The 111,906-nt window shown below is 69.8% G+C and carries 105 protein-coding genes and 1 pseudogene (1 of these 106 running past the window's edge); 45 read left to right on the forward strand and 61 right to left on the reverse strand.

Translation table 11 applies throughout. The annotated features are described in order from the left end of the window. Positions 1-67: 67 nt before the first annotated feature. Positions 68-577 carry a VOC family protein gene (locus AB0I81_RS10295; protein ID WP_360653191.1) on the reverse strand — a complete coding sequence of 170 codons (510 nt, stop codon included), beginning with the start codon at positions 575-577 and terminating at the stop codon, positions 68-70. A gap of 177 nt (positions 578-754) precedes the next feature. On the opposite strand from AB0I81_RS10295, the gene AB0I81_RS10300 reads away from it, so the two are divergent. Genes AB0I81_RS10300 through AB0I81_RS10310 form a run of 3 tightly spaced genes read left to right on the forward strand, consistent with a single transcriptional unit; the run spans position 755 to position 3,531 of the window. After that, positions 755-943, forward strand: a complete 189-nt coding sequence (locus AB0I81_RS10300) for a hypothetical protein (protein ID WP_138690643.1) — start codon at positions 755-757, stop codon at positions 941-943. Positions 944-973: 30 nt separating this feature from the next. Continuing rightward, positions 974-2,119 carry a xylose isomerase gene (gene xylA, locus AB0I81_RS10305; RefSeq protein WP_360653194.1) on the forward strand — a complete coding sequence of 382 codons (1,146 nt, stop codon included), beginning with the start codon at positions 974-976 and terminating at the stop codon, positions 2,117-2,119. Next, entirely contained in the window at positions 2,116-3,531 is a 1,416-nt protein-coding gene (locus AB0I81_RS10310) for an FGGY family carbohydrate kinase (RefSeq protein ID WP_360653197.1), read from the forward strand. The genes xylA (AB0I81_RS10305) and AB0I81_RS10310 overlap by 4 nt, the downstream gene beginning before the upstream one ends. Before the next feature lie 50 nt (positions 3,532-3,581). On the opposite strand, the gene AB0I81_RS10315 is transcribed toward AB0I81_RS10310, so the two are convergent. After that, complete coding sequence (locus tag AB0I81_RS10315; RefSeq protein WP_360653200.1) at positions 3,582-4,184, reverse strand: PadR family transcriptional regulator; 603 nt, start codon at positions 4,182-4,184, stop codon at positions 3,582-3,584. An 81-nt stretch (positions 4,185-4,265) separates the two neighbouring features. Between AB0I81_RS10315 and AB0I81_RS10320 the strand changes: the two genes are divergently transcribed. From AB0I81_RS10320 to AB0I81_RS10335, 4 genes are all read left to right on the forward strand, one after another. Then, positions 4,266-4,862, forward strand: coding sequence for an NAD(P)H-binding protein (locus tag AB0I81_RS10320; protein ID WP_360653203.1), 597 nt, complete (start codon positions 4,266-4,268; stop codon positions 4,860-4,862). A 168-nt stretch (positions 4,863-5,030) separates the two neighbouring features. Further along, positions 5,031-5,699 (forward strand): DUF998 domain-containing protein, encoded by a 669-nt coding sequence (locus AB0I81_RS10325; protein WP_360653206.1) that lies wholly within the window; start codon positions 5,031-5,033, stop codon positions 5,697-5,699. 56 nt (positions 5,700-5,755) lie between these two features. Beyond that, the gene (locus tag AB0I81_RS10330; RefSeq protein ID WP_360653209.1) at positions 5,756-8,188 is read left to right on the forward strand and encodes a nitrate- and nitrite sensing domain-containing protein; all 2,433 of its coding nucleotides are present in this window, start codon (positions 5,756-5,758) and stop codon (positions 8,186-8,188) included. Then, positions 8,185-8,559 (forward strand): DUF742 domain-containing protein, encoded by a 375-nt coding sequence (locus tag AB0I81_RS10335; RefSeq protein ID WP_360653212.1) that lies wholly within the window; start codon positions 8,185-8,187, stop codon positions 8,557-8,559. Before AB0I81_RS10330 ends, AB0I81_RS10335 begins: the two co-directional genes overlap by 4 nt. Before the next feature lie 135 nt (positions 8,560-8,694). On the opposite strand, the gene AB0I81_RS10340 is transcribed toward AB0I81_RS10335, so the two are convergent. From AB0I81_RS10340 to AB0I81_RS10365, 6 genes are all read right to left on the reverse strand, one after another. Next, positions 8,695-9,267 (reverse strand): ATP/GTP-binding protein, encoded by a 573-nt coding sequence (locus AB0I81_RS10340; RefSeq protein WP_360653215.1) that lies wholly within the window; start codon positions 9,265-9,267, stop codon positions 8,695-8,697. After that, positions 9,248-9,610, reverse strand: a complete 363-nt coding sequence (locus AB0I81_RS10345) for a DUF742 domain-containing protein (RefSeq protein ID WP_360653218.1) — start codon at positions 9,608-9,610, stop codon at positions 9,248-9,250. The genes AB0I81_RS10340 and AB0I81_RS10345 overlap by 20 nt, the downstream gene beginning before the upstream one ends. Beyond that, on the reverse strand, positions 9,607-10,014 hold the full coding sequence (locus AB0I81_RS10350; protein WP_360653221.1) for a roadblock/LC7 domain-containing protein: 408 nt from the start codon (positions 10,012-10,014) through the stop codon (positions 9,607-9,609). Before AB0I81_RS10350 ends, AB0I81_RS10345 begins: the two co-directional genes overlap by 4 nt. Beyond that, positions 10,011-12,137, reverse strand: coding sequence for a nitrate- and nitrite sensing domain-containing protein (locus AB0I81_RS10355; protein WP_360653224.1), 2,127 nt, complete (start codon positions 12,135-12,137; stop codon positions 10,011-10,013). Before AB0I81_RS10355 ends, AB0I81_RS10350 begins: the two co-directional genes overlap by 4 nt. A gap of 224 nt (positions 12,138-12,361) precedes the next feature. Continuing rightward, positions 12,362-13,219 carry a PrsW family glutamic-type intramembrane protease gene (locus AB0I81_RS10360; RefSeq protein WP_360653227.1) on the reverse strand — a complete coding sequence of 286 codons (858 nt, stop codon included), beginning with the start codon at positions 13,217-13,219 and terminating at the stop codon, positions 12,362-12,364. Continuing rightward, positions 13,216-14,742 carry a hypothetical protein gene (locus AB0I81_RS10365; RefSeq protein ID WP_360653230.1) on the reverse strand — a complete coding sequence of 509 codons (1,527 nt, stop codon included), beginning with the start codon at positions 14,740-14,742 and terminating at the stop codon, positions 13,216-13,218. The genes AB0I81_RS10360 and AB0I81_RS10365 overlap by 4 nt, the downstream gene beginning before the upstream one ends. 252 nt (positions 14,743-14,994) lie before the next feature. On the opposite strand from AB0I81_RS10365, the gene AB0I81_RS10370 reads away from it, so the two are divergent. Then, on the forward strand, positions 14,995-15,669 hold the full coding sequence (locus AB0I81_RS10370) for a hypothetical protein (protein WP_360653233.1): 675 nt from the start codon (positions 14,995-14,997) through the stop codon (positions 15,667-15,669). Between the two features lie 94 nt (positions 15,670-15,763). Further along, the gene (locus tag AB0I81_RS10375) at positions 15,764-16,234 is read left to right on the forward strand and encodes a hypothetical protein (protein WP_360653236.1); all 471 of its coding nucleotides are present in this window, start codon (positions 15,764-15,766) and stop codon (positions 16,232-16,234) included. 47 nt (positions 16,235-16,281) lie between these two features. On the opposite strand, the gene AB0I81_RS10380 is transcribed toward AB0I81_RS10375, so the two are convergent. Both AB0I81_RS10380 and wecB read right to left on the reverse strand, forming a co-directional pair. Beyond that, positions 16,282-18,318, reverse strand: a complete 2,037-nt coding sequence (locus tag AB0I81_RS10380) for a glycosyltransferase (protein WP_360653239.1) — start codon at positions 18,316-18,318, stop codon at positions 16,282-16,284. A 54-nt stretch (positions 18,319-18,372) separates the two neighbouring features. Further along, the gene (gene wecB / locus AB0I81_RS10385) at positions 18,373-19,503 is read right to left on the reverse strand and encodes a UDP-N-acetylglucosamine 2-epimerase (non-hydrolyzing) (protein WP_360653242.1); all 1,131 of its coding nucleotides are present in this window, start codon (positions 19,501-19,503) and stop codon (positions 18,373-18,375) included. A 176-nt stretch (positions 19,504-19,679) separates the two neighbouring features. On the opposite strand from wecB, the gene AB0I81_RS10390 reads away from it, so the two are divergent. The 5 genes from AB0I81_RS10390 to AB0I81_RS10410 all read left to right on the forward strand — a co-directional run bounded on the left by AB0I81_RS10390 (position 19,680) and on the right by AB0I81_RS10410 (position 26,430). Beyond that, positions 19,680-21,230 (forward strand): glycosyltransferase family 4 protein, encoded by a 1,551-nt coding sequence (locus tag AB0I81_RS10390; protein ID WP_360653245.1) that lies wholly within the window; start codon positions 19,680-19,682, stop codon positions 21,228-21,230. A gap of 118 nt (positions 21,231-21,348) precedes the next feature. After that, a complete protein-coding gene (locus AB0I81_RS10395) occupies positions 21,349-22,611 on the forward strand; it encodes a nucleotide sugar dehydrogenase (protein WP_360653248.1) in 1,263 nt (420 codons plus the stop codon). A 19-nt stretch (positions 22,612-22,630) separates the two neighbouring features. Continuing rightward, positions 22,631-23,719: a glycosyltransferase gene (locus AB0I81_RS10400; RefSeq protein WP_360653251.1), complete on the forward strand. Its 1,089-nt coding sequence runs from the start codon at positions 22,631-22,633 to the stop codon at positions 23,717-23,719. Between the two features lie 27 nt (positions 23,720-23,746). Continuing rightward, on the forward strand, positions 23,747-25,546 hold the full coding sequence (locus AB0I81_RS10405) for a DUF4434 domain-containing protein (protein WP_360653254.1): 1,800 nt from the start codon (positions 23,747-23,749) through the stop codon (positions 25,544-25,546). 218 nt (positions 25,547-25,764) lie between these two features. Beyond that, entirely contained in the window at positions 25,765-26,430 is a 666-nt protein-coding gene (locus tag AB0I81_RS10410) for an NUDIX domain-containing protein (RefSeq protein ID WP_360653257.1), read from the forward strand. Between the two features lie 608 nt (positions 26,431-27,038). Here AB0I81_RS10410 and AB0I81_RS10415 read toward each other — a convergent pair. Beyond that, the gene (locus tag AB0I81_RS10415; protein ID WP_360653260.1) at positions 27,039-27,701 is read right to left on the reverse strand and encodes a hypothetical protein; all 663 of its coding nucleotides are present in this window, start codon (positions 27,699-27,701) and stop codon (positions 27,039-27,041) included. A gap of 312 nt (positions 27,702-28,013) precedes the next feature. Further along, on the reverse strand, positions 28,014-29,207 hold the full coding sequence (locus AB0I81_RS10420; protein ID WP_360653262.1) for a helix-turn-helix transcriptional regulator: 1,194 nt from the start codon (positions 29,205-29,207) through the stop codon (positions 28,014-28,016). Positions 29,208-29,256: 49 nt separating this feature from the next. Between AB0I81_RS10420 and AB0I81_RS10425 the strand changes: the two genes are divergently transcribed. The 3 genes from AB0I81_RS10425 (at position 29,257) to AB0I81_RS10435 (ending at position 30,806) form a co-directional block, all read left to right on the forward strand. After that, positions 29,257-29,523, forward strand: a complete 267-nt coding sequence (locus AB0I81_RS10425) for a hypothetical protein (protein ID WP_360653265.1) — start codon at positions 29,257-29,259, stop codon at positions 29,521-29,523. Then, positions 29,520-30,227, forward strand: a complete 708-nt coding sequence (locus AB0I81_RS10430) for a deoxynucleoside kinase (RefSeq protein WP_360653268.1) — start codon at positions 29,520-29,522, stop codon at positions 30,225-30,227. The genes AB0I81_RS10425 and AB0I81_RS10430 overlap by 4 nt, the downstream gene beginning before the upstream one ends. 132 nt (positions 30,228-30,359) lie before the next feature. Continuing rightward, positions 30,360-30,806 carry an NUDIX domain-containing protein gene (locus tag AB0I81_RS10435; protein WP_360653271.1) on the forward strand — a complete coding sequence of 149 codons (447 nt, stop codon included), beginning with the start codon at positions 30,360-30,362 and terminating at the stop codon, positions 30,804-30,806. A gap of 330 nt (positions 30,807-31,136) precedes the next feature. Here the strand turns inward: AB0I81_RS10435 and AB0I81_RS10440 are convergent, their stop codons facing one another. Beyond that, on the reverse strand, positions 31,137-32,396 hold the full coding sequence (locus AB0I81_RS10440) for an ATP-binding protein (RefSeq protein WP_360653274.1): 1,260 nt from the start codon (positions 32,394-32,396) through the stop codon (positions 31,137-31,139). 765 nt (positions 32,397-33,161) lie between these two features. Next, positions 33,162-33,368, reverse strand: a complete 207-nt coding sequence (locus AB0I81_RS10445) for a PASTA domain-containing protein (protein WP_360653906.1) — start codon at positions 33,366-33,368, stop codon at positions 33,162-33,164. On the opposite strand from AB0I81_RS10445, the gene AB0I81_RS10450 reads away from it, so the two are divergent. Then, positions 33,292-33,456, forward strand: a complete 165-nt coding sequence (locus tag AB0I81_RS10450; RefSeq protein WP_360653939.1) for a hypothetical protein — start codon at positions 33,292-33,294, stop codon at positions 33,454-33,456. The genes AB0I81_RS10445 and AB0I81_RS10450 overlap by 77 nt on opposite strands. 458 nt (positions 33,457-33,914) lie before the next feature. Then, entirely contained in the window at positions 33,915-35,051 is a 1,137-nt protein-coding gene (locus AB0I81_RS10455; RefSeq protein WP_360653277.1) for a hypothetical protein, read from the forward strand. A 272-nt stretch (positions 35,052-35,323) separates the two neighbouring features. Here the strand turns inward: AB0I81_RS10455 and AB0I81_RS10460 are convergent, their stop codons facing one another. From AB0I81_RS10460 to AB0I81_RS10470, 3 genes are all read right to left on the reverse strand, one after another. Then, positions 35,324-35,773, reverse strand: a complete 450-nt coding sequence (locus AB0I81_RS10460; RefSeq protein ID WP_360653280.1) for a hypothetical protein — start codon at positions 35,771-35,773, stop codon at positions 35,324-35,326. A 68-nt stretch (positions 35,774-35,841) separates the two neighbouring features. After that, positions 35,842-36,420 carry a dihydrofolate reductase family protein gene (locus AB0I81_RS10465; RefSeq protein WP_360653283.1) on the reverse strand — a complete coding sequence of 193 codons (579 nt, stop codon included), beginning with the start codon at positions 36,418-36,420 and terminating at the stop codon, positions 35,842-35,844. A gap of 216 nt (positions 36,421-36,636) precedes the next feature. Then, positions 36,637-37,452 (reverse strand): SDR family NAD(P)-dependent oxidoreductase, encoded by an 816-nt coding sequence (locus AB0I81_RS10470; RefSeq protein ID WP_360653286.1) that lies wholly within the window; start codon positions 37,450-37,452, stop codon positions 36,637-36,639. A gap of 116 nt (positions 37,453-37,568) precedes the next feature. On the opposite strand from AB0I81_RS10470, the gene AB0I81_RS10475 reads away from it, so the two are divergent. The 5 genes from AB0I81_RS10475 to hisC all read left to right on the forward strand — a co-directional run bounded on the left by AB0I81_RS10475 (position 37,569) and on the right by hisC (position 43,200). Beyond that, positions 37,569-38,171, forward strand: coding sequence for a TetR/AcrR family transcriptional regulator (locus AB0I81_RS10475; RefSeq protein WP_360653289.1), 603 nt, complete (start codon positions 37,569-37,571; stop codon positions 38,169-38,171). Between the two features lie 722 nt (positions 38,172-38,893). Then, the gene (locus AB0I81_RS10480) at positions 38,894-39,721 is read left to right on the forward strand and encodes a hypothetical protein (RefSeq protein WP_360653292.1); all 828 of its coding nucleotides are present in this window, start codon (positions 38,894-38,896) and stop codon (positions 39,719-39,721) included. 48 nt (positions 39,722-39,769) lie between these two features. Next, positions 39,770-40,216 carry a hypothetical protein gene (locus AB0I81_RS10485; RefSeq protein ID WP_360653295.1) on the forward strand — a complete coding sequence of 149 codons (447 nt, stop codon included), beginning with the start codon at positions 39,770-39,772 and terminating at the stop codon, positions 40,214-40,216. A 133-nt stretch (positions 40,217-40,349) separates the two neighbouring features. After that, on the forward strand, positions 40,350-42,083 hold the full coding sequence (locus AB0I81_RS10490) for a serine/threonine-protein kinase (RefSeq protein ID WP_360653298.1): 1,734 nt from the start codon (positions 40,350-40,352) through the stop codon (positions 42,081-42,083). Between the two features lie 58 nt (positions 42,084-42,141). Continuing rightward, positions 42,142-43,200: a histidinol-phosphate transaminase gene (gene hisC, locus AB0I81_RS10495; RefSeq protein ID WP_360653300.1), complete on the forward strand. Its 1,059-nt coding sequence runs from the start codon at positions 42,142-42,144 to the stop codon at positions 43,198-43,200. Between the two features lie 7 nt (positions 43,201-43,207). On the opposite strand, the gene AB0I81_RS10500 is transcribed toward hisC, so the two are convergent. Next, a complete protein-coding gene (locus tag AB0I81_RS10500; protein WP_360653303.1) occupies positions 43,208-44,125 on the reverse strand; it encodes an SDR family oxidoreductase in 918 nt (305 codons plus the stop codon). A gap of 89 nt (positions 44,126-44,214) precedes the next feature. On the opposite strand from AB0I81_RS10500, the gene AB0I81_RS10505 reads away from it, so the two are divergent. Beyond that, positions 44,215-44,820 (forward strand): helix-turn-helix domain-containing protein, encoded by a 606-nt coding sequence (locus AB0I81_RS10505; RefSeq protein WP_360653306.1) that lies wholly within the window; start codon positions 44,215-44,217, stop codon positions 44,818-44,820. 49 nt (positions 44,821-44,869) lie between these two features. Here the strand turns inward: AB0I81_RS10505 and AB0I81_RS10510 are convergent, their stop codons facing one another. Next, the gene (locus AB0I81_RS10510) at positions 44,870-45,748 is read right to left on the reverse strand and encodes a lytic polysaccharide monooxygenase (protein ID WP_360653309.1); all 879 of its coding nucleotides are present in this window, start codon (positions 45,746-45,748) and stop codon (positions 44,870-44,872) included. Between the two features lie 57 nt (positions 45,749-45,805). Beyond that, a complete protein-coding gene (locus tag AB0I81_RS10515; RefSeq protein WP_360653312.1) occupies positions 45,806-46,807 on the reverse strand; it encodes an EamA family transporter in 1,002 nt (333 codons plus the stop codon). Positions 46,808-46,969: 162 nt separating this feature from the next. Between AB0I81_RS10515 and AB0I81_RS10520 the strand changes: the two genes are divergently transcribed. Continuing rightward, positions 46,970-47,389, forward strand: coding sequence for a rhodanese-like domain-containing protein (locus tag AB0I81_RS10520; RefSeq protein WP_360653315.1), 420 nt, complete (start codon positions 46,970-46,972; stop codon positions 47,387-47,389). A 425-nt stretch (positions 47,390-47,814) separates the two neighbouring features. Here the strand turns inward: AB0I81_RS10520 and AB0I81_RS10525 are convergent, their stop codons facing one another. From AB0I81_RS10525 to purD, 4 genes are all read right to left on the reverse strand, one after another. Continuing rightward, entirely contained in the window at positions 47,815-49,104 is a 1,290-nt protein-coding gene (locus AB0I81_RS10525; protein ID WP_360653317.1) for a GTP cyclohydrolase IIa, read from the reverse strand. 201 nt (positions 49,105-49,305) lie between these two features. Beyond that, entirely contained in the window at positions 49,306-50,571 is a 1,266-nt protein-coding gene (gene murA / locus AB0I81_RS10530; protein WP_360653320.1) for a UDP-N-acetylglucosamine 1-carboxyvinyltransferase, read from the reverse strand. A gap of 77 nt (positions 50,572-50,648) precedes the next feature. Further along, positions 50,649-51,485 carry a phosphoribosylaminoimidazolesuccinocarboxamide synthase gene (locus AB0I81_RS10535; protein ID WP_360653323.1) on the reverse strand — a complete coding sequence of 279 codons (837 nt, stop codon included), beginning with the start codon at positions 51,483-51,485 and terminating at the stop codon, positions 50,649-50,651. Next, complete coding sequence (purD, locus tag AB0I81_RS10540) at positions 51,482-52,696, reverse strand: phosphoribosylamine--glycine ligase (RefSeq protein WP_360653326.1); 1,215 nt, start codon at positions 52,694-52,696, stop codon at positions 51,482-51,484. Before purD ends, AB0I81_RS10535 begins: the two co-directional genes overlap by 4 nt. Positions 52,697-53,155: 459 nt before the next feature. On the opposite strand from purD, the gene corA reads away from it, so the two are divergent. Next, on the forward strand, positions 53,156-54,163 hold the full coding sequence (gene corA, locus AB0I81_RS10545) for a magnesium/cobalt transporter CorA (RefSeq protein ID WP_360653329.1): 1,008 nt from the start codon (positions 53,156-53,158) through the stop codon (positions 54,161-54,163). Positions 54,164-54,177: 14 nt separating this feature from the next. Here corA and AB0I81_RS10550 read toward each other — a convergent pair whose 3' ends face one another. Beyond that, positions 54,178-55,128 (reverse strand): glycerophosphodiester phosphodiesterase family protein, encoded by a 951-nt coding sequence (locus AB0I81_RS10550; protein WP_360653332.1) that lies wholly within the window; start codon positions 55,126-55,128, stop codon positions 54,178-54,180. Positions 55,129-55,304: 176 nt separating this feature from the next. Here AB0I81_RS10550 and AB0I81_RS10555 point away from each other — a divergent pair, with 176 nt between their 5' ends. After that, positions 55,305-55,841 carry a GNAT family N-acetyltransferase gene (locus tag AB0I81_RS10555; RefSeq protein WP_360653335.1) on the forward strand — a complete coding sequence of 179 codons (537 nt, stop codon included), beginning with the start codon at positions 55,305-55,307 and terminating at the stop codon, positions 55,839-55,841. 65 nt (positions 55,842-55,906) lie between these two features. Here AB0I81_RS10555 and AB0I81_RS10560 read toward each other — a convergent pair whose 3' ends face one another. From AB0I81_RS10560 to fbaA, 3 genes are all read right to left on the reverse strand, one after another. Beyond that, positions 55,907-57,190: an adenylosuccinate synthase gene (locus tag AB0I81_RS10560; RefSeq protein ID WP_360653338.1), complete on the reverse strand. Its 1,284-nt coding sequence runs from the start codon at positions 57,188-57,190 to the stop codon at positions 55,907-55,909. Positions 57,191-57,289: 99 nt separating this feature from the next. Continuing rightward, a complete protein-coding gene (locus AB0I81_RS10565) occupies positions 57,290-57,700 on the reverse strand; it encodes a DUF3151 domain-containing protein (RefSeq protein WP_360653341.1) in 411 nt (136 codons plus the stop codon). A 68-nt stretch (positions 57,701-57,768) separates the two neighbouring features. Further along, the gene (gene fbaA / locus AB0I81_RS10570) at positions 57,769-58,791 is read right to left on the reverse strand and encodes a class II fructose-bisphosphate aldolase (RefSeq protein ID WP_360653345.1); all 1,023 of its coding nucleotides are present in this window, start codon (positions 58,789-58,791) and stop codon (positions 57,769-57,771) included. Between the two features lie 128 nt (positions 58,792-58,919). Here fbaA and AB0I81_RS10575 point away from each other — a divergent pair, with 128 nt between their 5' ends. Further along, positions 58,920-59,633 carry a VTT domain-containing protein gene (locus AB0I81_RS10575; protein WP_360653348.1) on the forward strand — a complete coding sequence of 238 codons (714 nt, stop codon included), beginning with the start codon at positions 58,920-58,922 and terminating at the stop codon, positions 59,631-59,633. 240 nt (positions 59,634-59,873) lie between these two features. After that, entirely contained in the window at positions 59,874-60,323 is a 450-nt protein-coding gene (locus AB0I81_RS10580; protein WP_360653351.1) for a hypothetical protein, read from the forward strand. A 116-nt stretch (positions 60,324-60,439) separates the two neighbouring features. On the opposite strand, the gene AB0I81_RS10585 is transcribed toward AB0I81_RS10580, so the two are convergent. Further along, complete coding sequence (locus AB0I81_RS10585) at positions 60,440-60,973, reverse strand: orotate phosphoribosyltransferase (RefSeq protein ID WP_360653354.1); 534 nt, start codon at positions 60,971-60,973, stop codon at positions 60,440-60,442. Continuing rightward, positions 60,970-61,665 carry a hypothetical protein gene (locus tag AB0I81_RS10590; RefSeq protein WP_360653357.1) on the reverse strand — a complete coding sequence of 232 codons (696 nt, stop codon included), beginning with the start codon at positions 61,663-61,665 and terminating at the stop codon, positions 60,970-60,972. The genes AB0I81_RS10585 and AB0I81_RS10590 overlap by 4 nt, the downstream gene beginning before the upstream one ends. Before the next feature lie 108 nt (positions 61,666-61,773). Between AB0I81_RS10590 and AB0I81_RS10595 the strand changes: the two genes are divergently transcribed. Further along, positions 61,774-64,119 (forward strand): sigma-70 family RNA polymerase sigma factor, encoded by a 2,346-nt coding sequence (locus AB0I81_RS10595; RefSeq protein ID WP_360653360.1) that lies wholly within the window; start codon positions 61,774-61,776, stop codon positions 64,117-64,119. Between the two features lie 180 nt (positions 64,120-64,299). Further along, the gene (locus AB0I81_RS10600) at positions 64,300-65,499 is read left to right on the forward strand and encodes an NYN domain-containing protein (protein ID WP_360653909.1); all 1,200 of its coding nucleotides are present in this window, start codon (positions 64,300-64,302) and stop codon (positions 65,497-65,499) included. 5 nt (positions 65,500-65,504) lie between these two features. Here AB0I81_RS10600 and AB0I81_RS10605 read toward each other — a convergent pair whose 3' ends face one another. From AB0I81_RS10605 to AB0I81_RS10625, 5 genes are all read right to left on the reverse strand, one after another. Then, positions 65,505-66,065 carry a DUF3105 domain-containing protein gene (locus tag AB0I81_RS10605; RefSeq protein WP_360653363.1) on the reverse strand — a complete coding sequence of 187 codons (561 nt, stop codon included), beginning with the start codon at positions 66,063-66,065 and terminating at the stop codon, positions 65,505-65,507. Continuing rightward, positions 66,062-67,306: a hypothetical protein gene (locus tag AB0I81_RS10610; RefSeq protein WP_360653366.1), complete on the reverse strand. Its 1,245-nt coding sequence runs from the start codon at positions 67,304-67,306 to the stop codon at positions 66,062-66,064. The genes AB0I81_RS10605 and AB0I81_RS10610 overlap by 4 nt, the downstream gene beginning before the upstream one ends. Continuing rightward, a complete protein-coding gene (locus AB0I81_RS10615; protein ID WP_360653369.1) occupies positions 67,303-68,439 on the reverse strand; it encodes a ThiF family adenylyltransferase in 1,137 nt (378 codons plus the stop codon). Before AB0I81_RS10615 ends, AB0I81_RS10610 begins: the two co-directional genes overlap by 4 nt. Positions 68,440-68,811: 372 nt before the next feature. Next, a complete protein-coding gene (locus AB0I81_RS10620) occupies positions 68,812-69,441 on the reverse strand; it encodes a response regulator (protein ID WP_360653372.1) in 630 nt (209 codons plus the stop codon). Between the two features lie 3 nt (positions 69,442-69,444). Beyond that, positions 69,445-73,641 (reverse strand): HAMP domain-containing protein, encoded by a 4,197-nt coding sequence (locus AB0I81_RS10625; RefSeq protein WP_360653375.1) that lies wholly within the window; start codon positions 73,639-73,641, stop codon positions 69,445-69,447. A gap of 120 nt (positions 73,642-73,761) precedes the next feature. Between AB0I81_RS10625 and AB0I81_RS10630 the strand changes: the two genes are divergently transcribed. Next, positions 73,762-75,303 (forward strand): GAF domain-containing SpoIIE family protein phosphatase, encoded by a 1,542-nt coding sequence (locus tag AB0I81_RS10630; RefSeq protein ID WP_360653378.1) that lies wholly within the window; start codon positions 73,762-73,764, stop codon positions 75,301-75,303. Between the two features lie 379 nt (positions 75,304-75,682). Here AB0I81_RS10630 and AB0I81_RS10635 read toward each other — a convergent pair whose 3' ends face one another. The 3 genes and pseudogenes from AB0I81_RS10635 to AB0I81_RS10645 form a co-directional block, all read right to left on the reverse strand. Beyond that, complete coding sequence (locus AB0I81_RS10635; protein ID WP_360653381.1) at positions 75,683-77,449, reverse strand: prolyl oligopeptidase family serine peptidase; 1,767 nt, start codon at positions 77,447-77,449, stop codon at positions 75,683-75,685. Between the two features lie 144 nt (positions 77,450-77,593). Then, complete coding sequence (locus AB0I81_RS10640) at positions 77,594-78,292, reverse strand: methyltransferase type 11 (protein WP_360653912.1); 699 nt, start codon at positions 78,290-78,292, stop codon at positions 77,594-77,596. 222 nt (positions 78,293-78,514) lie between these two features. Next, positions 78,515-78,784, reverse strand: a pseudogene (locus AB0I81_RS10645) (putative RNA methyltransferase); the annotation flags it as partial. Between AB0I81_RS10645 and AB0I81_RS10650 the strand changes: the two are divergent. After that, positions 78,783-79,370, forward strand: coding sequence for an RNA polymerase sigma factor (locus AB0I81_RS10650; protein ID WP_360653384.1), 588 nt, complete (start codon positions 78,783-78,785; stop codon positions 79,368-79,370). The pseudogene AB0I81_RS10645 and the gene AB0I81_RS10650 overlap by 2 nt on opposite strands. Beyond that, entirely contained in the window at positions 79,367-80,542 is a 1,176-nt protein-coding gene (locus AB0I81_RS10655; protein WP_360653387.1) for a CU044_5270 family protein, read from the forward strand. Before AB0I81_RS10650 ends, AB0I81_RS10655 begins: the two co-directional genes overlap by 4 nt. Positions 80,543-80,849: 307 nt before the next feature. Here AB0I81_RS10655 and rho read toward each other — a convergent pair whose 3' ends face one another. From rho to AB0I81_RS10675, 4 genes are all read right to left on the reverse strand, one after another. Then, the gene (rho, locus tag AB0I81_RS10660; protein WP_360653389.1) at positions 80,850-81,959 is read right to left on the reverse strand and encodes a transcription termination factor Rho; all 1,110 of its coding nucleotides are present in this window, start codon (positions 81,957-81,959) and stop codon (positions 80,850-80,852) included. 520 nt (positions 81,960-82,479) lie between these two features. After that, positions 82,480-83,454 (reverse strand): winged helix-turn-helix domain-containing protein, encoded by a 975-nt coding sequence (locus AB0I81_RS10665; RefSeq protein ID WP_360653392.1) that lies wholly within the window; start codon positions 83,452-83,454, stop codon positions 82,480-82,482. 888 nt (positions 83,455-84,342) lie between these two features. Further along, entirely contained in the window at positions 84,343-84,708 is a 366-nt protein-coding gene (locus tag AB0I81_RS10670; RefSeq protein ID WP_360653395.1) for a PepSY domain-containing protein, read from the reverse strand. Between the two features lie 47 nt (positions 84,709-84,755). Then, on the reverse strand, positions 84,756-85,988 hold the full coding sequence (locus AB0I81_RS10675; protein WP_360653398.1) for a HAMP domain-containing sensor histidine kinase: 1,233 nt from the start codon (positions 85,986-85,988) through the stop codon (positions 84,756-84,758). Positions 85,989-86,128: 140 nt separating this feature from the next. Between AB0I81_RS10675 and AB0I81_RS10680 the strand changes: the two genes are divergently transcribed. From AB0I81_RS10680 to AB0I81_RS10695, 4 genes are all read left to right on the forward strand, one after another. After that, entirely contained in the window at positions 86,129-86,749 is a 621-nt protein-coding gene (locus AB0I81_RS10680) for a hypothetical protein (protein ID WP_360653400.1), read from the forward strand. 277 nt (positions 86,750-87,026) lie between these two features. Next, entirely contained in the window at positions 87,027-87,170 is a 144-nt protein-coding gene (locus tag AB0I81_RS10685) for a hypothetical protein (RefSeq protein ID WP_360653403.1), read from the forward strand. 75 nt (positions 87,171-87,245) lie between these two features. Then, the gene (locus tag AB0I81_RS10690) at positions 87,246-87,920 is read left to right on the forward strand and encodes an MBL fold metallo-hydrolase (RefSeq protein ID WP_360653406.1); all 675 of its coding nucleotides are present in this window, start codon (positions 87,246-87,248) and stop codon (positions 87,918-87,920) included. 74 nt (positions 87,921-87,994) lie between these two features. Further along, positions 87,995-88,465 carry an NUDIX hydrolase gene (locus AB0I81_RS10695; RefSeq protein ID WP_360653409.1) on the forward strand — a complete coding sequence of 157 codons (471 nt, stop codon included), beginning with the start codon at positions 87,995-87,997 and terminating at the stop codon, positions 88,463-88,465. Here AB0I81_RS10695 and AB0I81_RS10700 read toward each other — a convergent pair. Continuing rightward, positions 88,462-90,363: a sensor histidine kinase gene (locus AB0I81_RS10700; protein WP_360653412.1), complete on the reverse strand. Its 1,902-nt coding sequence runs from the start codon at positions 90,361-90,363 to the stop codon at positions 88,462-88,464. The genes AB0I81_RS10695 and AB0I81_RS10700 overlap by 4 nt on opposite strands. 62 nt (positions 90,364-90,425) lie before the next feature. Between AB0I81_RS10700 and AB0I81_RS10705 the strand changes: the two genes are divergently transcribed. Beyond that, complete coding sequence (locus AB0I81_RS10705; RefSeq protein WP_360653415.1) at positions 90,426-90,854, forward strand: hypothetical protein; 429 nt, start codon at positions 90,426-90,428, stop codon at positions 90,852-90,854. Between the two features lie 7 nt (positions 90,855-90,861). Here the strand turns inward: AB0I81_RS10705 and AB0I81_RS10710 are convergent, their stop codons facing one another. Beyond that, the gene (locus tag AB0I81_RS10710; protein ID WP_360653418.1) at positions 90,862-91,227 is read right to left on the reverse strand and encodes a hypothetical protein; all 366 of its coding nucleotides are present in this window, start codon (positions 91,225-91,227) and stop codon (positions 90,862-90,864) included. Positions 91,228-91,300: 73 nt separating this feature from the next. Here AB0I81_RS10710 and AB0I81_RS10715 point away from each other — a divergent pair, with 73 nt between their 5' ends. Continuing rightward, positions 91,301-91,828, forward strand: a complete 528-nt coding sequence (locus AB0I81_RS10715) for a DUF6886 family protein (protein ID WP_360653420.1) — start codon at positions 91,301-91,303, stop codon at positions 91,826-91,828. Here AB0I81_RS10715 and AB0I81_RS10720 read toward each other — a convergent pair. The 9 genes from AB0I81_RS10720 to xylA (AB0I81_RS10760) form a co-directional block, all read right to left on the reverse strand. Continuing rightward, on the reverse strand, positions 91,794-92,765 hold the full coding sequence (locus AB0I81_RS10720; RefSeq protein WP_360653423.1) for a 2-dehydropantoate 2-reductase N-terminal domain-containing protein: 972 nt from the start codon (positions 92,763-92,765) through the stop codon (positions 91,794-91,796). The two genes, AB0I81_RS10715 and AB0I81_RS10720, sit on opposite strands and share 35 nt — an antisense overlap. Positions 92,766-92,784: 19 nt before the next feature. After that, on the reverse strand, positions 92,785-93,513 hold the full coding sequence (locus tag AB0I81_RS10725; RefSeq protein WP_360653426.1) for a glycosyltransferase family 2 protein: 729 nt from the start codon (positions 93,511-93,513) through the stop codon (positions 92,785-92,787). A 72-nt stretch (positions 93,514-93,585) separates the two neighbouring features. After that, positions 93,586-94,116 carry an AAA family ATPase gene (locus AB0I81_RS10730; protein ID WP_360653429.1) on the reverse strand — a complete coding sequence of 177 codons (531 nt, stop codon included), beginning with the start codon at positions 94,114-94,116 and terminating at the stop codon, positions 93,586-93,588. Beyond that, a complete protein-coding gene (gene lysS, locus AB0I81_RS10735; RefSeq protein ID WP_360653432.1) occupies positions 94,113-95,714 on the reverse strand; it encodes a lysine--tRNA ligase in 1,602 nt (533 codons plus the stop codon). The genes AB0I81_RS10730 and lysS overlap by 4 nt, the downstream gene beginning before the upstream one ends. A 40-nt stretch (positions 95,715-95,754) precedes the next feature. Then, positions 95,755-95,982, reverse strand: a complete 228-nt coding sequence (locus AB0I81_RS10740; RefSeq protein WP_360653435.1) for a hypothetical protein — start codon at positions 95,980-95,982, stop codon at positions 95,755-95,757. 1 nt (position 95,983) lies between these two features. Next, entirely contained in the window at positions 95,984-97,321 is a 1,338-nt protein-coding gene (locus tag AB0I81_RS10745; RefSeq protein ID WP_360653438.1) for a S8 family serine peptidase, read from the reverse strand. A gap of 123 nt (positions 97,322-97,444) precedes the next feature. Beyond that, positions 97,445-98,548, reverse strand: coding sequence for a Gfo/Idh/MocA family oxidoreductase (locus tag AB0I81_RS10750; protein WP_360653441.1), 1,104 nt, complete (start codon positions 98,546-98,548; stop codon positions 97,445-97,447). Next, positions 98,545-99,288, reverse strand: a complete 744-nt coding sequence (locus AB0I81_RS10755) for a sugar phosphate isomerase/epimerase (protein WP_360653444.1) — start codon at positions 99,286-99,288, stop codon at positions 98,545-98,547. Before AB0I81_RS10755 ends, AB0I81_RS10750 begins: the two co-directional genes overlap by 4 nt. Continuing rightward, positions 99,285-100,436 (reverse strand): xylose isomerase, encoded by a 1,152-nt coding sequence (gene xylA, locus AB0I81_RS10760; protein ID WP_360653447.1) that lies wholly within the window; start codon positions 100,434-100,436, stop codon positions 99,285-99,287. Before xylA (AB0I81_RS10760) ends, AB0I81_RS10755 begins: the two co-directional genes overlap by 4 nt. Before the next feature lie 88 nt (positions 100,437-100,524). Here xylA (AB0I81_RS10760) and AB0I81_RS10765 point away from each other — a divergent pair, with 88 nt between their 5' ends. Next, positions 100,525-101,637: an ROK family transcriptional regulator gene (locus AB0I81_RS10765; RefSeq protein WP_360653450.1), complete on the forward strand. Its 1,113-nt coding sequence runs from the start codon at positions 100,525-100,527 to the stop codon at positions 101,635-101,637. Here AB0I81_RS10765 and AB0I81_RS10770 read toward each other — a convergent pair whose 3' ends face one another. Next, a complete protein-coding gene (locus AB0I81_RS10770) occupies positions 101,638-104,181 on the reverse strand; it encodes a GH92 family glycosyl hydrolase (protein WP_360653453.1) in 2,544 nt (847 codons plus the stop codon). It lies immediately after the preceding gene. 122 nt (positions 104,182-104,303) lie between these two features. On the opposite strand from AB0I81_RS10770, the gene AB0I81_RS10775 reads away from it, so the two are divergent. Then, positions 104,304-105,359 (forward strand): methyltransferase domain-containing protein, encoded by a 1,056-nt coding sequence (locus tag AB0I81_RS10775; protein WP_360653456.1) that lies wholly within the window; start codon positions 104,304-104,306, stop codon positions 105,357-105,359. On the opposite strand, the gene AB0I81_RS10780 is transcribed toward AB0I81_RS10775, so the two are convergent. Genes AB0I81_RS10780 through AB0I81_RS10800 form a run of 5 tightly spaced genes read right to left on the reverse strand, consistent with a single transcriptional unit; the run spans position 105,360 to position 109,074 of the window. Then, on the reverse strand, positions 105,360-105,959 hold the full coding sequence (locus AB0I81_RS10780; RefSeq protein WP_360653459.1) for a hypothetical protein: 600 nt from the start codon (positions 105,957-105,959) through the stop codon (positions 105,360-105,362). Positions 105,960-105,968: 9 nt separating this feature from the next. After that, entirely contained in the window at positions 105,969-106,643 is a 675-nt protein-coding gene (locus AB0I81_RS10785; protein WP_360653462.1) for a tyrosine-protein phosphatase, read from the reverse strand. A 16-nt stretch (positions 106,644-106,659) separates the two neighbouring features. Beyond that, positions 106,660-107,499, reverse strand: a complete 840-nt coding sequence (gene phnE, locus AB0I81_RS10790; protein WP_360653465.1) for a phosphonate ABC transporter, permease protein PhnE — start codon at positions 107,497-107,499, stop codon at positions 106,660-106,662. Beyond that, the gene (locus AB0I81_RS10795) at positions 107,462-108,202 is read right to left on the reverse strand and encodes a phosphonate ABC transporter ATP-binding protein (RefSeq protein ID WP_360653468.1); all 741 of its coding nucleotides are present in this window, start codon (positions 108,200-108,202) and stop codon (positions 107,462-107,464) included. Before AB0I81_RS10795 ends, phnE begins: the two co-directional genes overlap by 38 nt. Positions 108,203-108,207: 5 nt before the next feature. Beyond that, positions 108,208-109,074, reverse strand: coding sequence for a phosphate/phosphite/phosphonate ABC transporter substrate-binding protein (locus AB0I81_RS10800; RefSeq protein ID WP_360653471.1), 867 nt, complete (start codon positions 109,072-109,074; stop codon positions 108,208-108,210). Positions 109,075-109,217: 143 nt separating this feature from the next. On the opposite strand from AB0I81_RS10800, the gene AB0I81_RS10805 reads away from it, so the two are divergent. Continuing rightward, entirely contained in the window at positions 109,218-109,961 is a 744-nt protein-coding gene (locus AB0I81_RS10805) for a GntR family transcriptional regulator (RefSeq protein ID WP_360653474.1), read from the forward strand. A gap of 13 nt (positions 109,962-109,974) precedes the next feature. Further along, a complete protein-coding gene (locus AB0I81_RS10810; protein ID WP_360653477.1) occupies positions 109,975-110,700 on the forward strand; it encodes a MerR family transcriptional regulator in 726 nt (241 codons plus the stop codon). On the opposite strand, the gene AB0I81_RS10815 is transcribed toward AB0I81_RS10810, so the two are convergent. Beyond that, a complete protein-coding gene (locus AB0I81_RS10815; RefSeq protein WP_360653480.1) occupies positions 110,664-111,581 on the reverse strand; it encodes a type II CAAX endopeptidase family protein in 918 nt (305 codons plus the stop codon). The genes AB0I81_RS10810 and AB0I81_RS10815 overlap by 37 nt on opposite strands. A 144-nt stretch (positions 111,582-111,725) precedes the next feature. Then, on the reverse strand, positions 111,726-111,906 hold the final stretch of the coding sequence (locus AB0I81_RS10820) for an aminoglycoside phosphotransferase family protein (RefSeq protein WP_360653483.1). Its footprint extends 662 nt past the window's final position; only the last 181 of its 843 coding nucleotides appear in the window; its start codon lies beyond the right edge, outside the window — the gene reads right to left on this strand; it ends in the stop codon at positions 111,726-111,728.

Raw genomic sequence — 111,906 nt, forward strand, 5'->3', positions numbered from 1 at the left:
GATGGGCACGGAAGATGGGCACGGAAGATGGGCACGGAAGACGGGCACGGAAGACGGGCAGGGAACTTCAGACGGGAACGGACACGCCTACCCCGCCTCGGGTCTGGGCGCCGTACCGCTGTTTGTCGGCGGTCAGGTCGAGCGGGCGGATACTGGCACGGGCGGCGAGGATCTCCTCGGTCAGCAGCGCGGCGGGCACCAGCCACGACACCTCGAACTCCAGCCCGTCGGGGTCGCGCGCGTACAGCGCCTTGGTCGTGCTGTGGTCGGAGGAGCCGACGAGCGCGCCCAGTTCGGTCAGCTTGGCCTGCGTGCGCTCCAGCTCCTCCAGGGTGTCGACCTCCCACGCCAGGTGGTAGAGGCCGACGGAGGTGTGCCCGGCGGTCGAGGCGGCGGCGTTCTCGCCGATCTGGAACAGGCCGAGGTCGTGGTCGTTGGAGGAGCCGGGGGCCTGGAGGAAGGCGGCGCCGCGCATGCCCATGACGACCTCGAAGCCGAGGGCCTCCCGGTAGAAGGCGACACTCCGCTCCACGTCGCGAACGTAAAGGACCGCGTGGTTGAGCCGCTGCACCGGCATGATCTGCCCCTTTCCAAGGAGTCCAAGGTCAAGTATATGAGCCTTCAACTAATTTGCGGGGGTACGTCGGACAGGGCCGGATTTGTTCGCTCGGTCGGGGACACGCGGGGGAAGTAGCGCGCGAAGTGTCGGGCCGAGGCCGTAGTGTCCTGCGGGTACCCGACCGAGGAGAGGCCGATGCACGACACCGAAGAGGCGCTGTTCAGGGCTGTTCACGGGATCGCCGGCCGGTTCGCCGGCCAGCCCGTCCCCGTGGTGATGGACGCTTTGCTGCGCCACCTGCCCAAGGCTCCCGGCCTCGAGGTGACCGAGATCAGGAAGATCGCCGAGGAGATCAGCGTAGGGCGTGATCCCTCGGGCTTGTGAACAACTGATCGCCAGGGGAGCATCGGAACCATGTACGAGCCAACCCCTGACGACCGATTCACCTTCGGTCTGTGGACGGTCGGCTGGCAGGCGCGCGATCCGTTCGGGGACGCCGCTCGGGCGCCCCTCGACCCCGTCGAGAGCGTGCATCGCCTGGCCGAACTGGGGGCCTACGGCGTCACCTTCCACGACGACGACCTGCTCGCCGTCGAACGCGATCGCGAGCGGGCGGTCGCGTTGTTTCGGAAAGCGCTTGCCGAAACTGGGCTGAAAGTGCCCATGGCCACCACGAACCTGTTCACCCATCCCGTCTTCCGCGACGGCGCCTTCACCAGCAACGACCGTGACGTGCGCCGATACGCCCTGCGCAAGGTCATGCGCAACCTCGACCTGGCCGCCTCCCTGGGCGCCTCGACCTACGTGTGCTGGGGCGGCAGGGAGGGGGCCGAGTCCGACGCGGCCAAGGACGTACGCGCCGCGCTGGCCCGCTACAAGGAGGCCATCGACCTGCTGTGCGCCTACGTACGTGAGCGCAAGCACGACATCCGCTTCGCCATCGAGCCCAAGCCGAACGAGCCCCGCGGCGACATCCTGCTGCCCACGATCGGCCACGCCCTGGCCTTCATCGGCGAGCTGGAACATCCGGAGATGGTGGGCCTCAACCCTGAGGTGGGCCACGAGCAGATGGCCGGGCTCAACTTCGTGCACGGAATCGCCCAGGCGCTGTGGCACGGCAAGCTCTTCCACATCGACCTCAACGGCCAGCACGGCCCCAAGTACGACCAGGACCTGATCTTCGGCCACGGCGACCTGAAGAGCGCCTTCTTCCTGGTCGACCTGCTGGAACACGGGGGCTACGACGGCCCACGCCACTTCGACTACAAGCCGCTGCGCACCGAGGACCCCGCCGACGTGTGGGTCTCGGCCGCCGCCAACATGCGCACGTACCTGATCCTGAAGGAGAAGGCGCGGGGGTTCCGGGCCGATCCGGAGGTCCGGGAGGCGCTGCGGGCCTCCAGGGTCGAGGAGCTCGGGCTGCCCACCCTCAACCGCGGCGAGACGCTGGCCGATCTCGCGGCGGACGACTTCGATCCCGAGGCGGCAGGCCGGCGCGGATACCATTTCTCGCATCTGAACCAGCTTGCGCTGGAGCACTTGTTAGGAGTTCGTGGGTGACGCTGGTCGCTGGGGTCGATTCCTCCACGCAGAGTTGCAAGGTCGTCATTCGAGACGCGGAGACGGGAGAGCTGGTACGGCAGGGCCGCGCCACGCACCCGGCGGGCACCGAGGTGCACCCGTCCCACTGGTGGAGCGCGTTACTGCTGGCCATCGAGGAGGCCGGCGGGCTGGACGGCGTGGCCGCCATCAGTGTGGGCGGGCAGCAGCACGGCATGGTCTGTCTAGACGAAACCGGAAATGTCGTACGCGATGCCCTGCTGTGGAACGACACCCGCTCCGCTCAGGCCGCCACCGACCTGATCTCCGAGCTGGGCGGGCCGCAGGCGTGGGCCGACGGCGTGGGCTCGGTGCCGGTCGCCTCGTTCACGGTCACCAAGCTGCGCTGGCTGGCCGAGCACGAGCCGGACAACGCCCGCCGCACGGCCGCCGTGTGCCTGCCGCACGACTGGCTCACCTGGCGGTTGTCGGGAGCCCTGGCCTCCGGCGTGCCCTTCAGCGCGGAGGGCTGGTCCGACGCGCCGCTGCCGCCCCTGGACCATCTGGTCACCGACCGGGGTGACGCCTCGGGCACGGGTTACTGGTCGCCGGCGACCGGCGCGTACCGGACCGACCTGCTCAAGGCCGCCTTCGGCGCGGTCCCGCTGCTGCCCAGGGTGCTGGGGCCGGCCGAAGAGGCGACCGGGGGCGCGGTGCTGATCGCGCCGGGCACGGGCGACAACATGGCCGCCGCGCTCGGCGTGGGCGCCAGGCCGGGTGACGTCGTGGTGTCGCTGGGCACCTCGGGCACGGTGTTCGCGGTCGCGGAGACGCCGAGCGCCGACCCCTCGGGGCTGGTGGCGGGCTTCGCCGACGCGACGGGGCACTACCTGCCGCTGGTGTGCACGCTCAACGCCGCCCGCGTCATGGACGCCGCCGCCCGCATCGCCGGGGTCGGGCTCGACGAGCTGAGCTCCCTGGCACTCCAGGCGCCGCCGGGGGCCGACGGGCTCACCCTGGTGCCCTACCTCGAAGGCGAGCGGACCCCCAACAGGCCCACCGCCACCGGCTCCATCCACGGCCTCACCCTGTCCACCTCGACCCCCGCCCACCTGGCGCGGGCGGCCATCGAGGGCATGTTGTGCGGCCTGGCGGACGCGCTGGACGCGCTGGCGATGCGGCCGGAGCGGGTGCTGCTGATCGGCGGCGCGGCCCGCTCGGAGGCCGTGCGCCGGATCGCGCCGACCATCTTCGGCGTCCCGATCTCGGTGCCGCCGCCCGCCGAGTACGTCGCGGACGGCGCGGCGTACCAGGCGGCCACGCTGGTGACGACCCCGGACTGGCGTTCGGGGGACACGGCCACCTACGAGGGCGAGGCGGTCCCGCGGATCCGCGAGCGCTACGCCCGCGCGACCGGCCACATCCTCGACTGACAACCACCCGGCACCCCGAGAACGCGGGGTGCCGGGTTGGGCGCAGCTTCTCACTGTTCGTCGAGCACGTTCTCCAGCAGGTCGCGGTTGAAGGTGCCCGACCAGCCGAGCTCGCCGGACTCGACGCGGGCGATGAGCCGCCTGATCCAGACCAGCTCGGCCTCGCTCAGCGCCCGCTCGTAGTCGAGCTCGATCATCAGAACCTCGGGCAGGCCGCTCTCGCGCAGGCCCTTCAGATGTCCGTTCAGCTCGGCCACGTTCCCATCGACCGCCGCCTCCCTCGTGCGCAGGGACCGCAGCGCATCGGGTACCGGCAGGACGCCGATGAGCGAGACGGCCGCGGTGAAGACGCGGCGCTCGCCGCCCGGGTTCTCCAGGAGCGCCCGGAGCCTGGACGTCAGCTCGTGACGGCCCTCGTCGGTGATCTCGTAGATCGTGCGCTCGGGCCGGCGGCCCTCCCTGCTGGTCTCGACGGGGACGATCAGCTCCTCGCCGGCCAGCTTGTCGACCGCGTGGTAGAGGCTCCTCGGCAACCCCGTCACGTAGTCCTTGTGCGTGTCGACGATGAAGCGGTGCAGCTCGTACGGGTGGCCGGGACGTACCGACAACATGGCCAGCACCGTCAGGCCGACCAGATCGGGACGTCGTGCCATGGCGCTCCTTTCCTAATGCAGTTTGCACTATAGTTCATGAGGATCGCCATAATGCGGATTGCCATATTAGGAGGCGCCATCATGAAGATCATGGTCATCGGCTCGACCGGCAGAACCGGACGGCACGTCCTGACGCAGGGCGTCGAACGCGGGCACGAGATCACCGCCTTCGCTCGCCGGCCCCACCTGCTCGCGGACCGCGACCGGCTGGCAGGCGTTCATCAGGGCGACGCGCACGACCTGGAGACCGTGCGCCTGGCCGTACAGGGGCAGGACGCCGTCATCGCCGCGGTCGGCGGCAGCGGGATCGCCGCCACCCTCATCACGGCCATGCGCGAGCACGGCGTGCGCCGGGTGGTGATGACGAGCAGCCGCTCCGTGCCCGCCACCCGGCCCCGGCTCGCGGTCTCGCTGGCGTGGTTGTTCCTGCGGGAGGCGTACGTGGACCTCGCACGTGCCGAGGGCATGTTGCAGGTCAGCGGGCTCGACTGGAGCATAGCCAGGGCCACGAGGCTCACCGACAAGCCGCCCGCAGGGCGCGTGCACATCGACTTCGAGGCCAACGCCACGGGCGGCGCGATGCAACTCTCACGCGCCGACTACGCGATGGCGCTGCTCGACACCGTCGAGGATCCCCAGCTCGCCGGCAAGGCCCTCGGCATCTGCGGCCCCCGGTAGCTCATCCCGCGAGGAGCAACCCGTGCTGAAAGCGGATCCACGGCTGCCGGCGGTCATCGTCCTGGCGCTCTTGGCCTGCTGCCCCCCCGGCGGACTCAGGGACGGCTCAGGGTCGGGTAGGGGCGGAGCCGGATGTGGGGGCGGGGGCCCGGAGACCAAAGTGGTCTCATGACCGCAGCCAAGAGGCTCTACCCCTGGATCGCCGGCACGTCGATCCTGTTCTCGGTGGTCGCCGTCGTGGCAGCCCAGTTCGACTCCACCCTCGACCCCATGAACGTCACCATCAGCGAGTACGCCGTGTCCGAAGGCGGGGGCGTCACGGGCGCCGCGATGGCGTTGCTCGGGATCGGGTCGCTGGCGTTGCTCGCGGGACTGCGGTCGGCCGGGGCGCCGATCAAGGGCGTGCCGGAGTGGTTGCTGATGGTGTGGTCGGGCGCGGTGATCGTGGCCGCCGTGGTCCCGACCACACCGCTCGGCCAGGATCCCGGCCTGGCGACCCAGATCCACCGTTACGCCTCCGTCGCCGCCTTCGTGAGCCTGCCCGCCGCCGGCGCGCTGCTGGTGCCCAGGCTGGCCTCAGACGCCGCGTGGAAGCCCGTGGCGCGGGTGGTGGAGTGGGTGTCGCTGGCGGGCGGGTTCGGGCTGCTGGCGATCACGTACGTGGCCATGCCGGGCGAGCGGGTGATGATCGGGCTCGTCGAGCGGTTGCTCCTGGGCGCCGAGGTGGCGTTGCTGGCGGTGCTGGCGGGATGGCTGGTCCGGATGGCCTGGCGCAGGAGCGGCGCAGCAGCCGCCAATTTCCCGACATATCACAGTTTTATCGCTAATCGATCTTAAAGCCTCAGCTTTCAGTGCTATTCTCTCCCGCGATCTTCTATCCGGGAGCGGGTGTCATGGCATCGGGCAGATCCATCAGATTCAAGATCTCGACGCTGCTCGTCATCCCCTTGGTCTCCCTGGTCGCGCTCTGGGGTTTCGCCGCGAGCACCACGTCGGGAGAGGCTCTCAACCTGTTCAAGGTCGAGACCATCTGGACCAACATCATCAACAACACCGACGGCCTGGTCGGTAACCTCCAGACCGAGCGCCTGGCCTCCGCCGAGCGCATCGCCCGCTCGGGCGGCGACCCCGACGCGCTGGCCAAGGCGCGGGCCAAGGTGGACGCCAACAACGCCAAGCTGCGCCGGCAGGCCATGACGGAGAGCACCCAGTCGGCGCTCACCGACGACATGAAGACCCAGCTCCAGACGGTCTTCGAGGCCATCGACCGGCTCCCGGACATCCGGCGCAAGGTGGACGCGCGCCAGCTCACCCCCGGCGGCCTCGTCACCGAGTACGCGAAGATCTCCGACGAGGTCCACCTCCTGTACTCCCGGCTGACCGTGAGCACCGACCTGGAGCTGGCGTTGCAGGCCCAGGGCCTGATCAAGGCCGACGAGGTGCGCGAGCAGCTCGCCCGCGAGCACGCCCTGGTGATCGCCACGAACGGCCGGCCGAGCATGCACGACGTGCACCTGCTGGCCGGGATCGACGGCACCCGCAAGAACCTGTTCCCCAAGGCGCTGGCCAACCTCGACACCGAGCTGCGGGCCCCGTTCGAGAAGATGTACTACGCGCCCCGCTTCTCCACCATGGAGAACCTCCTGGAGTCCTACATCAGCGGCCAGCCGCTGGACCTGGAGCTCTGGCGGGGCGTGTCGGACCAGGTGCAGAAGGAGTACCGCGAGGCCGTCTGGCGCACCGGCGACAAGCTGCTGGCCAGGATGCAGCCGGCGGGCGTCGGCATCGTGACGAGGGCCGGCATCGCCGGCGCGCTCGGCCTGGTCGCGGTCATCGTCTCGATCTTCATCTCGATCAAGATCGGCCGCAGGCTCACCCGCGAGATGGGCGCGCTGCGCCGTACCGCGCTGGACCTGGCCGAGATCAGGCTGCCCGACGTGGTGGACAAGCTGCGCAAGGGCGAGCCCGTGGACGTCGCGGCCGAGGCCCCGCCCATCACGGTGAGCGCGCAGTCGACCAGCGAGGTACGCGACCTGGCGGCGGCGTTCGACAGCGTGCAGTCCACGGCCGTGGACGCGGCCGTGGAGCAGGCCAGGCTGCGCGAGGGCGTCTCCGAGGCGCTGCGCAACCTGGCCAGGCGCAGCCAGTCGCTGCTCCAGCGCCAGCTCAGGCTGCTCGATGAGATGCAGCGCCAGACGGAGGAGCCCGAGGCGCTTGAGCACCTGTTCAAGCTCGACCACCTGACCACCCGCATGCGCCGCCACGCCGAGGGCCTGGTGCTGCTCTCCGGCGGCGCGGCAGGCCGCCGCTGGCGCGGCGTCATCCCGATGGAGGACGTGCTCAGCGGCTCGGCGGCGCAGGTGGAGGAGTACACCCGGGTACGCGTCTACCCGATGCCCGAGGCGGGCGTCTCCGGCGCGGCGGTGGCCGACCTCATGCACCTGTTCGCCGAGCTGATCGAGAACGCCACCACCTTCTCCTCGCCCAGCAACGAGGTCGCGGTGCACGGCGAGATGGTCGGCAAGGGCTTCGCCGTCGAGATCGAGGACCGCGGCCTGGGCCTGGACGAGGGCACGCGCAGGACCATCAACGAGCGCCTGGCCAGCCCGCCGGAGTTCGACCCCTCGCAGACCGAGCGGCTCGGATTCGCGGTGGTCGGCATGCTCGCGGCCAGGCACGGCATCAAGGTGACGCTCAAGACCTCCCCGTACGGCGGCACCACGGCCATCGTGCTGGTGCCCGCCGCGCTGGTCGAGCCCCTGACCGGCCCGGTGCAGCCGGCGGAGTTCGAGCCGGTCTCCGTGTCGGTCGTGCGGTCGGACCCGTCGGAGATCACCGGGCCGGGCGAACTGCCGCGCCGGGTCCGTACGAGCAGGCGGGGCACCCATTCCAACGGAAGCGCCCCCGCGCTGCCGCAGCAGGCGCCGCCACGGGACGGCCCGCCGCCGCGGCAACTGCCGCGCCGCGACCGGACCACGGGCCTGCCCCAGCGCGAGCGCACCACCGAGCAGCCGCAGCGGGACGGGGCCACGGAGCTGCCGCGACGCGAGCGGACGACCGAACGGGCCGGCGAACATACGACAGGACTGCCGCAGCGGGAGCGCGGAACGGGGTTGCCGCAACGGGAGCGGCAGACCGGGCTGCCGCAGCGGCTCAGGCAGGCGCCACAGCCCGCGCCATCGGCCGCGCCACCGGCTGTATCACCGGCTGCATCACCGGCCGAGGAGCGTACGCCGGAGGAGACCAGGGCGCTGCTCTCCTCGCTCCAGTCAGGCTGGCAGCGCGGGCGGCAGGAAAGCGACCAGGATGGGGGATCTCAATCGTGAGCCGCGAGCACGAGTGGGTTGATGAGGAGGCCGGGCCCGTCGTACGGCCGTACGCGGTCGCGCGGGGGCGCACCAGGTCCGCCTCCATCGAGGTCGACCTGCTGGCGGTCGTCGTCTCGACGGGACAGCCCGTCCCGGCGAAGGCCGAGCTGAGCGCGCAGCACCGGCGGTTGCTGGCCTGCGTGGCCGGGAAGAACAGGCCCGTCGTCGAGGTCGCCTCGGATCTGGGCCTGCCCGTCGGCGTCGTACGCGTGCTGCTGGGCGACCTGCTGCAGCACGACCTGGTGACGGTGCGCCCGCCGCGCGACAAGGCCGCCGCCCCGTCGGAGAGCCTGCTCCGCGAGGTGATCAACGGCCTGCGGGCGCTCTGAGCCGGCCCTGACGGGCTTGAGAGCGCTCCAGTCGGGCCTCACTCAGTTCGCCAAGGCGGGCCTCAGTTCGCCGAGGTGAGCCCTCGTTTCGCCGAGGTGAGCCCTCAGCTCGCCGAGGCGAGCGTCGCCGTCGCCTCAGTTCGCCGAGGCGAGCGTCCTCAGCGAGTGCTCGACCAGGGTGATCATGACCTCCTTGGCCGAGGTCCGCCGCCGTACGTCGCAGAGCATGACCGGGACGTCGTCATCCAGGTCGAGCGCGATGCGCACGTCGTCCACGCTGTGCCGCTCCGCGCCGTCGAAGCAGTTGACGGCCACCACGAAGGGCGTGCCGCGCTGCTCGAAGTAGTCGACGGAGGGGAAGCAGTCGGTCAGCCGCCGGGTGTCGGCGATCACGACCGCGCCCAGCGCGCCGTAGGAGAGCTCGTCCCACATGAACCAGAAGCGCTCCTGCCCGGGGGTGCCGAACAGGTAGACGACCAGCCCGTCGCGGATCGTGATGCGGCCGAAGTCCATCGCCACGGTCGTGGTGTTCTTGCCCTCCACGCCGTCGGTGTCGTCGACGCCGATCCCGCGGTCGGAGAGCACCTCCTCCGTGCGCAGCGGCTTGATCTCGCTGATCGACCCGACCAGGGTGGTCTTGCCGACGCCGAAACCCCCCGCGATCAGGATCTTGAGCGCGACAGGGTCATCAGAGAGCACGGAGTCCATTGATCACTTCCTTGAGAATGCGCTCATTCGACCGCGCCCCTCCGGCGGAGGACGACGTCACCGAGATGAGCCCGTGGTCACGCATGTCACCGAGAAGCACCCGGATGACGCCGACGGGCAGGTCGAGCTCGACGGCCAGGTCGGCCAGCGAGATCGGTTCACGAGCCGCCCGCAGGATGAGCTGCTGTTCTGGGCCGAGCTCGCCAGGGGGATCCCCGATGGCGCGCACGGTGGCCACGAGGTCGAACGCGTCCCCAGAGGAGCGCGTACGGCCGCGAATGAGAGCATAAGGCCGGACGACGGGTCCCGCCTCCTCATCGAACCACTGCGGGCTATCGCTCATGACGCTCCAGCGCGCGGGTTGGTGGTGATGTGCTGGCCCACCCGCTTGACCAGCATCGCCATCTCGTAGGCGATCTGACCGACGTCCACGTTCGCCTCGGCGATCACGGCCAGGCAGGTGCCCTGGCCGGCCGCGGTCACGAACAGGAACGCCGACTCCATCTCCACAATGGTCTGGCGCACGTCGCCGCCGCCGAAATGGCGTCCGGTGCCACGTGCCAGGCTCTGGAACCCGGCCGCCACGGCCGACAAGTGCTCGGCGTCCTCGCGGGTCAAACCCTTGGAACGACCCACGGCCAGGCCGTCGGTCGACAAGATGACCGCCTGGCGCACGGCGGCGACCCTCGTGGCAAGGTCGTCCAGCAGCCAGTTCAGCTCACCGGTGTTGGTGGTCGGCGCACTCATGCATCCCCCTTACTCATGGGCCCCTCCTCAGAGGCTTCTTCTCTGGCGCGTTGGGTTCCCCGCTGGTAGGCGGAGAACAGGTCGCGTACCTCGTCGGGTGAGCGTTCGTCCCGCTGCTCGGGCTCCGGCGGCGCCTCCTTGAGCGGCTTGGCCAGATTGGCCTGGCGCACCCGCCTGGGCAGTCCCGCGTGGGTGCCGGCGCTGTTGGAGCCCCGGGAGCCCCGGGAGTCCCGGGAGTCCCGGGAGCCCTGCGACCCCGAGCCGTGCGTGCCGGAGCTCACGACCGCCAGGGCCTTCTTGCGCGTACGGGCGGGCAGCGCGGCCCTGCCGTCACCGTCGGCGGCCTCCAGCGCGGACTGCTCGGTCACCGACGAGCGCGGCACCAGCACGATGGCGACGGTGCCGCCGAAGGGCGAGCGGCGCAGCAGCACGTTGATCCCGTGCCGCGCGGCCAGGCTGGCCACCACGAACAGGCCCAGCCGGTCGCTGTCGGCCAGGTCGAACTCGGGCGGCGCGGCCAGCAGCGCGTTGAGCCGCGCGTACTCGGAGGCCGTCAGCCCCAGCCCTCTGTCCTCCACCTCGATGACGTAGCCGTTGCTCACCATGTCGCCGCGCACCTGCACGAGGGTGTCGGGCGGCGAGTAGATGGTGGCGTTCTCGACCAGTTCGGCCACCAGGTGGGTGACGTCGGCCGCGGCGGTTCCGTCGATCGCGCCGGCCGGCATGGTCTCCACGGAGACCCGGGTGTAGTCCTCGACCTCCGAGACCGCGGCCCTGACGATGTCGATCACGGGCACCGGCTTGCGCCAGGCGCGTCCCGGCGCGGCGCCGGACAGGACGATCAGGCTCTCGGCGTGCCGCCGCATGCGGGTGGTCAGGTGGTCCAGGCGGAAGAGCTCTTCCAGCTTGTCGGGGTCGTGCGCACGGCGCTGCATGCCGTCGAGCAGCGCGAGCTGCCGGTGCAGCAGGCCCTGCTTGCGCCGGGCGAGGTTGAGGAAGACCTGGCCGACCCCGCGCCGCAGCGCGGACTGGCCGATCGCCGCCGTCACGGCGGTGCGCTGCACGGAACCGAAGGCCCTGGCCACGTCGGTGATCTCAGCGGAACCGCTCACCCTGATCGCCCTGGCCTCCTTCCGCACGTCGACTTCCTCGCCCTTGCGCAGCCGTGCCACGAGGTCGGGCAGCCGCTCTCGCGACAACTCCACCGCGGCGCCACGCAGCCCGGCCAGTTCTCCGGCCAGGCGACGACCGAAGCGTACTGAGATGATGATCGACGCGAGCACCGCGATCAAGCCGAGGCCGCCGGCGATGCCGATCTCGATCATGGTTCCGGTGGCCGCCTTGGAGGTGCGGGCCGCCAGGGTGTCGGAGGAGCTGACGCCCAGGTCGTCGAGCCGGGTGCTGAGCTTGTCGACGGCGTCGTGCCAGCTCTCGGCGTCCGGCGGGGGACCGCCGGTCTTGATGATCCGCGACTCCATGGTGGCGAAGGTGAGGAACGGCTCGGTGGCGAAGACCTGCTCGTACGGCCTGCGCAGCGCCACGTCGAGCCCGGCCTGGCCGCGCGAGTGCAGGAACTTCCTGGAGGCGGCGTACTCGGTGAACGCCGCGACCTCGGGCTCGGTCAGCCGCTTGTCGGCCAGCGCGCCGATGATCAGCGCGTGCTCCCTGGCGATGTACTCCCTGGCCATGCCCATGGCCTGCAGCGACGACGCCTGCTGGAAGATTTCCAGGTCGGAGACGGAGACCAGGTGGTCGTAGAGCATGAAGATCGCGTCGAGGATGCGGTTGTACTCGTTCAGCCCGGCCAGGCGGGAACTCAGGCCGCCGTCGATGTCCGACCGGATAGTGCCGAGCCGGTCGAGCGCCGTGTCAAGGTTGCCGAGCGGCAGGCGCAGGTCTTCGCCGACGGAGCCCCCGGCGTCGGTCACGGCCTGTCTGAACTCGGCGACGGAGCTGTCGGTGCGGGCGCGCTGGCCGCCGAGCACTTCGGTGAGCTCACGCGTAGTGAGCGCCTCCGCCGAGCGCACCCGTTCGGCCTGTAGCTGAAGTCCCAGGTCAAGGGAAGTGACGCCGATGGTGTCGTAGAGGGTGTTCGCGCGGAGCAGTGACTGGGCGTCGCCCATGGTGAGATTGAGGACGAAACCCCACAGCGCGCTCAGAGACAGGAGGGGTAGCAGTAGTAATAGGAAGATCTTGAACCGAATTGACCGGTTTCGCGAGCCCATGTCCCAACCTCTAGTCGGGGGCATTTCCACACCTTGTGTAAATACACCTCCGGAAGATCGCACAGGAGACTAGCACCGATTATGCTCCGGGCGCAGTGGGAGGAAGACGTTCATTACCGTGATTATTGGGGCAAGTTCCCGCGGTCCCGGCGGTCCGAGGTCACCGTCGCCCACAGCCACAGCAGCGCTACCAGCGAGATCACGATGAGTCCCGCCCAGTTCAGCAGCGTGTACATGTGCACCTGCCACGGCGTCACGTGCGGCACCCGGCCGATGCGCAGTTGCTCGAACTGCCACGGGCGCCCGGTCAGCACGAGCGTGATCGCGATCGCGATGGCGCTCATCGAGTCCCACAGCGCGTGCAGCGCCGAGACGCCGAGGTAGGTCAGCACCACCGGGGAAGTGAGCCGCCCGCGCGCGGCGAACAGCGCGCCGCCGGCGATCGCGGTCCACAGGCCGTGCCCGACCGGGGCCAGGATCCCGCGCAACACCTCGGTCTCGACGAGCTGGGTCAGCGACAGGCCGTCGGCGGTGAACAGGGCGTTGAAGGCGTAGCCGGCGCTCTCGAACGCGGCGAAGCCGAAGCCGACGGTCGCGCCGAGCACCAGGCCGTCCCTGGTGGCACGTCTGGCCATGCGCCTGGTGACGTACATGAGGGCCGCCAGTTTGACGCCCTCCTCGATCAGGCCGACGGCCACGTACATGAGCACGGAAGGCCGCAGCAGCCAGCTCTCCAGCAGCGAGGCGCCGAGCACGCCCAGCACGCCGCCCACCACGAACGCCTGGAACAGCAGCTCGACCGTCACCTCGGGGGAGCGGCCGCGCCCGTAGGCCCACACCACGAACGTCACCGGCACCAGGAAGCTGCCGAACAGCACCACGGTCGGCACCAGGTTGGCGTTGCCCGTCCAGGCGGTGACGACCACGGTGGCCAGCCACAGGACCAGACCGGTCAGGAAGATCCGCAACCAGAGCCTCATGACAACTCCTCCACCGCTCGCCGCGCCGCCGTGACCGCGGCCTCGTCGCGGGCGCAGGGCTCGGTGTCGGAGCCGGCGATCGCGATCCTGCCGAACCGCCCGCGCGCCGCGTCCGCGGGGAACGGCCCGTCCGGGTAGAAGGCGTGCCACGGGCGGCAGTACTCGGGCGCGAGCGCGTGACCCCGCCGGTGCACGGTGATCGCCTCGATGCCGCCGCCCGGATCGAAGCCGACCGGGCCGAGCAGCCGGGCCAGCTGGTTCCGTACGGTGTGCTCCAGCACGCCGTACGGCGTGCGGAACAACTCCCGCCGGCCCGCCACCGACCCCGCCTGCGGCCCCAGCTCCGAACGGCACGGCGTGGCCAGCAGGCGCACGGTGTCCGGGGGCGTGAACTCGCACGCGCTCCAGTACGCGCCGGTCCACCGCACCCGCCGCACGCCCAGCCGCCGCCAGGCGTCCGCGTCGCGCAGCCGTACCGAGGCGCGCAGCAGCGGCACCCGCACGGCCCCGCGCAGCGCCTGCCGCCGTTCCGGGGGCAGTTCCGGCACGAGGTAGGGCACCACCGCGCTCCAGCAGGCCAGGATCACCGCCCCCGCCTCGACGGTCAGCACCCGGTGCCCGTCGAAGTAGCCCACGGTCGCCGAGGAGGCCCCGTCGCGCACGGACACCACCGGGCTGGACGGCCGTACCAGCACCCGCTCGTCCGGCGTGGGAGTGGCGGTCATGGGCGCGGGCCCGTGCCAGCGCCGCCGCACGGTCGGCGAGTTGTACCGCGACGGCTTCTCGCGGCCCAGGCCCAGCCCGCCGAACCCCGGATACCCCGTGCCCCAGGCGTCGATCGCGCCGAACGCCCGTGTGTCGTAGCCCCACTCGGCGCACGACATCGTCCGGCAGAACCGCTCCGCGTCGGGATGGACCCCGCACACCTCCCGCAGGAACTGCGCGTACGTCAGCCCCGCCAGCCGCTCCTGCTTGCCCTCGGCCGTCAGCCCGGGGAACCAGTCGGGCGGATCATCGTAAAGCGCGCGCAGGTCCCGCCGCGCCCGCCCGTCGATCGGCAGCCGATCGACCCATCCGGGCGTGGAGAGCCTGACCAGCCCGTCGGTCCCGAAGCTCTCCTCGTCGCACATCACCGCGTCGAACTCCGCGTGCCGTCCGTGGAGGTCGTCATCGAGGACGTCGTGGTTGTCCAGCACCAGGACGCGCTCGCGCGGATGCCGCTCCAGCCACCCGGCGGCGGCGTCGAGCCCGCCCCGTCCGCCGCCGACCACGACGAGCCCGTAGGTCTCCCCGGTAGGCACGGCGGGTCCGGCGTGCTCCCAGAACCGGCCGTCCCGCAGCGCGTGCGGCACGCTGAGCGCCTCACTCGTATCTCCGCGCACCGAGAAATGCCCGGACGGCTCAGGCGTCCCCTGAGCCGCTCTCGCGGGCGCGGCCGCCACGCATCCCACGGCGATGCCGTCGAAGAGGTCCCGGCGGGAAATGGGCACAGCCATGCCGAGGTCGCGCGGAGTCAGGCTCATGCCTGGATCATCCGCAGTACGGAGAAAAGCCGCACAGCGCCGCGCAGCGGCTCGGGAAACATTTTGCGTGCCCTGTTACCGCGAATGCCGCTTACTCGTGCACGCGTCCACTACCAGGAGCAACGCCCAAAGGGGCGAACCGGAAATCAGGCATGAAGCCACTGAATCCCGCAAATAGCGACGTTACCAACGTCCCCGCAGGCCAGGTCCTCTAGCGTTTTCATAATGCCGATTAAGTGAAATGGAGACATCATGAGGAAAGCCATTCCCAGCATATTTCTGAGCACCCTGGTCATCGCCGGATGTTCCGCGGCCGAAGAGGTCAAGGCGCCCGCCGCCAAGGTGCCGGTGTCGCAGACGTCGGTGGAGAGCGCCAGGTTGCGCGCCGCCCTGCTGCCCGTGCCCAAGGGCATGAGCGTCGCCTACGGGCCGGAGCTGGGCGCGTTCGGCACACTCAAGTCCACCCAGCAGGGCCTGGCCGCCGTCCGCAGGGCCCAGGCCGAGCAGCCGGGGTGCGCGGGGGCCGCCCAGCTCGACGCCGCCAAGCCGGAGGTCGCCAAGTCGCCCGCCGCGGTGATCGCCTTCTCCGCCGCCCGTGGCTCGATCACGCAGGCGGTGGTGTCCATGCCGGCGGAGACCTTCCCCGCGCCGCTGCCCAAGCAGTGCGTCGACTACACGGCCGACGTCGGCGGGACGCGGGTCACGTACCGGACGAAGACCCTGAAGATGCCCGCCAGGGGCGACCAGTCGCGGGCCTACCTCACCACGGCGGCGGGCGGGAAGAGCAACGCCCAGATCGGCTCGGTCATGATCAGGCGCGGCAAGCTGATCATGAGCATGCTGGTGGTCGGCCAGCAGGTCAAGCCGCAGGGCCTGTACGAGCTGGCGAGCCTGGCCGACCAGAACCTGGCCAAGGTCGCCGCCTGATTGTTCGTATTGCGTCGAAGTGGGCCGGGCGGCTCCGCGCTGCTTGCTAGCGTCCTGGAGCTTGATCGAGACCGACCACTCCACAGGGGGATCAATGATCATCCGCCGAGCCGCCGCCGCCCTCCTGGCGGGCTGCGCCGCGACCCTCACCCTGGCCGCTCCGGCCCAGGCCGCCCCGCCCACCGTCGATCTGGTGCGGTACTACAACGGCGCCAAGCACTGGAGCACCACGGGGGAGGTGCCGGGCGGCTACAAGCGCGAGGGCGCCGTGACGATCCTGGCCGTTCCCGCCAAGGGCGCCGTGCCGATCTACGGTTGCATGGCCGGGTACACCAAGGGGGACCAGTTCCTGAGCCACAAGAGCGACTGCGGGCGCGACGGGCACACCGTCCTGCGGCGTGAGGGCTTCGTCTATGCCGGCCCGAGGCCCGGTTTCACCCGGCCGATCTACCGCTGCTACTGGCCCAAGGCCCAGAGCCACTTCTTCTCGATCGCGGCCGACTGTGAGAACACCGCGACCACCAAGGTGAACGCCGAGTTCAGGATCGGGTACGTCAAGGGCTAGCACGCGGGCGCGGCGGCGCGGGTCTCCCGCCCGCCGCGCCGCACTGCTCAGATGAGCACGTGGTCGTCGGGGCGTCCGACGAAGGAGAACTGCGCGTTCCTGGTCAGTTTGATGTGGTCGGCCTGCCAGGTGTGCATCGAGGTGTCGGCGCTGCGCCAGTAGACGAAGTTGAAGCGGTCCGCCGAGTAGATCTTGACCGCGTCCTCCTTGAGGCGCCGTACGAGGTGGGTGTCCTCGCCCCTGGTGATGTCGGCGAAGGGGTAGGAGCGGAACAGGTCCGCCTTGCCGAGGAACGTGCCGCCCTGCACCAGCCACGAGTAACGGTGCTCCAGGCCCGGCAGGCGGAACATCGTGGTGTTGCTGCCCTCGAAGTAGGCGTAGTGCGCGCCCTTGCCGGTCAGCTCGGCGTCGGAGTAGTCGAAGGCGCGCACCAGGTCGGACAGGTAGTGCTCGCCGTACAGGTTGTCGTCGTCCATCTTGGCGATCAGCTCGCCCTCGGCGGCGGCGATGCCCAGGTTCATGCACGCCCCGAGTGACAGCTCCGCCGAGGCGGGCAGCACTGTGACGTCCGTGACGCCCGCCATGCGGGCCTTGTCCGCCACCACGACCGGGTCGATGTCCAGGCCGTGCAGCACCATGACGAGTTGCAGCGGGCGGTGGCGCTGCCTGGCCACCGAGGAGATCGCGTGCTCGATCTGGGCGGCCCGGTTGGTGGGCAGCACGACGGTGATCGAGCGCGACCTGGAGGTCGTGTGGTGGCCGAGGTCCTGGAGGATCTGGTCCACGCGGTGTGAGAACAGGTGCTTGTCGAACACCTCGCGCATCGCCAGGTGCCCCATCCTGGCCCGCAGCTCCGGGCTGTTCATCAGGTGCAGCACCTGGTTGTAGGACTCGATCGGCTCGCGCGCGATCGGCACCAGCCCGCCGAACGTCTCCTCGATCGCCCGCGACCACCCCGACACCACCGGGGTCGCGCAGGCTGACAGCTCGAAGACGCGCCGCGCGCACATGGTCGGCGAGTCCAGCACCGAGTTGACGTTGAGGAAGACCTTGTACATCCGGTACGCGGCCAGCATCTGGTCGTAGGGCAGCTCGCCCACGATGTGCGGCCGGTACTTGTCCGGCCACGCGTACTTCTCGTCCACCTCGCCGTTGCGCGCGAAGATGTGCAGCCCCAGCTCCCTGACCGGGTCGAGCACGGTCTCCATCTGCTCGCGGCGCTCGGGGTGCTTGTTCCTGAAGTACATCCCGGCGAAGACCACGTCGTGCAGGCGGCCCTTGTTCTGCTGGATCGGGTTGTGCACCCGGGGCTGGGCGGCGAACTGCAACACGTCCACCCGGTCGTGGCCCAAAATTTCCCGATATTTCGGCAGCATGTCACCGTCGCAGGTGAACACGTAGTCGAACAGCTTGGCCGTGTCGATGAAGAAGTCGAAGTTCGGCGGGTCCTCCTTGTTCCAGAAGACCGTCGGGATGCCCTCGCTCCTGCACCAGGCCAGCAGGTCGCGCAGCGGCTCCTTGGGGGCGTTGGTGCCGGTCATCTGGTAACGCCAGCGGCCCTGGTTCCCGTGCCAGGCCGACTCGCAGAACAGCAGGTCGGGCCGCTTGTCGGCGAAGATCTCCGGCCAGTCCTTGAGCCCGAACTCGATCTGGTCCCACTCGTAGCGGAAGGCCATCCTGGAGAAGTCGTCCAGGATCACCGCGACCTTCAGGTCGGGCCGGTTGACCGGCCCTGTCGGCCACTTCGCCGGCGGCACCTCCACCAGCGGCGGCCGGTTGCCGGCCGCCTCGATCACCTCGGTGACGGGGGTGGGCGCCTTGGGCGCCCGCTCCTTCGACCTGACCGCCTCGACGATCTTCCCCGGGCTCTTCGAGCCGAGCGCCTCGCCCAGCTTGAACGTGCGCTTGGCCTGCGCGGCCTCCAGCTTCCAGCCGGCGTACGCGGCCTTGGCCTCGGCGATCTCCAGCCGCCGCCGCAGCTCCCTGATGTCCGCCTCGTACCGCTCGACGAGCTTGCGTTCCTCGGGTAGCCAGTTGACGGGCCCGAGCCGTTGGTAAGTGGGCTGTTCGGGGGTTTCGGCCATGGTGGTACGCCTATCGCTCAGCGGAGGTTTTTCATAGTACGGCGGATATAGCCGTCATTCAGGGCGTTTGCCCTGAGACGCGGGCGCGAGGTTGTCCCCCTTGAGCCAGGCGGCGATCACCGTGGCGATGCGCGGCCCGGACTTGCCGTCCCACAACACCGGCAGCTCACCGGCCGGCGTGGCCGCGCCGTCGGACAGCGCCTTCTCCGAGGCCGCGGGCAGCAGGGCGGGTGTGACCAGGCGGTTCGTGCCGTGGGTGATCGTGATCGGGCGCTCGGTGTTGGGCCTGACGGTCAGGCAGGGCACACCCAGCACGGTCGTCTCCTCCTGCACGCCGCCGGAGTCCGTGACGACCAGCGCGGAGCCCCGTACGAGTGAGAGGAAGTCCACATAGCCCAGCGGGTCCACCACGCGCACGGACTCGCCGTCCACCAGCCCGGCCTCGGCCAGCCGCGCCTTGCCGCGCGGGTGGATCGGGACCACGATCGGGATCTGCCGCGAGACCTCCAGCACCGCGTCCACCAGCTCCTTCGCGGCCTCGGGGGTGTCCACGTTGGCCGGGCGGTGCAGCGTGGCCACCGCGTAGCGCTCGGGCAGGCCGAGCCGCGCGACCACGGGCGCGGGGTCGAGCCCGGGCAGCGCCGAGTACAGGCTGTCGATCATGGGGTTGCCCACCAGGTGCACCTTGGACGCGGGCACGCCCTCGTTCGCCAGGAACGCCAGCGCCTCCGGCGAGGTGGCGAACAGCAGGTCGGCCAGCGCGTCGGTGACGACCCGGTTGACCTCCTCAGGCATGCCGCGGTCGAACGAGCGCAGCCCCGCCTCCACGTGCGCGGTCGGCACGCCGAGCTTGGCGCAGACCAGGATCGCCGCCAGCGTGGAGTTGACGTCGCCGTAGACCACGACGAGCTCGGGCTCCTGCTCCTGGACGACCTCCTCAAGGCCGACGAGCAGCGCCGCCGTCTGCTTGGCGTGGCTGCCGGAGCCGACCCCGAGGTTCGCCACCGGCTCGGGCAGGCCCAGATCGGCGAAGAAGACGTCGGACATCAACGCGTCGTAGTGCTGACCAGTGTGGATGATGCCCTGCCGCACACCGAGCTCGCCGAGTGCCCGCACCACCGGGGCCGCTTTCACGAAATTGGGACGAGCACCCAATACGTGCAGGACCAGGGGGTTCTCCCTCATTGACCTCGCCTTTCATAGCGGAAGGGAAAAAACGCTGCCTATGGTACGGTCCCTCCGTGGCATCCGACGCCAGTCGTCAAGACTCCTCAAAGGTTTCCGCGAAGTCCGCCCGTGCCGGCGTCGGTGGACTTCTCAAGGGCTTCGTTCAACATCCGATCCTGGTCTCCCGCGTGGTGATGACGAAGGTCAGATCCGATCCGGTCCGCGTGGCCCAGGCCGCCGCCGACACCCTGCCGCCCAAGCTGCGCCCCATCGTCGGCAGCGTCGCCTGGCCGACCGCCCGGCGGGCCAGGCGCATTGTGCGCAAGTTCGGCATGCGCGTGGTCAAGGGCCCGTGGAACGAGGCCAAGGAGCACTGGGACGCCGGCCGGGTCAGCGAGGCCGCCGCCGTGCTCGAGGCCCACACCAAGTACCCCTTCGTCAAGCGCAGGGCCGCCTACTACCGGGGTGAGCTGGCCGCGATCAGTCCCGACCCGATCCCGCCGGGGCCCAAGGTGGCCATCCTGGAGCGGGTCAAGAACCGGGTCCTGCACGTGGTCACGAACGCGCTGCCGTACACGCAGGCCGGCTACACCGTGCGCACCCACCGCATCGTCACCTCCCAGAAGGCCGCCGGGATCGACCCGCACGTGGTCACGAGCTGGGGCTGGCCGATGTTGCAGGGGCACGCGGACGCGACGCCGTACGACGAGATCGACGGCATCCCCTACTACCGGCTGCTGCCCGAGTCGCACGGCGAGATGCCGTTCGAGACCCGGGGACGCATCATCAGGGGCGCCGACCGGGTCACCAAGCTCGTGACCGAGCTGCGCCCGCAGGTCCTGCACGCCGCCACCGACCACCGCAACGGCTCCATCGCGCACGCCGTGCGCGACCGCACGGGCACGCCGTTCGTGTACGAGGTGCGCGGCTTCCTGGAGGAGACCTGGGCCTCACGCGACCCCATCCGCGTGGGCAGCCAGCGGCACCTGCTCCAGCGCGACCGCGAGGCGTTCCTGATGCGCGAGGCGGACGCGGTCGTCACGCTGGCCGAGACCATGGCCACCGAGATCGTCGAGCGCGGCGTGCCCAGGGAGAAGATCCACCTGGCGCCCAACGCCGTGGACGACTCGCTGCTGAGCGTGCACTACGATGGGGCCTCGTTCAGGCGCGAGTACGGCATCGCCGACGGCGAGATCGTCGTCGGCTCGGTCTCCAGCATCGTGGCCTACGAGGGCTTCGCCACCCTGCTGCGCGCCGCCGCGCTGCTGCGCGACGAGAACACCCCCGTGCGCGTGCTCATCGTGGGCGACGGCACCGAGCGCGACAACCTGCTGGAACTCGTCGAGGAGCTGGGCCTGAGGGACGCCATCCTGCCCGGCAGGGTCGGCCCCGACGAGGCGCTGCAGGCCCAGGACGCCATCGACATCTTCGCCTGCCCCCGCGAGGACCTGCGCGTATGCAGACTTGTTACGCCATTGAAACCCGTCGAGGCGATGGCGCTGGGCAAGCCGGTCGTGTTGAGCGATCTGCCCGCGTTGTCCGAGCTTGTCGGCTCCGACGGGGCCGGCATGCTGGTCCCGCCCGGCGATCCTGCCGAGCTGGCCAAGGCGATCGCCGGGCTCCGCGAGGACCCCGCCAAGCGCGCCGAGATGGGCGAGGCGGGCCGCGCGGAAGTGGCCGCCAAGCGGACTTGGTCCCGCGTTGCCGAGACTTATCAAGCCCTATACCGGTCCCTTGCCGAATGATGACCTTGAGATTGGCTGTCTCTTGTGACGGGTTCGGTCGCATTAGGCGTGAGCTAGGTGGACTTGAGATAGCCTTTGCGACCATGAAGTGTTGTTTCCGGCTCCCAAAGGCACAGCTGTGACAGAAATCGACTTGGCTGTCATCGGCCTGGGCTACGTCGGCATGCCTCTCGCCAAAGAGGCTGTCGCCGCTGGCCTGCGGGTCGTCGGCCTGGACGTCGACCCCGCCAAGGTCGACGCGCTCAACGCCGGGCAGTCCTACATCGATGACCTGACCGACGCCGACCTTGAGCACATGCTGGCCAACGGGTTCAGCGCCACGCTCGATGAGACCGTGCTCGCCAGAAGCAACACGATCGTCATTTGCGTGCCCACCCCGCTCGACGAGGACCACCGCCCGGACCTGTCCGCGGTGGAGGGCGCCACCACGACCGTCGCCCGCAACCTGCGCGCCGGCACGCTCGTCGTCCTGGAGTCCACCACGTGGCCCGGCACCACCGACGAGGTGGCCAGGCCCCTGCTGGAGGGCTCGGGGCTGAACGCGGGCAAGGACTTCCACCTGGCCTTCTCGCCCGAGCGCATCGACCCGGGCAACGCCAAGTACGGCCTGCGCAACACCCCCAAGGTCGTCGGCGGTTACACGCCGACCTGCCGGGACCGCGCGACCGCCTTCTACGGGCAGTTCATCGAGCAGGTGGTGCCGGTCAGCGGCACCCGCGAGGCCGAGATGGCCAAGCTGCTGGAGAACACCTACCGGCACGTCAACATCGCCCTCGTCAACGAGATGGCGATCTTCTGCGACGAGCTCGGGATCGACCTGTGGGAGGCCATCGAGGCGGCCGGCACCAAGCCGTTCGGCTTCCACAAGTTCCTGCCGGGGCCCGGCGTCGGCGGGCACTGCATCCCGGTGGACCCGTCGTACCTGTCCTACACGGTTCGCAAGCTCGGCTACCCCTTCCGGTTCGTCGAGCTGGCGCAGGAGATCAACGAGCGGATGCCGTCCTACGTGGTGGCCCGCGCACAGCGTCTGCTGAACAGGCATAAGAAGCCCGTGAACGGCGCCAGAGTCGTTATGCTCGGCGTCACCTACAAACCGGATATCGCCGACGAGCGGGAGACTCCGGCCCTGCCGGTGGCGCGTGCGCTGCTGGAACTGGGCGCCGAGCTCTCGTTCGCGGACCCGTACGTCAAGGAGTGGTCGGTGGACGGCACCCCGGTGCCGCGTGAGGAGGATCTGGCCGAGGCCGTGATCAACGCGGACGTGACGCTGCTCCTGCAGCAGCACGCCGCGTTCGACCTCGACATGGTCGAGTCGAAGGCCAGGCTCGTGCTGGACACCCGCGGCGTGCTCGCCGAGGGTGAACGCGTCGAGCGGCTGTAGCGACGGAGGGCTGCGCGCAGTGCACGTGCTCGTCATGACGGTGGTGCATAACCCCGAGGACGCGAGAATTCTGCATAGGCAGATTCGTGCCCTTGTGGATGCCGGTCATGAGGTCACGTACGCCGCCTCTTTCACCGGCTTCGGAGTCGTACCGCGACCGTGGGTAACCGGCGTCGATCTGCCCAGGGCCTCGCAGCGCAAGCGCACGTCCGCGACGTGGGCGGCGCGGCGGTTGTTCAAGCGCATGCGCAACAAGGTCGACATCGTGGTGGTGCACGACCCCGAGCTGCTGTTCGCCGTCTGGGGCATCCGCAACAGGCCGCCGGTGGTGTGGGACGTGCACGAGGACACCCCCGCCACGCTCTCGCTCAAGCCGTGGCTGCCCTCACTGCTGCGGCCGCCGGTACGGTTCCTGGCCCGCGTGCTGGAGGGCACCGCCGAGCGTCACCTGCACCTGATGCTGGCCGAGACCGCCTACGCGGGCCGGTTCAAGCACGCCCACCCCATCGTGCCGAACGAGACGTGGGTGCCCGACTCCGTGACGCCCCCCGGGGACGACCGGGTGGTCTACCTGGGCTGGCTCTCGCGCGCCAGGGGCGTGGTCGAGGCGGTCGAGGTGGCCAGGCTGCTGCAGCCGTACCGGGTGGCGGTGGAGCTGATCGGGTACGCCGATCCGCAGAGCCGCCCGCTGCTCAACCAGGCCGTCACCGAGGGCCTGCTGGAGTGGCGCGACTTCATGCCCAACGACGAGGCGCTCAAGCGGCTCGACGGCGCGCTGGCCGGGCTGTCGCTGCTGCACGACGAGCCGAACTACCGGCACTCGATGCCGACCAAGATCATGGAGTACATGGCGCACGGCATCCCCGTCATCACCACTCCGTCGCCGCGGGCGGTGGAACTGGTCGAGCGCTATGACAGCGGCGTCGTGGTGCCGTGGGAGGACCCCAAGGCGGTAGCGCAGGCCGTGCTGACCCTGCGGGACGACGTACGCGAGCGCCGGGCGCAGGGCGCGCGGGGTTACGCGGCGGCACGGGCGAACCACCACTGGCCCAACTCGGCCAAGCGGTTCGTCGCGCAGCTCGAATCGTGGGCCGGGGTCAAGCCGTAACTTCCGAGGGCGGGTAGGTTACTGAAAGTGCGCTGGCTCTTCCTGGTCGTGGGCACAGCCATCGTGGCCGTGGTGGCCGCGGTCGTCGTCGTCGTGCAGCCCTTCTCCTCCGAGGAGACGGCGCCCACGGCGGCCAAGTCGGCGGCGCCCAAGCCGTCCAGCACCCAGCCGACGCCGAAGGTGAGCGAGTTCACCGACCCGTGTGGAACGTTCGACACCGGCGAGAAGGCCCCCTACGCCGTCACCGGCTACTGGATCACCCCCACCTCCGACCCCTGCACCTGGCGCAGCCAGCTCCAGGAGATCCACCGCGTCGGCGGCGACACGATCATCAGGATCGGGTACGGCCTGCAGTTCCGCACCGTCGATGACGAGGGCCGGGTGCTGACCAGGGACGGCGAGCTCGACACGCGCTACAAGTCCTGCCGCGAGAACGACATGACCTGCTACGACGCCGCCCTGTACGAACTGCAGGAGGCCAACCCGGACAACCGGATCGGCCGCGTGTACGTCTACAGGACCGACGAGTCGTTCGGCCCCGACCTGTTCCGCTGCCCGGGCATGGAGAAGGCCATCGAGGTCGGCGACCGGATCTACTACCGGCTGATCACCCAGGCCGACGGCTCCGACGACGCCACCTGCGACTTCAGCCGCAAGGCCGGGTCGTACGACATGATCCTGGTGGCCGGATCGAACAAGGACAGCCTGCAGAAGCTGCTCGACCTCGGCGACCAGTTCGGCATGCGGGTCTTCCCCGCCCTGCCGCTCGCGCCGCGCGACGCCAAGACGCCGATCAGGGCCGCCACCCGCCACCTGGGCACGCTCACCACGCTCACCCGGCGCATCCTTCAGGACTACGGCACCCGCTTCGCCGACCGTGACTCGCTGGGCGGCGTGTACCAGCCGTTCGAGGTCCAGATGTCGGCCACGCTGGCCACGAACCCGACCCTGGAGGTCTACGCCGACCAGCACCGGATCGTCGACCAGGAGCTCGGCAAACCCATCCTGATCAGCCCCTATCTGGACGCCCGCAAGCGGGTGGGCTTCGGGCAGACGCCCAAGCAGGTGGCCGAGGGCTTCAAGGCGCTGGTGAAGACCGGGGTCGGGATCATCGCGCCGCAGGACAGCCGGGGGACGGGCAAGGTCGGGCTGTTCTGGCCGGACGAGCGGGACCAGGAGGTGGACTCGCGGCTGGAGCCGGTGGTGGGGGAGTCCTCGTACGACACGGCTTACCACGGGTCCACGCGCGACTACTACCGCGAGATGGCCGCCGCCCGCCAGGAGATGATCGAGTCCGGCCACCACGTGCAGCTCTGGGCGAACGTCGAGGCGTTCGAGCCGTCGGGCGCCGAGCCGTGCGCCCCCACCGGCACCCGGGGCAAGACCGACAAGCAGCGCCTGGACCAGGCTGTGACCATGGCCGGGCGGTATGTGCAGAAGATCGTCTCCTATATGTGGAGCGACTTCATGACCTGTGGGAAGCCGTCGCTGGAAACGGAGATCGCGCAGGACTGGCAGCGGCCTATCGCGGTGGACGCCATCCGGCGGGGGCGCGACATCCAGGACGGGATCGAGGTGCGCGGCTACAACCTCAAGGATGGGACGATCACCGTTCAGTACTCCGGGGGGACCAAGGAGATGGTGGTCTCGGCGGTGGGGTGGCTCGATGAGGATCCGATCGAGGGTGAGTTGCCGAAGGGGATGGCTACTGCCTGGGTGCCGTTCGACTGGGCTCAGGTGCCTGCCGGGGAGTGGGTCAAGGTCGGGGTCAAGCTGCCTTCCGGGCAGTCTTCGGCCGAACCGTTGCATGTACGGATCGTCACTTAGACGCTTGGGCGTACGAGCTTTGCCGGCCACCGGCGAGCTTGTCGGCCGCCGGGCCCGCGGGTGACGCGCCCGTCGTCACCCACCTGCACGTGCGATGCGCCGCCAGCCACCCGCCCTACGCGCGACTCCTACGCGCGACTCCTACGCGCGACTCCTGTGTGTGACTCCTGCACGTGATGAGTTCGCTGGCCGCCCGCCCTGCGTGTAACGTGCCCTGCATGGTCCCGAGCGTCCCGGTCAGTGTCGACCTGGTCGTGCTCACCGTACGCAACCAGGCGTTGTGCGCCCTAGTGTGGCGCCGCGACAACCCGCCGTTCCTGCGCCGCTGGTCCCTGTCCGGCGGCTTCATCCAGCTGGACGAGGACCTCCCGGCCGCCGCCCACCGCATCCTGTCAGAACGAGCGGGCCTCCCAGGCGCACCGGTCCACCTGGAACAACTCCAAACCTACGGCTACCCGGACCGCGACCCCCGCCAACGCGTCCTGAGCGTCGCCTACCTGGGCCTCGCCCCAGACCTCCCGGCCTCAGAAAAAGCCCACATGAGCTGGCAACCCATCGACGCCCTGACCGCCATGGCCTTCGACCACCGCCGCATCATGCTCGACGGAATAGAACGAGCACGCGCCAAACTGGAGTACACCCCCTTGGGAGCGGCATTCTGCCCCCCGGAGTTCACGGTGGCAGACCTCCGCCGCGTATACGAAATCGTATGGGGCAGACCCCTCGACCCCCGCAACTTCCACCGCAAGGTAACCAAGGCAGAAGGCTTCCTCCTAGAGACAGGCGGCACAACAACCCGAGACGGCGGCCGCCCAGCCAAACTCTTCCGCCGCGGCCCCGCCGAAGCCCTCCACCCCCCCATGCTCCGCAGCCTCAAGGAGTAACCCCGCCCGCAACCGGCTCCCCGCCCCCCGCCCTCCCACCCGCCCTCAAAGGACTTCGCTCCGCTCAGACGCCCTCCCTGAGGCGCTCCGCGCAAAATCGCCTTCGCTCCGCTCAGACGCCTTCATTCAAGGGGCTACCGCCCAAGCTCACCCGACCACCCAGCAGCAAGAGCTGCCCCGGATAAACACCGACCCGACCTGGACCGACGAGCCCGCTGGTCAGAACACCACGTACTGCACTCCTTAGTGGCCCCGCCTCGCGCCTCCACACCGGCGGGGCCCATAGCCCGGCGGACTGTTGACAACGCCGGGCCGTCTCGGTGGGTGGCCCCCCGTCCAGGCGGCAACGCTGACGGGGGACCACCCATGCCCCTCCGAGGGCTGCCGGGAAGGAACTGAATCAAGCTCCCCAGCGCCCCCGAAGAGGTTGTGCGTCGGCCCCATCCCGGACCCGGGACTCGCGCCTCCGGGCGAGGCTGGGTCGGGGCCTACCTCCTCGGTCCAATTGCGTGCTCGCCCGGCAAAAGCGAGGGCCCGAAAAGGGTTCGTGCGCCCGGCGCTCTGTCGCACGTCCCTTCTTCCGTACACGAGACAGAGAGCCGGGCCGATTACGGCGGTGCCGCCACGGGCCTGATCCCATGCAGTTCGACCACCTGAGCGACCGCGAAAGACCTGCTGTGCCAAGTGCGATTGGTCCAGGGGATGAAGATGTTGCGGGCGTGCGGCATCGGCCGTCCGGTGATCGGCGTCGGCTCGTACAGGTCGGCCAGCACACCCACCGACGTCACCCCGGTCGCGGTGCACACCATGACCGACTCGTCCTGCAGCATCCGGCACTCGGCCAGCGCCTTCGGCACGCACGCCCAGCAGCACGGCGGCGCGTTCGTCCGACCGGAATCAAGCCCGTTCCGCTCGAACACGCTCCTGACCAGCAGCCACGGCAACAACCCCGTCTCCAGATCCACGGCCGGGTAGCCGCACACCTGGCACAGCAGGTCGTCCATACACTTCCACTGGCGCAGCGTGTTCAGCTTCCGCATCCGCTCGCAGCCGCGCACATCCGACGCCTGGTCCCGCAGATCGAGGACACGGGCACGCAGAATGCCCAAGGCATTGCGCCGCACCCCGCCCGGGCCGACCCAGTCGTTCTCTCCCGGCGGCTGGTAAGACAACCGCGGCTGACCGACGGGGGTCTGCTCGAACCAGATCGGATCCTTGACCAACTCATTCGAGTAGGCGATCACGTACGGGACAGTGGTGTAGCCGCTCATGAAGCGCCCACCGCCGCACGATCAACCATGAACCTGGCCTCGCTCAACAGGCTCACCAGCGCTCGCCGCTCGGCAGGCCACGGCACGCGGCGAACGCACCACGCCGGCACCCGGAACGTTCGCGCGATTGGGATTCGGGGGCGGGCACGGCTGGCCGACACCCGGTCATGGGGACGGCCGGCCAGATCTTGGAGGCGCCTACGTCCTAGATGGGGCCAGGTGCTCCCATACCGGGTTCGGACCCCGTGACTGTCCATGAGCGGAACGTTAAGGCGGTCCGCCGGTCGTGATGTTTCCCCGAGGAAACCCTCGTCAGATCAAGTTCATCCGCCAAGCCAGGCCACGGATATCACGGCCTCCCACCGCCCCCAGAAGATCGGCCACAAGTTCTCGAGCGAACGGATCACTGTGCGTGCGCGGCGCATCCAACTTCTCCGCCTGCCGGAGCTCCACAGCGGCCTGCCGTGGTCGGTCGAGCAGGGCGTATGCCCGCGCCTTCTCGATCCGGAGCGAAGCCCGGCGGATCTGGCTCGGCAGTGCCTCGGGAGCCACTCGCGACGCGTGCTCAAGGGCACGTCCCGGCTCCCCTGCCTCGACAGCGAGCGCAGCACGCCAGACCCCCACGTTCGCCGGACCGAACCATTGCCAGGCGTCAAGGTGCTCGCCAGTACGGGCAGCTATCCGTTCCGCTTCCTCGGCGCAGTCGTCAGCGCCGGCATGGTCGCCCCGGATCTGGCAGCCGAGCGCGGCCGACAGGCGAAGCATGCCGTAGATCTCCTGCGCCTGGCGGTCGTCGCCGATATGGGGCTCCACCCGGTCGGCGGTCTGGCCGATGGTCCGAAATGCCCGAGCCATGTCGAGGCTGCGGCGACAGTGAGCCATGGCGAACGCGGCGGCCCCAAGCCACGGCTCCTCACCGAGGAGGCGGGCGGCGCGCTCGGCGCGGTCGGCGGCGATCCACGCGAGGTCCAGGTGGCCGTACGCCTTGAGCACATCAGAACCGGCGGCTCCGCAGGCCCAGATGAGCAGGCGTAGCGCTGTCTCACGGTCCGGCCCACTGCCCGTGGTGGCGTGCACATGGAGCTCGCCGACGAAGCCGGGGATCAGCCGGGCGAGCTCGGCGCGATCGGAGGCGCGCCAGGAAGCGAGGATACGCCCGTTCCATTCGGCCTGAAGGATCTCGACGGGCCGGAGAGGGATGTCCGGGGGGTCATCGAGGGAGGAGCTGAGCAGGATCTTGCGGAGGCGGCCGATGGGAGGCGCGGTGGTGTTGCGTTGCACGGGAGCGTCTATCAGATCAGTCGCGGACACTTCGAGCGCTTCGGCGAGCGCGATGATGTCTGATCTCTTGTCGAGCCGGATCTTGCCGTTCTCGATTTTGCTGAGCCAGCCTTTGGAGCGGCCGACCAAGCCGGCGACTGCTTCCAGAGATATGCCTCGGGCGCGGCGGGCGGCGCGGACGTTCTCACCGATCCGCCGTGCTCCGTCATCAACGGGACGGGACATGGCGTGACCTCGGGCTAGTTCCATTGGCAGTGTCCACCGTACGCGTCGAGTGCAACGTCGCGACAGGGAAAGCGACGCCCCGCCGGAATGTTCGGTGGGGGCGAGGGCCGGTGGCCAGCGCGTCGCCTGTCCCGAGAAGGAGCACTGCATCGAGGGCTTCTGGGCACTGCGCCCGGACTCAGCCGGTGCATTGAGCCCCTGCCTGCTGCGCCCGGACCTGCGCCTGGACGTCCCCCGGCACATAGCCGATCCGGCCGCGCTGCTGACGGCCGTCTCCGCGCACCTGTACGCCTTCACCGAAGGGACCCTGCCGTGACCACACGTTCCACCGCCACCGCGCCCCGGCGGCCCGCCGCCTACCAGCCTGTCCAGAAATCCAGCTCAGGGATCTTCGTGGTGCTGGAGGGCATCAGCGGATCGGGTAAGTCCACCCTCGCCGCCCACCTGGCCGAGCGACTCGGCTGCCGTACCTTCCACACCGTCCCTGCCCCGGTCTCGGACCTGCAGCCCTACATCAACAGCCACGCCCGCGCCCTGCCCCAACTGGCCTTCTACCTGGCCGGCGCACTGCACGCCGCCGACCTGGCCCGCCAGGCGCTGCACACCGGGCACGCGGTCGCCGACCGTTACGTCAACTCCGTCATCGCCAATCACGCCGCCGTCCATGGCCTGGACAACGCCACCGTCGCCGCGACCATCGCGCCGTTCACCGGCTACCTGACGCAGCCGGACATCACCGTCTACCTGCACACCGACCTGGACGAGCTGACCGCGCGGATGACCGCCAAGCCCGACCAGAGCGCAGCCGATCGGGACCTGATCGCAGACCGCGCCCTGTTGCGGCGGCTGGCCGACCACTACGACCAGATCGCAGCAGCCGATCCGACCGCCTACCACCTGCACACTGACAGCCGCACCCCGGCCAACTTGGCCGACCACCGCACCAGCCTGATGCACGCCATGACCCACGCCACGGACCAGGCCGTAAACGAGAGTCAGGCGCCACTGACCCGCGCCTGACAGCCCTGGACGGCGATCTTCGGCGGTCTCGCCGAGCACCCCCGCTGCTCCCCGCACGCTGCGATAGCTTGACCTGACCCGCAGCATCGAACTGGGGGCGTCGAGCGCATCGCCACTGCGGGGAGCACGGCCATGACCGCACCAGCCGAGACCTTCCGCCCTCACGTCGGGGTGCACCTGATCCTCATCCGCGACGGCAACGTGCTGCTGCTGCGGCGCGCGAACACCGGCTTCGCGGACGGCTCCTGGTCAGTGCCCGGCGGCTGCCTGGACGCCGGGGAGACTCTGCCCGAAGGCGCGGCCCGCGAGGCCCGCGAAGAGCTCGGCATCATCATCGACCGCGCCGACCTGACCTTCGCTCACCTGTGTCACCACGCCGACCCCGATGGCCAGATCCGTATCGGCGTCTTCTTCACCACCACCCGCTGGGCAGGAGAGCTCGTCAACGCCGAACCCGGCAAATGCGACAAGATCGACTGGTTCCCTCTCGACAGCCTGCCCGGCGACCTCGTGACCTACGTCCGCACCGGAATCGACGCCTACCGCCACGGCCACCCCTTCAGCCTCAACGGGGTGTGACGCCAACGGAACGGCCTGGCACCAGAAAGACTGAGAGCCATTTTCGTACATGCGGACGATACGGACGGCCGGCGGATACGGCTCCACCTGCACAACGAAGACCCGCCCTGAGACATCGGCGAGATATTTGGGTCGGCTGGACGAGGCCGCCGCAGAGTATGAGGCGCAACTCACCCCCGCCCTCTCGCCCACCTGCCCTCAAGGGCATTCGCTCCGATCAGACGTCTTTCGTAGGTCGTACAGATAGGCACCGGGTCCGGCGTCGACTGACGACAAGCAAGAACATGACGCCCTTGTGTTGCATGGCCTCCTGATATTCCCGCCCAGAGATCATGGAAGTTCGTGCCCCCAAAGCGCCGAGAGGGGAAGCATCTGGATTCGGTCGCCGAGAGATACGCCGTGTTCTCCTAGATGAAGCACCACACCAGCGACAAAGCGTTCACCCATGGAGTCGCGCAACCAGCGCAGATGTGTGGCGTCCTTGGCGGTAGGAGAAGCCGTGGCTTTGATCTCGATCCCGGCCACCCGGCCGTCGTAGCGTTCGAGAATGAAGTCCACCTCCCGGCCGTTGCGGTCGCGAAAGTAGTAGACCTTGAACGGCTCGGACGTCGTAGAGCGAAGTTTCGTCAGCTCGCCGAAGGCGAAGGTCTCAAGCAGGCCGCCGAGCGCGCTATTGCCCGGCGCTCGCAGCGCTTCCCTGTCGACTTGAAGCACGAAGGCGGCCAGACCGGAGTCCGTGAGGAAGGGCTTGGCGGCCTTGGCCGCTCTGGATGAGAGGTTGGTCGACCAAGCGGGCACGTTGGCGGTGAGGAAAACACCGTTGAGGTAGGCGAGGTAGTTGCGGATCGTGTCTCTGGTCAGCTCGGTGCTTCGCGCCAGGTCGGCGATCTCGGCAGTGCTGCCCGCACGTGCCGCGAGAAGGTTGAGCAGACGTGGTATCGATTCCCCGTGCTGGATGTGCGCGAACTCGCGGATGTCGCGAGATATGACCGTCCGCAAGTAGGAGTCGAACCATTCACGCTGCTCGCGTACCGACATGCTGATCACCTCGGGGTAACTGCCACCGCAGATGAGATCGAGGTAATCACTACGTTTCCAGGGGGATGATCCTGCTCGTCTCAACGCCGCGGGATCAGTGAGCAGGAGATCGCAGAAGTCGGATGGGCCAGATGTTCGCTCTGCCATCGAGAACGGCCACAGATCCAGGAACGCCGCCCGGCCCGCGAGGGATTCCGAGAGCTTGGGGACGGTCAGAAACTGTGCCGACCCGGACAAGATGAACTGCCCACGCCTTCGATCGCGATCGCTTGCCCACTTGATGCTCAGGACAAGTGGGTCTCCGGCGCGTTGCACCTCGTCGATGAGCAGCGGTCGGCCTGCATCTTCGATAAGGCTCCGCGGGTCGGAGAGTGCGGCCGTCAGTTGTACCGGATCATCCAGGGACAGGAACTCGCCGCCGTGGCGATCGCGGTAGATCTCCATCAGAGTGGTTTTGCCCGCCTGACGCGGACCGTTGACGATGACGACCCGGAAGGCTTTCATCAACTCTGCGAGGCGAAGCTCCGACAGACGCGGTACGAGATCATCCATGGCACTCCGTCGACGTCCTGACACTCCATTGGCCGCTACTCTACAGATCGCTGTAGATCAACTCGTCATTTCGCTGCCGGATGTCTCGTCACTTCGCTGTAAGACCACTCGTCATTTCGCTTCCACCCAGCCCGTCACTTCGCTCCACGGGTGCCGCCACAACGTGAGCCACCGCCTACCGCCACGGCCACCCCTTCAGCCTCGACGGGGTGTGACGGTAACGGAACGGCTCTGGAAACGCTGACAGCGCGGTGCCGCACCGTCGTTGTCACCACGCCACAAGCGGGAACGGGTTGGGGCGGCCGCGAGACGGGCACAAAGCGGTGGCTCGCCATCTCACGGCCGCTTACCGTCCAGAGATGGGGCTCCTGGGCAGCGGGTTCTGTGGGCCCATGGAGGGATAGGGCCCCACAACCGGGAAAGACCTGTGACTCCGCCATCACGGCGACGGCGTCTCCGCACTAAGCGTTGCGGCCGTGTCCTCAACGCCACCGTGAGTTGGACGCGATAGATGATCGTTCCAAGAACGTACGCTCGCATTTATGACCCGCCGTGCCGAAGCGCACGTGACCGTCGGCAGTCGCCAACAGGCCGAGCACATCGTCAACGCGGCGGTCATGGGTCTCGGACAATCTGCTCATCGAGCCGAACGCCCTGCGCTTTACCCTAACAAGCCGGCCTGAACGCGAGCAGATCGTCGTAGCCGTCAACGAGCAGTTCGTCGTGGAGTTCTATTCCTTCCCCGGCAGGCCCTGCGGTTGTGGTTCAGGGGCAGGGGCCAGAGGTGGGCTGCCGATTGATGGTGAGGCGGACAGTCGATCCAGGCAGTGCCGTGGTGCCACCCTCGGGGGACTGCCGCTGCACATAAGGCGGGCCGCAGTCGATGCTTCCCGGCGTGGTCTGGGCGACGAAGCCGGCTGCCTGGACGGCGGAAATTGCACTTCCGACCGGCCAGCCCACCACACTTGGCACAGACGCGGAGCTCAGCAGTCCGGGCGCGACGGTTGTTGCCGCATACGTGGTCGGGCTGATCGCGGCGTTCGCGGAGGTGATGGGCTGAACTGCGGCCGATCCGGCGATGAGCAGCGCGCTCGTCACGACCACGGCTGTCCGCCGTGCAGCGAGCGTCTTGCAGCGTAAGACAATCATGGAATCAGGATGAGCCGCCCGTGCAGTGCCGGGCAAGTGCCGGCGGTCAAAGGCTCCGGATGCCCGAAGTCCGGCCAGAACGCGGCAGGTAACCAGCGACGCCGCGTCAGGTGAGTGGCCCCAGCCCAGGCGGCAACGCTGACGGGGACCATCCATTGCACAGGACCCATCACAACCGCCCGTGATACGACTGCGAAGAGGACACTGGAGGCGCACCCGGATAGCCGCCCGTGTCCGCCCACCCCCATGGAGGTGCAGGCCGTGAGCAGAGTTCCTGCTTGGGCCGGTCGGCTGCGGGCTGCGCGGACCAGGCGAGGATGGTCTCAGCGGGATCTCGCTCGCCAACTGACTGCCAAGGCAGACAGAGCCATGCCCGAGCCCGAGAGCATGGTGCGCCGGATCCGCGACCACGAGAGCGGCAAGCACAGGCCTGATGACGAGTACGCCGAGTTGTACTGCCGCGTGTACGGCTTGAGCGAGCACGCCCTCTTCAATGACGGCAACGACGGCGACGAGGAGGCGGACCTCGGCGACGAGATCGACGCGATGGAACTCGCCCGCCGGGCCGCCGCGAGCGACGTCGGCAGGCAGACCCTGGAGCGGCTGGAGATCGCCGTGGACGATCTCGCGGCAGCGTACCCTCGTATGCCACCCGCCCAACTCCTCGGCCGTGTGCGACGACATCTGCAATACGTCGCCCGCCTCCTCGACGGCAGGAAGACCATGGTCGAGCATCGGCGGCTGCTCGTCGCCGGCGGATGGCTGTCACTGCTCGGCGCGACCTGCCACATCGACCTGAAGCAGTACCCGGCGGCGGGGGCAAGGCTGCGCACCGCAGCTCAGCTTGCCGAGCATGCCACGCACGCCGAGATCAGGGGCTGGTGCCTGGAGACCGAGGCGTGGCAGGCATTGACCGAGGGCGAGTACCAACACGCGATGGTGCTCTCGCAGGCCGCGCAGGACGCGGCACCGCGCGGTAGTTCGGCGTACATCCAGGCGACCGGGCAGGAGGGCCGGGCATGGGCGCGCATGGGAAAGGGCGTTGAGACCAGGGCGGCGCTCACCCGGATACAGCACATGGTCTCGCCCATGCCGATGCCGGACAGGCCAGAGCACCACTTCAAGTACGACCCGGCCAAGAGCGAGGCATACACCGCGACGACGCTCGCATGGCTCGGCGACCCGGCGGCAGTGCCGTATGCGAGGCAGGTACTGGCTCGGATGGAGTCGACCGAGGACGGTGGGCCACGCCCACGCCGGGCAGCCTCCGCGCGGCTCGACCTGGCGCTGGCCCTGCTTGCCACAGATGAGCCGGGCGAAGCTGGGCACGTCGCACTCCAAGCTGTGATGAGCGGTCTTCTGGTGCCGTCGAACTATTGGCGCGCCAAGGAGGTCATCGTGGGCGTTGAGCAGCGCCAGATCCGAGAGGCAGCCGAGTTGAGCGAGATCTACCGTGAGATGTGCGGATCGCCGGCGAAGCGAGACCTACCGGAACTCAGTGCGTGAACACGCCACCCGAACATGACGAAAAGCCCCGGCTTACCACGGTGGCGCACGACGAATTGCCGGACGGCACCACCGAGGTGGGAATCATCGAACCGGACAGTGGGTGTTGCCGGTCGTCGACCCGGCGTGGATCGCCCGTGAGGTCTATCCGGCATCGATCGCAGTCGCCTGGCATTTGCGAGCGTTGTTTGCGCCAGGCCTTTCCAAGCTTTGGCGCTGGTGGTCTCGTACGATCCATCCGGTAGGTCGGCGGATCTCTTCGCCCCGGCCGCTCACTCGGCGCCGTCGATGGACTGCCCGCCGCTGCCGTCGAACGGATTGACGAGGTCGCGGGCGATCTCAGGGTCGCTCCAGGCCAGAGCGGTGGACGTCCATGACCGGCGGGCCCGGGCATAGGGCAGGAGTTCCCCAGTGTCCGCTCCGGCGAGCAGGTGAGCGAGGAGCTCGCGGACACACTGCAGTCGCTCGTGCTCCGGAAGCCAGGTCAACCACGGGAGGTCCTCGGCCAGGGCCTCTTCCGCCAAGACTTGGTTGGAGCGAGCCACGATGGTCATGGATCGGGCCAGCGTGAGGAGGGCGGCACGGGCTGCTTGGTAGCGCTCGTCGCGTACCAGCCAGACGTTTTCGGCGTCTCGACGTTCAAGCAGCACGTCGGCGACGTCGAGCTCGGGGAAGACCTCGTTGCGGTCACGAGCCAGCGCGCTGAAAGGGGAAGTCTTCATGCGTCCAGGCTGTCCACCGAGTGCATCACTAATGCAACACTAATGTTGAAGAGCCGTAAACGCTGAGCTCAGAGGTGCAGGGTGGGCCGGTAGATGAGCTCTTGGATGTGGCCGTCGAGCGTCCGGCGCTCGATGAGTTCGAGGTCGAAGTCGGCCGCGCCATGGAAGACCGGTTCCTGCCCGGACTGACCGGTGATCACCGGGAAGAGCGTCACCTGGACGCGGTCGACCAGGCCGGCGGTCATCAGCGCGCGGTTCATCGACAGGCTGCCGTGCGAGCGCAACGGCACCTCGGACTCCTCCTTCAGCCGGGCGACAACGTCGACGGCGTCGCCGCTCGCGAGGTCCGCGTCCGGCCAGTCGAGGGGTCCTTGCAGTGTGGTCGACACCACCGTGGCGGGCAGGTTCCTCATCCGGGTGACCCAGGGGTCACGGACCTCGGACTCCTCGGTGCTGGCGGCCAGCATTCGCGCGAACGCCCGATAGGTGTTGGCTCCGAAGACCATCCGCTGCTTCTCGTTGTACAGGGCGAGGCGGTGGCCGAGGAGTTCGGGGCCTTGCTTGCCCCAGTAGCCGGTCCAGTTGCCGCCGGCGGTGCCGAACCCGTCGAGGCTGGAAAAGACGTCGAAGGTGTAGGTGGCGGTCATGATGCTCTCCTCGCGTGAGGGTGGTCGCGTGTCGGAGATACAGACCGGCGACCACGGCGAAACTCATCGCATCACTTCTCCCGCTTCGTCGCAAAGCGTCCTAGGCCCGGCGGCCACACCTCGCCGGCACTCACGTCACCGCGTACCACCTTGATGCCGGCGTCATCCCCGTTGAGGGCGGTGCCTGGCCGCCACGTCGTTCGTCCCGCGTGAGGATCATCCGGGCGCCTTGCGGCTGAGGTGTTCCCAGGCGCGGTACTTCTCCACCCGGTCCTGCAGGTCCTGCTGAACCATGTCGTACGAAGCGGCGCCCACGATGAGACGCCGGGGCGGATCCGGCAGGTCCACCAGCTCCATGATCACGGGAGCGGCGGTGGCAGGCGCGGGGCCGGCGTCATCGCCCCACATCTCGACCAGCTTGTCGCGCAGTTCCTGGTAGTGCGGGTCGGGCGTGGTCGTCGTGGTGCCCGTGGTGAACAGGCCGGTGTCGTAGCCGCCCATCTGGACGATGGTGGTCTTGACGCCGAACTGCTCCGCCTCCATGGCCGCAGCCTCCGACACCGAGTCCAGTGCCGACTTGCCGGCCGCGTACAGGCCGACCATCGGAAAGCCGCCACCGGTGCCCATGGTCGTGACCTGCAGGATGCGGCCGCCGCCCTGAGCGCGCAGGTGTGGCAGCACCGCCTGGGTGACCCAGACCGCGCCGAACAGGTTGACGTCGAAGTGGGCCCTGATCTGCTCCTCCGTCGCCTCCTCCAGCATGCCCAGGAGCATGACGCCGGCGTTGTTGACGACGATGTCGAGCCTGCCGAAGGCCGCGACCGCCCGCTGCACGCCCTCGAACACGGCCGCCCGGTCGGTGACGTCGAGCGGAAGCCGTACCAGGTCCTCGGGGTATCGCTGGGCGAGGTCGGCGAGCGGCTCGACGTTGCGAGCGGACGCGATCACCTGGTCGCCTGCGTCCAGCGCCGCTTCGGCGAACGCCCGGCCCAGTCCTCGCGACGCACCCGTGATGAACCACACTCGGGTCATTGGGGCTCCACCTCCTCTTGTTCGGTGTTCCTTGCTGCGAGACAAGACGTTACGTCTCGCCTCATACCTGTGTCAAGACGCAACGTCTCGTCTCATGGCGTGCTACCATCCAACGCATGGCCAAGCAGCCCGATCCCGCCCGCCGCAGCCAGCGCTCTCGGCAGGCCATCCTCACTGCCGCTCGCGACCTGGTCTCCGAGATGGGGTACGCCAAACTCACCATCGAGGCCATCGCCGCCCGCGCCGGCGTGGGCAAGCAGACCATCTACCGCTGGTGGCCCTCCAAGGGCGCGGTGGTCCTGGACGCCTTCCTGGCGCTCAGCGAGGAAGGGCCGGACCAGAGCATGGCGCTCCCCGACACCGGCGACCTGGAGGCCGACCTGAAACTGGTGATGCGGGCGACGGTGGCCGAGTTCGCCGACCCGGCCTTCGAGGCACCGATCCGAGCGCTCAACCTGGAGATCATCAACGACCCGGCCCTGGCCACCCAGTACCACGAGAAGCTGGCCGGCCCCGTGGACGAGGCCAAGAAGGTCCGCCTGCGCAGCGCACAACGAGCCGGCCAACTCGCCGCCGACGCCGACCTCGACCTGGCCCTGGAACTCCTGTACGCCCCCCTCTACCAGCGCTGGCTGATGCGCTCCGGCCCCCTCACCCCGCAGTACGCCGACGCCCTCGTCAACGCCTTCCTCAAAGCCATGCGCCCGGACATCCCGTAGCGCGAACTGGGCGCCCCCACCCTCAAGCAGCGGGGTCAGCGAGAAGCCAAGGTTCCCTCGATCGATCGCCCCCGGCCTCCGCTGAGGGGCCGAGCGTTGGCCTTCGCACCGAGGCCGGGTGAACGTGTCGGGCGATCAGCGGATCTGAAGAGCGTGCGCGTCTCCTCCAGCTCGTCCACTCACGCACCGAGGAGCCCGAGCTCGGCCCCGATGGTCTGCCCAGACTGTTCGGTGCCTTTCAAGCCGGCCGAAGCGACGCCTCGGAACGAGTGGAAGAAATCCTTGAGAAAGGCTGCGGTCGCGAAGCGCGACCGTAGTCGTCGCCGGCCCGGTTGAGGCAGTAACCTTCCGCGACTGCCTCAGCGGTGGCGGAGCGGATGCGATCGACGAAGTGATGACGATCGACATCTGCGACTTCTCCTTGTCCGCCTTCACCTTGCTTCCTCGGTGACTATCCAGGTCGTGTGGTAACCGCGGAAGCAGGGGCACGTTACGCGCCCCTGCTCACAGTCGGGTGGAGCTACTGGGTCGAGCCGAGTCGTACGGCGAAGGCCTGTAGGCCGGGCGCTTACGGGAATCAGATCTTGGCTGCGCACAATGGCATACATGGCGGCTTTCAGGGTGATCGCACCAGGACCAGACCATTCAGGCTGTCGGAACGCGGGCTCATGAGGGGGCGGTACGCGGCGTCGGCCGCCATTATCGCCGCGGCTGTCGCGGCTGTGCAGATCATCGTCGCGCATCGTCTCGGCATCAACAACTGGACGGCCAGAACGGGACCGTTCGACGAATACATTGACTGGGATCACGTGGTCACCCGCGCCACGTGGTATCCGGCGGTGGCCACCCTGATCGCATCCGCGATCGCCTCCCGCCTGTCCCGCCGCGCGCAGGAATCCTCGTTGTGGTTGCCGGTCGCGGCCTGGTTGGGCGCCTGCCTGAGCGCGGTGCCGCTGCTGTACGGCCTGGCGGTCACGGCGCCGGAGGAGGCGATCAACCACAGCCCTGCCGGGGTGGCCTGGGCGACGGTCACGGGCGGCGTGGTCGGACTCGTGGCGGCGATCGTGGCGCAGAAGCACCGGCAGGTCGGAATCGGCCTGCTGTCCTACGCCTTGTGGGTCTCCCTTCTGGAGTTCACCAGGCCGTTGTGGTGGGACAGACCTCCGCCCTTCGATCCCTTCCTCAGCGAGACGGTCAGCTCCGACACCGGTGCGTACGTGGTGGAAGCCATCTTCACGGAGGCCGGTGGGCTCACCGCGGGACTGGCCGGCCCGGTTCTGGTCAGCGGCATCGTCGCGGTGCTGGTCACGGCGCGGTCCGGCCGATGGGGGACCGGCGTCCTGTCGGGTACGGCAGGCCCGCTGCTGCTCTTCACCGTCTACCTCACGTTCGACGCGGGCTTGGGAGATCAGGAAAGCCGGCAGGCCGCTCTGTGGGGCATCGCCCTCCTGGGGGTGCTGATCGGGCTGGTTGCCAGCATGGTCGCGGCAACCGCCGTGCGCTGCGTCGCGAGATTGAGAGGGGCGATGCTGGTCGGTTCCGGTGCTTGACGTGTGCGGGGGCTTCCTCGAGCCGCCGGTGAGTGGGACTCTGATCACATGAAGGGTGGTCCGTTAGCGGTCCTGACGTTCGCGGTTCTGGTTGTGGTGGCTGGTCTTGTCGCCGTGCTCGCCCTGCTCGACAGCGGGACGGTCGAAGAGGCCCAGCCCATCGCGGTGGTCACCTCACCCAGCGCCTCCGCCCCCAGCGCCTCCGCCCCCAACGTCTTCAAGACCAGTGCCTGGACGCAGGGCGTCGATCCCGACCTGCCGCGCATGCTGGTGGTGGGTGTGGACATCGAGCCGGGCACGTACACCACCCAAGTCTCCCTCTCATTAACCGACTCCCATGGCGCCTGTATGTGGGCCAGGCTGAGCGGGCTGTCCGGGGCGTCCGAGGAGGTGATCGCGTCGGGTGGGGGCCGCGGCCCGCATACCGTCACCATCCTCGCCACGGACAAGGCGTTCGTGACCGGAGCGTGCCAGGAGTGGGTGGGACCCAGCTAGGTCACTTTTGGTGAGGAATCAGTGACGCTGGTGGTCCGTGCGGCCTAGTATCTGATTTGCCCGTGCCCCCGGGGACAAGGAGACGACGGTTGATCGGGTCGATCGGGGAGCCGGCGCGGTCGGCGGTCGTACGGTGACCCTACTCGCGGGCCGCTACCGTCTGCTCTCTGAGCTGGGCAAGGGCGGGATGGGCACGGTCTGGCGGGCGGCCGACGAGCTGCTCCGGCAGGAGGTCGCGGTCAAGGAGGTACGGTTCCCGCCGGACCTCGGCGAGGCGGAGCGCGCCGAGCTGGCCGACCGTACGCTGCGCGAGGCGCGGGCCGCGGCGGCGCTGCGCGGGCAGCCGTCCATCGTGACCGTGCACGACGTGGTGCTCGACGACGGGCGGCCGTGGATCGTCATGGAGCTCGTACGCGGCCGTTCCCTCGACCGGGTCGTACGCCAGGACGGCCCGCTGCCCCCGCGCCGGGTCGCCGAGATCGGCCTGCGGATGATCGAGGCGTTGTCGGCCGCGCACGCGTCGGGCATCCTGCACCGCGACGTCAAGCCCGCGAACGTCATGCTCACCGACGACGGCCGGGTTCTGCTGGCCGACTTCGGCATCGCGACCATCGCCGGCGACGTCGCGCTGACCCAGACCGGGCTGCTGAGCGGCTCGCCCGGCTACATCGCGCCCGAGCGGCTGCGCGGTGAGACCGACGGTCCGCCCGCCGACCTGTGGTCGCTGGGCGCGACGCTCTTCACGGCGGTGGAGGGCTCCCCGCCGTTCGCCCGCCACAACGAGGCCGCCGTCCTGGCGGCCGTGCTGATGCAGGAGCCCGCGCCCTTCCGGCTGGCGGGACCGCTCGGGCCGGTCCTGGCCGCCATCCTGGACAAGGATCCGGTACGCCGCTGCTCCCCGGCGGAGGCGACCGCCCAGCTGACGGCCGTGGCCCAGGGCGGCCAGGGCGGCCAGGGCGGCCAGGGCAGGGGCCATGCCGCCGGGGCTCCGGACGGTCGCATGACCGGAATCCAGGGCCATCACGCACCCGGGACCCAGGGCCATCACGCGCCTGGGGTTCAGGGTGATCGGGCGACCGGACCCGATCGCCCGCCCGGGCCCCAGAACGATCGCCCGACCGGGCTCCAGAGTGATCGTCCGACCGGGCCTCAGGGTGGTCGCATGGGGCTGCCGGGTGACGGCCGGGAGCCGGCCACGCAGGGCAGCCGGCGGCCGCGCCGACGCCGCGTGAACATCATCATCGGCGCCGCCCTGGCCCTGGTCCTGACGGCGACGGCGGGCATCGTGATCGTGCCGCAGCTCTTCCCCAACTTCATCCGCCTCATCGGCTACGTGCTGGCACCCCGCAGCACCTTCACCCCATCCCCTGTCATCAACACCACACCGAAGCCGACGAAGACGCAGACACCCCTGGTCGGCGAGTTCGACGCCTGCGACCTGCTGACCAACGCGCAGGTCCGCTCGTTGTTCGGCCGGTCGATGAAGCGCCAGTGGGTGGCGGAGTCGAGCTGCCGCTGGAGCGGCGACGCCTTGGAGTCGCTGTCCATCATGGCGATCCGGGGGCCGAGCGAGTCGCTCACGTCCATGGTGCACAAGCAGACCTTGAAGTTCATGCGGGACGAGCCGAAGCGCAATCCGGGCACCAAGACCCGCAACGGACCGGCCGTCGGCGAACAAGCGTTCAGCCACACCGGCGAGTCGGGCTTCGCCTGGCAGGGGGCCAAGCTCTACAGCACCAAGGTCGCGTTCGTGGTGGCGAACGTCTCGGTGACGGTCACCGTGCAGAACAGGAAGAAGGGGTACGGCACCGCTGACCAGGCCGCCAAGCTGATCGAGACGGCCCTCGGCAAACGCAGGCAAGACTGATACACATCCGGACCGGGAGCCCACAAGGACCGGCTGAAGTCTCATCTAAAGTGATGCCATGCCTCGTTTCCGCCAGATCCTGGACACCATGGCCGCCTACAAACCGGGCAAGGCGGTCGCCGGGCCCGAAGGGCGCTCGTACAAGCTGTCCTCCAACGAATCCCCCTACGACCCGCTCCCGTCCGTGGTCGAGGCCATCGCCGAGGGCGCGCGGCAGGTCAACCGCTACCCCGACCCCGCCTCGACCGAGCTGACCGACGCGATCGCGCGGCGCTTCGGCGTGCCGGCCGAGCACATCGCGCTCGGCGCCGGGTCCGTGACGGTGGCGCAGCAGCTCTTCGAGACGGTCGGGGAGCCGGGGGTTGAGGTGGTGTACGCGTGGCGGTCGTTCGAGGCGTACCCGCTGCTCGCGGACCTGGCCGGGGTGAAGTCCGTGATGGTGCCGCTGGCGGGTGAGGACCACGACCTGGACGCCATGGCCGAGGCGATCACCGACAGGACCCGCATGGTGTTCGTGTGCAACCCGAACAACCCCACGGGCACCGCCATCCGCAGGGCCGAGCTGGAGGCGTTCCTCGACCGGGTGCCCGAGGACGTGCTGGTGGTGCTGGACGAGGCCTACCGCGAGTACATCCGCGACGAGAACGTCCCCGACGGCCTGACCATCTACCGCCACCGCCCGAACGTCGCCGTCCTGCGCACCTTCTCCAAGGCGTACGGGCTGGCGGGCCTGCGCGTCGGCTACCTGATCGCGCCCGAGCCGGTGGCCACCGCCGTGCGTAAGACGACGATCCCGTTCGCCGTCAACCACCTCGCCCAGATCGCGGCCATCGCCTCGCTGGAGGCCGAGGACGAGCTGACGGAGCGGGTGGAGCGGGTGGTCAAGGAGCGCACGCGTGTCCGCGAGGCGCTGCTCGCGCAGGGCTGGACGGTGCCGCCCACCGAGGCGAACTTCGTCTGGCTCCGCCTCGGCGAGCGCACCCCCGACTTCGCCGCCGCCTGCGCCGTGGAGGGTGTGGCGGTGCGGCCGTACGGCATGGAGGGTGTACGCGTGTCGATCGGCTCACCCGAGGCGAACGACGCGTTCCTGGCCGCGGCCAAGGAGTTCCCCCGCTGAGGAGCTGTCAGCCCCGGGCGAAGTAGTGGTCGAGGCCGAGGTCGTCGATGAGACCGGGATGGGCCGGCCGCCAGCCCAGGAGCTCCTGGGTGCGCGCGCTGGAGGTCGGGTTGTCGATGCCGACGACGGGCGCGAGGAAGCCGAAGTGCTCCGCGGCCTTGTCGGACGGGATGGCGGCGGCGGGGACGCCGAGCCGGCGGCCGACGGTTTCCGCGATCAGCCGGAACGGCACGCCCTCGTCGCCCACGGCGTGCAGCCGCGTCCCGGCGGGCGCCTGCTCCAGGGCCAGGCGGTACATCCGGGCGGCGTCCAGGGTGTGCACGGCGGGCCAGCGGTTGGCGCCCTCGCCCAGGTAACCGGACACGCCGGCGGCCCTGGCGGTGGCGACGACGATCGTGAGGAAGCCGTTGTGGTCCAGCGCGCTGTGCACGGTCACGGGGAGCCGGATGACCGAGGACCTGATGCCGCGCTCGGCGAGGTCGATGGCCGCCTGCTCGGACTCGGCCCTGGCCTGGAATCCGGGGCCCGGGGGCACCGCGTCGTCCTCGGTGCCGAGGTGCCCCGGCGCGATTGAGGACAGCCCGGTGCCCGTGGTGCCGACGAAGGGCTTTCCTGTCCCGTCGAGCGCCTCGCCGAACGCCCGCAGCGCCGCCAGGTCGGCCTCGATGGCGCCGGTGTAGTCCCCGGCGAGCATGGCCTCGTGCTTGAACCCGAGGTGGATGACCCCGTCGGCGGCGGACGCGGCCTCGCGCAGGCCGTCCAGATCGTCCAGGTCGCCGAGCCTGGGGTGGGCGCCGAGAGTCTTCAGGGTGGTGGCCGACGCCTCGGAGCGCGCCAGGCCGACGACCTCGTGGCCGGCGGACAGAAGTTCGGGTACGACGGCCGAGCCGATGTGGCCGCTTGCTCCCGTGACGAAAACACGCATGTCAGAGCCTCCTGGCTCTTGATGATGGGACTTGGTCTCATCACCGTAGCACGTGATGGGACCGAGTCTCATCACGTAAACTGCCGGGTATGGGTCGATGGGAACCGAACGCGCGCGAGCGCCTGGAACGCGCGGCGCTCGAACTGTTCCTCCAGCGCGGTTACGAGAGCACCACCGCGGCGGAGATCGCCGAGCGGGCCGGGCTCGCGAAGAGCACGTTCTTCCGGCACTTCGCCGACAAGCGGGAGGTGCTGTTCCACGGCCAGGGGGCGCTCAACACCACCTTCGCCGACGCGGTCATCGGTGCTCCGGACTCGGCGACGCCGATCGAGGCCATCGGTGCGGTGCTGGACGCCGCGGCTACGATCTTCGGTCCAGAACGGCACGAGCTGGCACGGGCGCGCCAGGATGTCATCGACGGCCACGACGACCTGCGTGAACGCGAGTTGCTGAAGCTCGCCGCCCTCACCGGGGCCATCACGGACGCGCTGCGCGCCCGCGGCGTGCCCGACCCCACCGCCACCATCGCCGCCGAGTTCGGCCTCCTCGCCTTCCGCAACGCCTTCGTGCGCTGGGCCGATCCGGCCAACGAGCGGGAGTTCGGCGCCATCGCGCATCAGGAACTCGACACACTGCGGGCCGCGACCGCCGCACTCGCCGACGGCAGCGTGCGACTGGGTGATAAAGACCTTTGAGGCGGGCGTGCGGCTGGGTGATAAAGACCTCTGAGGCGGGCGTCCCGACCTATCGGTGGCGTCCGCGACTGGCGCGGGTGGTGAGGCGCAGGGCGGCGAGCCCGGCGACGCCGAGGACTCCCGCGAGCACGACCGCGCCGCCGACCAGCCAGCTCCGATCACCGGTCACGGAACTCTGTCGCGTCACCGACGCGGGCCGGGCGGGCGGCGCGGGCTGCCCGGACGACGAGGACGACCCGGACGACGCGGAGGCGGCGGCACGTGTGAAGACCACGTCCGAGCAGGAGTAGTAGGTGTCCGGAGTGTCGGAGTTCTGCCAGATCGTGTAGATGAGATGGCGGCCGGTCCGATTGGGGAGCCGCCCCTCGAAGGTGTACGAACCGTCGGTCAGCTTCGGATCGGTGACCTTGAGAAACGGCCGGCGCTCCAGATCCGACCACCTCAGCGGCGAGGACGGATCGTACCCCTTCCGCGTGACGTACAGCCGGAAGGTGCCCCGATGCGGAATGGTCCCGCGGTACTTGAAGGCGAAACGAGCCTTAGCCCGCAGCGTGGTCGCGGGCCAGTCGGCACGGGCGAGATCGAGGCCCTTGAAGGCGGCCAGACCACCGCTGCACAACGCGCCGTCCCTGATCACCGTACGATCACGTCCGGCCACGTAGGAAACCCGCAGATCGTCCCACCTGGCCGGCAGCGCACCGGCACTCGCCCGGACCGCGGCACGGCAGGCCACGGAACGAACAGCCTTGCGCGGACCTTCGGCGCCACAGGCGGCGGCCCGGCTGAGCGGGCTCTCCAGCCCGCCGTGCGCACCGGCGGGCCGCGCCGTCATCAGCCCCGCCGGCACGATCGCCAGCACCGTGAGCATCACCGTCATGACCACAGACGGCAGCAAGGTGACGATCACGAACCCGACCCGGTGCCACATGCGACAGACCTCCCGCCCTCGTCCCACGGGAAGGTACGGACTCCGGCCACCCCGGGTTCAGCGCGAGGCGCTGTCCTCGGCGGGGACGGGGGCCGCGGCCTCGGCTGGAGCGGCGGCCTCAGTCGGGGCGGTGATCTCGGCGGCGACGGGCGCCACGGGTTTCGCGCGCCGCTCCGTGGACACCACCAGGGCGACGCCGATCAGGATCACCAGACCGCCGAGCAGGATCTGCGCCGTGATGTGCTCGTTCACCACCAGCACACCCAGCAGCACGGCCACGACCGGGTTGACGTAGGCGTACGTCGAAACCAGCGAGATCCGCGCGTTGCCCAGCAGCCACGTGTAGGCGGTGAACCCGACCAGCGACCCCACCAGCACCAGATACGCCAGCGCCAGCCAAGAACGCCCCGACACGGCCGCCAGGTCGAGCCGCTCCCCGAACGAGGTGCCGACCACCGCCAGCCCCATGCCGCCCGCCAGCATCTCGATCGCGCTGGCCGCCCACACGCTGGACGGCATCGGGATCCGCGCCGACAGGAACGAGCCGATCGACCACGACAACGACGCCACCAGGATCACCACGATGCCGGTCGTACCGCCGGACGCGCCGCCGCCCAGCGACAGGGCCGCCACCCCGCAGAACCCGACCAGCACCCCGGCCAGCGTGAGCAGCGCGGGCCGGTCCCTGACCGCGAACCTGAAGACCACCAGCCACAGCGGCACCGACGCCACGAGCAGCGCGGCCAGGCCGCTGGAGATGTGCTGCTCGGCGACGGCGACCATGCCGTTGCCGCCGGTCAGCAGCAACAGCCCGACCAGCGCCGCGCCGCCGAACTGGCGCAGCGACATCCGGAACGGCGCCAGGCCCTTCCTGATCACCAGGAAGCCGGCGAGCAGCAGGGCGGCGGTCACGAAGCGGAGCGAGCCGTGCAACATCGGCGGCATCGTCTCGATGGCGATCTTGATGCCGAGGTACGTCGAGCCCCACACCACGTAGACGATCCCCAGTGCGCCCCAGACCATCAATGTGGGGCGATCGTCAGTAGCGTTTGCACTCATGACTCGTGACCATACAGGGCGTCTCCGACAAAAGCCTGCGAGTTTCAGACTTCGGACTATGGCGGGATATTAGCGCTAGGCGGCCTTCCTGCCACTGTCACTCGTACCTGGGCATTTGCGAGGATCCTCGCATCCAGCCCGCGCAGAGAAGGAGCCGCAGAGATGCCCCAATCCGCCGCCGTCGCCCACTTCGCCGCCCGCCTGACCTTCGAGACCGACGTCTCCGACGTGGCCGCCGACTTCCCCGGCCTGTTCGTCGTGGACTCGCGCAGCAGGGAGAGCTGGGACCAGGGCCACATCCAGGGCGCGGTACACCTGCCGACCAGGGAGATCGCGGCGAGGGCCGCCACGACGGTGCCCGGGGACGCCACCGTCGTCGTGTACTGCTGGGGTCCCGGTTGCAACGGCGCCACCCGCGCCGCCCTGGAGTTCGCCAAGCTCGGCTACCGGGTCAAGGAGATGATCGGCGGCTTCGAGTACTGGGCCAGGGAGGGCCTGCCGGTCGAGACCGCCGGCGGCGTCACCCGCCGCCCGCCGGACGCGCTCACGGCGCCGGTGTCCGGCATCGCCTGCGCCTGCTAGACCCCGCCGACGCCGCAAGCGCTCTTAGCGCCCCCACAGCCCCGCACAGCGGCCTTCCAGGCTTCCCGGGGGACACAACGGCGGGATGAAGGAGCCGAAACACGTGCAAGTGCTACCACGTGAGCGGCCGGCTGCTCGAATGCGCGTGGAAGGCTCGCGAATCGTTCACAAGAACGGGAGATCCCGGCGGAGAGCCCGCATGAGAAGAATTTGGTGCCCCCGTCCGAATCCCGTCGATCGGGGGCGTCGAAGAACATACCCCCATCTACACGGGCCAACCAATAAGTTCACAAGAGTCAAGCCGCAAGTTCGCGAACCTGACACCATCCGTCAATGCGCAGGGCATGCGTAGGGGCGGACCCACCGTTTCGCATCCGGCGGGCCCGCTCCTCCAGCGTGGCTCAGCTCAGCCAGAGCTGAGCGGCTCAGCGCGGCCCGAGCTTCTCCACGATCAGCCGGTAGAGCTGTCGTGGCCGCCCGGGCTGCGGCGTACGGTTCGGCGGAAGCGGCCACGCGAGTCCCTCGTCAACCAACGTGCGCAGCAATCGCCGGGCGGTACGAGGTGTCACCCCGAGCATCTTGCCCGCGCCTTCGGCGTCGACGACGGTGTCGCCACCTTCGAGCTTGGCCGCCAGCCTGGCCAGCACCTCCACCCCTTTGGGCTTCAGCGCCGTCGACCCGGTCGGCGGCATTCGCGGGGCCGGGATGAGCGCCCTGCCCTCGCGGTCCACAGCGAACCCCTGTGCCTGTTTGCCGGCCTGGGTACGGGCCAGCGCGGCCCTGGCGTGCGACTCGGCGTCATGCGTCGTACGCCCCATACCCACGCCGACCTCGACCGCCAGCCCCAACTCGTCCCTGATCCTGGCCGCGAACGGCAACACCCTGAACCCGTCCGTGGCCGCGGCGATCGAGCCCCTGGTGGCGGTCACCAGGTAGCTGTGATCGTCGATGGGCCAGACGGTGGCGTTGATCCGGTTCGCCTCCTGGACCAGGAGTCGGTGCAGCGACAACCGCAACTCATCGCGCCAGTAGCGGGGCGCGGCGCGGCGCACGGGTTCGCGCAGCGTCGGCACCTCCACCAGTACGACGGTGAGCTGCGACTCCTCCAGCCGATGGTGCGCACCGAGCAGCGCCGCGGTGTGCAGCGCCGTGCGTACCGCCGCGGAGGTCGGCCGGATCCTGATGACCGGGACGCCCGCGGCGTGCAGGCGTTCGGCCACCGCGGGCAGGCATGTGAGCGCTCCCGTGGTCGCGCCCTGACGGGCCAGGCGTTCGTGGTAGGCCGCGATCGTGCCGGTGGCTCCCGGCTCGTCGCGGCTGTGCACGTCCGCGGCGGGGATGCCGAGGTCGGTGTACGCCTCCTCGACATCGGCCCTGCTGACCACGTCGATGCTGACCCGCTGTGGATCCATGCGGGGGTCCAGCGCCGCCTTGGCCAGCGCCGCCACCAATGCTGCTCCGCCGAGTTGCACGTACGTCGCGGGCATCGTCAGCACGCCTGATCGCCTGGCCAGGTCATAAGGGACCGGGCTGGCGAACAGGCACGCGTCGACACCGGGACCGAGCCTCGTCACCTTGTCGGGCGCCTCCTGTTCGTCGCGGTATGCGGCCGCGACCAGGCGACACGGCAATGGTGCCGCGGCGTGTCCCATCAGCATGACTCGCTCGACCAGGTCGTGTGGTCCGACCACGCCGATGGTGAGGTCCGGTGTCATAGCGCCCGGGCGTGACACTCGGGGAGTTTCTTCGGCCCTCTCGACCAATGTTCGTCCCATCCTGCTGTCCGTTGCAGTGCTCTCTTTTGGAACGATCGCTCGCGGGGGCCATAATGTCACGCCCGACTTTTCCGGAAAGTCGTTCTGGTTGACCGCCCAACAAGATGTTTTAGCAGCTCAACGCGGTATTTCTCGCGCTTTTTAGTGCTCGGAAATCTCTCGTGTAATGTCCGCGCCGAGCGCGCGCATTCGCGCCGCGAGATGCGCGTGGCCGCGATCGATCAGGTAACCCGAGTCGATCAGGGTCTCTCCTTCGGCCGCCAGGGCGGCCAGGACGAGCGCGATCCCGGAACGCAGATCGTGGGCCGTCACCTCGGTGCCGGTCAGTGGCGTGCGGCCGCGTACGACCGCCCTGCTGCCCTCGACCTTCACGTTCGCGCCCATCTTGTTCAGCTCGCCGGCCAGCGCGAAACGGCCGTCGAAGATGCGCTCGTGAATGTAGCTGGTGCCCTCGGCCAGCGCCGCGACGGTCATCATCGGCGACTGCAGGTCGGTGGCGAAGCCGGGGTAGGTGTCGGTGATGATGTTGATCGGGCGCAGCGGGCCCTCGCGCCGCACGTGCAGCACGGCGCCCTGGCGGTGGAACTCCACGCCCATCTGCTCCAGCTTGTAGCGCACGACCCCCAGGTCGAGGCCGGTGCCCACGAGGCTGACCTCGCCGCCGGTGAGCGCCGCGGCCATCGCGAAGACGCCCGCGTCGAGCCGGTCGGGCATCACGGTGTGCTCGACCGCGTGCAACTCCTCGACGCCCTGCACGGTGATGAACCCGGTGCCGCCGCCGCTGATCCGCGCGCCCATTTTGGTGAGCATGTCGATGACGTCGAGCACCTCGGGCTCAAGGGCCGCGTTCTCGATCACGGTGGTGCCCTTGGCCAGGGCGGCGGCCATGATGAGGTTCTCGGTGCCGGTGTGCGACGGGGTGTCGAGATAGAGGGTGGCGCCGGTCAGTCCTGACGCCTTGACGTGGATGACCGTCTCGCCCTCGTCCACGATCGCGCCCAGCCGCTTGTAGCCGAGATAGTGGAAGTCGAGGTTGCGGCTGCCGAGGTTGCAGCCGCCGACCCCCTCGACGATCGCCTCGCCGAGGCGGTGCAGCAGCGCGGGGGTGAACAACACGGAGCCGCGGAACCGCCTGGCGATCTCGGCGGGCAGTACGGGGCTGTTCACCCTGGAGGCGTCGATGACCAGCGTGCGCTCGGACTCGTGCAGCTCGACGTACGCCCCGATGGCCTCCGCCAGCTCTACCGCGCGGCGGACGTCCTCGATGATCGGCACGTTGCGCAGGACGGTACGGCCCTTCGGGGCGAGCAGAGCCGCGCCGATCATGGGGAGCACGGCGTTTTTCGCGCCCTGGATGAACGCGGTTCCACGCAGTGCGTTGCCACCGCGCACGCGGTAACGGACCATTCGTGCGGCTCCTTGAAATCAACGGTGAGGCTCGATCGGGCCAACAGTAGTCGCTCACACCACATGACCCAGCCGAATCATCCGCTAAAGGAAGACCCCGTGACGCGCTCATACGCTTCTAGGTATCGCTGCCTGGTGCGTTCGACGATGTGGTCGGGAAGCCGGGGTGGGGCGGTTCCTGAGGATTTGTCCCATCCGGATTCGGGCGATAGTAGCCAATCGCGTACAAATTGCTTGTCAAAAGAAGGCTGAGAACGGCCCGGTTTCCATTCATCGGCGGGCCAGAATCGCGACGAGTCGGGGGTCAGCACCTCATCACCCAGCGTGAGAACGCCGTCGGCGTCCCAGCCCAGCTCGATCTTGGTGTCGGCCAGGATGATGCCCCGCTCGCGGGCGATCTCCGCGCCGCGCGTGTAGACATCGAGCGTGATCCGCCGCAGTCGCGCCGCGACCTCCGCGCCCACCTCCGCCTCGACCTGCTCGTAGGTGATCGGCTCGTCGTGCTGCCCGACCGGCGCCTTGCTGGACGGCGTGAAGATCGGCTCGGGCAGCCGCGACCCGTCCTCCAGCCCCGGCGGCAGCGGCACGCCGGACACCGCGCCGCCGGCCCGGTAGTCGTTCAGCCCGCTGCCCGCCAGGTAGCCCCTGGCCACGCATTCGACCGGCACCATCTTCAGCGGCCTGCACAACACGCTGCGCGAGTCGTCGCCCGGACCCACGAGGTGGTTGGGCACGATCTCCTTGAGCTGGTCGAACCACCACAACGACATCTGCGTGAGAATGGCCCCCTTGTCGGGGATCGCCGGCTCCAGGATGTGGTCGAAGGCCGACATCCGGTCCGAGGCGACCATGAGCAGCAGGCCGTCGCCGGTCTCGTAGAGGTCGCGTACCTTGCCGGAGTGCACGTGCTTCATCGGGCGATGTCCGTCCTGTGGTGGGAGCCGCGCATCTCGATCCTGCCGACGAGGTCGTAGGCCGCCTGCCGCGCGCTCTCCTGGTCGGAGCCGTGGCCGACGACGCTGAGCACCCGGCCGCCGGCGGAGACGACGTCCTCGCCCCGCCACTTCGTACCGGCGTGCAGGACGTAGGCGTTCTCCGTCTCCCGGAGCCCGGTGATCACGTCGCCGTTGACCGGCTTGGCCGGGTAGTTCTCGGAGGCGATCACCACGGTCACCGCGGAGCCGCCCTTGAACACCGGGTCCAGCCCCAGCTCACCGGTCGCGCACGCCATCAGCAGCCCGCCCAGCGGCGTCTCCAGCCGGTCGAGGATCACCTGCGTCTCCGGGTCGCCGAAGCGCGCGTTGAACTCGATGACCTTCGGCCCCTTCGAGGTCAGCGCCAGGCCCACGTAGAGCACGCCCTGGAAGGGCAGCCCGCGCCTGGCCAGCTCCCCGATCGTGGGGTGCACGACCTCCCGCATGACCTGCTCGGTCAGCCCGTCGGGCGCCCACGGCAGCGGCGTGTAGGCGCCCATGCCGCCGGTGTTGGGGCCCTGGTCGCCGTCGCCGGCCCGCTTGAAGTCCTGCGCGAGTTGCAGCGGCACGGCCGTGCTCCCGTCGCACAACGCGAACAGCGACACCTCGGGGCCGTCGAGGAACTCCTCGATCACCACCCGCTCGCACGCCAGCGCGTGGGCCAGCGCCTCGTCCACGTCCTCGGTGACGACGACGCCCTTGCCGGCCGCCAGCCCGTCGTCCTTGACCACGTACGGGGTCCCGAACTCGGCCAGCGCCGCCGCGGCCTCGGCCTCGGTGACGCAGGTCCGCGAACGCGCCGTTGGCACGTCGGCGGCCTTCATGATCTCCTTGGCGAACGCCTTGGAGCCCTCGATCATGGCCGCCTCGCTGGACGGCCCGAAACAGGCGAAGCCCGCCTCGCGCACCGCGTCGCTCACCCCCGCCACGAGCGGCGCCTCGGGGCCGATCACCACGAGATCGACCCGCAGCCGCGCGGCCAGCTCGGCCACCTGCCCCGGGTCGAGGGGATTGACGGGATGTACGGTCGCGACCTGCTCGATGCCAGGGTTGCCTGGCGCACAGTGGAGCTCGCTGACCTGGGGATCGAGCTTGAGCGAACGGCACAGGGCGTGCTCACGCCCTCCGGATCCAATGACTAGAACGCGCACGGTCACCATTGTCGCAGGCCCGCCGTCTGAGACATGCGCAGGTCGCCAGGACATCAAATGCCGGAATAGGCGGCGAACTTTGTCGGGTTCTACGTGAGCCGGGGTCCGCGGGGCGAGTATCGTCGGTTGGGTTGAACCGCCTGTGGTAAGTTAAGGCGGCTTTGCGGCGTCTCTTGTGATTGGAGGTGGTCCGGGATGAATCCTGGTGATCCCAGCAGTACGTGCTCACTCACGTACGGCCTGCATACCCCCGACCACTCCAATTCGGCAGCCTGATCGTGCCTCCACGCAATCCGTGTTGATTGAGGTGACTTCATCGCGCGTGGAGTGTCCCTGGTCGGGCGGAAAGGGACTGCCATGCGCTCGTCCACCCTTTTCCGTCGCAGCAACCGACACCCTCTGCCCTCGCGCGCTCCGCACCCGCTGACGAAGCCGGTGCACGAGGAGTGTGTGCCCCCGGTGGACTCGCTGGTCGAGTTCGGCGGGTACGTACAGGGGAAGAAGGTCCCCGCCACCACCATCATCGAGGCGCTCGACATCGTACGCGCGCACAACAGGATCGCCGACGGCGCCAGCGCGTTCGTCTGGGTGGGTCTGCACGAGCCGGCCGCCCCCGAGGTGGAGTGGTTGTCGGAGGTCTTCGGCCTGCACCCGCTGGCCGTCGAGGACGCCGTCAAGGCGCACCAGCGGCCCAAGGTCGAGCGCTACGGCGACTCGCTGTTCATGGTGCTCAAGACCATCGCCTACCTCGATCACAACGAGCTGACCGCCCAGAGCGAGATCATCGCCACCGGCGAGATCATGGTGTTCCTCGGCGCGGACTTCGTGGTGACGGTGCGGCACGGCGAGCACTGCCCGCTCACCCTGGTCCGCGACCGTCTTGAGGACAAGCCCAAGCTGATGAACCGGGGCCCCGCCGGGGTGCTGCACGCCATCTCCGACCACGTGGTCGACCAGTACCTTCAGGTGGCCGACCTCATGCAGCTGGAGCTGGAGGAGGTCGAGGCGACGGTGTTCGCCGACGTCAGCTCCCGCGACATCAACCGGATCTACCAGCTCAAGCGCGAGATGCTGGAGCTGAAGCGGGCCGTCACGCCGCTGCAGGCGCCGCTGGCGGCGCTGCCCCAGCGCCGCGTGATCCCCTCGGAGATGCGCGACTACTTCCGCGACGTCGGCGACCACCTCTCGCGCGTGTGCGAGCAGGTGGAGTCCTCCAACGAGTTGTGCAGCTCGATATTGCAGGCCGCGCTGGCCCGCTCGAACGCGCTGGCCAACGAGGACATGCGCAAGATCTCCTCCTGGGTGGCCATCCTGGCCGTGCCCACGATGATCGCCGGCATCTACGGCATGAACTTCGACTTCATGCCCGAGACCAAGCAGGTCTGGGGCTATCCGGCGGTGCTGGCCGTCATGATCACGACCTGCGTGCTGCTGCATCGCGGCTTCCGCCGCAACGGCTGGCTCTGAGCTCTCAGAACAGGTCAGACGCCCACAGGACGCAGCGGGCCGATCGGCTCGGGCAGGTCGAGTCCGCGCTCGCGCCACAACTCCCGCATGCGGTCGGGGTAGTCGGTGACGATCCCGGCCACCCCCAGATCCAGCATCCTGGCCCCGAGCGCCGGGTCGTTGACGGTCCAGACCGCCACGTTGAGCCCGGCGGCGGACGCCTGCGCCATCAGCGACTCATCCACCATGATGTGCTCGGGCGAGAGCGTGGTGGCCCCGGCCTGCCGCGCCGCGTCGGGCACGTCGTCGCCGACGCCGTCGTTCCAGTGCAGCGTGTCCAGCTCGATCAGCGCGAAGCGCCGCGTGTCGGGGGCGAGGGCGGCGGCGTGGGTCAGGATGCGCCAGTCGAAGCTGAGGATGGCCACGTTGTCCAGCCGCCCGTGCCGGTCGAGCTCCTCCACGACCAGCTCGGTGAACAGCTCGGGATCGGCGCTCACCTCGGGCCGCGTGGGGTCGGACTTCAGCTCGACGTGCAGTCGTACGCCCTCCGCCTCGTAGGCGTTGACCAGCCCCAGCACCGCGCCGAGCGTCGGCATCCTGGTCTCGGGCATCGGCACCTGGGTCGGCGCGAACGGGTCGTCCGGGTGCCGGGGCAGCCGCACGCCCACGTCCAGCGTGCGCAGCTGGGCCAGGGTGAGTGAGTTGATGGGCTTGCCGACGTACGGGTAGAGCGGGTCGCCCGCGTACACCGGCCGCCGGTCGGCGCTGGTGACGGCCGAGACCGTGAGGTCGTGCGTGAGCACGAGACGCCGGTCGGCGGTGAGCGCGACGTCCAGCTCGAGCGCGTGAACGCCCAGCTCCATCGTGCGGCTCATCCCCTGCAGAGTGTTCTCCGGCCAGAGGCCACGAGCCCCTCTGTGACCATGAATCTCAACGCGCACAACCCGGACCCTACCTGGCGCGGAGCACGCCACGCGTGGTGCCACGCCGTGTCCTTTTTATCCTGCTACGCCCGGTCGTGTAGTTACGGGCAGACAATAAGCTGTTCTTTATGGCGAAGGTTCTCAGAGCTGCCCATTCCCCTACAGTTCGGGCATGGGTTGAGGGGTGGGCCATCTCCCGTCACACGCCCGGTCCCGTACGGGAACCGTGGAGCCTGCGTGTGGACGTCGGACTGCCCGGCCACGTGGCCCGGCACATCGTCGCCGCCCCGACCCCCGAGATCCTGCACGGCCTGGTCTCCTCGATCAGCACGCCCGGCACCTGGCTGAAGCTCTGCGCGCCCGTGCAGGCCGTCGCCCCGCTGCTGCCGCCGCGCTGGTCCGTCCAGGCCCCGGAGTTCATGATGACCGTCCGGCTCGCGGGGGAGGCGCCCCCGCCACCGCCCGGGTATCACCTGGCCGTCACCACCAGGGCGGGCGTCACGGCCGTCCGGCTGCTGACGGCGGCGAGGGAGGTCGCGGCGCGCGGCCAGTTCGCGGTCGCGGGCACGACGGCGGTCGTGGACAAGGTGGAGACGGCCCCCGACCACCGCCGCCGCGGCCTCGGCACGACCGTCATGACGACGATCGCGGCCACGGCGGCGTCGGTGGGGGCGCGCACGGGCGTGCTGGTGGCCACCGCCGAGGGTCAGGCGCTGTACGAGACCCTCGGCTGGACCCTGCACACCCCGATGACGGCGGCCGTCCTGACCGCCTAGCTCGGGCCAAAGCCGTCCTCACTGCCTGGCCCTGGCTCAGACGTACGCCGTCCGCGCTGCCTGGCTCAGACCAGAGAGCGGACCTGGATGGTCTGGTCGCGGCCGGGGCCGACGCCGATGGCCGAGATCGGCGCGCCGCTCATCTTCTCCAGCGTGCGCACGTAGGACTGCGCGTTCGGCGGCAGGTCCTCGAAGGACTTGGCGCCGGTGATGTCCTCCTGCCAGCCGGGGAACTCCTCGTAGATCGGCTTGGCGTGGTGGAAGTCGGTCTGCGTCATCGGGATCTCGTCGTGCCGCACGCCGTCCACCTCGTACGCCACGCACACCGGGATGCGCTCCAGGCCCGACAGCACGTCGAGCTTGGTCAGGAAGTAGTCGGTGACGCCGTTGATCCGGGTGGCGTAGCGGGCGATCACCGCGTCGAACCAGCCGCAGCGGCGGTTGCGGCCGGTCGTGACGCCGTACTCGCCGCCGGTCTTGCGCAGCCACTCGCCCATCTCGTCGGTCAGTTCGGTGGGGAACGGGCCGGAGCCGACGCGGGTCGTGTACGCCTTCAGAATGCCGATGATCTTCGTCAGGCGGTTCGGCGGGATGCCGGCCCCCGCGCACGCGCCGCCCGACGTGGGCGAGGAGGACGTGACGAACGGGTAGGTGCCGTGGTCGATGTCGAGCAGCGTGCCCTGCCCGCCCTCCAGCAGCACGAACTTCTCCTCGTCCAGCGCCTTCGACAACACCAGCGAGGTGTCGGCGATGTGCGGCTTGAGCCGCTCGGCGTAGGCGAGGTACTCCTCCAGCACCGCCGCCGGGTCGATCCCGCGCCGGTTGTAGATCTTGGTCAGCAGCTGGTTCTTCTCGGTCAGCGCGACCTCGATCTTCTTGGCCAGGATGCCGGGGTCGAGCAGGTCCTGGACCCGTACGCCCATCCGGTGGATCTTGTCGCCGTACGCGGGCCCGATGCCCCGCCCGGTGGTGCCGATCCTGGCCTGGCCCAGGTAGCGTTCCGTCACCTTGTCCAGGGCCTTGTGGTGCGGCATGATCAGGTGCGCGTTGGCGGAGATCAGCAGCCGCTCGGCGGAGATCCCCCGCGCGGCCAGGCCGTCGATCTCACCCAGCAGCACGCCGGGGTCGATCACCACGCCGTTGCCGATGACCGGCACCACCTCCGGCGACAGGATCCCCGTGGGGAGCAGGTGCAGCGCGTACTTCTGATCACCGATGACCACGGTGTGGCCCGCGTTGTTGCCACCTTGGTAGCGGACGACGTAGTCGACGTCGCCACCGAGCAGGTCGGTGGCCTTGCCCTTGCCCTCATCGCCCCACTGGGCTCCAACGAGAACGGCAGCCGGCATGGTTCAGTCTCCCGAGCACAAAACGAAAACCCCTGACGCAAGCGCGACAGGGGCTCTTGCGTAGAGAGACTACCCGAACGTGCCTATTCGTCCCAAGGGCTAGCCCTTGGTCAGCGCGTCGTAGCCGCTCTCCGTGCTGTCCTTGAGGAACTGCAGGCACCGTTCGGCCTCGTCCTTCTCCCCGATCGCCTGGGCGGCTCTGGACAGGGAGTACAGGCAGCGCAGGAAGCCCCGGTTCGGCTCATGCTCCCAGGGGATGGGGCCGTGTCCCTTCCAGCCGTTGCGGCGCAGCGCGTCGAGCCCGCGGTGGTAGCCCGTGCGGGCGAAGGCGTAGGAGGTCACGGCGTGCCCCTGGGCGAAGTACTCCTCCGCGAGAGCGGCCCAGGCCGCCGGGTGGGCGGGGAAACGGGCGGCGACGTCGGAGGCCTTGACCCCCGACTCCAGCGCCTCCCTGGCCTCGGGCAGGTCCGGCAGGTGAGTCGGGGGCGGCCCGGCAAGAAGGTTATCCATAGGACAAGTCATACCCGCCAGGCCGCTCAAGTGGCTAGGAGATCTTCCTCGCCGTGCTCTTCAAGCGGTCAGGAGATCTTCGTCCCGGCGCTCTTGAGGCTCTGGCACGCCTCGGTCACGCGGGCGGCCATGCCGGCCTCGGCGGCCTTGCCGTACGAGCGCGGGTCGTAGGTCTTCTTGTTGCCGACGTCCCCGTCCACCTTGAGCACGCCGTCGTAGTTCTTGAACATGTGCTCGGCGATCGGGCGGGTGAAGGCGTACTGAGTGTCGGTGTCGACGTTCATCTTGACGACGCCGTAGGAGATGGCCTCGTGGATCTCCTCCAGCAGCGAGCCGGAGCCGCCGTGGAAGACCAGGTCGAACGGCTTGTCCTGGCCGTACTTGGCGCCCACGGCCTCCTGGATCTCCTTCAGCACGCTCGGCCGCAGCTTGACGTGACCCGGCTTGTAGACGCCGTGCACGTTGCCGAACGTGGCGGCCAGCAGGTAGCGGCCGCGGTCGCCGACGCCCACGGCCTCGGCGGTGGCCAGCGCGTCCTCGGCCGTCGTGTACAGCTTCTCGTTCATCTCGCCGACGACGCCGTCCTCCTCGCCGCCGACCACGCCGATCTCCATCTCCATGATGATCCGCGCCCTGGCGCACTTGTCGAGGAGCTCCTTGGCGATCTCCAGGTTCTCCTCCAGCGGTACGGCGGAGCCGTCCCACATGTGTGACTGGAAGAGCGGGTCGAGGCCCTTGGCCACCCGTTCCAGGGAGATGTCGATCAACGGCCGCATGAAGCCGTCGAGCTTGTCCTTCGGACAGTGGTCGGTGTGCAGCGCCACCGTGACGGGATACTTGGCGGCCACCACCCTCGCGTACTCCGCCAGGGCCGACGCACCCGTGACCATGTCCTTGACCGTGGCCCCCGAGAGGAACTCGGCGCCACCCGTCGAGACCTGCACGATGCCGTCGCTCTCGGCCTCGGCGAAGCCGCGTAGGGCGGCGTTCAAGGTCTGGGAGGACGTCACGTTGATCGCCGGATAGGCGAATCCGCCGGACTTGGCCCGGTCGATCATCTCAGCGTAGATCTCTGGAGTCGCAATAGGCATGATTCATCTCCCTGAGAAGTTGCGGCTGCACGCCAGGGCCCAGTATCCCGGCTCCCTACCCGCTGGGGTAGAGACAACGCGTGGTTGCTCGTCATGTCCAGCATCGCCGCTGAATGTAAGCTCTCGTCGTGGACTGGCTCTGGAATCTCCTCGACCCGACGTGGTGGCTCACGATTTTGGGTGCTTTCGCGACCGTCGGCGTTCTCGCGATCATCTTCGCCGAGACGGGGTTGCTGCTCGGGTTCTTCCTGCCCGGTGACTCACTGCTGGTGGCCGCGGGGATTTTCAGCTCGGCGTCGGTGGCCACCGGAATGGGGATCGAGCCGCTGTCCTTCCCCGTGTTGTTGATCGGTACGCCGCTGTGCGCGGTCGCCGGCGCTCAACTCGGGCATTTCCTCGGGGCGCGATTCGGGCGCAAACTCTTCGACAAGCCGGATTCGCGGCTGTTCAAGAGAGATCACGTGCTGCGGGCCGAGGACTTCTTCGAGAAGTTCGGTCCCGCCAAGGCGGTGATTCTGGCCAGGTTCGTGCCGATTGTCCGGACGTTCATGAATCCCGTGGCCGGTGTTCTGGAGATGACGCCCAAGCGTTTCTTCATGTGGAACGTGGTCGGCGCCATCGTCTGGGTCGAGAGCCTCCTGCTGGTCGGCCATTTCCTCGGCGGCCAGGTCGATCCCAAGCAGATCGACCGATACATCCTGCCCGGCGTCTTCCTGATCGTCGTCATCTCGCTGATCCCGATCTTCGTCGAGGCGATCAAGCACCGCAGGGCGGCCAGGGCGGTCGCGGTGCCAGGCGGCAAGCACCACCGGCTGCCATCCAACCTGGACGTCGAGCCCTGACCGGACGCCGGAGCCGACGGTGACCACCTTGCTCTGACGGGGCGCCGGTGTCGAGGGTTGGCCGCCGGGCCCTGACGAGGCGCCGGTGTCGAGGGTGACCGCCGGGCCCTGACGAGGCGCCGGTGTCGAGGGTGACCGCCGGGCCCTGACGAGGCGCCGGTGTCGAGGGTGACCGCCGGGCCCTGACGGGGTGCCGGAGCTGACGGCGACAACGGATCACCTCGCGGTACGCTGCCCGGTGTGGGACGCCACGATTCTGATCCGATGGGGTTCGCCCGATTAGCGCTCGCCGCGCTGGCGGTGGTGGCAGTGGTGGCGCTCCTGGCAGTCGGCGGTCGCGCGCTGCTCGATCTGCTCGACTCGGCACCGGAGCGCGAGCCCGCCACCGCCACCGGCTCGGCCACCGGTCCGGGCACCGAGCTGACCTCCGCCGCCGCGCAGGAGCCCACCGTGCGCATCGAGTGCATCGCCGAGACGTGCCCCACGGTCACGGTCCGCGTGCCCGGCGGGGACGTGCTGCAGCATCGGGAGATGAGCAGGGGCGAGGAGGTCAGCTACTTCGAGCCGGAGCTGGCCGTGGTCCTCTCCGACGCGGGCACGGTCCGCGTCGTGGAGAACGGCAAGCCCAGAGCCCAGGGCGACGACGGCGCCCGCGACGCCTTCACCGTCCGCGCCCCGACCGGCGGCTGAGCCTGGAGAAGGCCGGCGCCCGCCGCGCGGAGTTCAGCGTCCGGGGTCAGGCGCGCTCAGAGCGGTCGGGCCCAGAGCAATCGGGCCCAGAGCAATCGGGCCCAGGACGGTCGGGCTCAGAGGCCGAGGTCGGTCAGGGTGTAGGCGGTGCGGTAGTCCAGGCCCTCCGCCGCCACCCGCGCCGCCGCCCCGCGATCGACGATCGTCGCCACGGCCACCACCTCGGCCCCCGCCTCCCGCAAAGCCTCGACGGCCGTCAGCGGCGAGGCGCCCGTGGTCGAGGTGTCCTCCACGGCCAGCACCCGGCGCCCCTTCACCTCGGGCCCCTCGATCCTGCGCTGCATGCCGTGCGCCTTCTGCGCCTTGCGCACCACGAACGCGTCCAGCGTGCGCCCGCGCGCCGCCGCCGCGTGCAACATCGCGATGGCCACCGGGTCGGCCCCCATGGTCAGCCCGCCCACCGCCTCGTAGTCGAGGTCGGCGGTCAGGTCGAGCATCACGCCGCCGACCAGCGGCGCGGCCACACTGTCGAGCGTGACCCGCCGCAGGTCCAGGTAGAAGTCGGCCTCCTGCCCCGAGGAGAGGGTGACCTTGCCGTGCACGATGGCCTTGTTCTTGATCTCGGCCAGCAGGTTGTCGCGATCCGTCATGGGTCCAAGCTTAGGGTCCTGATCAGCGCGAGCGCCTGCCCGTACGCCCTGGGCAGCGGGCGTACCCGGACGCGGGGGCGGTGACCGTACAGGATCTCGGAGTCCCGCAGTCGCGCGACCTTCTCCGCCAGCCGCCCGTCCATCCTGGTCATCGCCCCGACCCGCACCGGCCCGAGCAGCGCCAGCGTCTCGTCCCCGGGAAAGGCTCTGCGCAGCGCCGTGGCCAGGTTGAGCGCGGCGGCGAGCCGTTCGGGCAGTTCCTCCGGCGGCGCGGACGGCTCGGCCGCCACCAGGCACGTGCCGCGGGCCGTGCCCCGGTAGAGCTGGGCCAGCCGGGTGCGCAGGTACGCCGCCGTGACCAGCCCCGTCAGCGGGTCCTCGCAGTGCAGGTCGCCGATGGGGGCGAAGCTCTGCTCCGCCCAGCCCGAGGCGAACGAGCGCAGCGCGGCCAGCGGCGGCCCGCCCGCGCCCACCACGGCGAACAACTCCGCCAGGTCGTTCATGCCCTCGCAGATGCCCACCCCCGCGCCCGCCCGCGCCGCCCCCAGCGCCCAGCACGCCCGTGGCAGGTCGCGTCCGTCGCGTACGGCCTCGGCCACGGTCTCCACCTCCGGCGCCCACCAGTCCGCCGCGACCGACCAGCCCGCGGCCATGCTCCTGCCCCGCCAGCGTGACAGCACGTCCTCCCCCATCGCCTTCCTCCATCGCCTCTTCAGGAGTAAAGACGCGCATCCGGTTTAGTCATGACGGGGAATGCGGAATGATTGCGCGGGGCAACCCCGCGTAATCGTGAGGTCACTATGGGTGTCGAATCGCCGCAAAGCGATGCAGATCTGCTTCAGGCGGCCAGAGAGGGTAACGCTGCTGCGTACGGTGAGCTCTACGAGCGCCACGTCGCCGCGGCCCGCGCGCTCGCCCGGCAGCTCGTCAGGAGCGCCGAGGCCGAGGACGTGGTCGCGGAGTCGTTCACGAAGATCCTCGATCTGGTGGGCAGGGGCGGCGGGCCCGACTCGGGCTTCCGCACCTACCTGCTGACCGTCGTGCGGCGCACGGTCTACGACCGTTCGAGGGTCGAGAGCCGCCAGATGAGCACGGGCGAGATCGAGCTGTACGACCCGGGCGTGCCCTTCATCGACCCCGCGCTCGTCGGGCTTGAGCGGTCGCTGGTCGCCAGGGCCTACCTGTCGCTGCCCGAGCGCTGGCGGGCGGTGCTCTGGCACACCGAGGTCGAGCGGGCCAAGCCGGCGGAGGTCGCGCCGCTGCTCGGGCTGTCGGCCAACGGCGTGGCGGCGCTGGCCTACCGGGCCAGGGAGGGGTTGCGGCAGGCGTACCTGCAGATGCACCTGGGCACCCCGCCGCAGCACGACTGCCGCCCGGTGCTCGGCAAGATGGGCGCCTACGTGCGCGGCGGGCTGGCCAGGCGCGACTCCAGAGTGGTGGACGAGCACGTGGACGCCTGCGAGGAGTGCCACGGCGTGCTGCTGGAGCTGACCGACGTCAACCGCGGGCTGCGCGTCATGGTCGGCCCGCTGATCGCCGGGCCGCTCTTCGGCGGCTACGCGGTGGCGCTGGCCAAGGCGGGCGCGGGTGGCGCAGGCGCGGGCGGCGTGCTGCGGGTGTTCGGCTGGTTGCGGCGGGTTCCCAAGCAGCAGCAGGCGGCGATGGCCGGCGGCTCCGTCGTGGTGGCGGCGACCGTGGCGGCCGCGCTCCTGCTGGTCTCGGACCAGGAGCCGATCAGGATTCCGCCCGCGATCACGCCGGTCGCGCAGCCGCCCGCCACGGCGGAGCCGGCGCCCGTGCCGGTGCCGCGGCCGAGCCAGACGCCCACGCGGGTTCCCGGGCCGGTCAAGAAGGACAAGCCGGGCAAGGCGCGGCTGCGGGCCACGATCGACGCGCTCGGCGCCCTCGTACGGGCCCAGCGCGGCATCGTCGGCCTGCGCCTGCGCAACTACGGCGAGGGACCCAGCGAGGCGCTGGACGCGCAGGTGGTCCTGCCGCCGGGCGTGGCCCTCATCCCTCCGGCCGGCCGCGGCCCCGGCTTCGCGCTGCTCGACCCCGTCGGCACGGTGGACGGCTGGACCTGCCGCCCGTCGCAGGGCGGCGCCCGGTGCACGAGGGATCCGCTGCCCGCGGGCCAGGGCACGGCGGTGTTCCTGCGGGTGCTGGTCGCCGACGAGGCGCCGCAGGGCGCGGGGCCCGCCGTCCGGATCGCCGCCGGCCCGCTGCGGGTTCGGGCGCGTGCCGAGGAGGGGGTGCGCCAGGCGGGAGCGCCCGCCAGGTTCGCCACCGACGGGAAGGTGGCCGTCAGGGCGATCGGCAACACGCTGCTGAGCTGCCCCGACGAACATACGGGCTGCGCGGAGGCCAGGCGGCGGCAGGGGGCGCAGCGCGACAACGACCTGTGGCCGATGACCGCGCTCGACCAGGACAACCGCCCCGACACCGCGTCCTCCAGCGGGGCGGCGCTCGCCCTGCCGAAGGGGAGCAGAGTCGTGTGGGCCGGGCTCTACTGGTCGGCCGCGAGCGAGCAGGCGGGCCCTATCAAGATCAGGCCGCCGGGACGGCGTAAATACCTGACCGTCCGGCCCAGCGAGGTGACGATGCGCGAACTGCCGCTCGGGGTCGCCTACCAGGCGTTCGCCGACGTGAGCGACCTGGCCGGCGACGTGCGCGCGAACGGCACCTGGTGGGCGGCCGACGCCCCGATGACGGAGGGGGTCTCGCGGCATGCCGGATGGAGCCTGGTGCTGATCGTCACCGATCCGGCGGAGCCGTACAGCCAGGCCGTGGTGCTCGACACGGCGAGCGTGATCGGCGGGCAGGCGTCGCGGGTGCGGATCCCGCTCGGCGGGCTGAGCCCGGCGGCCACGCCGGCCAGGGTCGAGCTGGTCACCTGGGAGGGCGACGCCGACCTCCACGGGGACAGGGTCTCGCTCGGGTCCGGCGCGCTGGCCACCGGCGGCGGGGACCGGGACGCGGGCAACGTCTTCGACGGGTCGGCCAACGGTGTGGCGGAGATGACGTTCGGCACGGACGTCGATACGGTCAGCGCTGAGCTCGGGGTGGATCCCGGGCTGACGATCGCCACGGACAAGGACGTGGTCCTGTTCGGAGCAGCCGCGCTGAGCGTGCGGGCGCGATCGTGACCGTGACAAACTGGTACGGTCTGCCTGATCTATCTGGCGCGACGGCAAGCAGGAGCCGAACTGTCGGGATTAACCCTCGCGCGATCACCTGCTTTCATTACCCTGAGAGAGGGCCGCCGAGTCCGGTCTCTGACGGTGCAGAGCCAGCAAGGTCGGACCACCAGGAAAGGGGCGGTGTCAGTGGATCGCTGTGCGCTGTTCGTGGACGCTGGCTATCTGCTGGCTGATGGAGCGATGGCCGTGCACGGCACGCGTCATCGCGAAGCGGTCTCCTGGGATTATCCAGGGCTGCTGCAGCTGGTGAGCAGCCTGTCGCGCGAGCGCACCGGGCTGCCGCTGCTGAGGTGCTACTGGTACGAGGCGACGGTCGAGGGCCGCCGCACGCCGGAGCACGACGCGCTGGCCGACATTCCGGGCCTCAAGCTGAGGTTGTCACGCATCAGGCCGGGTCGCCGCGAAGGCGTGGACGCCCAGGTCCACCGCGACCTGATGACGCTGGCGCGCAACAACGCCATCTGCGACGCCGTGGTGGTCAGCGGCGATGAGGACCTGGCGCAGGTGGTCTGCGACGCGCAGGACCTCGGCGTCAGGGTGAGCGTCATCCACATCTCGGCCGACGGCGGCTGGGCCGTCTCGCGGTCGTTGCGGCAGGAGTGCGACGACCTGGTGGAGCTGGGGGCGATCCACCTGCGGCCGTACGTCAACCTGGTCTCCGGCGTCACCGAGTCCTCCAACGGCCATCACCAGCCGGTCAGCAACGGGCAGTCCGGACATTCGCTGCCGCCCGTGCAGCCGCCGTCCCTGCCGCCCGCCTCGTTGCCGCAGGCGTCCGGTGGCAGCCACGCGGCGCCGCCGAGCAGCCAGCCCTCCTCCAACGGCCCTCCGTCCGGGCGCGGCCAGTCCGCCTCGCCGCCGGTGTTGCCGACGTACACGAGTTACCAGCAGGAGCAGCCGCCGCCACCGCCGGCCGCGCCGATCACGGGGCCGATCCAGTCGCAGCCCCAGCCGTCCAGCCCCACCACCGGCCAGTTCTCCACGCCGTCCAGCGGCGCCTACCAGCCCTCGCAGCTCGGCCCGTACACCGGCCCGCAGGCCGCGCCCGTCACCCCGCCGTCCGCCGCCACGGCCGGAGCCACCACCCTGGCCGACGCCGTCAAGGCCGCCCACCGCGAGGGGCACGACTTCGGCGACTCGGTGGCCAGGGACGCGCCCGCGCTGTGGCTGGAGGCGGTGCTGGCGCGCAAGCCGCGCATGCCGTCCGACCTGGAGGCGCGGCTGCTGCAGGGCTCGTCGTTGCCGATCGACTTCCTGCTGCACGACGAGGTACGGCACGCGCTGCGGCGCGGCTTCTGGGACGCCTTGGAACGCGCCCGCCACTGACCCCGTCATTCACAGGAAGCGGCCCCCGGTGACCAGCCGTGGTCGTACCGGCCGATGAGCGTGTCGGCGAAGCGCCGGATGCGCCGTTCGTCGTATCCGGGCAGCAGATCGATGCGCTCCCAGGCGGTCAGCGCGATCCCCGTGCGGACGTCGGGGTTGGGGGCCACGACGATCTCGTCGGGGCGTTCCCTGGCCAGGTCCTCCAGCGCCCGGCGCACCCTCCCGGGATCGCCCGCCGGATACTGCAGCAGGACGTGTCCGTGCTCCAGCAGGTGCACCTGGTACTCGTTGGCGACGGGCTCGTCGTAGACGCCCGCGCTGATGATCCACGGCATGTGCGGGCCCGAGGTCGGCGGCCTGCTGTTGTAGGGCTCGTGAGGTTCGCCGAGGTAGGCCAGATGTTTGGCGCCCAGGGACGGCACCGCGCGTCCCGGCAGGTCGGCGCAGGGCAGCCCCTCGGGCGCCGAGACGAGCAGTTCCCGCCCGGGGAGCAGCCCGAGGAGCAGCATCACCACGCCCAGGGCGGCCAGGGCGCTGACGAGCACGACTTGCTGCCAGAACTTCATGCGTGCCTCTCCCTGCGTAACACGATCCGTTCCCTGGCGAAGACGGCTATCGGCCAGGCGATGTTGGTGCTCACCAGCGTTCCGACCACCGCGGCCTGCCACCAGTGGGCGCCCGTCGGCGAGGCGCGCACGAGGGTCTCGCCCATCCAGCTCATGACGACGTAGCTCGACGGGTAGAACCACGTCTTGAAGAACCACACCGCCCAGATCAGGCCCGCCAGGTAGACCACCGTGTACCAGCGGCTGATCTCCAGGTCGCGCGGGTGGGCGGCGGCCAGTTCGGCCCGTTCGGCCGCCTTGGCCAGGCGCAGGAAACGTTTGAGCCGCAGGCGGCTCACCTTGGCCAGGTTGCGCCCGCCCAGGGCCGTGATCATCACCGCGTAGAGGTCCGTACGCAGGAACACCAGGCCCTGGAACATCAGGTCGAACACCTTCATGGCCACCAGCACGCCCATGACGCGCAACACCCAGGGCGGCACGTCCAGGACGCCCAGGCTCCAGGCCAGCCGCGTGCCCACCGCGGCGGCCAGCAGCAGCACGTCGAACGCCATACCGGCCAGGAACGTGCCGTAACGCAGCCTGGCCGGCAGGCTCCACAGGCCCGACACGTCGGTCTCGAAGACCGGGATGTAGAGCCGCCGGCCGAACCTGATGCGCGCGGGCACGCCCAGGCTGCGGGCCGCCCACCAGTGACACAACTCGTGCAGCATGCCGGTGCCCACGGCCAGGCCGAACAGCACGGCGAACGACAGCGCGGGCCTCGGATCGATGAACAGGGACTCGAAACCCGGTCGCAGCCCCGGGCGCAGCACGAACGTCACCAGGACGAGCAGCAGCAACAGCGCGTATCCCACCATCGCGGGCAGCGAGAACACCATCCTGCCCGCCCGCGCCATCACCGGGTGCAGCGGGCGGGGCGGGGTCGTGCCGTCCGCCCTCGGCACCGGCCGGCCGTCGATCTCCGCCACGAACCCGGCCCGCAGCAGCAGGCGCGCGACGTCGAGACCGTCCACGCGGGCGTCCTCGGTCGAGGCGTGCTCGCCCGACTGCCCGACGGTCATGCCCGCCCGCAACCCGTCGATGACCCGCAGGGCGATCTCCGGGACGGCGAAGAAGCGTCCCACGGCCGGGTCGCCGAGTATGTACTCGCCGCGCTCCGCGACGACCGTCAGCGGCACCAGCGTGACCCGGACCCCCTCGGCCAGCGGCGGCTGCCCGTTCAACCCGGGACTCTCGCTCATGTCGGGACGCTACCCGCCACCTGGGATGCCGCGGCGGATGCCGCCTGGGGTGCCGGCTGGGGTTCGCGCCGGCCGCCGGTCATCCCGCAGACGTCGCACCTGCCGGGCTGTGGCTCGACGAAATAGCTGTTCTCGACGCTGGTCAGGCTGTGGTGGAAGACCCGCCCGACCGCCTGCACCGGCAGCCCCGTGAGGAAGTACGTGGCCAGCAGCGCCCCCGTGTGACCCGTCAGGTTGGCCGACGGCGCGATCACCGCGTTGGGACCGTTGTCGCCCAGCAGTTCGACCTCGCCCACACCGGGGAAACCGCCGTCGCTGCCCGGGATGCACGCCCAGCACGCCGACCGGCCGGGCACGAAGATCCCGGTCACGACCATGGGCCCGGCGTACAGGCACAACTGCCAGGGCGTGCCCGTGCGCAGGGCCGCGTCGTTCACCCAGAAGGGAATCTTGTGGCGGGGCTCGTCGGCGCACAACACCACGAGGTCGTGAGTGCGCATCAGCACGTCGAGGTCCTCGCTCCGGGTGACGCGCAGGTCCACGCCGCGTACCTCTACGTGTTTGTTGAGCCCGCGCAGCCGGCGTACGGCGACGTCCACCTTCGGGCTGCCGACGTCGGCCTCGGCGTACAGCAGGGTGCGGTTGAGGTTGGAGACCGAGACGGTGTCGTGGTCCACGCAGGTGAGCACGCCGACCCCGCCGGCCGTCAGGCCGGCCGCCACCGCGCTGCCCGACCCGCCGAGGCCCAGCACGCACACCTTGGCGCCCTTCAGGCGGCGCTGGACCTCCCAGGGCGACGGCCTGGGCGCCCGGTCGATCCAGGCGTAGTACTGGCGGCTGCGCTCATAGCGCTCCAGCTCCTCCGGGCTCAGCTCGGCGGGCGGGGGCGCGGCGGCGTCCTCCACGAACCCGGCCTCGATGAGCGAGCCGATCGCCAGCGTGACGCTGTCGGCGTCCAGCCCGGGACGCTCGGCCAGCATCGCCGCCACGATCTCGGCCGTGCTGCGGGAGCCGTCCATCAGATGGAGCAGCCGCCACACGTTGCCATCCGCGTCGTCGGTGAGCTCGACGCCGATGCCCCACTGCAACGCCCCCATGATGATCTTGGTGGGGGAGATGCGTGAGCCCCCCATGGCATGTTTGATCTTCGGATTTCGCATGACCGTCCCTCCCGTGATTCCGGTCGCCGTACGGCAGGCAGGCCGGGCCCCGGCGGACCGGGCGGCCGCCGGAGCCCAGCCATGGATCATTTAGCCGCAGGTGCCCTCTGCGCGGCAGACGATGGTCGTCTCGAGACGCTCCAGCTCGCGGAATTCGATCTTGATGGTCATTCGGGTGATCTCCCTACCGTTTCGGTGCTTCGCGACGAACGATCGTCCGTCCTGTCACCGAGAAGGCGTTCCAGAAGGTTCCAGCCCGTGACACGCCGCGGCCCGGCAGGGAACGACGCGGAACACGAAAACACCCCCGGGGCAGACGGACGTCCCGGGGGTGGCACGTGGGAATCAGGAGATGGCGTCGAATCCGGCGCGCAGGTGGGTCACGCGATCGTTCAGGTCGGCCAGCGGTACGGCCAGCGCCGGATCCTGCGACTTGCGGGCCAGCTCCCTGACCCTGCCCAGCTCGTCCTCCACCGCCGTCAACCGCCGCGACAACTCGGGCAGCACCGACGCCTGGTCCCCGGCCCCCGGCGGCAACTCGCCGCTGACCCGGTCGCGGAGCAACGACGCCTGTTCGGCCAGGCGTTTGTTCATGTTGTACAGCTCGGAGAACACCGACACCTTCGCCCGCAGCACCCACGGGTCGAACGGCTTGGTCAGATAGTCCACCGCGCCCGCCGCGTAGCCGCGGAAGGCATAGTCGGGAGCGCTGTCCACCACGGTCAGGAAGATGATCGGGATGTTGCGCGTACGCTCCCGGCGCTTGATGTGCGCGGCGGTCTCGAAGCCATCCATGCCGGGCATGCGCACGTCCAGCAGGATCAGCGCGAACTCGGTGTTGAGCAGCGCTTTGAGCGCCTCCTCGCCCGATCTGGCGCGCACCGGCACCAGGTCGAGCGAGCTGAGGATGGCTTCGAGGGCGATCAGATTCTCCTCGCGGTCATCGACGAGGAGGATCTTGGCACGATCCGGCATCGATCACGACCCTTCGGCTGACGAAGCTGACGAGTCGGACGCGGCGCCCCGGCCGCGGCTGAGCCAGCCGCGCAGCCGTTCGAGCAGGCGGTCCACGTCGACCGGCTTGGGTACGTAGTCGGAAGCGCCCGAGGCGATGCTCTTCTCCCGGTCGCCCCGCATGACCTTGGCGGTCAGCGCGATGATCGGCAGATCCGCGAACTGCGGCATGCGGCGGATGGCCGAAGTCGTGGCCCAGCCGTCCATTTCCGGCATCATGATGTCCATCAGCACGAGCGCGACGTCCTCGTTCCGTTCGAGCTGCTCGATGCCCTCCCGTCCGTTTTCAGCGTAGACGACTGTCGAGCCGTGCCGCTCCAGCACGCTGGTGAGCGCGAACACGTTACGGATGTCGTCGTCCACGATCAAGATCTTGGCGCCGCTGAGCGGATCGTCGCCCTGCCACTGGCTGGGCGTCTCCACCGGCGGCTCGACCAGCTCGGGCATCGGCAGGTCCAGCGACGGCAGCGGCGGCTCCGGCACCGTCGCGGTGCCGGACGGCTGGTCCTCCGACGGCGGCGTCATGAGCTGACGGCGCGGCGTGCCGGCATCTGTCGCGGCCAGCGGCCCGGTGTAGGAGGCCGGCAGGTAGAGCGTGAACGTGCTGCCGTTGCCCAGCTCGCTGTCCACGTGGATCTCACCGCCGAGCAGCCGCGCTATGTCACGGCAGATCGCCAGGCCCAGGCCCGTGCCGCCGTACTTGCGGCTGGTGGTGCCGTCGGCCTGCCTGAACGCCTCGAAGATGACGTCCCGCTTGTCGGGCGCGATGCCGATACCGGTGTCGATCACCTGGAAGGCCAGCAGGTCGGTGGCGTCGTGCAGGCTGTCGTCGTCGAAGTCGACCCCGGGCGGGGCCATCGCGATGCGCAGCTTCACCTCGCCCCGCGGCGTGAACTTCACCGCGTTGGACAGCAGGTTGCGCAGCACCTGTTGCAGGCGCTGCTCGTCGGCCCGCAGTTCCTGCGGCACGTCCTCCTCGACGTCCGCCGTGAACGACAGCCCCTTGTCCTGCGCCAGCGGCGCGAACGCGGCCTCCAGCAGGTCGATCATCTTCGGCAGCGACACCTGGATGGGGTGGATGTCCATCCGGCCCGCCTCGACCTTCGACAGGTCGAGCATGTCGTTGATGAGCTGCAGCAGCGCCGAGCCCGCGCTGTGGATCGTACGGGCGAACTCCACCTGCTGCGAGGTCAGGTTGCCCTCGGCGTTCTCGGTCAGCAGCTTGGCCAGCACCAGCAGGCTGTTGAGCGGCGTGCGCAGCTCGTGCGACATGTTGGCCAGGAACTCGGACTTGTAGCGCGAGGACACCGCGAGCTGCTCCGCGCGCTCCTCCAGCGTGCGGCGGGCCTGCTCGATCTGGAAGTTCTGGATCTCGATCGCGCGGTTCTGCTTGGCCAGCAGCGCCGCCTTGTCCTCCAGCTCGGCGTTGGACCTGCGCAGCTCCTCCTGCTGGCGCTGCAGCTCGTCGGAGCGTTCCTGCAGCTCACGGGTGAGCCGCTGGGACTCCGTCAGCAGGTCCTCGGTGCGGGAGTTGGCGATGATCGTGTTCATCGTGACGCCGATGGTCTCGACGAGCTGCGTCAGGAAGTCGAGGTGCACCTCACCGAACGGCGTGAACGAGGCCAGCTCCAGCACGCCGAGCACCCGGTTCTCGAACAGGATCGGCAACACCACGATCTGGGCAGGCGTGGAGCGGCTGAGCCCGCTGTCGATGGTGACGAACTGCGGCGGCACGTCGTCCAGCACGATGTGCCGGCCTTCGAGCGCCGCCTGCCCGACGATGCCCTCGCCGATCGCGAAGCGCTGGCGCGGGCCGCGTTCCGGCCGCACGCCGTAGCCGCCGATGAGGATCAGCTCGTGGTCGCCCTCGGGCTGGATGCTGTAGAAGGCGCCGTAGCGGGCCGACACCAGCGGCGTCAGCTCGCTCATCGTCAGCTTGGCCACTTCGAGCAGGTCGCGGTGACCCTGCATGAGCCGGGAGATGCGGGCCAGGTTGGACTTGAGCCAGTCCTGCTCCTGGTTGGCCTGCGTGGTCTCGCGCAGGCTGCCCACCATCTGGTTGATGTTGTCCTTCAGCTCCGCCAGCTCGCCCTGCGCCTCGATGGCGATGGAGCGGGTCAGGTCGCCGCGCGCCACGGCGCTGGTCACGGTCGCGATGGCGCGGATCTGCGTGGTGAGGCTGCCCGCCAGCTCGTTGACGCTCTCGGTGAGCCGCTTCCACGTGCCCTCCACGCCCTCGACCCGGGCCTGGCCGCCGAGCTGGCCTTCCGAGCCCACCTCGCGGGCGACTCGGGTCACCTCGGAGGCGAACGAGGAGAGCTGGTCCACCATCCGGTTGACGGTGGTCTTGAGCGCCAGGATCTCGCCCTGGGCGTCCACGTCGATCTTGCGGGTCAGGTCGCCGTTGGCGACCGCGGTGGTCACCTCGGCGATGTTGCGCACCTGGTAGGTCAGGTTGTTGGCCATCGAGTTGACGTTGTCGGTGAGGTCCTTCCAGACGCCCGACACGCCCTTCACCCGCGCCTGGCCGCCCAGCTGTCCCTGCGTGCCCACCTCGCGGGCGACCCGGGTCACCTCGTCCGCGAAGGACGAGAGCTGGTCGACCATCGTGTTCAGGGTGTCCTTGAGCTGGAGGATCTCACCCTGCGCGTCAACGGTGATCTTCCTGGACAGGTTGCCCTGCGCCACCGCGGACGACACGGCCGCGATCTGGCGTACCTGAGAGGTCAGGTTGTTGGCCATCGAGTTGACGTTGTCGGTGAGGTCCTTCCAGACCCCGGACACGCCGCGCACCTGCGCCTGGCCGCCCAGCTGGCCCTCCGTGCCCACCTCCCGGGCGACCCGGGTCACCTCGGAGGCGAACGACGAGAGCTGCTCGACCATCGTGTTCATGGTCGACTTGAGCTCCAGGATCTCGCCCTGGGCGTCCACGTCGATCTTGCGGGTCAGGTCGCCGTTGGCCACGGCCGTGGTGACCTGGGCGATGTTGCGTACCTGGTAGGTGAGGTTGTTGGCCATGGAGTTGACGTTGTCCGTCAGGTCCTTCCAGACCCCGGACACGCCCTTCACCTCGGCCCGGCCGCCCAGCTTGCCCTCGGTGCCCACCTCGCGGGCGACCCGGGTGACCTCGTCGGCGAAGGACGAGAGCTGGTCGACCATCGTGTTCAGGGTGTCCTTGAGCTGGAGGATCTCACCCTGCGCGTCAACGGTGATCTTCTTTGACAAATTGCCCTGGGCCACCGCCGTCGCCACGGTCGCGATGCTGCGTACCTGGGAGGTCAGGTTGTTGGCCATGAAGTTGACGTTGTCGGTGAGGTCCTTCCAGACGCCCGACACGCCGGTCACCTGCGCCTGACCGCCGAGCTGACCCTCGGTGCCCACCTCGCGGGCGACTCGGGTCACCTCTTCGGCGAAGCCGGAGAGCTGGTCGACCATCGTGTTGACGGTGTTCTTCAGCTCGAACATCTCGCCGACGGCGTCGACCGTGACCTTGCGGCTCAGGTCGCCCTTGGCCACCGCGGTGGTCACCACGGCGATGTCGCGCACCTGCGCCGCCACGCGCGAGGACATCGTGTTGACGGCCTCGGTGAGGTCGCGCCAGCTGCCCGACATGCCGCGCAGGTTGGCGCTGCCGCCCAGCCGGCCCTCCGTGCCCGCCTCGCGGGCCACCCTCGTGACCTCGGAGTTGAACAGGGCGAGCTGGTCGACCATGCCGTTGATGGCCTTGCCCAGCCGCCGTACCTCGCCGCGCGCGGAGCGGTCGAGGTCGATCCGCCGCGACAGGTCACCCTTGGCGACCGCGTCGATCACGTCCGCGGCGCCGCTCACCGGACTGACCAGGGCGTCGATCAGCATGTTGACCGACTCGACGCTCTCCGCCCACGCTCCGACGCCCGGGCCGGGCGTCAGCCGCTCTCCGAAGCGTCCTTCCTTGACGACTTCTTTACGTACGCGTACCAGTTCGTTCGCGAGATGTTCGCGACGATCGGCCACTTCGTTGAGCAGCAGCCGCACCTCACTGAGGATGCCAGGAGGAGCATGAGGGACCCGACGCCGGAAGTCGCCGTCACGCCAGGAGAACAGAGTCTCCAGGATGGGTACGAGATCCGATTCGGTGTACGTCCTCTCCTCTGAGCTTGGCGCGGCCTTGGCCGTGGTCATGGGGCCTCCTTCACCCGCTGCTGGCTCCGGCGAGTGATTCAAGTCTGTCACGATGAGTAGCTCGTAGTCCTGTCCTTGGATTTACCCCAAGTCAGCGGGAAGTGTGGTAGGCACGTGTGGATGACTGCTTCTCCCCATGCGGTGCTGGCTGCGACGTTCGCGCCGGGCGAGACCGCTGTGACGGCTGCGATGAGGTTCACGCGCGAGGTGATGACCGCGTGGGCCACCGGTGGCGTGCTCCATACCGCCGAGCAGGTCGCCGCCGATCTGGCCGAGCAGGTCGCTGACGAGCCGTTTGAGGTGATCTGGAAGCATTTCGGGGACGCAGTCCAGGTGGAGCTGCGGCAACGAAACCTTTCCCAGGGTGATCCAAAACCGCCTTCCGTCAACGTGGAGGAGTGGGGAGTCACCTTTGCGGGCGATTCCCGTGTCCATTGGGCAAGGCTCACGCTACCTGGCTCCGCGGACCGAGTCGCAGCCGAATGGCTGGAGGAGAGCAGCAGGGGGCCGCACTGGCTGGGGTTTCTGGCCGACGCCAGCGACCTGCTGGCGGGCACGCTCGATCCGGACATGGTGCCGGCGATCATCGCCCAGGTCGTGGTGCCGCGGCTGTCGAGCTGGTGCGCCGTCTACACCTCCGACAACTCCGGGCCGCTGCGGCTGGTCTACCTCTGGCACGCCGACGAGGCCAGGATCGACGGGCTGCGCGAGCAGCTCAACGAGATGGACATCGGCGCCGCCGACACCCGCGTGACCTCCGCGATCCACCTGCCCGAGTCGCAGGTGCTGGCCGTGCCGCTGACGGCGCGCGGGCGCAGCCTCGGCATGATGTGCCTGGGCCGGCCCGACCGCTTCCCCGACGAGGTCATCCAGTTCGCCGAGGACATCAGCAGGCGCGCCGCGCTGGCCATGGACAACGCCCGGCTCTATGCCCAGCAGGCCGCCGCCAACCGCGCCCTGCAGCGCAGCCTGCTCCCGCCCAACGAGCCCGAGGTTCCCGGGCTCGACTACGGCGTCATCTACGAGCCCGCCGGCGAGGCCAACGAGGTCGGTGGCGACTTCTACGACCTGTTCAAGGCGGGCGACGACTCCTGGCGGTTCGCGATCGGCGACGTCTGCGGCACCGGCCCCGAGGCCGCCGCCGTGACCGGCCTGGCGCGCCACACGCTGCGGCTGCTGGCCAGGGAGGGGTACGGCGTGGCCGCCGTGCTCGGCCGGCTCAACCAGGCGATCCTGGAGGAGGGCGAGCGGGCCAGGTTCCTGACGTTGCTGCACGGGGACATCACGCCCGTGCCGGACGGGCTGGAGGTCCGTCTGGTGTCGGCCGGTCACCCGGAGGCGCTGCGGCTCAAGCCGAGCGGCAAGGTCGAGGCGGTGACCACGCCGCAGTCGTTGCTCGGGGTCTTCCACGAGGTGGTCTTCGAGGCCGACACCATCCACCTGGATCCCGGGGACGTGCTGCTGGCCGTGACCGACGGGGTGACTGAGCGGCGCTCCGGCGGGCGGCTGCTCGACGACGACGGCGGCCTGGGCAGGCTGCTGGCCGAGTGCGCCGGGCTGTCGGCCAGGGCCGTGGCCGAGCGCATCCGCAGGGGGGCCGCCGAGTTCGCCTCTGAACCCAGCGCCGACGACCTGGCCATCGTGGTCCTGCGCGCTCGGTAGCAGCGCCTTGCGGTCCCTCGCGGCCGGCCGAATCCCGCGGTCCCGTGCGGTGTGCGGCGTGTCGCCGTCCCGTGTGGTGGGCGGCGTGTCGCCGTCCCGTGTGGTAGGCGGTGTGTCGCTGTCCCGTGTGATGGGTGGTGTGTCGCGGTCCTGGGCCGCCGGTGGTTGTGGCGCGCCCTGAGGAGCGGCGGGGTCGGGCCGGATCACCGTGGGCGGCATGATCGCGGGCGCTCCGGGGGTGTCGCCGCCTGTCGCGGGCATGCGGATGTGGGGCTCAAGGTGCGCCTTTCCAGCTGACTACGGCTGGCGTGATGGTGACAGGCCCGATGGCCGACACTCAAGGATACAGGTCTCAAATGTTCTTACACTTTGTCAACCGTCACGGTGCGCTGACGTGCTTGCGGGCGAATTCGAGCTGCAGCGCCGTCTGCGCGATCCGCTCCGAGACCACGAGCGAGCCCCGGATGGCGTCGTAGGTGTAGACCTCGTGCTCACGGCCGTGCTCGGCCAGCGCCGCCACGTACTTCTCGATCTGGCGCAGCGGGCACCGCGTGTCGTTCTCGCCGGCGAGGATCAGCAGCGGGCTCTCGACCTGGTCGACGTAGGTGATCGGGGAACTGGCCGCGTACCGCTCCGGCTGCTCGTCGGGAGAGCCGCCGAGCAGGACGCGATGGTAGGCGCGCAGGCTCTCCGCCTCGTCCTCGTAGGAGGTCTGGTGGCAGGCGATCGGCACCGCGGCGATGCCGCACGCCCACAGGTCCGGCTGGGTGCCGAGGCCGAGCAGCGTCAGGTAGCCGCCCCACGCCGAGCCCGCCAGGATCGTCTTGGCGGGGTCCACGATGCCCCGATCGACCACCCACTGCCGCACGGCCGCCACGTCGGCCAGTTCGATGTGCCCCACGTCGCCGTGCAGCGCGTCGCGCCAGGCCGAGCCGTACCCGGTCGAGCCCCGGTAGTTGACCCGCACCACCGCGAAGCCCGCGTCCACCCAGGCCGCCACCTCCGGCGAGAACGTGTCGCGGTCGTGCGCCGTCGGGCCGCCGTGCAGCAGGAAGACGGCAGGGTACGGGGCGGCGCCCACCTCCGGTCTGGACACCAGCGCGTGGATCCGGCCGCCCTCGCCCTCCACGTCGATGTCCTCGACGGGGACGCTCGGCGGGGCCGGCGGGCCGATGGGGTTGACCACGACCTGGCCGTTGCTCGACCGGATGACGGGCGGGCGCGAGGCGCTGGACCAGGAGTACTCGACGTGGCCGCCGGGCCGGGGCGCGGCGTCCTCGATCACGCCGTGCGGCGTGTCGATGAGGGTCAGGCCGCCGCCCGCGAGGTCGTAGCGGTGCAGGTAGCTGCGGGCGCGGTCGTCGCGCAGGATGAGCAGGCCGCGGCCGTCGCCGTACCATTCGGCCGACAGGTCGCCGGAGTCGCGCAGCCAGATCTCGCGCTGCTCACCGGTCACCGGGTCCCAGACGAGGGGCTCGTGACGGTGGCGGCGTTCGTGCAGGGCCAGCAGCCGGCGGTCGCCGGGGACCGGGGCGAAGCTGAGGCCGATCACGCCCTTCGTGGGGCCGTCGTGCAGTTCGCCGACCGTGTGGCCGTTCTGGCGGACGACGCGTAGCGCCGGATGGCGGAAGTCGCCGTACTCGCCGTGGTTGATCGCGACGAGGGAGCCGTCCAGGGACATGGCGGCCACCCAGGCGGCCTCCGTGTGCTCGTACAGCGTCTCGGGCGCCTCGCCCGGGCGTACGAGATGGACGCGGAACGCGCCACCGCGGGCCAGGCTGATCGCGACGGTGCCGGTCGTGGACAGCGCGATGCCGCTGGGCTGGCCTGGCAGCAGGTCGGGGGCGATCGGCTCGCCGGGGCCGCCGCCGAACGGCTTGCGCCACCAGACGCCGTACTCGTCCCCGTCGGTGTCGGCGAACCAGTAGATCCACTGGCCGGTGGGGTCGATCGCCGCGTACGCGGTGCCCTTGGGCTGGTCGGTGACCTGGCGCGTGGCACCGGTCACACGGTCCCAGGCGTAGACCTCCCACTTTCCTGTTGCGTTGGAGCGATAGATGGAACGGTTCGGGGCCTGACGCGCCCAGGACGGCAGCGTCATGCGCGACGCCCGGAACCTGGCCTGCCAGCGTTCCTCCGCCTTCATCCGGCGCGCCCCCTCCCATTGATGTCCCGCGCCCAGGGGCGTGGGATGCCGTCCAGTATTGCGCCTAAGCCGGGGAAATGCTCCGAGAATGTGGGGGAATTTCGGACTAAATGCCCCATCAGTAACACCAGTCGCACATGTCCGTCAAGGAACAGGTCTTGATCGGGGTGCGGGCTCGAAGATAGATAGGTGAAACGCAGCACGAGTTACTACTTTGGGCTGCTTTTTCGCGACTTTTCGGGAGACAAATGCGGCGATTCGCTCATCGAGCGTGTTCGCCTCGTTATGCCATGCACTCGGGCCCATCCCGACAACCTGGGCGATGTCACCATGTCCCAGCTCCATCTCGAACTCTATCGAGCGCCGTCCCGTCTCGACGAAACCCTCCAGGCTGCGGGCCACCCTGCGCTCCTTCTCCGCATCCACGGAGAGCAGGCCGAGCTCCTCCACCAGGGGGCTCAGATGCTCGGGCGCGGGAGTGACGACCACCGCGGCCCCGCCAGGCCGCAGTATCCGCCGGAACTCCGGCCCGTTCCTGGGCGCGAACACGTCGATCACCACATCGACCACCCCGCTCCTGATCGGAAGCGGGCGCCACACGTCGGCCACGAACGCCCCTGCCCTGGGATGCACCCGCGCCGCCCGGCGTACAGCGTGCTTCGACACATCGAACGCCATCCCGATGCCATCGTCCAGCCCATTGAGCGCGGTCGCCAGATAGTGCCCGGTGCCCGCACCCGCATCGACGATCACCGGCACGGCCCTGCCCGCCACGCGACGATCATCGACGGTTTCCCGCTCCGGCCCGGCGCCTCGCGGCCCCATGCCGAAACCGGCCTCCACTCCCGCCCCACGGTACGCCCTCAACTCCCCGCCGTCATTGGTTTCGGTAGAGGACTCATGTTTTCTTGGAACGTTCTCACCCCGCACATGCGCCCGCACCGCTTGGGCCACAGCATCCGCCAACGGGGCGTAGTGCCCGGCGTCAAGAAACCGGGCCCTCGCGGACACCATGTCGGGGTTGTCGGCCGTACCCGGGGGCCTGGATCCGACGAGCAGACTGACATATCCCTGCCTCGCCACGTCAAAGGAGTGCCCACCCCCACACCGCACAGCCCCACCCTCCAGCCACACGCCGGCACCGCAGACGGGACAGGCAAGGTATTCGACGATGTCAGCCAACATGCGCCCCATTCTCCTGCACCCCCGATTCCCCCCACATCCACCTGCGCTACAAGCGAACCCACCCGCCCCACCAACGGACCGTGAAGAGGAATCGGTGGATCGCCGAACAAGGGGTGTTCCGACATAACCGCCTGGAAGGCCGGCCTGCATGACAGCACCCCTCCAAGATTCGGCACCCCCTGGCGAGGGCACCGACGCACAGGTGATCGAGGCGTCGAGGCGTCACCCCGATCGCTTCGGCGCCGTCTTCGATCGCTATTTCGTCTCCATCCACCGCTACATCGACGTGCGCCTGGGCTCATCGGCCGCGGACGATCTCGCCGCAGAAACCTTTCTGCGCGCCTTTCGCGGCCGGGAACGCTTCGACCTCACCAGTTCCAGCGCCCGCCCCTGGCTCTACGGCATCGCCTCCAACCTCGTCGCCGAGCATCGTCGCGGCGAGGCACGCAGGTACCGGGCGCTGGCCAGGAGCGCCGAAGCCGAGGAGATCGGCAGCCACGACGAGCGCGTGGTCCAGCGGGTCTCCGCGGCGGTCATGCAGCCACGGCTGGCGGCGGGCCTGGCCAGGCTCTCGGCCGGGGACAGGGACGTCCTGCTGCTGGTCGCGTGCGCCCAGCTCAGCTACGACGAGGTGGCCGAGGCTCTCGGCATCCCGCAGGGAACGGTGGGATCGCGTCTCAACCGTGCCCGCAAGAAACTCCGCAAGATCATCGGCCCCGCCGGGGAGGCACTGTGACGAACGAACTCGAAGCGATCAAGGACCACCACGACAGCCGACCGGGCCCAACGCCCGAGGTGACCGCGCGGGCCTGGATGCTGCTGGTCGAAGAGACAGAACGTGCCGAGAACGGCCAAGGCCAGCCGATGCGTGCCGAGAGTGGCCGAGGTCAGTCGGCGTGGGCCGGGAGTGGCCAAAGTCCGCTGGCGCGGGTGCCCCGGCGGCCTCTGCGGCCTCTGCGCGGTCTGCTGAGCGGCCGGTTCGCGATGAGGGCCGGCGTGGCCGCGGGCCTCGCGGCGGCGGTGACCGCGGGAGCGATCCTGGTGGGTGGCGATCACGCCACCGCCCCGTTCAATACGCCGCCGGCCAGTGCCGCCCAATTGCTACGAAAGGCGGCCTCGGTCGTGACTCAGGAAGACCTACGGCCGGGGCCGGGACAGTTCGTCTACATCGACCGGCGGGACATCACGTTCGGCTCGGGCTCCCAGGGCGAGTACACCCAGGAGGTGCGCCGGGAGGTGTGGACGCCGGGCGAGGGATCCGGCAAGGCCCTGATGCGCTCGACGTACGGGCAGGTGCACGTCATCAGCGGTGAACACCCGGAGTACCTGCCATCCCCCGGAGCGGTGGAGTACGAACGAGAAGGGCAGTGCCGCGGAGGCTCCATCGCCGCCCTGCCGCTGTCGCCCGCCGATCTCTCCGCCGATCCTGACCGGCTCCTTGCGAAGGTCCGCCGGCACGCGGAGGCGTTCGTCCGGTCGGACCAGCGCAGACGAGGAGAGACGAACCTGGGCGAGGATGAGATCGGCATGCGGGTCCAGAAGGCCGTCGCGATGTCGTTGCTCGGCGTGGCGCAGGACCCGCTCGCATCTTCCCAGGCCAGGGCCACGGTCTTCGGCGCGTTGTCGATGATGCCCGTCGTGACCATCGTCCCGGACCTCGCCGACCCCGCCGGACGGCGCGGGGTCGGCGCTTCCATCAGGTACGAGGTGCGGGACGGTTGGGAGCGTGGGGAGCTCATCTTCGAGAAGGGCACATACCGGTTCCTGGGCTACCAGAGCTATATCGGGCAGCAGGAGGGCGGACAGGCCAAGGAGATTCGGACCTCTGGTACGGCGGTGATGAAGGTGGAGGTCGTCGACTCCATGCCAGAGGTACCGAAGGACGCCGGCAAGCCGACGTTCTGCTGAGTCCTTGTTCCGCCCTGTGCGCCGGCCGCCGTGCGTTGCGCCGGGCTCGTTCGTACGGCTTCTCGCCGACGCGGCACCAGGTCGGGCGGGCTGCGGGGGCGCGGCCGGCTTGGTGGGCGGCGCGGGGCCGGTGTGCTGGGGCGCTGTGCACCGGAGAGGCGGATGCCCCGAAGCGGCGGCTGGGTGGCCTGTGGCCGGGACGGGGTGGTGTCGGGGCCGGTGGCGAGTGGTGTCGATGCGTGGCCGTGGACAGTCCGGTGGGCGGGCAAGGTGGTGCGGTGTGGCCTGCGGGGCGGGTCGGGTGGGGTCAGGGGGTTGCCTCGGCGAGGAAGGCGGCGTTGGACGGGGTGGAGCGAAGCCTGTCCACGAGGATCTCCAGGCCCTGTTGCTTTTCCAGGGCGGTCAGCATGCGTCGCAACTGCCACACCACCTGACGTTCCTTGGTGTGCATGAGGATTTCCTCGCGGCGCGTGCCTGAGGCGTCCAGGTCTACGGCAGGGAAGAGGCGGCGTTCGGCCAGTTCGCGGACCAAGTGGAGTTCCATGTTGCCGGTGCCCTTGAACTCCTCGTACAGGTTGTTGTCCATTCGCGAGCCGGTGTTCACCAGTGCGGTGGCGAGGATCGTGAGGGAGCCGCCGCCCTCCACGTTGCGGGCGGCGCCGAAGAAGCGCTTGGGCGGGTAGAGCGCCTGGGCGTCGATGCCGCCCGTCAGGACGCGGCCGCCGCCGGGCGCCAGGTTGTTGTAGGCCCGGCCGAGCCGGGTCAGCGAGTCGAGTAGGACCACCACGTCGCGGCCGGCCTCCACGAGTCGCTTGGCGTGTTCGATGGCCAGTTCCGCGATGGCGGTGTGGTCGCGGTCGGGGTGGTCGAAGGTGGAGGCGAAGATCTCGCCGTCGATGCCGCGGCGCATCTCGGTGACCTCCTCAGGACGCTCCCCCACCAGCAGCACCATGAGGTGCACCTCGGGGTGGTTGCGGGTGATCCCGGCGGCCAGCGCCTGCAGGACCATGGTCTTGCCCGCCTTGGGCGGCGCCACGATGAGGCCGCGCTGGCCCTTGCCGATGGGTGCGAACAGGTCGATGACGCGGGTGCTGAGCGACTCGGTCTCCAGGGTGAGCCGTTCGGTCGGATGTACGGGCGTGAGCTCGGCGAACCGGGCACGGCCGCGCCACTCGGTGTCGCCGTTGACCGACTCGACGCCGACCAGCTTGTGGCCGGCGAAGGAGGCGGTGACGTGGTCGCCGGGGCGCAGGTCGTACTGGCGCGTCTTCTCGGGAGGGAGGCGCACGTCGCCCGGTCCCGGCAGGTGTCCCGCCCGGATGAAGGCGGATTTGTCGCGTACGTCCAGGAGGCCACTGACCTGGTGGATCTGGGCGGAAGAACGTTGCTGCGGAATGGTGTGAGTCTGGGTGGACATGATGAAAGTCCCCTTGGGTGATGATCGGCCGGACCCTCGTGAAGGGTCGTCGGCGTGGTGATGAGAGATGAGATGGAGCGGGCCGCGCTCCTCGCCTGGGAGAAGCTCCTCGCCTAGGAGAAGCCCCTCGCCTAGGAGAAGCCCCTCGCCTAGGCGAAGCCCCTCGCGTAGAAAAGCTCCTCGCGTAGGAGAAGCTCCTCGCCTGGGAGAAGCACCTCGCGTAGGAGGCGTTCCTCGCCGAGGAGAAGGGCGGGGCCTGCTGTGGAGATCACGCGCGGATCGGGAAGATCCGGCGAAGATCGAATGAGAAGTCCGAAATAAGAAGAAGTTCGGACGGACACATCAAGTGGAGCTGAAGCTCAACACTCGGTTCGGAACCTACCACAGGTTCCACGGCATACAACACCATGCCCTGTCGGGCTATTCCCGGGATGCCGGGGTGCGGGCGACGTCGTCCGGTGCCTCCGCGTCGGCCGTACAGGGGGAGGACGGAGGCGACGACGGCGCCCGCAGGGGGTCGTCAGATGGTGAACAGGTCCATGAGGATCTGGGCGCGCTGGGTGCGGTGGACGTAGATCTCGCGTCCGCGGCGCATGCGGGTGATGAGGCCGGCCGATTCGAGGCGGTCGCAGTGGTAGGACACCATGTTCGGCGCCTGCTGGATGCGGCGGGCCAGGACGCCCATGGTCAGGGGCTGTTGCAGGCAGGTCAGGATGGCCGTACGGGCCTCGCCCAGGAAGAACTGGAGCTCGTCGGAACGTTGCCGGCCGGCCACCGGTTGGGGGTTGGCCAGGCCGGGCACCGGGTAGCCGATCCAGACCGCGTGGGGGCCGTCCAGGCGGGCGATGAGAGCCTGCGAGCCGGCCAGCATCGGCTTGAGCACCAGGGTGCGTGAGCCGATGGCGAAGGTGTCCGGTTCGGCGTCGGGGAAGCTGAGGGTCTGCTCCTGGTAGCTGGTGTTGGCGTGCAGGTCGTCCAGGACCACGTCGAGGGAGCCGCGGGCGGCGGCCACCGCGACCCGTTCGACCTCGCGGTCGAAGACGGGCCTGAGCTGCCGCCAGATCGGGCTCATCGCCGCCCAGGAGGCCTCCAACAGGCCGGCGTAGCCGTGCAGCCAGCGCTTCGGATAGTTCACCGCGCCCTGCCAGTGCGGCGCCGGCCGGCCGTCGGTGATCTCCTCAAGCTCGCTCAGCAGGACGTCGGGGCTCAGGTCCCGGAGCATCGCCACCTGCGCGGGTACGTCCACGTCCCGGGTGAAGTCTCCCGGCAGCACCACGTCGGGCAGCACGCTGTAACCGGGCCAGGCCAGCGACCGCACCACCATCACATCCTGGGTCCCGGCCGCCGCGCGCAGCGACCGCCGCCAGCTCTCCGGGGCTCCACGTCCCCGGCCGGACAGCGCATCGGTGATCAGCGCCAGCATCGACAGGCCGGGTGACAGCGTCACCGAAACCGGCACCCGATCGAGCGCCTCCACAACCAGACTCGTCCGCATCCGACTCCCTCCAACGCGAACACTTCTCTGCATAGCGGCCCCGGCCGGCCCCGTCGGTGACCTGCCCAAGCCACGCCCACTCATGGGGGACTATTTCGGGACAACTCCATGCCGGTGGCGATCCGAGGGTCGCCACCTGGTAGGACGCGCGCGCCGCCGCCGTGCCGGTTACGACTGAGCGGCGGCCAATCCCGCTTGCGGGGGAGCTGCGCCCCCGTGCACGTTCCGCGGGCTTTCCTACGGTCGTGGCTCCTGGCGGCGCGCATGCCCGTCGCCGCGGTCCGCAGGGTGTCGTACGGGTATCCGTGGGTCTCTCAGTGCCGTCATCACCTTGAGGTCCGCCTTCTGTCCTCTCCGTCGTCCGGCCCAGCCTGGTCGGCGCAACGCCAGCACACTCATGTTTCGATTGTGACGACAGAGGCTTACATGTTGGTAGCAGCTTACTTGATTCCTCCGCTATCCAATGAAATCACCCGAAAAAAGGCGTATGGCCGGGCGAGAGTCCCGTCCCGCGGCCGTGTGGCATGCATGCGTGTCTCCCTTCGCGACAGTCGCGACAGTCGCGACATTCACGACAGCCGCGACATTCGCGACGCGGTAAGGCGCGGTTGTGGAGATGGGGTGCCTCCGGCGGATGACTCGTTCCAATCGTGCGGCTGTTTCGCCTCGGTACGACCCTGTCAGCCGCGAGGTTGACGCGGGCGAGCCGCCGTGATTCCGGAGCGGACAAGGGTCCCGTCCGACTCGGAAGGTCGGACGGGACCCGGGGCGAAGCGGTCCACCCCCGCCCGGATGTGCAGATCACGATGGCGGGGGTGGACATCATGGAGGCCGCCGCGGAGCTGTCAGCACGGTGGCCGTTCAACAAACCGGAGGAGGAGAGGGAGATCAGGAACCGGCGGCGACCCGGGTGCGGTCGTAGCTGACGACCTTCTCGGTACGGGCGTCGATGTCGACGACGTACTTGGTGCGGCCCTTCTGCAACTCGACCCGCCACGTCGGCACGCCGTCGACCGTCACGCGCTCGGCCTTGACGACAGTGAGGCCCGCCCGGGCGGCCCTCAGTTTGGCGATCTCGACGGCGCGCTCCTCCGAGATCTCCTGGATCTTCTTCTCTTGCGCGGCCGTCCTGGCAGTGGCGGTGCGGTCGGGGCGGTCGGCCGCGTTGGCCGAGGCCGCGGTGAAGGCGCTGCCGCCGAGGAGCGCCGCGATGATGCCGGCGCCTGCGATGAGGTGCTTCGTCGTGTTTCTCATGGCGCAAAGTAAAAACCTGGTCAAGATAAGACCGGGCTGCGGCAAAGCTAAGTCGCAGCTAAGTGCCGTGGCAGCACGAGGACCACGTGTGCGCCGCCGTCGCGGGCGCCCACGAGCAGCAGGGAACCGCCTGCGGATTCGGCCGTGTGACGGGCGAGATCAAGGGCTCGTGCCGGGTCGTTGTGAAGTTCCGGTACGGCGACGGTGAACCGGATGCCGGCGGCGGCCGGCTCCAGGCGTACCGAGAAGGGGACACCGGTGTGGTCGAAGACGTTCTCCAGCAGGGCGTCCACGCAGGCGGCCAGCTCCGGCTCGCCGACGGGCACCAGGAGCGGGCCGGGCGCGAGATCGACCCGGATGGCCCGGCCCTGGTCCTCCGCGAGCGCCGACCAGAACCTCACCCGGGCGGCGATCACGTCCGCCGCGTCGCAACTCGCACGCTCCCGCGTACGCTGCCGCGCCTCGTTGATGATCGCGGTGACCGCGCCCTGCAGAGCGCCGACCCGGGCCTCGATCCTGGCCGCCTCCCCGGGCGCGCGCAACGACTCGGCCTCCAGTCGCAGGCTGGTGAGCGGGGTGCGCAGGCGGTGGGAGATGTCCGCGACGGTCTCACGTTCCTGGATCAGCAGTTCGTCGATCCTGCCCGCCAGGTGATTCAGCGCGTCCGCCGCCGAGCGCACTTCCCGCGGGCCGTCGGGTACCGCACGGGCCGTGACGTCGCCGCCCGCCACCAGGTCCGAGACGCGGGCCAGCGTCGCCATCGGCCGGGTGATCGCGCGTGCGAGCCGGTCCGCCACGAGCATGCCCAGGCCGATCAGGACCAGCCCCAGCACGAGCATCCCGGCCCACACCGGCGCCACGCCACGGGTGCGCGCGGCGTCGCTCAGGAAGACGCGGACGACCATCATCCCTTGTCCGGCGCTCTGCACCGCGACCAGTACCTCGCTGCCGCCCGGCGCGCGGGCGGTGACGCTGCGGCCGTGGGAGGCGGCCAGACGGACGGCGGCCGACTGCGGCTGCGGTGATCCGAGCCTGCGGCCGTCCGCCAGGTACACCGTGATGGAGTGCCCCCACGCCGCCGTGGCACCCTCGATGATCGGCTCCAGGGCCCGCGGGTCGCTCTCGGACGCGGCCCTCGCGACGAACTCGGCTGCCCCGGTGGCCTCGGTGAGCGCGCCGTTCTCCGCCACCGAACCGACCAGCGATGCCAGCGGGACCATCAGGGCGAGCAGCACGAGCGACGTCGTTGCCGTGACGAGCAGCGTCAGCCAGCGCCTCACCTCAGGCTCTCCATTTCGGGCACATTAGCCGCTTCCCCGGCGGCCGCATCCGCCTGTTATCGGCCCCTTAACCGGCCCTTAGCCTCCGCACAGGGATGCTTGCCCGTCACAGGGTCCGCAGCGAGGGAGGGGAGCGTCCAGTGCTTCGCCGCCTGCTTCTCGCCGTGGCCGCCTGGCTGATCACGGTGCTGGCCGCGATGGGGGCGGGCGTCGCCGTCATCGGTTTCCTCGGCGAGTCCCTGACCGGCCCGTCACGGAACATCATGTCGGCCGAGCAGGTCCTGCGGGCGCTCACCGAGGCGACCCCGAGGCTGCGGCCGCTCCCTTCGGAATCGGCGTCAAGGTCCCGTACGCCGTCCTCCCCTTCCCCGTCGAAACCGCCGGTCTCCAGGAAGACGTCCCGGCGTTCCGCCCCGCCGGCCGGCCCCCGGATGATCACCAAGCGCGTCACCACGTCGGGCGGGACCGTCATCGCGCGTTGCGAGCGTTCCCGGGTCACCCTGCGCTCGCTGAGCCCGGCGCAGGGATACCAGATCGGTGCCGTGGAGCCCGGTCCGGGGGCCGGGGCGGTGGCCCGGTTCGTGACCGCCGAGACCGAGGTGCGGATAGACATCCGCTGCTCGGCCTCGGGCCCGGTGCACGTCACACGGGCGAGTGAGCGGGCGGACAGGCTCGGCGAGCCCGCACCCGTACGGACCCCGGATCGCGGCGACGCCCCACCCGATCGGGAGCCGCAGGACCGCACAGGACCGGAGAGATGATCAGGACGGAAGTAGGCCGACGGCTCGCGGGCATGTAGCCCTCTTGGGCTATTCCCGGGCTGTTCTCGGGTTTTCACCCGCGAACCCGGGACAGTAGGAGTGAGAATGATTTTCTCGGCGACGTGTTGCGAGGAAAATTACCGCACACGGTGTGCCGGGCGACACAGAACCCCCGTCGGTGCAGCGTCATCGTGTCAAGTGGCATGCAGGACCTCTGCAACTCGATGAGGGTTCCATAGGTACGAACACCGATAAGCCTCCTTGGGGGAGCACCATCATGAAGACCGTCAACTGCTGTCCGCGGTGTCACCACGAGCTGGACGAGGGCCCGATCATGTACCGGTGCGCGAACTGCCGCCGCGCCGTGTTCGCCGCCGACCTCGAGAACGAGTACGTTCCGCGCCAGCCGGTCGCCGCCTAGTCTTACCGGGTGCCACACCGACCGATCACCGCTTCAGGCGTCGAAGTGACGCCGCTCTGCGACGCAGTGGGCCCCATGGGCGCGGAGCTCCGCCGTCCGACGGGCGAGATCTTCCCCGGTTCCGGACTTCCGGACGAGCCCTGGCTCCTGCACTTCCACTGCTTCCTGATCCGCGACGCCGCGGATCGGCTGACGCTGGTCGACACCGGCGTCGGCGCCGCGGACTCGCCGGCGTCGAGCTGGGCTCCCGTTCCCGGCGCGCTGGCCGGCGAGCTGGCCGCCGCGGGCGTCGCGCCCGCCGAGATCGGCACCGTCATCCTCACCCACCTGCACAGCGACCACGCCTCGGGCGCGGTCGCCGGCGGCAGGCCGCTGTTCGAGAACGCCAGGCACGTGGTCCAGCAGGCCGACCTGGACGCCGCGGGCGGCCGCATGCTGGATGAGATCCTCGCCGTCATCAAGGGACAGCTGCACGCCGTGGCGGGCGATGCCGAGGTGGCGCCGGGCGTGCACGTCCACCTGGCTCCCGGGCACACCCCGGGCCACCAGATCGTCAGGGTCGGTGAGGTGGCGCTGACGGGGGATTTGGTTCACCATCCCGTGCAGGTGGCCGATCCGAGCATCCGCTACCTCTACGACGATGACCAGGAGGCGGCCGTGCGCACCCGTACCGAGGTGCTGGCCGCGCTCAGGGCCGAGCGGGCGATCATGGCGACCTCCCACTTCAGCGAGCCGTTCCTGCGTCTCTGAGCGGCGTCGCGGTCAAGGGCGGGCTGATCGGCGCCCGACACCTGCCTGACGGATGGTTCTGCCATAGTGCCTGCGTGAACGATGATTTCTGGGCCACTGTCCATCGCGTGATCGCGGGGGCGGCGGCGTACATCACCGACGAGCGCGACCGGGTACTCCTGGTCGACCCCAATTACCGGGAGCACTGGTCGTTCCCCGGCGGCATGATCGACCCGGGGGAGGACCCCGCGCAGGCGTGCGTCAGGGAGGTCGCCGAGGAGGTCGGGCTCTCCGTCGAGGCCGGCAGGCTGCTGACCGTGAGCTGGGTGGACGCGCTGGCGCGGACGCCCTACCCGGTGGTCACCTTCATGTTCGACTGCGGGCAGGTCCGCTCCGACACGCCGATCAAGCTGCAGGCGGAGGAGCTCGACGACTACGGCTTCTTCACGCCGGCGGAGGCCGAAGGGCTGCTGGCCGCGCACGCGTACGAGCGGCTGCTGGCCACGGCCGCCGCCCGCGCGTCGGGTGGGCTCACTTACGTGCCCCCGGCGCGACCCGCGGGCTAGCGGCCGGCCAGGGCGGGCTGGTCGGTCAGGATGGACGCGGGCAGGGCGACCGTCGCGGTCAGGCCGCCGTACGGCGAGGGCACCAGGAAGACCTTGATGCCGTGCCTGGCCGCGAGCTTGGACACGACGAACAGGCCGAGCTGCTCGCCGTGCGTCAGGTCGAACTCGGGCGTGCGGGTCAGCCGGTCGTTCAGCTCGTCGAGTTCGGCGCGCGGCAGGCCGAGCCCGCGGTCCTCCACCTCCACGACCAGCCCGTGCGGGGTGCCGGCGCTGCGTACGTCCACCCTGGTCTTGGGCGGGGAGAAGAGGGTCGCGTTCTCGATCAGCTCGGCCATCAGGTGGGCGACGTCGGTGACCGCGGAGCCCACCAGTGCGATGGGCGGCGGCGCGAGCACCTCCACACGTTCGTACTCCTCCACCTCCGCCACGGCGGCGCGAAGGACGTCGAGTATCGGCACCGGGTTGCGCCACCCGCGGCCGGGCGCCTGGTCGGACAGGATGATCAGGCTCTCGGCGTGCCTGCGCATGCGCGTGGTGAGGTGGTCGAGCTTGAACAGGTCGGCCAGCGTCTCGGGCGCCTCCTCACCGCGTTCCATGCTGTCGAGCTGCAGGAGTTGCCGGTGCAGCAGCGACTGGTTGCGCCGGGCCAGGTTCACGAACACCTGGTTGACGCCGTGGCGCAGCCTGGCCTGGCTGACGGCGGCCTCGATGGCGGTGGACTGCACGTCGTTGAAGGCGTGCACGATGTCGCGTACCTCGGACGTGTCCGTCCTGACCTCCAGCGGCGCCATCTCGGCGGCCGTGGGCGGTCCCGCGTCGGTGCGCAGGCGCTTGACCAGGCCCGCCAGGCGTACCTCCGCCAGCTCGGTGGCGGCGTCGCGCAGCCCGGCCAGCTCGCGCACCAGGCGCTTGCGGAAGCGCAGCGAGAGCAGGATGGAGGCGATGACGGCGATCAGGCCCACGCCGCCGGCCACGCCGATCTTGATGAGCATGCCGATGGCCGTCGGCGTCACCCGGTCGGTGATGCCCTTCACGGCCGCCGCCTGGGTGCGCTCGACGGCCCTCCACAGGTTCTCGCCGTCGATGGGCCAGGTGGCGGCGGTGGCGGGCAGCCCGTTGGCGGCGGCCTGGCCCCTGATGGAGTCCTCGGCCTCCAGGAACTCCCGGTAGACCGGCGAGGACTTGAGCTTCTCGAACGGCCCGCGCAGGTCGGCGTCCAGATGCGAGATCGCCTGGGCGAACAGCAGCCGCCTGGTCGCCACCATCCCGGTGAACGCCTCGCGTTCGCGCGGCTCGACCTTGCCCCTGGCCAGCACGATCGCGACCAGCGCCCGCTCCCTGGACAGCACGTCCTTGGCCTCGCCGAGCGTGGTCACCGCCCTGGCCTGCTGGAACAGGACCATGTCCGGCACCAGGACCATGGCGTCGTACAGGCGGAAGGAGGAGTCCACGATCTGGCTGTAGCCCTCGATGACGTCGAGCGGGGCGACGAGCGTGCCGTCCACCTCGCTCCGCACGTCGGCGAGCTGGTCGATCTTCACGTTCAGCGCGTTGAGCTGCGCGGTCATCTCGGGCGACAGGTCGCGCAACGTTCCCGACAACGAGCGGAAGGACTTAACGGCCCGGTCGGTACGGCCGCGCTGCTCGGCCATCGTGTCCGCGCCCTGCCCGGTCACCAGGAACTCCACCGAGACCAGCCGCTCGTTCTGCAGCTCGATGTTGATCTGTTCCGAGGGGGTGGCCAGCTTGGTGGCCAGGTCGTTGATCGCCAGCAGGCGCACGCCATCGCCGCCGGTCAGGCCCGCCGCGAACGCCCAGAGTCCGACCAGGGACAGCAGCGGAACGAGCAGCAGGATGAGGAGTTTGAGAGCGATGGGGCGACCACGTGTGGGGGGCATGCGACCTCCGGGGTGCATGATAGATCGCCTCGCAGAGTACACCCCCCTTTGGAAGGATTTCTGTGCGTCTACCGCGTTCTTTCGCCGGATGGACCATCGCGGTCTTCGGTTTCCTCGCCTTCGCCCTCGGCCTGCTCGGGCTGATCTCGCCCGACACGCTGCTGGCCATGCTGGGTTTCGAGGTCCTCGATGTACGGCCCGCCGGCGACTACACGCTGGTCTATATGGCCGCCTCGTCGATGGCCGCCGTCAATATGGGCGTCTACTACCTGTTCGCCGCCTCACACGACTTCACCCCGTTCTTCCGCTGGACCGTGCCCTTCCGGCTCGTGACGTTCGCGGTCTTCAGCACGCTCGTGCTGACCGGCGCGGCGCCGGGCGAGTTCTTCGGCGTCGGGCTCTGGGAGGGTCTCGGGGCGGTGATCACCGGATTCGCGCTCTGGCGCGAGGGCAAGCTGATGCCCTCGCGCCAGAGCGCGGACGTGACCTGATGAAGTTCTAGCGCCGCTCGTCGCCTCCACGGGCGACGAGCTGGTCATCCGGCGCCGGGGCGTGCTTGTGCTCGCGCTCCAGCTTCCGCTCCAGGTTGCGCTTCTCGTCCTCCAGGCGGGCCACCTTGTCGGAGGTCTCGGCCCTGGCAGTACGCAGCCGGCGGCGCTGCCGGGCCGTCCTGCGCGAGGCCGAGGCCATGACCCAGAGGCCGAGGAGCAGGACGGCCGCCGCGGCCGCCCCGGCCAGGAACATCTCAACGTGGTTGAGCTCGAAGGTGTAGCCGAACAGGATGTACCTGGAGCTCTCCTCAGTGAGCACCAGAGCGAAGGCCGCACCGGCGAGCAGGATCAGTATCATTCCGAGTACGATCATCCAACTCACCCCTTGTCGAAGAGAGCGTCTCCACTGCCCGTAGATCGGCGGTGTATGCGCGATGATGGCGTCCATGAGACCCGAGCCGGGCCAAGTCCTGCACTTCTCGGAAGACCCGACCATCGAACGGTTCATCCCGCATGTGGCCGTGACCAGCAATCTCTCCAAGCCGTACGTGTGGGCGGTGGGCCACGAGCGCTGCCCCGACTACTGGTTCCCGCGTGCCTGCCCGCGGGCGATGGCCTGGCTCGGGCCGGACAGCACGCAGGAGGACGCGGCCAGGATCATCGGCTCGGGCTGCGGCGACCGGGTGCACGCCATCGAGTACGGCTGGCTCAGGGCGCTGATGGACGTCCGCCTGTACGCCTACCGCCTGCCCGCCGACGACTTCGCGCCCATCGGCGACCCGCCGCACGCGGTGGTCGCCACGGGCCCCGTGGTGCCGCTGGGCCCGCCCGAGCCGGTACGCGACCTGTTCGAGTTGCACGAGGAGGCCGGGATCCAGCTCAGGGTGCTGGACAACCTGTGGCCGTTCTGGAACGAGGTGACGGCCAGCACCCTCCAGTTCAGCGGGATCCGGCTGCGGAACGCCCGTCGATGAGGGCCAGCAGGCCCTCCAGCGGCATCGAGCCAGGCGCCTGCCGCTCGCGGGCGACCCTGTTGGCCTCGCGCCGCAGCGTCTCGTTGACCGGCGTGGGCACGCCGTGCTCGCGGCCCAGCAGGACGATCTCGCCGTTGAGGTAGTCGGCCTCGATGGAGCCGCTGGCCCTGGCCAGGCTCTGCCAGGACGATCCGCCGGACCGGTCGATGCCCTCGATGGGACGGGGGTCCACCTTGTGGCCGCGGGCCTCGGACTCCTCTTCGGGGGTGGCGTAGTCGATGCCGGCGCGCGCCAGCACGGTCCTGGCCTCGGCCCTGGCGCGTTGGGCCACGTCGGACATGCCGGGCACGTGACCGACGAGCGCCTCTACGGCGTTGCCGAGGTTGCTGAGCAGCTTGGCGTACTTCCAGCGCATCACCTGCGGCGAGGTCCTGGCCACGAGCCCGCGCTTGCCGAGGTCGGAGACGATGGTCTCGGCGAGTTCGTCCACACCCTGTGGATAACGGCCGACGTGCAACATGCCGGAGTAGGGGTAGGCGTGGGCGGCGATGACACCGGGCTCCGGCATCTGTGCGGGCAACCACACGCACATGCCGTAGACGCGCTCGAAGCGCCGCAGGACCATGCGCTCGTTGGCCACGCCGTTCTGGGCGCACACCACGGGCAGGTCGGACGGCCATGGGGCCAGCGCGGCGATCGTGTCCTGTGACTTGGTCGCCAGGATGAGCACGTCGTCATCGCGCGTGGGCACGGGGCCGTCGGCGGCGGGGATGTCCAGGGTCTCGGCGGAGTCGGGGGTGATCAGCCGCAGGCCGCTGCGCTTGAGGGCCTCGTGGTGGGCCCCCCGCGCGATGAGGAGAACATCGTGCCCGCCTTGGTACAGGCGGGCGCCGATGGTTCCCCCGACTGCTCCTGCTCCGATCACTATGTAGCGCATTGTCTGAGGATGTCACTCCTCACTTGGCAAGCGCGACTTGGGCCTGCGCGGCGACCGCGGTGCCACGGGAGCGCTCGCGCCAGATCGTCCGCAGCACGCGCCAGCCGTCGCGCACCGCGTGCAGGTTGCTCACGCCGTGGATGCGGGAGCGCTCGTGGCTGGGGACCTCGCGGATGATGAGGCCGGCCTGGGCGGCGCGGACGTTCATCAGGGTCTCGATCTCGAAGCCGTCGCAGTCGAGGTCGAGGGAGTCGAGGTGGCGGGCCCAGAAGGCGTTGTAGCCGTAGCAGAGGTCGGTGTAGCGGGTGCCGTAGAGGAGGTTGGTGAGCCCGGTCAGGACCTTGTTGCCGAGCGAGCGGATCGGACTGAGGTCGTCCGAGCCGCCACCAGGGGCGTACCTGGAGCCCTTGGCGAAGTCGGCGCCGTTCATGAGCGTGGCGACGAAGGAGCGGATCTCGCGGCCGTCGGTGGACCCGTCGGCGTCGATCATGACGATGATGTCGCCCTGAGCGGCCTGGAAGCCCTCGATGAGCGCGTTGCCCTTGCCGCGCCGGGTCTGCACGACGACCCGGAGGTCGGGGCGCAGCCTACGCGCGACGGCGATGGTGTCGTCGGTCGAGTTGCCGTCGACGAGGATGACTTCGTCGATCCACTCAGGCAGCGTTGCGAAGACGTGGGGAAGGTTCTCGGCCTCGTTCATCGCGGGGACGATGACACTGACGCTGGCGGCGAAAGGCTGCTTGTTCATGTCCCCTAGGTTCCGCCCCGCACATGCAATCCGCTTGACAGCTCCTTGCATAGATCGCCTTAAGTAGATATCTCAGTCGATTACGGCCTCCTCGGCCCGAGAAATGATCTCGTCAACGGTCTCTTCGACGCTCTGCCGTGAGGTGTCCAGCCACAGTCCGATGCGCGCGGTCTCCTGCCTGAGCGACGCGTCAAGCTGGGCAATCGTCCATCCGCCGCCGTAGCCGGACTTGGCGCGGGCCCGCTCGCGGCGCTCCACCTCGGCGGGCTCGGGAGCCAGGACGATCACGTGCAAGGGACGCGTACGGACTAGCTTCGTAAATCGCTCCAAATCACCGCCAATAAAAACATCTTGAACTATTGGTGTGAATCCGGCGTCGAAATACATGTCGGCCGTGACGGCTGCGATTCGGTAACGGAGATGGAGTTGGCGCAGCGACTCGTCGGCCATTTCCGGCGTCATGTCCGCGCGCCCGCCCACCACCATGCGGCGGAACGCGTCGCCGCGCACGTGGGCCGAGCGGGGCAGCCGCTCGGCCAGTGCCTGCGCCACGGTTGACTTGCCGGCGGCCGAGATTCCGGTGATCACGACCGCCCCGTTCACGCGCCCACCAGCTTGCGCACCCGGTCGGCGCCCACGGCCATCAGCAGCGTGGGCAGCCTGGGGCCGGTGTCGCGGCCCACCAGCAGCCGGTAGAGCAGGGCGAAGAAGGCCCGCTGCGCCGCCTTCAGCTCAGGTGTGGCCTTGGCGTCGGCGTCCAGGCCGGCCTGGAGCTTGGGCACGCCGTACACCAGCGTGGTCAGCCCCTCCAGCGTCCAGTCGTCCAGGCCGTCGGCCAGCAGCCGCAGGCCCTCGCGCTCGCCGCGCCCGAGCGAGTCGAGCAGTTCCTGGTCGGGCGAGTCGCGCACGCGTGTGCGCGACTCGGCAGGCAGGTGCGCCTCGACCCAGCGCTGCGCCCGGTCCAGGCGGGGGCGGGTGTCGTCGAGCGCCCTGACGCCGTCCAGGTCGCGCAGGATGCGCAGGCTCTGCTCGGCGTCGCCGGTGGTGATGTCGGCGACGGAGGCCAGCGTGCGGTAGGGCACCGGGTGCGGGGTGGCGGGCAGCGGCCCGGCGGCCGTGCTCACCGCCCGTTGGTACGCGGTCAGCTCGGCGGGCTGGGCCTGGCCGGCGGCGACCTTGCGGCCCAGGGCGTCCCACTCGTCGTAGAGCCGCTGGATCTCCTGGTCGAAGGCGATCTTGAAGGACTGGGCGGGCTTGCGGCGGGCGTACAACCAGCGCAGCACCGGAGCCTCCATGATCTCCAGCGCGTCGGCCGGGGTCGGCACGTTGCCCTTGGAACTGCTCATCTTGGCCATGCCGGTGATGCCGACGAAGGCGTACATGGGGCCGATCGGCTGCTGCCCGCCGAACACCTCGCCGACGATCTGCGCGCCCACGACCCACGCCGAGCCGGGCGAGTGGTGATCGACGCCGGACGGCTCGAAGATCACTCCCTCGTGGGCCCAGCGCATCGGCCAGTCCACCTTCCACACCAGCTTGCCGCGGTCGTGCTCGGCCAGCCGCACGGTCTCGCCGAAGCCGCACTCGCAGGTGTAGGCCAGCTCGGTTGTCTCGTCGTCGTAGTTGGTGACCGTCGTCAGATCGCGCTCGCACAGGTCGCAGTACGGCTTGTACGGGAAGTAGTCCTCGACCTCCTTCGACCGGTACCGCGACAACACGGCGTCGATCCTGGCCCGCGCGCGCACGGCGGTCAGGATCTGCTCCCGGTAGGCGCCCGTCGTGTACTGGGCGGTCTGGCTGATGGCGTGGAACTCGACGCCCATCTCCTGCAGGGCGGCGATCATGGGGGCCTTGAAGTGCTCGGCCCAGTTGGCGTACGAGCTGCCGGGAGGGGCGGGCACCGAGGTCAGCGGTTTGCCGATGTGCTCGGCCCACGACTGGTCGATGCCCGCGGGCACCCTGCGGAAGCGGTCGTAGTCGTCCCACGACAGCAGGTGCACGCATTTGCGGCCGCGCCGCCTGATCTCGTCGGCGACCAGGTGAGGCGTCATGACCTCACGCAGGTTGCCCAGGTGGATCGGGCCTGACGGGCTCAGCCCGGAGGCGCAGACGATCGTCTTGCCCGGGGCGCGTCGCTCCGCCTCCGAGATCACCTCGTCCGCGAACCTGGAGACCCAGTCGGTCTCCGCACTGTCAGCCATCGCGCCATTCTTGCGGCTCCGCCCGGTTGAGGCCAACGCGTTACCGATCACCTGGCCCGTTGCCCTCGATGCGGGGGTCGGAGAAGACGTCGGCGAGGTCGCGGCTGACCCGCCCGGCCGCCTCCTCGGTGACGCGCAGCACCTGCAGCCCGGGCGCGATGACCACGAGCCCGTAGCCGGTGTCGGCGTCCTCGTCGGACAGGCCGAGCAGGCGCAACGCGTCGCCGAGCGTGGCGCCTGACGGCATCCGCACCTGGACGATGGGCACGTCAGGCGGCGCGGTTGCGGTTCTGCCTGCCGAGCGCGGCCAGGACGGCGGGCGGGTCGATGATGCCGTAACCGTAGTCGTAGTCGAAGCCGACCGTGCTGCGGTCGTCGGCGGTGCGGTGCAGCAGCGTACGGAGCTGCGAGGGCGACAACTCGGCGGCCGGGCGGTGCGTGCGGACGGCGGCCACCACGCCGGCGGCCACGGGGCAGGCGGCCGAGGTGCCGGTGTCGGCGGGGCCGACGGCCTCCGAACCGGCGAAGTGCGTGTACGCGCACAGGTCCGGCTTGCGCTCCGACAGCCGCCCCGGCCCCTGCGAGGAGTAGCCGACCCGCTCGCCACGGGTGTCCACGCCGCCCACCGACAACACGCTCGGGTGCGAGTTGGCGCCCACGATGGACCGGTCGGGGTAGCCGCACCGCCCGTCGGGGCAGTCGCGGCCGCAGTTGCCCGCCGAGAACAGGATGTCGGCGCCCGCCCGCTCCAGGCTGCCCACGATCACGTTGAACGGGTGCGCCGGGTTGTCGGAGTAGTTGCCGGGGTGGCCGGGCGGGAAGTCCCCCTCGGGCGAGAACAGGCCCCAGCTGTTGCTGACCACCAGGGAACCCGCGTGCGCCGGCATGGCGCGCAGCACGGTGTCCAGGTGGGCGTAGGCGGCCACCGCGTCCGACAGCAGGCCGTCGAGCGTGTTCTCCCGCAGGATCGGGATGTCGAGCAGGGTCGCCTTGGGGGCGGCGAGCAGCGCGTCGAAGGCGCACATGGAGCCGTGGTCCACGGGATACTGGCCCGGCGGCGTGTTCGCCCCCGGCGGGTTCCAGCTGCGTTCCGCGTCGACCGTCACGTCGTGGCCGATGCGGGCGGCCACATGGTCGGCGTTGATGCCGGTGTCGACGATCGCGATGGCCACGCCCTCGCCGTCGTGGCCCGCCGACCACAGGTCGTAGGCGTGCAGGATACGCCTGACCTCCTCCCAGTCGCCGACGGGGCCGTCGCTTCCGCAGGTCGGATGGCCGTGGATGTTGGGGTCGGCGTACACGCCGACGACCTCGCGTACGGAGGAGGACAGCAGCGCGGCGCGCAGGGACAACTCGCCGTCGGAGATCTCGCCGCGCACGAGCACGGAGGCGTCCTGCGGCGCCATCGAGAACTCCGGCCGCTGGTGCGGTGAGAGCGGGGCGCCGTGCGGTGAGACGGGCCGTGGCACGGCCACGGGGGTGAACGTCTGGTCGAGGAGGACCCCGGGCAGGTCGGCGACGACGTCGGTGACCGTGCTGCGGACGCCGGGGTCGATGACGGCGGCGACGACGTCCGGGGCAGGGCGGAGCTGGATGAGGACGCGCATGGGTTCCCCCTGGGAGAGCTGTTACCGCGTGATTACTATAAGTAACAATGCCCGCCCTGCTCAAGGCCATCCCTATACGCGGGTATTAACTGGGCGGCGGTGTTCCCGCCGCCCAGCCTCAGGTCAGGACAGGGTGGCCGCGTACGGGTCCCAGTCCGCCGGCAGGGGCTCCGGCGCCGCCAGGGTGGAGGCGATGGGACGGAACTCCGCCCGCTCGCCCGACTCCGAGATGGCGGACATGAGCTCCAGCACGTGGTAGGCCAGCTCGCCCGACGCGCGGTGCGGCGTGCCCGCGCGGATCGACCTGGCCATGTCCAGGACCCCGATGCCCCGCCCCGCGGTGGTGCCGGACAGCGGCAGCTCCCGCCAGTCCGCGTCCGTCAGCCCGCGGGCCATCAGCGGTCCGTCGAAGGTGTTGGGGTCGGGCAGCGACAGTGCCCCCTCGCTGCCGATGATCTCGATCATGCGGCGGTTGACGGCCGAGTCGAAGCTGAACGTGGCCGCCGCCGTGGCCGTGCCTGGGAAGTCCAGCAGGGCGTTGACGTGGGTGGGCACGCTCACGGGGAACAGCGTGCCCGCCTTGGGCCCCGAGCCGACCACCCGCTGCTCGCGGGCCCTGCGGGTGCCGGCCGCCACCCGGGTGACGGGACCGAGCAGGGACACCAGCGCGGTCAGGTAGTAGGGGCCGAGGTCGAACAGCGGGCCGCCGCCCGGCTGGTAGAAGAACTCGGGGTTGGGGTGCCAGGACTCGGGGCCCAGGCTCTGCGTGGCGGCCGTGACGGCGACCGGCTCGCCGATGAGGCCCGAGCGCAGGGCGTGCAGGGTGGACTGCAGTCCGGCGCCCAGGAAGGTGTCGGGGGCGCCGCCCACCCGCAGCCCCCTGTCCAGGGCCTCGGCGACGACCTTGTCGGCCTCGTCGGTGCTCATGGCCAGGGGCTTCTCGCCGTACACGTGCTTGCCGGCGCGCAGGCACTCCAGCGCGACCGCCGTGTGCGCGGAGGGGACGGTGAGGTTGACGACGAGCTCCACCTCGTCGCGCGCGAGCACGGCGCCCAGGGTGCCGGACACCGGCACGTCGTGCTCCGCCGCCACCTCGGCGGCCCGGCCGGTGTCGATGTCCGCGACGGCGACCACGCGCACGTCGGGGAAGGAGGTGAGGTTACGGAGGTATTGGCCGCTGATGACTCCGGCGCCGACGATGGCGACGCCGACCGGGCCGTTGCTCAAGAGCCCTCCAAGGAGGTGAGGTAGCTGTGGCTGTCCGCGAGAGCGGCGAAGATGTCGCTCGCGCACTCGTCCAGCTCGACGACGCGCCAGGCGCCGGGAGCGGCGGCGAGGATCTGGGGCACGGGCATGACACCCCGGCCCACGGCGGTGTGCGGCTCGCCCTTGACCACGGGGCCGTCCTTGACGTGCAGCGCCAGGACCCGCTCCGACAGGCGGCCGAGCAGGGCGGGCACGTCGGCGCCGCCCACGGCCGCCCAGTAGGTGTCGATCTCCAGGAACACCTCGGGAGCCAGCAGGTCCGCCAGCACCTCGATGGCGTGCCTGCCCTCCACCTGCGGTTCGAGCTCCCACCAGTGGTTGTGGTAGCCGAGCCGCATCCCGTGCGCGGCGGCCTTCTCGGCGAAGCCGTTGAGCAGGTCGGCGGCCCGCTCGATGCCTTCGCGGGTGGTGAACTCCGCCTCGGCGATGCCGGCCGGGATGATCACCTTGTCGGTCCCGAGCGTGGCGATCGCGTCGAACACCTCCGCGGGCTCCGTGTTGAGCAGCGCGTGCGCGTGCGTCGCCGACACGGTCAGCCCCAGCTCGTCGGCGAGCCGGCGGAAGCCCTTGGGGTCGTTCAGCGGGTCGTAGGGTTCGACGGCCCGGTAACCGATCTCCGAGATCCTGCGCAGCACGGTGTCGCGGTCGGCGGTCAGCGAGTCGCGGACCGTGTAGAGCTGGACGCTGATCGGAAGACTCATCCGCGTACCCCCAGGAGGTGTTCGAGCGCGAGCTGGTTGAGGTGGGTGAAGTGGAAGCCCCTGGCCGCCGCGGCCTCGACGTCGAAGTCGTCCTTGGCCAGGTCCCGCCAGGTCTCGCCGGAGGCCAGCGTGGGCCGGGCCAGCTCGTCCACGCGGGAGGCGCGCAGCGCCTCCTGGACCTCGGGGTCGGCGCGGAAGGCGCGCGACTTCTCCTTGAGGATCAGGTACGTGCGCATGTTCGCCGCCGCGGACACCCACACGTCGGCGGGGTCCTCGGTGCGCAGCGGCTTGTAGTCGAAGTGGCGCGGGCCGTCGTAGCCGCCGTTCTCCAGCAGGTCGACCAGGAAGAAGGCGCTCTTCAGGTCGCCGTGGCCGAAGATCAGGTCCTGGTCGTACTTGGGGCCGTGCTGGCCGTTGAGGTCGATGTGGAAGAGCTTGCCGTGCCACAGCGCCTGGGCGATGCCGTGCACGAAGTTGAGCCCGGCCATCTGCTCGTGGCCGACCTCAGGGTTGAGGCCCACCATCTCAGGGTGCTCCAGTTCGCCGATCAGGGCCAGGGCGTGGCCGATCGTGGGCAGCAGGATGTCGCCGCGGGGCTCGTTCGGCTTGGGCTCGATGGCGAAGCGGATGTCGTAGCCCTGGTCGATGACGTACTGGCACAGGAGGTCCAGGCCCTCCTTGTAGCGGGCCATCGCGGCCCGGACGTCCTTGGCCGCGTCGGACTCCGAGCCCTCGCGCCCGCCCCAGCAGACGTAGGTCTTCGCGCCGAGGGAGGCGGCCAGGTCGATGTTGCGGATGACCTTGCGCAGCGCGTAGCGGCGCACGTCGCGGTCGTTGCTGGTGAAGCCGCCGTCCTTGAACACCGGGTGGGTGAACAGGTTGGTGGTGGCCATGGGGACCTTCATGCCGGTCTCGTCGAGTGCCTTCTTGAAGGCGGCGACGGCCTTGTCCCTGTCGGGCTCGACGGCGAGCAGGTCGTCGTCGTGGAAGGTGACACCGTACGCGCCCAGTTCGGCCAGGCGGTGCACACTCTCGACCGGGTCGAGTGCGGGGCGGGAGGCGTCGCCGAAGGGGTCGCGGGCTTGCCAGCCCACGGTCCACAGGCCGAAAGTGAAGCGGTCGTCGGGGGTGGGCGTGAAGTTGGTCATTTCGGTCCTTAGTAGGCTTTAGTCCATAATCTGTATTAATCCTGAAGAGGTGGGCATGGTGTCGTCAAGGGGGGTCCGGCATGATTCCATGCGCGCCCGTAATCTGGCCGTAGTCCTGGCGACCATTCAGCGTTCGGGGCCGCACACGCGCGCCACACTGTCAGAGCGGACCGGGCTCACCAAGACCACCGTATCCAGCCTGGTCGGTGACCTGCTGGAAGCGGGAGTGGTGAGCGAGAGCGGGGCCGTGCGGGGCGGCGAGCGGGGGCGGCCCGGCGTGGCGGTCAGCCTGAGCGGGCGCCGGGTGGCCGCGCTGGGGCTGGAGGTCAACATCGACTATCTGGCGGCGTGCGTGGTGGACCTCACGCGTACGGTACGGCTGCGGCGCGTCCGGCCCGCCGACAACCGCAACTCCGATCCCGCCGAGATCCTGGAACGGCTGCGCGACCTGGTGAAAGAGGTCACGGCCGAGGCCGAGGCGGACGGGCTGAGGGTGATCGGCGCGGCGCTGGCCGTGCCGGGCACGGTCGAGGGCGGGGTGCTGCGCAGCGCGCCGCATCTCGGCTGGCGGGACGTACGCGTGTCCGACCTGGTCGAGCTGCCCTTCGAGATCGACAACGAGGCCAACCTGGCGGCGCTCGGCGAGTTGTGGTTCGGGGCGCGGGAGCCCGACTTCCTCTACGTCTCCGGCGAGATCGGCATCGGCGCGGGCCTGGTGGTCGAGGGCGCGGTGTTCAGGGGCACGTTCGGGCTGGCCGGCGAGCTGGGGCACGTGGTCGTCGTGCCGGACGGGCCGCTGTGCCGGTGCGGCGGGCGGGGCTGCCTGGAGGTGTACGCGGGCCAGGACGCCCTGCTCGGCGAGCTGGCCTCGATGGGCGAACTGGTGGCGCGGCTGGAGTCGGGAGACCGGCGGGCTATGGAGGCGTGCGAGCGGGCCGGGCACGCGCTCGGCGTGGCGCTCACCTCGGCCGTGCACCTGCTGGACCCGGGCAGGATCGTGCTCGGCGGGATCTTCGCGCCGCTGTTCCGGTGGTTGGAGGAGCCGGTGTCGCAGGGGTTGCGGGCCCGGCTGGGGCAGATGCGCGGCACGCCGCCCGCGCTCGTGGTCTCGGGCACGGGCGGCGACGCGGCCGTGCTCGGCGCGGCCGGGTCGGTGATCCAGCGGATCATCGCCGACCCGGCCCAGCTGCTCGGCCTGTGACTACTGATTCCTGGCGTTGAGCGCGTCGTACTGGAGCTGGTGGGCGCAGGCCGTGCCGGTCGGCTCGCAGGGTTCCGGCAGGTTGGGGACCGGGGTCTCGGCGGTGGGCACGTGGTCCACGGGGAGGTCCCCGGCGCCGGTGGCCCACTGCTTGTTCGCGGTCGTGCCGACGTTCACCACGACCTCGCCGCCCCGGTTGAGCAGCGACTCCGGCAACCAGGAGCGGGTGTGCGACCGGCCGTTGACCTTGACGTCCTGGACGTAGATCGCGTCGGGGGCGGCCTGCGGGGCCGTAACCGTGATCGTGCGGCCGTTGCCGCGCTTGATCCACGCCTTGGGGAACATCGGGCTGGACAACAACATCTCGGCGCGGCTCGGCGTCTGGGGGTACATGCCGAGGGCGGCGAAGACGTACCAGGCGGACATGGTGCCGAGGTCGTCGTTGCCCGGCAGGCCGCTGGGGCCGGTCTTGTAGACCAGGGACGCCATCGCGCGTACCGTCTCCTGCGTCTTCCACGGCTGCCCGAGCGCGTTGTAGAGCCACGGGACGTGGATGCCGGGCTCGTTCGTCGGGTCGTAGCGGAAGCCGTCGCCGCCGGTCGCCCACGAGCCGTCGGGGCGGTGGAAGAAGGCGTCCAGCCGCTGGGCCGCCTGCCCCTTGCCGCCCATGGCGGCGGCGAGCCCGGACACGTCGTGCTGCACCATCCAGGTGTAGGTGGCGCTGGTGCCCTGCGCGAAACCGGCGTCGGAGGTCGCCGAGAACGGCAACAACCAGCTTCCGTCGGCCTTGCGGGCCTGCTGGTAGCCGCCCTCCTTGCCGGCCGACGGGTTGAACGTGTTGCGCCACCAGCTCGCCCGCGGCATCAGCTCGTCGCGCTGCTTGTCGCGGCCGATCCGCCCCGCCCAGTCCGCAAGCGCGAAGTCGGCCGTGGCGTCTTCCAGGGTCTCGGCGGCGCCGCCCCAGCAGCGGCAGGTGTCCTGCGGCGCGTAGTGCAGGCGCAGGTACTCGGCCAGGTTCGGCCGCTGGCCCTCGCACTGTCCCGGGCAGCCCTTGTCGGACAGGCCGGACTCGTGCGGCACGGTGGCCTGCTTGTAGAGCGAGTCGAAGGCGCCGCGCACGTCGAAGTTCCGCACGCCGAGCGAGTGGAAGCCGGCCAGGGCCGGGGCCGACGGGTCGCCGGTCATGACGTGGGTGGGGCCGTTGACGTGCACCCAGCGGTCCCAGACGCCGCCGTTCTGCCCGGCCAGGTTGAACAGCGACTGGGCGTAGTCGCCGGCCACCTCGGGTTCGAGCAGGGCCAGCAGCTGGGTGTGGGCGCGGTACTGGTCCCAGCCGGAGAAGTTGCCGTACTGGGCCCGCTGCCCCCTGGCCAGCCGGTGCACCTTCCCGTCGCTGCCCAGATAGGTGCCCGAGACGTCGCTGGTGACGTTGGGCTGCAGGTAGGCGTGGTACATCGCGCTGTAGAACGTGGTGCGCAGGTCCGCCGTGCCGCCCGCCACCTCGATGGAACGCAGGGCGTCGTTCCAGGTACGGCGGGCCTTGGCGGCCACCTTCGCGACGTCGTCGCGCTGCGAGATCTCCCTGGCCAGGTTCTGCCTGGCGGCCTCCAGGCTGGTGTAGGAGATGCCCACCTTCATGCGGACGTCGGCGTCGGAGGCCGTGTCGAAGCTGACGTAACCGCCGGAGCCCTTGCCCGCGCGGTCGGCGCCCGTGGCGTAGCCCTCGCCGCCGCTCGCCGTGGTGGTGTCCTTGCGCAGCTCGCCGTTCACCCAGGTGCCGGTGGCGGAGAAGGCGCGGTCGAAGGTGGCGGCGAAGTGCAGGCGGTAGTAGCTCTTGCGGTTGTTCACGCCGCCGTTGGCGCGCCGGCCGCAGAACGCGCCGGTCAGGACGGAGCCGGTGACCGTACGGGTGGCGGGGTCGATCGTGATCTCGGCGTCCTCGCTGCCGTTGAGCGAGTTGGACACCCGGAACAACAGGCTGGCCGGCGAGCCCTTGGGGAAGGTGAACTCGCCCACGCCCGCGCGGGTGCTGACCGACAGGTCGGTCTTGACGCCGGAGTCGAGCGTGACGGTGTAGCGGCCGGGCTGGGCGCTCTCGTTGTCGTGGCTGAAGTTGCTCGCGTAGACCGCGTCCTTGGTGTCGGCGGTCGGGGACGAGGTGATCTCCCCGGTGAACGGCATGATCGGGACGTCTCCGGCGGCGCCCGGATGGCAGCCGGCGCCGTTGACGTGCGTGAGCGCGAAGCCGCGTACGCGCGGGGTGTTGTAGGAGTAGCCGTTGGCGCCGGCGGCGTTGGTCTGGTCGCCGGCCGTGTTGGTGGGGCTCCAGGAGATCATCCCGAACGGCAGGACGGCGCCGGGGTAGGTGTTGCCGCCGCCGGAGCTGCCGATCAGCGGATCGGCGTGGGCGACAGGGTCCTTGAGGGGGAGGGCGGGAGCTGCGGCAGCCGGTACGGCGAGCCCGGTGGCGAGGAGCGTGCCGGTGATCGCCGTGGCGAGCCACGAACGGGGATTGAACACCTCGAGATCACACTGCTCCACCATAACCGGATCATGAACGTCCGAGTAAGTACGGAAGTCGCCGCAGACAAACGTTGCAGCGATTGCGCAACGCGCTCGGTCACCCTCGCCCTAACAGAACTTCGCTCTGGAGGGGATGGCCGATCATGGCTGTGGACGAGAACAAGCTCATGGACTTCCTGCACCTGGTCGTCGGCGACCTCGGCGCCGCGATGGCGGCGGGCAGCGTCGTGATCGGCGACCGGCTCGGCTTCTACCGGGCGCTGGCCGACAAGCCGCTGCTGCCCAGGGAACTCGCGGAGAGCACCGGCACGCACCAGCGTTACGTTGAGGAGTGGCTGAACGGCCAGGCCGCGGGCGGCTACGTGGTCTACGACCAGGCGGAGGGCACCTACCGGCTCACCGAGGAGCAGGCGTTCGCGCTCACCGACCCGGACGGCCCCGTGTTCCTGCCCGGCTGCTTCGAGATGGCGCTGGGGGCGCTGCGGGCCGAGCCGAGGATCGAGGAGGCGTTCCGCACGGGCGAGGGCGTCGGCTGGCACGAGCACCACACGGAGGTGTTCAGCGGCTGCGAGCGTTTCTTCCGGCCCGGATACACCGCCAACCTGATCGACACGTGGCTGCCGGCCCTGGACGGCGTGGTGGACAAGCTGGACGCGGGGGCCAGGGTCGCCGACGTGGGCTGCGGGCACGGCGCCTCCACGTTGCTGATGGCCCGCGCCCATCCCAAGGCCAGGTTCACCGGCTTCGACTACCACGCGGGCTCGATCGAGCAGGCGTGGACGCGGGCGGCCAGGGCCGAGGTGAGCGACCGGGTCGCGTTCGAGGTGTCCTCCGCGCAGAGCTTCGCCGGCGGGCCGTACGACCTGGTCACCACGTTCGACTGCCTGCACGACATGGGCGACCCGCTGGGCGCCGCCCGCCACGTCCTGGACTCGCTGGCCCCCGACGGCACGTGGATGATCGTCGAGCCGAACGCGAGCGACTCCCTGGCCGGCAACCTCAACCCGATCGGGCGGGCGTTCTACTCCTTCTCGACCTTCCTGTGCGTGCCGAACGCGCTGTCCCAGTCCGGCGGGTACGCGCTCGGCGCGCAGGCGGGCGAGGGCCAGATCAGGGCGCTGGCCACGGAGGCGGGGTTCACCCGCTTCCGCAGGATCGCCGAGAACCCCTTCAACCTCGTCTACGAGGCCCGCCCCTGATCACGGCCAGTAGTCGGTCGAGCGCTCGCTCGCGGCGGCGATGGCCGCGCCGTCGATCTCGGTGATGCTCAGCTCGATGCCGCCCATGGGCCATTCGACGGCCAGCTCGAACGGCTCCTGCGGCGGCAGCGGCCACAACCACAGCCGGATGCCCGAGCTGAGTGAACCGGTGCGGAGGCCGTCGCCGGAGGCCATCGCGTACAACATCGGCTCCGTCGAGCCCGGCTCCCGCCGGTCGATGGTGGTCAGCTTCGTGCCGTCGCGGTAGCGCACGCCCCACCGCAGCAGCCGGTCCGGCAGTGGCTCGCCGGCGCGCATCCTGAAGTGCGGCGCGTTGTACATGTGCGTCATCATCAGGTCGAGGAAGTCGCCCGCGGGGAGGTCGCCCTGCCGGACGGTCAGCTCCACCTCGAACGCGCACCCCGTCTTGTAGGCCCGGATCAGCGGCAGGTGGAGCACGACGTTGCCGCTGCGGCCCAGCAGGCGGTCGGTGAGCAGGATCGTGCCCCGCTCCGTGAACGGCGGGCCCATCCACGGAGGCAGCGCGGGGGTGATTCTGGGGGAGGGTACTTCTTCAGTCTCTACCGACTCGAAGAACATGACCTCATGCTAGGTCGCCTTCGCGAACGCCGTGCGTAGCGCGGCCAGGTCCGCGTCGGTCAGCCCGTGGGAGGTCAGCAGCTCGCGCACGTCGCCCAGCTCCGCCAGGAACGCCTGCATGGCCTCGGCGGGCGCCCGCATGAGGATCTCCGGGATGCCGGTGAGCATGGGGACCTGTCCCGAGCTCTCCCAGCTCTTCATGAGCGCGGGCATGGCCGCCTCGGTCAGGGCGTAGTCCTCGGTGATCGGCTCCGCGGCCACGCCCAGCAGGGTCAGCACGACGGCGATGACCACGCCGGTCCTGTCCTTGCCCGCCGCGCAGTGCACCAGCGCGGGCCCCTCCGACAGCAGGCGGACGATGTTGACCAGGTCGGGGGCCGACTCCCTGGCCATGCGGGCGTACATGAGGCCGACGTCCGCCGGGCCGGTGATCTCGGTCAGCGACTCGGAGGAGGTGGTGCCGGGGCCGAAGGGGATGCTGTGCACGCGTACACCGTCGGGCAGCGCGGGCCACGGCACGGCGCTCTGCTCGGGGGCCGAGCGCAGGTCGATGATGGTGCGCAGGCCGAGTTCCGCGGCGAGTTCCGCCGCCTGGGCCTCGGCGAGGCCGGAGGGCTGGGCGGAGCGGTAGAGCGGCGCGCCGGCCAGGTGGCCGACGTTGCGCAGGTTGATCAACACATCCATGATTTCTCCCAATATTTCAGGACAAGCGGGCGCGCAAGAAGGCGCTGAGCCGGTCGATGGCGGTGACCAGCACGACGATGCAGACGATGATCGCCAGCAGGTGGCCGAAGTCGTACAGGCGCATGGCGAGGGTGAGTTCGAGCCCGATGCCGCCCGCCCCGACCAGCCCGAGGATCGTGGCGTGCCGCACGTTGCCCTCCCACAACATCAGCGTGTACGAGGTGATCATGGGCATGGCCTGCGGCAACATGGCGAAGACCACGGTCTGGGCCCGCCCGGCGCCCACGGCGCGCATGGCCTCGACGGGACCGGGATCGATGGACTCGATGGCCTCGGCGAAGATCTTGGCCATGGTGCCGATCACGCCGATGGCCAGGGCGAGGATGCCGGCGAACGGCCCCAGCCCCACGGCCGTCACGAACATCAGCGCGAAGACCAGCTCGGGGATCGAGCGCAGCACGTTCAGCACGAAGCGGCTGGCCAGGTAGACGGGCCTGGGCGCGATGTTGCGCGCGGCGGTGAAGCTCAGCAGCAGCGAGGCCACCGCGCCGAGCAGGGTGCCGATGATGGCCATCTGCAACGTCTCGACCAGCAGCGCCACGATCTTGCCGAGCTTGGCGAAGTCCGGCGGCCACAGGCGGCCCAGGAACTCGGCGATGTCGGGTACGCCGCCGAGCAGCGCGCCGAAGCTGAACTGCGCGCCCTGGGCCGACCACACCACCGCCGCGACCGCCACGACCAGCGCGACGAACGTGCCGATCGACGGGCGACGCAGCGGCGAGGCCAGGCCGCGCAGGCCGTCGGGCAGTTCCTTGAGCTCAGGCGGCGGCGGGACCGTATTCGTCGGCGTAGCCATAGGTCTTGAACACCTCCTGTTCGGTGAAGCCCTCGACGGAGCCGTCGTAGACCACGCGCCCGTCGGCGACCGCGACGATCCGGTGCGCGAAGCGGCGGGCCAGCGCCACCACGTGGATGCTGCAGAGCACGGGGATGCCCTCCTGCTCGGCCAGCGCCTTCAACTCGCCCAGCACGCCCGCGGCCAGCTTGGGGTCCAGGCTGGCCACCGGCTCGTCGGCGAGCACCAGCACCGGGTGCTGCATCAGCGCGCGGGCGATGGCGACCCGCTGCTGCTGGCCGCCGCTGAGCGTGCGCGCCCGCGCCCGCGCCTTGCCTTCCAGCCCGAACCTGGTCAGCAGGTGCAGGGCCTCCGTCCTGAGCTCCCTGGGGAAGACGTGCAGGAGGCTCGCGAAGGCGGAGGTCCTGGCCAGCGCGCCGGTCAGGATGTTGGTGAGCACCGAGGAGCGGCCGACCAGGTTGTGGTTCTGGAAGACGAACCCGATCCTGCCGCGCAGCCCGGCGGCGGTGTACGGGTCCTCGCCGGCCACCCTGACCTCGCCGGAGGTGGGCCTCTGCAGGCCGTTCAGGCAGCGCAGCAGCGTCGACTTGCCGGAACCGCTGGGACCGACCAGGCAGACGAACTCGCCCGGCGCCACGTCCAGGTCGATGCCGTCCACCGCGCGTACGTCGCCGAAGCTGACCCGCAGATCGCATACGGACACCGCGGTCATCGGATGCTCTCCAGCTTGATGCCGAGATCGGTGACGACCTTCTTCGCGGCGGCCACCGTGGCGGCGTCGGGCTTGGCCGGTGCCGCCCCCAGCGTCTTGAGCACCGCGGGGTCGCTCGGCCAGACGGTCGGCAGCTTGTCCTGGATGGCCTTCTTGACGGCCGGGTCCAGCTCCTTGCGTGCCACGATCGTGGCGCCCATCACCACGGGACCCGTCTCGGCGAGCACCCGTACCTTGGAGCCGTCGATCACGCCCTTTTCGAGCATGGTGTGGTACATGATGTAGTTCATCGCGCCCGCGTCGATCTTGCCGGAGTTCACGGCGGCGCCGACCGCGTCGTGGCTGCCCGCGTAGTTGGGCTTGTAGTCGCGTTCGACCTCCAGCCCCGCCTCCTTCAGCTTCTGCCTGGGCATCAGGTTCCCGGTGGCGGATGCCGGGTCGACCAGCGTGATCGTCTTGCCCTTGAGCTGCGCCAGCTCGGTGATCCCGCTGTCCTTCGGCGTCACGATCACGGAGGCCGGATCCGTGCCGCCCTTGCTCGCCAGCAGCAGTTCGATGGGCGCCGTCTCCATGCCGATCACGGTGGCGAACGGGCTGAACAACGCCGCGTCCACGTGCCCGCCGCGCATGGCCTCGACCACGCCCAGGTAGTCGGCGGTGCGCTTCACCTCGACCTCCCGGCCCGTCGCGTCGGCGAACAACTTCCGCAACGTGTCGGACAACAACAACTGCTCCGGGCTGTCCTCACCGGGCGGCAGGCCGATGGTGAGCTTGGCCGGTCCCGCACCTCCTTCGCCCGACCCGCAGGCGGTGAGCAGCGCGCCCATCAGGACGACGGCCGCCACCTTGCGCAGCAACCCCATGATCACTCCCAAGTCATCTACACCAATAGACGACCCGCAGTCTTCATTCGCGTTCTGAACTGGCCAGATGAAAAACGTGAACGAGCAACTAATAGTCGGCGACAACGGTACGAGGCGATCACGCGGGGCCATAGGCTGGTCACATGGTGAGCCGGCACGCGACCAGCCCTCTCTACCGTCAGGTCGCCGAGGAACTGCAGAACCGCATCGACGGCGGCACGTACCGCCGGGGCGACCGCCTGCCGAGCGAGAACGACCTGAGCGCCGAGTTCGCCGTCAACCGCCTGACCGTCCGGCGGGCCATCGGCGAGCTGGTGCGGATCGGGGTGTTGCGGGTCAGACAGGGCGCGGGCACGTTCATCGCGCCGCCCATGATGCGCTTCGAGGTCTCCATGGACAACCCCCGGCAGTTGTCCACCGCCGCGGGCATCAAGGAGGCCGTTGACGTGCTCGGCCGCGACGTGCACGAGACCCTGCTGTCGGCCGCGCCGCACGAGGACGCCGACGCCCGCGAGGCACTCGGCCTCAGGCGCGCCGGGCTGCTGCGGGTGGAGACCCTGCTCATGGTGGACTCAGAACGCTGGCTGGTCAGCAGCTCCTACCTGGAGGCCAGGCGCTTCCCACGGCTGGCCGCGCGCTGGGCCGGGCACGGCAGCCTGTACGACGTGCTGCGCGAGGAGTACGGCACCGGTCTGGTCTACTCCTGGCGCGCCTTCACCGCCGTCGCGGCCGACCCCGGCGACGCCGCCGTCCTCGACGTGCCCCCGGGCAGCCCGCTCATGGTCCGCGAAGGGCTGAGCGTGGACACCGAGGGCCGCCCCACCGTGTTCGTACGACGCCGCTGCCGCGGCGACCGGGTCAAATTCGTGTTCCGCTACCCCGACTGAGAAGATGCCTGCCGTGGGTGGTTCCAGGCTGCGCACGGTCGATCTGGCCCGCCTGGCAGGCGTCTCGACCCAGCAGATCCGCAACTACGTCGACGCGGGCATCCTGCCGCCCGTCGTGCGCACCGACACCGGCTACCGGACGTTCGAGGCGCGCCACCGCGCCGCGCTGCTCACCTACCGGGCGCTGCTCAAGGGCTACGGGGCGCAGGCCGCCCGCTCGATCATGCAGGCGGTCCACGAGGGCGATCGCGACCGGGCGCTCGCCCTCGTGGACGCCTGTCACGCCGCCATGCACGAGCAGCGCGGCTCCCTGCGGACCACCGCCGAGACGCTCGACGCCATCGCCGGGCAACTCGCCGACGCCCCCGCCGCGCCGCGCTCCGGCCTGCGCATCGGAGAGCTCGCGGCTCATCTCGGCGTACGTACCTCGGCGCTGCGGGTGTGGGAGGACGCGGGCCTGCTGAACCCGGGGCGCGAGCCCGGCACTGGGTACCGCTTCTACGGCCCTTCCGACGTACACGAGGCCCGCGTGGTCCACGTGCTGCGGCAGGGACGCCATCCGCTGCCGCAGATCAGGACCATCCTCGACGGCCTGCGCCGCACCGGCGACACCGGCGCGTTGCGCGCCGCCGTGGCCGAGCGCCTGACCGGGCTGACCCGCACGGGCGAGGCCATGCTGTACGCCGCCGGCCACCTGCACGACTACCTCTCCTCCGGCGAACCCGCCTCGGGACGGTAGCCCAGGCGGCCCCGGGTTGCCAGGAGCACCAGCAGGGCCGCCGTGGTGCCGGCGAGCAGGGTGACCTGGGAAGCCTTGTCGGAGGTGGCGATCGACGGGAACATGTCCGAGTAGGCGACCGACATGAAGTTGTTGACGCTGACGTGCAGCAGCATCACCAGCGGCAGGCTCTGGTTGGTGCGGTTGAACACCCAGGTGACGACCACGCTGAAGACGCAGCAGAAGGCGAAGAACTCGCCGATCCGCAGCCAGGTGACGTCCGGCCACCCGCCCCAAGCGCTCAGGAACAGTGGCAGGTGCCACAGGCCCCACAGCGGGCCGAGGATGACGGTGGCCCGCAGCGGGCCGTACTTGCGCTGCATGCGGGCCAGGGCGAAGTCCCGCCAGCCGGGCTCCTCCGCCAGCCCCGTCGTGACCATCTGCAGCAGCAGGGCGGGCACGTAGGCCGCCAGTACGGCGGTGGGCGGCATGTGGATCTGTCCGTCGGTCACCGCGAGGGCGGTGACGATGATGGCGGCGGGCACGCCGAGTGCGGTCACCAGGTACCAGACCCAGCTCACCCGCCACTTGGTCATCCGCCCGACCCACCGGCGGAGCCCCTGCCTGCCTTCCGTGACCGCGGTCACCAGGAACGCGGCGAAGATGGGGCCGAGATAGGCGCCGGGCAGGACGCCGAGGAGTTGTGAGGCGGCGGGTCCACCGGGGAAGGTGAAGTCCCACACGCCCAGGCCGGTCGCCGACAGCACGTACGGCAACCAGGCGACCCAGCTCAGCAGGTTGGCCAGGACGAAAAAAGTGAGCAGGGGACGGCGGCGGATGAAGCCCCGTAGGCCGGTCTGATCCCGATACGGCTCGGCGTCCCGCCGGCTGTCGACTGCCATTTCCTTCTCCTCTGGAGGGCGCTTGACTGACGGGGATCAGCTCATCAGCCACGGGCCCTCCCGGTCTTTCCCGCCTGCGACCCAATGGAGGTACAGCCTGGGGTACCGAAGCAGGGGTCGCGAGGGCCGTTCAAGCGCAGGTGCTCAAAGGTTTGCGCGGGTCGCAGGCGTCCGCTCCAGCCAGTCGACGATGCTGCGGACGAATCCTTCGACGTTCACCAGCGGACGGCCGTCAAGCACCCCGACGAGATGCCCGACGCCGAACGGGGCGTCGTAGGCGCGGGCGCGCCGGTAGGTCGCGGGGTCCACGGCCTTCCTGACCGTG

The organism is Nonomuraea sp. NPDC050404, from assembly GCF_040655495.1.
Taxonomy (GTDB): domain Bacteria; phylum Actinomycetota; class Actinomycetes; order Streptosporangiales; family Streptosporangiaceae; genus Nonomuraea.

Bases quoted from the DNA above. Each gene is read 5' to 3' on its own strand.
- AB0I81_RS10295 (WP_360653191.1), bottom strand. From the start codon at position 577: ATGCCGGTGCAGCGGCTCAACCACGCGGTCCTTTACGTTCGCGACGTG.
- AB0I81_RS10300 (WP_138690643.1), top strand. From the start codon at position 755: ATGCACGACACCGAAGAGGCGCTGTTCAGGGCTGTTCACGGGATCGCC.
- xylA (WP_360653194.1), top strand. From the start codon at position 974: ATGTACGAGCCAACCCCTGACGACCGATTCACCTTCGGTCTGTGGACG.
- AB0I81_RS10315 (WP_360653200.1), bottom strand. From the start codon at position 4,184: ATGGCACGACGTCCCGATCTGGTCGGCCTGACGGTGCTGGCCATGTTG.
- AB0I81_RS10320 (WP_360653203.1), top strand. From the start codon at position 4,266: ATGAAGATCATGGTCATCGGCTCGACCGGCAGAACCGGACGGCACGTC.
- AB0I81_RS10325 (WP_360653206.1), top strand. From the start codon at position 5,031: ATGACCGCAGCCAAGAGGCTCTACCCCTGGATCGCCGGCACGTCGATC.
- AB0I81_RS10330 (WP_360653209.1), top strand. From the start codon at position 5,756: ATGGCATCGGGCAGATCCATCAGATTCAAGATCTCGACGCTGCTCGTC.
- AB0I81_RS10340 (WP_360653215.1), bottom strand. From the start codon at position 9,267: ATGGACTCCGTGCTCTCTGATGACCCTGTCGCGCTCAAGATCCTGATC.
- AB0I81_RS10345 (WP_360653218.1), bottom strand. From the start codon at position 9,610: ATGAGCGATAGCCCGCAGTGGTTCGATGAGGAGGCGGGACCCGTCGTC.
- AB0I81_RS10350 (WP_360653221.1), bottom strand. From the start codon at position 10,014: ATGAGTGCGCCGACCACCAACACCGGTGAGCTGAACTGGCTGCTGGAC.
- AB0I81_RS10355 (WP_360653224.1), bottom strand. From the start codon at position 12,137: ATGGGCGACGCCCAGTCACTGCTCCGCGCGAACACCCTCTACGACACC.
- AB0I81_RS10360 (WP_360653227.1), bottom strand. From the start codon at position 13,219: ATGAGGCTCTGGTTGCGGATCTTCCTGACCGGTCTGGTCCTGTGGCTG.
- AB0I81_RS10365 (WP_360653230.1), bottom strand. From the start codon at position 14,742: ATGAGCCTGACTCCGCGCGACCTCGGCATGGCTGTGCCCATTTCCCGC.
- AB0I81_RS10370 (WP_360653233.1), top strand. From the start codon at position 14,995: ATGAGGAAAGCCATTCCCAGCATATTTCTGAGCACCCTGGTCATCGCC.
- AB0I81_RS10375 (WP_360653236.1), top strand. From the start codon at position 15,764: ATGATCATCCGCCGAGCCGCCGCCGCCCTCCTGGCGGGCTGCGCCGCG.
- AB0I81_RS10380 (WP_360653239.1), bottom strand. From the start codon at position 18,318: ATGGCCGAAACCCCCGAACAGCCCACTTACCAACGGCTCGGGCCCGTC.
- wecB (WP_360653242.1), bottom strand. From the start codon at position 19,503: ATGAGGGAGAACCCCCTGGTCCTGCACGTATTGGGTGCTCGTCCCAAT.
- AB0I81_RS10390 (WP_360653245.1), top strand. From the start codon at position 19,680: ATGACGAAGGTCAGATCCGATCCGGTCCGCGTGGCCCAGGCCGCCGCC.
- AB0I81_RS10410 (WP_360653257.1), top strand. From the start codon at position 25,765: ATGGTCCCGAGCGTCCCGGTCAGTGTCGACCTGGTCGTGCTCACCGTA.
- AB0I81_RS10415 (WP_360653260.1), bottom strand. From the start codon at position 27,701: ATGAGCGGCTACACCACTGTCCCGTACGTGATCGCCTACTCGAATGAG.
- AB0I81_RS10420 (WP_360653262.1), bottom strand. From the start codon at position 29,207: ATGTCCCGTCCCGTTGATGACGGAGCACGGCGGATCGGTGAGAACGTC.
- AB0I81_RS10435 (WP_360653271.1), top strand. From the start codon at position 30,360: ATGACCGCACCAGCCGAGACCTTCCGCCCTCACGTCGGGGTGCACCTG.
- AB0I81_RS10440 (WP_360653274.1), bottom strand. From the start codon at position 32,396: ATGGATGATCTCGTACCGCGTCTGTCGGAGCTTCGCCTCGCAGAGTTG.
- AB0I81_RS10455 (WP_360653277.1), top strand. From the start codon at position 33,915: ATGCCCGAGCCCGAGAGCATGGTGCGCCGGATCCGCGACCACGAGAGC.
- AB0I81_RS10460 (WP_360653280.1), bottom strand. From the start codon at position 35,773: ATGAAGACTTCCCCTTTCAGCGCGCTGGCTCGTGACCGCAACGAGGTC.
- AB0I81_RS10465 (WP_360653283.1), bottom strand. From the start codon at position 36,420: ATGACCGCCACCTACACCTTCGACGTCTTTTCCAGCCTCGACGGGTTC.
- AB0I81_RS10470 (WP_360653286.1), bottom strand. From the start codon at position 37,452: ATGACCCGAGTGTGGTTCATCACGGGTGCGTCGCGAGGACTGGGCCGG.
- AB0I81_RS10475 (WP_360653289.1), top strand. From the start codon at position 37,569: ATGGCCAAGCAGCCCGATCCCGCCCGCCGCAGCCAGCGCTCTCGGCAG.
- AB0I81_RS10485 (WP_360653295.1), top strand. From the start codon at position 39,770: ATGAAGGGTGGTCCGTTAGCGGTCCTGACGTTCGCGGTTCTGGTTGTG.
- hisC (WP_360653300.1), top strand. From the start codon at position 42,142: ATGCCTCGTTTCCGCCAGATCCTGGACACCATGGCCGCCTACAAACCG.
- AB0I81_RS10500 (WP_360653303.1), bottom strand. From the start codon at position 44,125: ATGCGTGTTTTCGTCACGGGAGCAAGCGGCCACATCGGCTCGGCCGTC.
- AB0I81_RS10505 (WP_360653306.1), top strand. From the start codon at position 44,215: ATGGGTCGATGGGAACCGAACGCGCGCGAGCGCCTGGAACGCGCGGCG.
- AB0I81_RS10510 (WP_360653309.1), bottom strand. From the start codon at position 45,748: ATGTGGCACCGGGTCGGGTTCGTGATCGTCACCTTGCTGCCGTCTGTG.
- AB0I81_RS10515 (WP_360653312.1), bottom strand. From the start codon at position 46,807: ATGAGTGCAAACGCTACTGACGATCGCCCCACATTGATGGTCTGGGGC.
- AB0I81_RS10520 (WP_360653315.1), top strand. From the start codon at position 46,970: ATGCCCCAATCCGCCGCCGTCGCCCACTTCGCCGCCCGCCTGACCTTC.
- AB0I81_RS10525 (WP_360653317.1), bottom strand. From the start codon at position 49,104: ATGACACCGGACCTCACCATCGGCGTGGTCGGACCACACGACCTGGTC.
- murA (WP_360653320.1), bottom strand. From the start codon at position 50,571: ATGGTCCGTTACCGCGTGCGCGGTGGCAACGCACTGCGTGGAACCGCG.
- AB0I81_RS10535 (WP_360653323.1), bottom strand. From the start codon at position 51,485: ATGAAGCACGTGCACTCCGGCAAGGTACGCGACCTCTACGAGACCGGC.
- AB0I81_RS10560 (WP_360653338.1), bottom strand. From the start codon at position 57,190: ATGCCGGCTGCCGTTCTCGTTGGAGCCCAGTGGGGCGATGAGGGCAAG.
- AB0I81_RS10565 (WP_360653341.1), bottom strand. From the start codon at position 57,700: ATGGATAACCTTCTTGCCGGGCCGCCCCCGACTCACCTGCCGGACCTG.
- fbaA (WP_360653345.1), bottom strand. From the start codon at position 58,791: ATGCCTATTGCGACTCCAGAGATCTACGCTGAGATGATCGACCGGGCC.
- AB0I81_RS10585 (WP_360653354.1), bottom strand. From the start codon at position 60,973: ATGACGGATCGCGACAACCTGCTGGCCGAGATCAAGAACAAGGCCATC.
- AB0I81_RS10590 (WP_360653357.1), bottom strand. From the start codon at position 61,665: ATGGGGGAGGACGTGCTGTCACGCTGGCGGGGCAGGAGCATGGCCGCG.
- AB0I81_RS10595 (WP_360653360.1), top strand. From the start codon at position 61,774: ATGGGTGTCGAATCGCCGCAAAGCGATGCAGATCTGCTTCAGGCGGCC.
- AB0I81_RS10605 (WP_360653363.1), bottom strand. From the start codon at position 66,065: ATGAAGTTCTGGCAGCAAGTCGTGCTCGTCAGCGCCCTGGCCGCCCTG.
- AB0I81_RS10610 (WP_360653366.1), bottom strand. From the start codon at position 67,306: ATGAGCGAGAGTCCCGGGTTGAACGGGCAGCCGCCGCTGGCCGAGGGG.
- AB0I81_RS10615 (WP_360653369.1), bottom strand. From the start codon at position 68,439: ATGGGGGGCTCACGCATCTCCCCCACCAAGATCATCATGGGGGCGTTG.
- AB0I81_RS10620 (WP_360653372.1), bottom strand. From the start codon at position 69,441: ATGCCGGATCGTGCCAAGATCCTCCTCGTCGATGACCGCGAGGAGAAT.
- AB0I81_RS10625 (WP_360653375.1), bottom strand. From the start codon at position 73,641: ATGACCACGGCCAAGGCCGCGCCAAGCTCAGAGGAGAGGACGTACACC.
- AB0I81_RS10630 (WP_360653378.1), top strand. From the start codon at position 73,762: ATGACTGCTTCTCCCCATGCGGTGCTGGCTGCGACGTTCGCGCCGGGC.
- AB0I81_RS10635 (WP_360653381.1), bottom strand. From the start codon at position 77,449: ATGAAGGCGGAGGAACGCTGGCAGGCCAGGTTCCGGGCGTCGCGCATG.
- AB0I81_RS10650 (WP_360653384.1), top strand. From the start codon at position 78,783: ATGACAGCACCCCTCCAAGATTCGGCACCCCCTGGCGAGGGCACCGAC.
- rho (WP_360653389.1), bottom strand. From the start codon at position 81,959: ATGTCCACCCAGACTCACACCATTCCGCAGCAACGTTCTTCCGCCCAG.
- AB0I81_RS10665 (WP_360653392.1), bottom strand. From the start codon at position 83,454: ATGCGGACGAGTCTGGTTGTGGAGGCGCTCGATCGGGTGCCGGTTTCG.
- AB0I81_RS10670 (WP_360653395.1), bottom strand. From the start codon at position 84,708: ATGAGAAACACGACGAAGCACCTCATCGCAGGCGCCGGCATCATCGCG.
- AB0I81_RS10685 (WP_360653403.1), top strand. From the start codon at position 87,027: ATGAAGACCGTCAACTGCTGTCCGCGGTGTCACCACGAGCTGGACGAG.
- AB0I81_RS10690 (WP_360653406.1), top strand. From the start codon at position 87,246: ATGGGCGCGGAGCTCCGCCGTCCGACGGGCGAGATCTTCCCCGGTTCC.
- AB0I81_RS10700 (WP_360653412.1), bottom strand. From the start codon at position 90,363: ATGCCCCCCACACGTGGTCGCCCCATCGCTCTCAAACTCCTCATCCTG.
- AB0I81_RS10710 (WP_360653418.1), bottom strand. From the start codon at position 91,227: ATGATCGTACTCGGAATGATACTGATCCTGCTCGCCGGTGCGGCCTTC.
- AB0I81_RS10715 (WP_360653420.1), top strand. From the start codon at position 91,301: ATGAGACCCGAGCCGGGCCAAGTCCTGCACTTCTCGGAAGACCCGACC.
- AB0I81_RS10720 (WP_360653423.1), bottom strand. From the start codon at position 92,765: ATGCGCTACATAGTGATCGGAGCAGGAGCAGTCGGGGGAACCATCGGC.
- AB0I81_RS10725 (WP_360653426.1), bottom strand. From the start codon at position 93,513: ATGAACAAGCAGCCTTTCGCCGCCAGCGTCAGTGTCATCGTCCCCGCG.
- lysS (WP_360653432.1), bottom strand. From the start codon at position 95,714: ATGGCTGACAGTGCGGAGACCGACTGGGTCTCCAGGTTCGCGGACGAG.
- AB0I81_RS10745 (WP_360653438.1), bottom strand. From the start codon at position 97,321: ATGCGCGTCCTCATCCAGCTCCGCCCTGCCCCGGACGTCGTCGCCGCC.
- AB0I81_RS10755 (WP_360653444.1), bottom strand. From the start codon at position 99,288: ATGAGTCTTCCGATCAGCGTCCAGCTCTACACGGTCCGCGACTCGCTG.
- xylA (WP_360653447.1), bottom strand. From the start codon at position 100,436: ATGACCAACTTCACGCCCACCCCCGACGACCGCTTCACTTTCGGCCTG.
- AB0I81_RS10765 (WP_360653450.1), top strand. From the start codon at position 100,525: ATGCGCGCCCGTAATCTGGCCGTAGTCCTGGCGACCATTCAGCGTTCG.
- AB0I81_RS10770 (WP_360653453.1), bottom strand. From the start codon at position 104,181: ATGGTGGAGCAGTGTGATCTCGAGGTGTTCAATCCCCGTTCGTGGCTC.
- AB0I81_RS10775 (WP_360653456.1), top strand. From the start codon at position 104,304: ATGGCTGTGGACGAGAACAAGCTCATGGACTTCCTGCACCTGGTCGTC.
- AB0I81_RS10780 (WP_360653459.1), bottom strand. From the start codon at position 105,959: ATGTTCTTCGAGTCGGTAGAGACTGAAGAAGTACCCTCCCCCAGAATC.
- AB0I81_RS10785 (WP_360653462.1), bottom strand. From the start codon at position 106,643: ATGGATGTGTTGATCAACCTGCGCAACGTCGGCCACCTGGCCGGCGCG.
- phnE (WP_360653465.1), bottom strand. From the start codon at position 107,499: ATGGCTACGCCGACGAATACGGTCCCGCCGCCGCCTGAGCTCAAGGAA.
- AB0I81_RS10800 (WP_360653471.1), bottom strand. From the start codon at position 109,074: ATGGGGTTGCTGCGCAAGGTGGCGGCCGTCGTCCTGATGGGCGCGCTG.
- AB0I81_RS10805 (WP_360653474.1), top strand. From the start codon at position 109,218: ATGGTGAGCCGGCACGCGACCAGCCCTCTCTACCGTCAGGTCGCCGAG.
- AB0I81_RS10815 (WP_360653480.1), bottom strand. From the start codon at position 111,581: ATGGCAGTCGACAGCCGGCGGGACGCCGAGCCGTATCGGGATCAGACC.